The organism is Bradyrhizobium sp. USDA 4452, from assembly GCF_054063575.1.
Genome location: NZ_JBSSGK010000001.1, coordinates 2768418 through 2882937, shown reverse-complemented (window position 1 = coordinate 2882937; position 114520 = coordinate 2768418). Strand labels below are relative to the sequence as shown.

Sequence of the window (114520 nt, the reverse complement as noted above, 5' to 3'; positions counted from 1 at the left end):
GAATTCGCTCGTCCGGTTCCTGGTCGAGCGAGGCTTCACCGTGTTCATGATCTCGTGGCGAAATCCGGAGCCAGCTGACCGCGACCTTGGCTTCGAAGACTACCGCAAGCTTGGGGTCGACGCTGCGATCGACGCGATCAATCAACTCGTGCCTGAACGCGCTATCCATGCAGCGGGCTATTGCCTCGGCGGCACGCTGCTCGCAATTGCAGCTGCTCGTCTGCAGAAGGAGCGGCCCGGCTGCCTGCGCTCGGTGACGCTGCTGGCGGCCCAGGTCGATTTCACCGATGCGGGCGAGCTGACACTCTTCATCAATGAGAGCCAGGTTGCGTTCCTCGAGGATATGATGCGGCAGCGCGGCGTGCTCGAGACGGCGCAGATGGCCGGAGCGTTCCAGTTGCTGCGGTCGAACGACATGATCTGGTCGCGCCTGATCCGCGACTATCTCATGGGCGAGCGAGCCGAACCGAGTGATCTGATGTCATGGAACGCGGACGCGACCCGCATGCCGTACCGGATGCATTCGGACTATCTGCGTAAGCTCTTTCTCAACAACGACCTCGCCGAGGGCCGCTACCTGGCGGACGGGCAGCCGGTGGCGCTTTCCGACCTTCGCGCCCCCATGTTCGTGGTCGGCACTGTCCGCGATCACGTCGCGCCCTGGCGGTCGGTTCACAAGATTCATCTGTTGGCCGATGCCGATATCGCCTTCGTGCTGGCGAGCGGCGGTCACAACGCCGGCATCGTTGCTCCGCCGTCGGAGGAGGGGCGCAGCTATCAATTGTTGGAGAAAGCGGCGGACCAACCCTATGTCGGGCCCGACGAGTGGCTGCGCAAGGCGGTGAATCGCGACGGATCCTGGTGGCTGGAATGGGTTCGTTTCCTTACGGCGCATTCCGGGCCGTGGGGGCCGGCGCAGCCGGTGCTTCACGCGCCCGAGGGTCGATCGCCGCTTGGGGACGCGCCGGGGCAGTATGTCCTCCAGCATTGACGTCGCGCCGGCTTGATCTGTCGCAAATCCTCTCCGTCGCGAGCCGCTACGGTGAAAATGGTGCACCAGGTTGCAGCGAGGAAGCCATGAGTCTGATCCTTCGCGTTTTCTTCATACTTGCGGGATCTGTCACCGCGCTGTTCGTCGCACGCGATTCTCTGAACTTTGACGTCATGCAAATGTTCGTGGCGATCCTGCTCGTGATCGCGCTTCTGTTGGCCGGCAGCCTCTGGAGCCTGTGGCGGCAAACGTGACGGCTCGGGCTCGGTCGAAGGCCTGGAACTGTGGCGTCCGTCCTGGTGCGCTGGTATCAGCGCCATCCGCCCGTGATACTTGCAGTCGCACTTCACTTACGCGCCGGATCGGTGATGCAGCAGGGCTTGAAACGTCGGCGCGTGCGGCGTCCGATACTGGTCTGCCGCTTCATCAAATCGGCGCAGATCGTGTCGGTCCGGAACGGTATCGCCACGGGCCATCCACCAGCCAAGGGCCGGCTGTTCAGGCCGGCCCTTGGAAAGCAGATGGCGGATGTCGTCGACGCGTCCGGATGGAAGGGTCTACCGTCCTTCGAGCCTGGTAGGACCCCTGGTGATGTTCATGAACATCAGGGCTATAGCCGATGCGGCGGCAACAAATGTCGCGGTCCATCTGACGGTGGAGACGGCAAAGGCGGCGTCAAGCCGCCAGCTTGTTGGGACCGGCTCGGTCGAGGCAAGCGGTACCACATCCGGAAAGTACCAATTGCAGAATAGAGCGAGCACGACCGCGAGGATCGCGCTACCGACAAAGATGAAGGTCAATCGCCGTTTCATGGAACTCCTCCTGTCAATGAGGGAATGTTGCCAGACCTGACGGCGTCGACCAATTCAGGAGTTTCCCTTAGGCGACGTACCGCTCGCCCGGTCCGTTGGGGTCGCCGGCGGGCGGGACGTACTGCGTGCAAGCGTGGTGGAGGGCGTACCGGAAGCGTCGACGATATCCCAATCGATCATTCCGGTTTCGATGTTGTCTTGGATCAGGACGACATCGGACGTCGCGTCCGACGCATCGTCTTGGCGCGATGCCACGCGGTGCAGCCGTGTGCCACGTCCGGCGGTCAGGAAAATGCCGCGAAAGTCAACTTTTACGTCGCGAGCAACGGCTTTCGCGGCATCACGTTCCCCCGGTTTCAGGAAGGCTGCATCGAGTATTACCGAAACTCCCTGGCCTAATGTATGCGCGGCACGATCGAGCATGGCCTGGTAGACGCGGTCTGATGATTCGGGAGTGTAGGTCTCCGGCGGTAACGTGGCGTGCTCGGCGACGTGAAAGAGCTGCTTGCGAATGACATCCGATCGCAGGACCAGGGCGCCCGGGGGCGGCGCGATCAGATGCGCCATGTCGCGCGCCAGCACGCTCTTGCCGGTACCGGACTTCCCGCCAACTGCAAGGAGGCGGGGCGGCGCCGGTTCAATCAGCCGGCGTGCAAGCTGGAAATAGTGCCTCGCTTGGGCGGCGATCGCTTGATCGAGCTGATGTTGCCGTGCCCTGGTGAAGAGCACATTGGCGCGGATCGCTGCGCGTATCGACAGGAACAGTGGCAGCAAACACAACGCCCTCGATTGCGTGTCCCAGGCGCTTTGCATGTAGCTATTGAACAGCCTGTTGGCCGCGGTCTCCCGTCTGAAGTACAGCAGGTCCATCAGTGGAAATGCGAGGTCATAGAGGACGTCGGTTGTCGCGATATCGGGGTCGAACTCGATCGCATCGAACAGAACGGGCTCGCCGTCGAGCAGGACGATGTTGCCGAGATGTGCATCGCCGTGACAATGCCGGACTTGTCCAGCAACCGCGCGGCGGCGCAGGAGCTCAAGATTCCGAGCAAGCGATCGATGGCTTAACTCGTGCAATTCATCGATCTTCCCGCAGGAAAGAGCTGACTCGTTCCGAAACCGCTCGGTGTTGCGATCGATGATGACGGGGAGTGACTTGAGCCAGTGCGATCCATCGCTCCCAATCGCTTCTCGATGGGATTCGAGCAGAATGGCGGCCAGTCTTTCGCCCAGCTCCGGCCGGATTGCATCCCGCTCGGCGAGATGATCGAGCGTCTCGTTTTCGTCGAAGCGAGTCATTTCGACGGCCCATTCGGCGACCGGCCCGGATCCCCCGATCGCAAGACCGTCACGCCCGCGCGTGATCGGAACCACGCCGCGATAGACGGAGGGAGCGTGGCGCTTGTTGACCGCAATCTCATCCACGCAGGCGCGCCGCCGCTTCTCCAGTGTCGAGAAGTCGAGATAGGGCAGCTTGACCGCTCGCTTGACCTTCAGGACGCGTGAAGGTTCGAGAAAGACGATCGAACAATGGGTATCGATCCGCTTTACCGGCGCGTTCGGCTGGCCGGATCTGGCCAGGAAGGACAATACGGCAGCCTGGCCGGTCTCGCCCGCGACAGCCCCGGTTGATGATGCCGGCGTCATCATGGCTTCAAGACGGCTGCGCCGACGAGCTTGCCGTCTCGCAAGCGCGCAAGTGCTTCATTCGCCTGGTCCAGGGGAAAGACGGTGACGTGCGTCCGGATTCCGGCCCTTGCCGCTGTCTTGAGGAAGTCGACGCCATCTTGTCGCGTCAGATTGGCAACGGAGACGATCTGCCGTTCACCCCAAAGGATGTCGTAGGGAAAGCTCGGGATATCCGACATGTGAATGCCGGCACACACCACGCGTCCGCCTTTGCGCAGCGTGCGCAGTGCAAGCGGGACGAGGGGCCCGGTTGGGGCATAGATGATCGCGGCATCGAGCTCGGCCGGCGGCCGATCTTCCGAAGCACCCGCCCAGCATGCGCCGAGCGACAATGCCAGGCGCTGGGCCTCGGCGTCGCCGGCACGGGTGAAAGCGTACACATCGCGGCCTTGCCAGCGTGCCACCTGCGCGACGATATGTCCCGCCGCGCCAAAGCCGTAGATGCCGAGCTTGCGGCCGTCGCCGGCCATCACCAGGGAACGCCAGCCGATCAAGCCGGCGCACAGCAGGGGTGCCAGCTCCGCATCCTCGCCGTCTTCGCCGAGCGGAAAGCAGTAACGCGCGTCTGCCACCAGGTGCGTGGCAAAGCCGCCGTCCCGCGTGTAGCCGGTGAACAGGGGGGCGTCGCAGAGGTTTTCCTTGCCCTCCCGGCAGTAGGGGCAATGCCCGCAGGTCGATCCGAGCCAGGGAACGCCGACGCGTGCACCGAGATGCAGGCCGTCCACGCCTTCACCGATCGCCTCGATACGACCAACCACCTCATGGCCGGGAACGATCGGATAGGCGATGTCTGGCAGTTCTCCATCGACGACATGCAGGTCGGTGCGGCAAACGCCACAGGCGCCGACCTTGACGCGGACCTCGCCTGGTCCCGGATGTGGGTCGGGCCGCTTGGTATATTGCAGCCGCGCGTCGCGCGCGGGCAGGATCATGGCGTGCATGGCGGAACTCGCTTCGGTCTGTGCCACTCCTTTGATCACATGACATTGGTTGGGTTTTGATCCTGGTCAACGGCTCGGAGGCTGTTCCTGACTAGCTTCGACTTGCAAGCAACACGTAAGCAGGAGGTATTGATGGCTAATAACGTGATCCCTGTTGGAACCGAGCGCGCCTTGGCGCGGCGGGAAACCAATCCATTCACGTTTCTGCAGCAGGAGATCGACCGGCTGTTCGACGGCTTCGGCCGCAATTTTCCGGCGTTCACCGCGTCGCAGGCGATGATGCCGCGCATGGACGTCAGCGAAACCGACAAGACCGTCGAGATCTCAGCCGAACTGCCCGGCCTCGAGGCTAAGGACATTCAGCTCAATCTCGCCGACAACACGCTGACGATCCGCGGCGAGAAGAAGAGCGAGCGCGAGGAGAAGGACAAGGACTATCACCTGGTCGAGCGCAGCTTCGGCGCGTTCTCGCGGTCCGTTGCGTTGCCCGAAGGAGTCAAGGCGGAAGACGTCAGCGCCGAGATCGCCAAGGGTGTGCTCAAGGTCACGGTCAAGAAGCCGGCTCCCAAGCAGAGCAGGCAGATCGACATCAAGACGGCGGCGTAGCCGCCTTGCGGGGCGCGTCGCCCGTCAGGCAGCGACGCGTCCCCGAAATAACTATCCATCCAAAGGGGATCAGCCATGTACGAGTTTCTTCAGGAAACCGTTGCGAGCAACATGACGAGATCGGTACGAAGCGTCGCTCCCGAAATGACCGTCGGCGACTTGTACCGGTTGTTCGAAAAAGACGACTATGACGCCTATCCCGTGCTCCGCGACGATGTCGTAGTCGGTTTCGTCACGAAGCTGGACGCCCTGAAGGTGTTCGCCTGTCCGGTAGATCACATGCTGCCACGTTACGACGATCGTATGGGAACGACGGTCGATGAGATCATGTCATCCGATGTGATCGCGGTCGAGCCGGATACAAATCTGCAGCGCGTCTTGCAGCTGATGGTCGCGCATCGGCTCAAGAGCCTGCCGGTGATCGACAAGTATCACCACCTGGTCGGTATTATTGCTCGCGAGGACGTCATGCGGGCTCTGGCGCGCTGCACGAAGCGGCAGGCGCCTCCGCTCGTTCCCTGCGAGACTGTCCGATGTCTACGTTTGGCTTAGATCGGGTTCTTTCGCCCCGATCGGTCGCGCTTGTCGGTGGCAGTTCGCGTCCGTCTTCGCTCGGCTTGGCGGTGCTCATGAACCTCAAGGCATGCGGTTTTGCCGGCCGCATTGCCGTGGTCAATCCGAAATACACTGCGATCGATGGCGAGATTGCCTCCCCGGATCTCAGGTCACTTCCATTCGCTCCGGATCTCGTTGCGATCACGGCGCCTGCGGCCGCGATTCCCGGAATCATCTCGGACGCTGCCGCAGTCGGTGTCGCCGGCGCGGTGATCCTGTCCGCCGGCCTCGGGCATGGCGCCGGCTCGCTAGCCGAGACGGTTGCGCAGACGGCGCGCCGGCACGGCATACGTCTGATCGGACCTAACTGTCTCGGCGTCATGGTGCCGCGCGCGAAGCTCAATGCGAGCTTTGCCGCGCATCAGCCCGCCGAGGGGCGTCTTGCCCTGATCTCGCAGTCCGGAGCCGTCGCTGCCGCGATGATCGAATGGGCGGCAGAGCGGCGCCTCGGCTTCTCCGGCATCGTGTCGATCGGAGACCAGCTCGACGTCGATGTCGCCGATCTGCTCGACTATTTCGCGCAGGACGATCACACCAACGCGATCCTGCTCTACGTCGAGGCCGTCAGGGATGCGCGCAAGTTCATGTCGGCCGCGCGCGCCGCGGCGCGGCTCAAGCCCCTGATTGTCGTGAAGGCCGGTCGGGTGGCGCAGGGCGCCAGGGCCGCAGCCACCCATACCGGAGCGCTGGCAGGTTCGGATGCCGTCTATGACGCGGCGTTCCGCCGGGCCGGCATGCTGCGCGTGTACGACCTTCGCGAATTGTTCGACTGCGCCGAGTTGCTTGGCCGCGGCTTCGTTCCGCGCGGCAACCGCCTGTCGATCCTGACCAATGGCGGCGGGCTCGGCATCCTCGCGATCGACCGGCTCGTCGAGCTCGGCGGCGTTCCAGCAAGCCTGACGACGGAGACGATTGCGGCACTTGATCGGGTGCTGCCGCAAGGCTGGTCTCGCGCCAACCCCGTCGATATCTCCGGCGATGCCGACGCTGCCCGCTACGTGGCCGCGCTCGGCGCGCTGCTCGAGGACGCCAACAGCGACGCCGTGCTGGTCATGAACGTGGAAACGGCCGTTGCGCCGACCGAAGGAATTGCCGAAGCGGTGGCGCGATGTGTCGCCGACCGCCGAGCCAGGAAGAGCGAGGTAGCCGCACTGGTACTTGCGTCGTGGGATGGTGCCGACGCTCGCACCGCGGCGGCGTTCGAACGAGCGCGAGTCCCGCATTTCCCGACCGAGGATGATGCCGTACGCGCCTTCATGCATCTGGTGAGATACCGCGATGCTTCCATCGCGCTGGCCGCGACTCCGCCCAGCAGCGCCTCGACGTTTGCGCCGCGGACGGCGGCGGCGCGGCACGTGATCGCGAAAGCGCTGTCCGATGGGCGGGAATGGCTCGACCCGGTCGAGATCGTCGCGTTGTTTGAGGCTTACGATATTCCAATCGTCCCGACCGTCGTGGCCCGTGATGCCGACGATGCCGCGGACAAGGCAGCGCCCTTCCTGGCGCAAGGGCTTGCCGTGGCGGTGAAGCTGCTCTCGCGCGACATCAGGCACAAGTCGGACATCGGCGGTGTCATTCTCGGCCTGCGGACGCGCGAAAGCGTCGTACAGGCGGCCAGGACGGTGCTGGCGCGCGCCCGTGCCGCGCGTCCGGATGCCGCCCTGCAAGGTGTGACGATCCAGCCGATGATCGAGCGGCGGGCGGCACGCGAGCTGATCCTCGGCATTGCCGACGATCCGACTTTCGGCCCGGTGATCGTGTTTGGCCGCGGCGGGACCGCGGTCGAGGTGATTGACGACAAGGCGTTGGCGCTGCCGCCCCTCGACATGAACCTGGCGCGCGACCTCGTAAGGCGCACGCGGGTCTCGCGGCTACTTGCCGCCTATCGTGACGTACCCGCCGTTCCGGAAGATGTCGTCCCGCTCACCCTCGTCAAGCTGGCGCAGATGGCGGCCGATATTCCGGAAGTCGCAGAGCTCGACATCAATCCGATGCTCGCGGACGAAACCGGGCTGTTGGCGCTTGACGCGCGGGTGGCAATCCGCAAGCCGGCGCGGTTGTTTGCCGGCCAGACTCGTCTCGCGGTGCGGCCTTACCCGTCGCAGTGGGAGGGCGAGCTTGCCTTGCGGGATGGCTCGCGCGTCGTGGTACGGCCGTTGCGGCCGGAAGATGAACCCATGGTCGAGAGCTTCTTCAAGCGGGTGACCGCCGAGGATCTCAGGCTTCGCTTCTTTCAGGCGATGAAGAATTTTTCGCACGCGTTCATTGCGCGGCTGACCCAACTCGACTACGCGCGCGCGATGGCCTTTGCGGCGCTGGATCCAAACACGGGTGCCATGGTTGGAGCGGTCCAGCTTCATTCGGACTCGCTCTATGAGAATGCCGAGTATGCCATCCTGTTGCAGTCTGATCTCAAGGGCAAAGGGCTTGGATGGGCGCTGATGCAGCTCCTGATCAATTATGCCAAGTCCGAAGGGCTGAAGCGCCTGTCCGGCGAAGTGCTGGCCGAGAACACCACCATGCTGAGCATGTGCCATGAACTCGGGTTCACTGCCGCCACTGAACCTACCGACCACAGGATTGTCAACGTCGTTCTCGACCTCTCCCTTCCGGTGGCGGATGCCCTGGGTATCGACATCCTGATCCGGCCCAACGCGATCAGAGCGGCGTGACGGCGACGACACGATAGGGATGCATGCCATCCGCCTCATGGACGGAGACATATTCGCCGACCTGAAAGCGCTCGCTGCCGAAATGAAACCCGGCTTCATCGGCGGTCGCGCCGGCCACATCATAATGGAAGCGCCAACGGTTGGCCGGACCATGCACGAGATGGCCGAGTTGATCATCCTCGTCCGGCCGTTGGCGTACGACGCGGCAGGCGTCGCGATGGTCGTTCCAAGTCTCGATATCGATCCGCGATGCCGTATCGAGCGGGGCAATGATGATATATCCGATCGCGGACGCGCCCTCGGGGTGATCGTGCTCGCGGGCGCGCTCGAGCCGGACCTGCCTGAACGAGTGAGGCAACGCAGTGTTTTGCAATGGCTTGAAGGCGGCGCGATTCATCTGAAATCTCCTGAGCACGCCCGAGGCTGCCGGGCAATCTCTCAAATCATAAGACCACGGGTTGCCAAACCGTTGATCTCGGTCAAACACCATTGCGGTGGCCACTGCGAAGTCGATTGCGCTGGGTCAAACACAGCCGGCTCCAGCACCTTAGGGTGAGTTGCAAACTGGAGTCAGAATTTTGCTCAATGCCCCGGCCCTGATAGCGAATCCGAACGATCCGCGTGTGCTCACCGCATGTGGGGCCTGGAACGTTGCCAATGTCGAGGCATTGGAGCGACTGTGTGCGCACGCCGCACGTGCGGATATCGGCTCGATCGATGTGCGGCGTGTCACCGCGCTCGACACCGTCGGGGCCTGGTTGCTTGAAAGGCTGGCCCGTGGTGGCGCGACCAGAGCAGTCCTCACCGGCGCCGATGGTCCATATGGCGACTTGCTGGAAGAGGTGCGGGGGCTGAACCGTTCCGGCCCCGCCGAACGCAGATCGGTCAACCCCGTGCTGCAGAGGCTTGATCAGCTTGGCCGCGGCAGCAGGCGGCTGGCGTCGGATTCGGCGGCATTCCTGCATATGCTTGGCGCCTTCAGCGCAGCGCTGCTTGGCATTTTCAGGCATCCGCGATCGTTCCGATTGACGTCGACCGTCTATCAGCTCGGTCGGGTGGGCTGGCAGGCGGTGCCGATCATGGTGCTGATCACGTTCCTGATCGGCGCCATCATTGCTCAGCAAGGCATCTTCCATTTCCGCCGCTTCGGCGCGGAATCCTATGTCGTCGACATGGTTGGCATTCTCGTGCTGCGCGAGATCGGCGTGCTGATCGTGGCCATCATGGTGGCCGGACGATCGGGCAGCGCCTATACGGCCGAGATCGGCGCGATGAAGATGCGGGAGGAGATCGATGCGCTCAGCACCATGGGGCTCGATCCTGTCGCAGTCCTGATCCTGCCGCGAATCCTGGCGCTAGTGGTGGCGCTGCCGATCCTCGCCTTTCTCGGCTCGCTCGCGGCGCTCTATGGCGGTGGCCTCGTCGCGTGGCTCTATGGCGGGATGAGCCCGGCAATCTTCATCGCACGCCTCCACGACGCGGTTTCGGTCACTCATTTTGAGGTCGGCATCATCAAGGCGCCATTCATGGCGCTCGTGATCGGGCTGGTCGCGGCCGTGGAGGGATTGAGCGTCAAGGGCAGCGCGGAGTCGCTCGGACAGCAAACGACGGCATCGGTCGTGAAGTCGATCTTCCTGGTGATCGTGCTCGACGGGTTGTTCGCGGTCTTCTTCGCCTCGATCGGGATGTGACCATGGCCGACACGCCCGCGATCCAAATCCGCAACCTCGTGGTCGGCTTCGGCGAGAAGATCATCCTCGATCATCTCGATCTCGACGTGAACGACGGCGAAATTCTTGGCCTTGTCGGCGCGTCCGGCGGCGGAAAATCGGTGCTGATGCGGACACTGGTCGGCCTGCTGCCGAAGCGGAGCGGGCAGATCAATTTTGCGGACGACAGCGATGACGAGCGCCGCTGGGGCGTGCTGTTCCAGCAGGGAGCGCTGTTCTCGGCCTTGACGGCTCGCCAGAATATCCAGTTTCCGCTGCGCGAGTGCGCGCGGCTGTCGCCAGCGTTGCTTGACGAAATTGCGGACGCGAAGCTCGAGATGGTCGGCCTGACGCGCGAAGACGGGGACAAGTATCCCTCCGAGCTCTCGGGCGGCATGACCAAGCGGGTCGCGCTGGCGCGGGCACTGGCGCTCGACCCCTCGCTCCTGTTTCTCGATGAACCGACCTCTGGCCTCGATCCCATCGCTGCGGGAGAATTCGACGCCCTGATCCGGACGCTGCATCGGACGTTGCGCTTCACCGTGTTCATGGTGACGCACGACCTGAACAGCCTGCAAGCCATCTGCGATCGCGTCGCCGCGCTCGCCGATGGACGGATCGCCGCAATCGGCCGGCTGTCATCAGTTCTCAAATCCGATCACCCCTGGGTTCAGGCCTACTTTCATGGCGCCCGGGCACAGAAGCTGGGCCTCGGCAACTAGGCAGAGAGAGACGCATATGGAAATCCGCGCACCCTACATCATCGTTGGTGCATTCGTGTTATCGGCGATCGTCGCCGTGTTCGGCTTCGTCTACTGGCTGAACAATGTCGGGGGCATCGGAAAACGGCAGACATATCAGCTCGTTTTCGCCGATCCGGTGCCCGGGCTGCTGGTCGGGGCGGGCGTTCTCTTCAACGGCATCCGCGTTGGCGAAGTGACCGCGCTTGAACTTGTTCCGGACCGTCCACGCGAGGTTCACGCCACGATCGCGGTCGCCGAACGCACGCCGGTGCATACCGACACGCGCGTCGGCCTCGATTTCCAGGGGCTGACTGGGGTGCCGGTGATCGCGCTGGAAGGCGGCGATGATCCCCAGGCGCCGCCCCCGCGCGAACCGCTGGTGGCCGAAAAGGGGGCGGGACGGAGCATGACGCAGGCCGCGCGCGATGCGCTGCGCCGGGTCGACGCCGTCCTGTCCGACAACGCCGCGCCGCTGCACAGTACGATCGACAATCTCAGCACGTTCGCCGAAGGGCTCGCGCGCAACACGCCGAAGCTCGATGGAATCGTGGCCGGACTTGAGCGCATGACCGGCGGCGGTGCGCCCGCGCCGCGCAAGGTGGCATACGACCTTCACGCGGTGGACAGTTTCGGCGCGCAACGGCATCCGAATCTGCCCGAGCGACTGATCATGGCGGAGCCGACCGCGATCGCACGCTTGCAGACCCAGCGCTTCCTGTTTACTCCGGATGAGGAAACCCAGGGTTTCGAAGCTGCGCAGTGGAGCGACAGTCTGCCGGTGCTGCTGCAGGCGCGGTTGCTGCAGACCTTCGAGAATTACGACGTCGCGCATGCGCCACTGCGCGCCGACAGCGGCGCAGAAGGCGCGCCTCGCCTTCTGATCGACCTGCGCCGGTTCGAAATCGTGCAAGGAACCCAACCGCGCGCGACGATATCTTTCTCCGCGAAGATCGTGGATCAAAACGGTCAGGTCAAGGCTGCAAGGCTCATGGAGAGTTCCGAAGCAATCGGCTCGCTGACGCCGTCTGCGGCGGCCGCGGCGTTCGATCAGGCTTTCGGCGTCCTCGCGCGCGAGCTCGTGATCTGGGTGGCGGCGACGGACTGAGCCAGATCGTTGCTAGCGACCGGGGACCAGCAGGCTGCGGCAGTGCCGCGCAAGACTGATTTCCTCATTGGTCGGAATGACCAGGACGTCGACCGGGCTGTCCTTCGCGGCGATACGCTGTGCGCCCTGTACATTTGCGACCGCATCGATGCCGACGCCAAGCCAGGAGAGGCGATCGCAGACACGCTGCCGGATGTCCGGGGCGTGCTCGCCAATGCCGCCGGTGAACACCAGGCCATCGAGGCCGGCAAGGGTATTTGCCATCACGGCGACTTCTGCGGCGACACGAAATGTGAAGAGATCGACGGCTTCGCGGGCCTCGGGCTTTTGGCTCGCCAGCAGGGCACGCATGTCGGCCGACACCCCTGAGACCCCGAGCAGGCCCGAGCGTTCGTACAGCAAATGTTGTACGTCATCGACCGACATTTTCTCCCCCTGCATGAGATAGAGCAGCACGCCGGGATCGATCGTTCCACAGCGCGTCCCCATGACGAGACCGTCGAGCGGGGTCAATCCCATGGTGGTGTCGACGCTGCTGCCATTTTGCAAGGCGCAGAGGCTCGCGCCGTTGCCGAGATGCGCCACGACGACGCGCTTGTCCGCCCATTGCGGCGCGATGGCGGCGAGCTGGCTCGCGACATATTCGAAGGAGAGGCCGTGGAAGCCGTAGCGGCGGATGCCGCGCTCCTCGAACTGCCGCGGAATGGCAAAACGGCTGGCCGGCGGTGCCAGGTTGTGATGGAAGGCCGTATCGAAGCAGGCGATCTGGGGCAGCTCCGGCCGCAGCGCCTGCACCGCGCGGACCGGCGCCAGGCAGCGCGGCTGGTGCAGCGGCGCGAGCGGCGTCAACGCCTCCAGCGTGGCGATAGTCTGCTCTGTGATGACGACCGGCCGATAGAACGCCCGCCCGCCATGGACGATACGATGGCCGACGGCGGCGAGCCTGCCGCCGGCGAGATAGGCCTCGATCCAGGCAAATACGTCGTTGAGCAGGTCGTTGTCTTCCGGCGTGCCGCTCGTGCGATGCTTCTCGAACAGCTGCGTACCTGAGGCGTCGCTCACCACGACGCGTGGGATCTTCTCCTGCTCATCGAGCAAGCCCCTGCATTGCAGCTTCGGCTCAGCCGGCGTGATGTCGAACAGGCCGAACTTGATGCTGGACGAGCCGGCGTTGAGTACCAGGACGCTGTCGGACATGGACCGTCTCTCTCGCGTTCGCTGCCTCAGTCAACGGATTTGTGGTCGGTCGTGCCGTAGGGCCAGACCCAGTCACGGATCTGCGGCATGTCCTCGCCATGCTCGCGCACGTAGCGGGTGTGCTCGGTCAGCGCGTCGCGGAACTGCTGCTTGACGTGGGCTGCCGCGATGTCGAGCCCCGGCACGCGCTCGATCGCCTCGATGGCGAGATGGAAGCGGTCGAGGCCGTTCAACACCACCATGTCGAACGGGGTCGTGGTGGTGCCTTCCTCCGCGAAGCCCCGCACGTGCATTCCGTCGTGATTGGTGCGGCTGTAGGTCAGGCGATGGATCAGATAGGGATAGCCGTGATAGGCGAAGACGACAGGCTTGTCGCGGGTGAACAGGCTGTCGAAGTCACGGTCGGAAAGGCCGTGCGGATGCTGCTCCATCGGCTGCAGCGTCATCAGGTCGACCACGTTGACGACGCGGATCTTCAACTCCGGCAGCGCCTTGCGGAGCAGGTCGACGGCGGCGAGCGTCTCCAGCGTCGGAACGTCACCGGCGCAGGCCATTACCACGTCGGGCTCGGCGTTGGAGGGCTCAGTGCCGGCCCAATCCCATATCCCGATGCCGGCTTCGCAATGGGTGATGGCCGCACGCATCGAAAGCCATTGCGGAGCAGGCTGCTTGCCCGCCACAATCACATTGATGCGATCATAGGTACGCAGGCAGTGATCGCCGACACAGAGCAGGGTGTTGGCATCGGGCGGAAAGTAGACGCGGACGATATCGGCCTTCTTGTTGGTGACGAGATCGACGAAGCCGGGATCCTGATGACTGAATCCGTTGTGGTCCTGACGCCAGACATGCGAGGTGAGGAGATAGTTCAGCGACGCGATCGGCCGCCGCCAGGGCAGCGCGCGCGAGACCTTCAGCCATTTGGCGTGCTGGTTGAACATCGAATCCACGATGTGGATGAAGGCCTCATAGCAGGAGAAGAAGCCGTGGCGGCCGGTGAGCAGATAGCCTTCGAGCCAACCCTGGCACAGATGCTCGCTCAGGACTTCCATCACGCGGCCGTCATGGGCGAGGTGGACGTCGTAAGGCGCGATGCCTTCCATCCAGACCCGGTCGGTGGCCTCGAACACCGCGTCGAGCCGGTTGGATGCGGTTTCGTCCGGACCCATGATGCGGAAGTTGCGAGCCTCCGCATTCAGCTCCACGACTTCGCGCAAGAACTTGCCGAGCTCTCGCGTGGCTTCGGCGACGGTGTCGCCCGGAGCGGCGACCTCGACCGCATACGCACGGAAATCCGGCAGCTTCAGCTCCCGCTTCAGGAGGCCGCCATTGGCGTGCGGGTTCGCACCCATCCGACGGGCGCCTGCGGGCGCAAGGGCTTGCAATTCAGCTACCAGCCGCCCGTCTGCATCGAACAGGCTTTCGGGCTCGTAGCTCCTCATCCAGTGCTCGAGCAATTTCAGATGCTCGGGGTTGCCGCGCGGGTTGGCGATCGGCACCTGATGTGCACGCCAGAAGCCTTCGACCTTCAACCCGTCGACTTCCTTCGGTCCCGTCCAGCCTTTCGGGCTGCGCAGCACGATCATGGGCCATCGCGGCCGCTCAAAGCCGCCGGTCTGCTGGCGCGCGGCTCGCTGGATCGACCGGATGCTGCCGAGCGCGGTGTCGAGCGTATCGGCCATCAGGCGATGCATGGCGTGCGGATCGTCGCCCTCGACGAACAGCGGTTCGTAGCCGTAGCCCGTGAAGAGGTTGCGGACCTCCTCGTCATCCATTCGTCCCAGCACGGTGGGATTGGCAATCTTGTAGCCATTGAGGTGCAGGATCGGCAGCACTGCGCCATCATGCGCCGGGTTCAAGAACTTGTTGGAGTGCCAGGAGGCCGCCAGCGGGCCGGTCTCTGCCTCGCCGTCGCCGACGACGCAAACAGCGATCAGATCGGGGTTGTCGAACACCGCGCCATAGGCGTGAACCAGCGCATAGCCGAGCTCGCCGCCTTCGTGGATCGAGCCGGGCGTTTCCGGTGCGGCGTGGCTCGGAATGCCGCCGGGGAAGGAGAATTGACGGAACAGCTTGCGCAAGCCGTCCAAATCGCGCGTCACCTCCGGATAGAGCTCCGTGTAGGTGCCTTCGAGATAGGTGTTCGCGACCATGCCGGGGCCGCCATGTCCGGGACCGCAGATATAGATGATGTTGAGGTCGGAATTGCGAATTGCGCGATTGAGGTGAGCGTAGATGAAGTTGAGCCCCGGTGTGGTGCCCCAATGACCGAGCAGGCGCGGCTTGATGTGCTCCGGCTTCAGCGGCTCTCTCAGAAGCGGGTTCGCGAGCAGGTAGATCTGTCCAACGGAGAGATAATTGGCGGCTCGCCAATAGAGGTCGAGCAGCACAAGATCGTCCGCACGCGCTGGCTCGTTTGGAGTGGTCGCAGATTGCATGTCGTTCTCCCGGGATTCAAAGATGACCTCGGACGCCGCTATCGGTTCCACGTTAGAGGGCGAATATGACGGGAATGGCTTGAGCCAGCTCAAAGATGCACGCCAATTCGAGCCGAAACGGCAACGTTACCGACGACGTCGGTCAATTCCTCACGTTCAAGGAAGGAAGGCTCAATCGCTTGAAAGCGGAACCGGCTCCTTCGAGGTAAGCTCGCGCTCCCAGCAGTTCCGGCGATGGTTATCTCGGGGCCATCTGTGGAGGCCTTGCGTTGACCCGGAGTAGCGCGCCGCGCTCGTGAGCAATACGTGCTGCCTCAGGCTGTCCTGCCAATTTCTTGGCGTCATGCGGCGAGGCAAAAAGATGCCCGGCAAAAGCCGGGCATTAATATCGAGACAACCCCAGGGAGAATGGATCGCTCGTCCTACCAACCCTATTCAAGCATGCGGTGCCGGGTGGCGATTTGAGCCAGCGCAACAAATCGCAGATTTACTGGAAGCTAGGACGAGACTGGTCCTGCTCGAGGTCGCTTGGCACCATGCCATATGTCCGCAGCACGGTCGTTTTCGTCTCGGGATGGCCGGTACGGACGACTGCCGCAGCACCAGCATGGCCGAACGTCTTCCACAAGTGCTTGGCGTGCTCAATCGCCGCGGCCGGGCTGGCGCATTTGGCCTGCTGGCCTGGAACGAGTTCGCCATCGGTCCGATCGTACGGCAGGGCAATGAAGTGTGTGATCTCGTCCATCGATTGCCCTTTCTCGTTTGGTCGACTTCACCCACAAACAATGGTTCGGCAAAAACCATCTTGATCTGCCTCGGCCCATTTCGCTTGATCGGGATCAACGCGGAATGGCGCATTTCGTTGCTGCATGCGCGAGCGCTCACCGGCGATTGACGTCGGCCCACATTGTAGGGGGCAGGCTGCCGGCGCGCGACATTTCGCGTGCTGCTGTCGTACCGACGGCGACCAGCGTTTGATTACTGAAGCCCAGGGACGCGGCCGATGGCTAGAGCCCGGCAGCGATCGCGATCCGCATCAGTTCCGACATGCTGCGCACATTGGTCTTGGCCATCAGGTTCGCCCGGTAGACCTCCACCGTGCGCGGGCTGATGCCAAGGTCGTGGGCGATCACCTTGTTGATCTTGCCTGCCACGAGACCCCGCAGAACGTCACGTTCGCGCGGCGAGAGATCCACCAAGCGAGCTTCGGCCTCGCGCTTGATCGTATCGTCGGCCGGGGCCGCGGACTGTGCTTGCAAAGCTTCGCCGATTGCGCGCAACAGCGCCTCGTCCTCAAATGGCTTTTCGATGAAATCAACCGCACCTGCCTTCATCGCCTCGACCGCGAGTGCGACGTCTCCATGGCCGGTCATCAGAATGACTGGACATGCTACCGCGTCGGCCTTGAGCTTGCGGATCAGTTCGAGGCCGCTCATGCCGGGCATCCGGATATCAGATACGATGCAGTCGACCTCGCTGCTCTTGAACTGATCGAGAAAGTCGGTTGCCGTCTCATAGGTCGTCACGGCAAAGCCGTTGACGTCGAGCAGGAAGGCCAGCGAGTCGCGCATCGCCGGGTCATCGTCGATTACGAGAATTGTGTGCCGCGTCGTCATGCTTCTTCTCCGTCCTCCGCGAACGGTAGGATGAACCGAAAGACCGTGCCACCACCCGCGTTTGGCATCACATCGATGCGTCCACCATGGGATTCGATGATGGTCCGGCAGATCGAGAGGCCGACGCCCATGCCGTGCTCCTTTGTCGTGATGAAGGGCTGAAACAGGCGGTCGGCGATGTCAGGGCTGATGCCCGGGCCGGTATCGGCGATAGTGAACGTCGCAACTCCGTTAGCCTTGGTGACGCCGACGGTCAACTCGCGGCGTGGGCCGGAGGCCATCGCCTCGATCGCATTGCGAACCAGGTTGAGGACGACCTGCTGAATCTGGATCTTGTCGACGATGATCGAGGGCATGTCGCGGTCGCTGCGGATCGCCACCCGGACGCCCTGCTCCTTGGCGCCGAGCAGCGCCAGCGCGACGGCCTCTTCAAGCAGGGTGGCAGGGCTCTCCAGGGAGTGTTGGGTCTCGCCTTTGGCGACGAATTCGCGCAGGCGCTTGATGATGTCGCCGGCCCGTAGCGCTTGCTGTGCGGCGCGCTCGAGCGCGTCCTGAATGCGGTTAGCATCCGGTGTCTTCGACGCCAGCAAAGCCTTCGTGCCGCGCATGTAGTTCGTGATGGCTGACAGGGGCTGGTTGATCTCATGCGCGATCGAGGACGCCATCTCTCCCATCGCGGTCAATCGCGACACGTGGACCAACTCGGATTGCAGCTCCTGAAGCCGCCGCTCCTGCGCGCGGCGCTCGGTGAGATCGCGGATGAACCCGGTGAAGAAGCGCTCTCCGCGCACCTTGGCCTCGCCGACGGCGAGCTCCATCGGAAAGGTCGAGCCGTCGCTTCGTTCTCCAACCACGATGCGGCCGATGCCGATGATGCGCCGTTCGCCGGTCGTAAGATAACGTTCGAGGTACCGGTCGTGCTCGCCGCGATACGGCTGGGGCATCAGGCTCGAAACGTTGTTTCCGACGACCTGGCTCGCTTTCCAGCCAAACAGGCGCTCGGCTGCCGCGCTGAAGGAGCGAATGATGCCGTGGTCGTCGATCACGATCATGGCGTCAGGGACCGTGTCCAGGATCGATTGCAGATGGGCCTGGCGATTTCGCGCCTGATCGCTTTCGCGCAACAGGCGGTCGCCCATGAAGCCGAGGACCGGGCCGAGGACGGCAAAGCAAGCGATATCGATCAGATTCGCAGGGTCGGTGACCAGGCTCTTGCCGAGGAATTTGGCGCTGATGATGAGGCACAGCAGGGTGGTGAAGATCGCCGGGCCGCGGCCACCGGCGAATGCCACGAACAATACGGCGGGCACGTAGATGATCGTGAAGGTCCGGTCTTCGAAATAGTTATCAAGCCCCGCGCGCACCGCGAAGACGAGCGCGGCCGCTGCCGCGGCAGTGCCATAACGGTACCAGATACGATCGGACATATTTCCCCGGCGAAGCCCTCAGCCCGATCGATCCTACAACGTCCGGACGGCGGAAGCCACCGACCGCGCGCCGGCCAAGGCGGCGGGACAGGTCTATCTGACCCAGGAACGCCAATGCGTCGGCTGCACCAGGATGCGTTCGGCGGTCTCCGCCTTTACCCAGCCGCCCAGGATGCGGCGGCAGGGGAAGACGAGCTTGTGAATCGCATTACCTTCGATCACGGCTAGCTCAAGGTCGCGGTCGAAGGGGGCCGTAGCGACCCCCTCCCATGTCGCGCTGACGCCCGCTTCTGGGCGCTCTGGAGCGTCGCGTGTTGGCACGTCAGGCTGCCTCCTGAATAGCCTCGTCGACACCGCTGGTCTTTCGTGCAAACAGGTTCAGCTCGATCGTACCCAGCGAACGCGCGGTCTCGATCGCGTACGTCGCGTCGCTTGCGCTACGCGCGGTAGCACCCTTGGCCCAGTCCTGCAGAGCCGTGATTTTCTCGGCCACCGAGGCGGTAGAGTTGAACCTGCGGAAAAGCTCCCAAGCTTCGTTCGATTCGATCTGGATCTGCTCGAACCAGTGCTGGTTTGCCTCGATCAGCTTCTCCGAGAATTCCGACTGCACCGCCATCGCCCGCTTCGCGTAGCTCTGGATCGCGTCGGAGACGGGACGGGCTTCGCTATGGTCTGTCATGTCCAACATCCTTCGTTGTGAGGAGTATTGCTTCTCATGCGGGCTGCCCCTGCGCGTTGACGCGCGTCAACTCGATAGCTTCTGGTCCGCGTGATTCTCGCGACCAGGCTAGCTGCCCTTGGGACTGACGACGGCACCGGTTTGCAGATTGATGAAGTGGACGCCGTCGCAGGCGGCGCAGGAAATCGAGTGCAGTTCGTCAGCCGGGAGTTCGGATGCGACGGCAGGTAGCAGGCCCTGAACTCGATCGCCGGTATTTGGGCACGAGAAGATGATGGGGCGCCAAGCCCTTATGTCTGACATTTGTACGATCCTGATGGATGACCACCCTAACGGTGGCGCTTCGCCCCGTTTTGATGCAGGTCAAAATTCCAGTCGGGTGGTCGGATCGGGGCAGGCGGCGGTCTAGAACGGTCGGCGCCGACGGAGCTGGTGGAGGCTCGATTTGGCAGGCTGCCTGAGCGGCCCTCTTGGCCGCTGGAGCATCCTGGCGAACGTCACGACGACAATCACCAACGCTCCCATCGAGGCAAGCAGGTTCTGCAGCATGATTCTGATCTCCTGACAGGACATCAGCATCGTCGATCATCGGTCGCGTCGCCTTGATTTCCGTCAAGCGCAGGCGTTGAGGAAGATCAACGCAGATGAGCCGATTGCGTGTGACCTTGGTCGCAGGCGATGCAAGGAGAGCGGCAATGCGTGCACATCAGATTATGGCAAGACACGTCATCACTGTCGGAACCGAGACGTCCATTCTCGACGCCGCGAAGCTGATGATGGATCACCACATCAGCGGCCTGCCGGTAGTCGATGCGGCTGGAAGACTGGTTGGAATCCTGTCGGAGAGTGACTTTCTGCGACGAAGCGAGATCGGCACGCAGCGCCGGCGTAGCGGCTGGTTTAGGTTTCTTCTCGGCTCCGGCTATGCGGCCGCGGACTTCGTCCACGAGCGAGGGCGGAAGGTCGGAGAGATCATGTCGTGCGACCCGGTCACCGTGACGGAAGAAACGCCGCTGCCCGATCTGGTCGACCTTATGGAGAAGAAGGGTGTCAAACGGCTGCCAGTGATGCGTGACGGGCGGCTCGTCGGCCTCGTGACGCGGGCGGACCTGCTGCGGGCGGTCGCGTCCATCGCGCATCAGGTTCCGGATCCCACAGCGGATGACCAGCACATCCACGATCGCATTGTGCGAGCCCTCGATGGCGCAAACTGGTGTCCGCTCGGGCTGCAAGTCTCGGTGCTCGATGGCGTGGTGCATCTTCGTGGGATCATCATGGACGAGCGGGCGAGGCAGGCGGCGATCGTCGCCGCGGAGAATGTCGCCGGCGTCAAGGACGTGCACGATCATCTGTGCTACGTCGACACCTATTCCGGCTTCTATATCCAATCCGCGGAAGACGAGCGAGCGGCGGCCGCCAAAGCGGCGAGCGAGACGGTCGGATGATCGCTCGCCCTGCACCGCTGCTGATCCCGCTGATTGTGATCGCCGTGGTCAGCGCCGATGTCGTGGGATTCGCCGCAACGTTGCTTGCGATCTGTATGATCGTGGGCTTCGCGATCGTTGCCTCCGGATGGACCGTCGGCGGCAAAACAACATCAACATCAATACCTGCAGTCCGGCCGTCAGCCCCAGATTGGACGTCTCGCGACAAATAGCACCTCGTTCGGTCTGGCCGTCGTTCCGGAGGGCGTGGCCCGGACAGAACGTGCCTCGCTCGCGGTCCTGGCGATTGAGGTCGCTCAAGGCCCTGGTGCCTTCAATATTCGACGCAACAAGGCACCGCGCCGCAGCGCATTCCGTTGCGACAGATCAATACGGGCATCTCGCACCAGTGACAGCATGAGCATCGAATCAGCCCACGCGAGGGTGCCATGACATCATTCGACGTTCGTTTCATCAAAACAGTTTGCGACGATACCGGCCATGAACATCGCGCCTGCCAGGCAGCGTTCAAGGTCGACGCAGTCTCGCTTTCTGCGGCCGCACAGCTGGCCGAAGCCGACTTCTGCAGACAGAAGGGTGTCCGCGACTGGACGATCTTTGCGGACTCCATGGAGCTTCGAACGCCGCCGACATTGCCATCAGCCTGGGGTGGCTAATGATCTTGCGCGGCGGCCGCGATCGATTGCCGCGACGTCGCGCGTTTGACCGAGATCAAATCGACAATTGCGTCCTTCGATTAAAGGTGAAGAGCCAAAACGGGGCTTGAATAATGACCGACCGATCAGAAGGCAGCAGCTCGCCGCAATTCGAGAGTCTTCTCGCCCGCTTGCGGGCATTTCTTGCACGTCGACATGAATTCGATCTCATGACTCCTCGAGAGGTCGACGAGATCGCTCAAGAGCTCAACTTCTCGACGCCGGACCTTCGTGCCCTTGCCCGCGAGCAAGGTTCGCCGGAGTTGCTCGGCAAGCGTCTCGAGCATGCAGGCTTGTCCGAGCAGACGCTCGCTTCTTCCCATTGCGATGTGTTGCGCGATCTGCAGCGCGTGTGCGGTCTTTGCCAGGAGAAGGCACGTTGCGCCGATGATCTCGCGCGGGAGCGCCGGGCCAGCCCGGCAAGATACTGTCCGAACGAAATGACCTTGACCGCACTGAGCCGCGGCGCCGGCGGCACGCGGTACGGCACCGGAATTGATGCCGATCAAGCAGCTGGCAGCGAGACTGTGATTTCCCTGACGTCATCGCATCCAAAGAGAGCCTCCACATGACAGGTCCATCCTCCGTTTCAAAGTCGATGACGATGGGCGAGGCCGGCTTGGCGTCGGCACTCGCAGCCTTTGCCTTCATTAGCTTTCTCGGCGCGGCGATGGGGCACGATGCGGCGTTTAGCTTTCACGCGTCGCTCGCGTGTGCCGCCAGCTTGATCGCGGTGATCATGATCGGCAACCGCTACCTTGACCGCCCGGCCGAGCTGCCTCCGGCGGAGATCGGCGGGCGCCCCAACTACAATCTCGGCCCGATCAAGTTTGCTTCCGCCATGGCGATGTTCTGGGGCATCGCGGGTTTCACCGTGGGGCTCATCATCGCCTTGCAGCTGGCCTGGCCGGCGCTCAATTTCGATCTGCCCTGGACGACATTCGGCCGCCTGCGGCCGCTGCATACGTCGGCCGTGATCTTCGCATTCGGCGGAAATGTCCTGATCGCGACATCGTTCTATGTCGTGCAAAAGACCTGCCGTACGCGCCTTGCAGGCGACCTGTCGCCGTGGTTCGTCGTGGTCGGCTACAATTTCTTCATCCTGATCGCCGGCACGGGCTATCTGCTCGGCGTGACCCAGTCGAAGGAATACGCCGAGCCGGAGTGGTACGCCGACCTCTGGCTGACGATCGTCTGGGTGACTTATCTGCTCGTGTTCCTGATGACGCTCGTGAAGCGCAAGGAGCCGCACATCTTCGTCGCCAACTGGTTCTACCTGGCGTTCATCATCACGATCGCGGTCCTGCATCTCGGCAACAACCCGGCGCTGCCGGTCTCCTTCCTCGGCTCGAAGTCCTACATCGCCTGGGGCGGCGTCCAGGATGCGATGTTCCAGTGGTGGTACGGCCACAATGCGGTCGGCTTCTTCCTGACCGCCGGCTTCCTGGCGATCATGTACTACTTCATTCCGAAGCGGGCGGAGCGTCCGATCTATTCCTACCGGCTGTCGATCATTCATTTCTGGGCACTGATTTTCCTCTACATCTGGGCCGGCCCGCATCACTTGCACTACACGGCGTTGCCGGACTGGGCGCAAACCCTCGGCATGACGTTCTCGATCATGCTCTGGATGCCGTCCTGGGGCGGCATGATCAACGGCTTGATGACGCTGTCGGGAGCCTGGGACAAGCTGCGCACCGATCCCGTGCTGCGCATGATGGTGGTTTCGGTCGCCTTCTACGGCATGTCGACCTTCGAGGGACCGATGATGTCGATCAAGGTGGTCAATTCGCTGAGCCACTACACCGACTGGACCATTGGCCATGTGCATTCCGGCGCATTGGGCTGGGTCGGTTTCGTGTCATTCGGCGCGCTGTACTGTCTCGTCCCGTGGCTCTGGAATCGCCAGCTCTACAGTGTGAAGCTCGTCAACTGGCACTTCTGGATCTCGACCATCGGCATCGTGCTCTACATCTCCGCGATGTGGGTGTCGGGAATCCTGCAGGGCCTGATGTGGCGTGCCTACACCTCGCTCGGCTTCCTCGAATATTCCTTCATCGAGTCCGTCGAGGCCATGCATCCCTTCTACATCATCCGCGCCGCCGGTGGCGCGCTGTTCCTGGTCGGCGCTCTGATCATGGCGTTCAATCTCTGGATGACGGTCAATGCCGGCCGAGCCAGCGAAACCGAGGGCGCAAGTGCCCTCCAGCCTGCCGAATAGGTCACGACATGTCTCTCTGGAACAGACACAAGATCTTTGAGAAGAACTCGATCATTCTGATCGTCGGCATTCTCGCCGTCATTGCCATCGGCGGACTGGTCGAGATCACGCCGTTGTTCTACCTGAAGAGCACGATCGAGGCGGTCGATGGCGTGCGGCCCTATACGCCGCTCGAACTCGCCGGCCGCAACATCTATGTCCGCGAGGGCTGCTACCTCTGCCATTCGCAGATGATCCGGCCGCTGCGCGACGAGGTCGAGCGCTACGGCCACTATTCGCTTGCTGCCGAGAGCATGTACGACCATCCGTTTCAGTGGGGCTCCAAGCGCACCGGACCGGATCTGGCGCGCGTCGGCGGCAAGTACTCGGACGATTGGCACGTCACGCACCTGATCAATCCACGCTCGATCGTTCCGCAGTCGGTGATGCCCGGATACCCGGCGCTCGCCAGGACGGACCTCGACCCGTCCGACGCCGCGGCTCATCTGCGGACCAACCGCGCGGTCGGCGTGCCCTATACCGACGAGCAGATCGCCAACGCGGCCGCCGATCTGAGAGCACAGGTCGATCCAGACGGATCCGGCACCGACGCGTTCCAGAAGCGCTATCCGAAGGCGGTGGTCCGCAACTTCGACGGCAAGGCCGGCAATCCGACCGAACTCGACGCGCTGATCGCCTATCTGCAGATGCTCGGCACGCTCGTCGATTTCAAGCTCTACAACGAAAAAGCCAATCTGCGCTGAGGGCACGAGCATGAAAGCGATCATCCAAGTCGAGAATTTCGCATCCAGCCTGGTCGGCACGCTCTGGACTCCCGTCTTCGTTGGAATCTTCATCGCCATCGTCGTCTACGCGCTTTGGCCCCGCAACAAATCTCTTTTCGATGCTGCAGCCCGGATGCCGCTGCGGGAGGACTGACCGATCATGAGCGAGCACAACGAGATTGACCGCATTTCCGGCCGCAGCACGACCGGTCATGAGTGGGATGGCATCAAGGAGTTGAATACGCCGTTGCCGCGGTGGTGGGTCCTGACATTCTATGCGACGATCATCTGGGCGATCGGCTACTGGGTCGTCTATCCGGCCTGGCCGCTGGTCTCGGGCTACACGACCGGCCTGTTCCATTATTCCACCCGCGCCAGTGTCGCGACCGACCTTGCCGATCTCGAGAAGCTGCGTGGCGAGAAGATGGCGGTGCTCGGCAACGCCTCGCTGGCCGACATCGAGAAGGACCCGGGTCTGCTCGCGCTGGCGCGTGCCCGCGGCAAGACCGTGTTCGCCGACAATTGCGCGCCCTGCCACGGCAGCGGCGGCGCGGGTGCAAAGGGCTATCCGAACCTGAACGACGACGACTGGCTGTGGGGCGGCTCGCTCGAACAGATCATGCAGACCATCCAGTTCGGTGCCCGTTCCGGACACGCCAAGGCCCATGAAGGCCAGATGCTGGCGTTCGGCCGCGACGGCGTTCTCAAGAAGGACGAGATCGTGACGGTCGCCAACTATGTGCGCTCGCTTTCCGGCCTTTCCACCGCGCCGAAATTCGACGCCGCGGCAGGAAAGAAGATATTTGCCGAGAATTGCACCAGCTGCCACGGTGACAACGGCAAGGGTAACCAGGAGCTCGGCGCGCCGAACCTGACCGACCGGATCTGGCTCTACGGCTCCGACGAGGAGACCCTGATCGAGACCATCACCAACGGCCGCGCCGGCGTGATGCCGGCCTGGGTCGGCCGGCTGGACCCGGTCACCGTGAAGGCGCTGGCGGTCTATGTGCACTCGCTCGGTGGCGGCAAATAGCCGCCACCAACGAGGGCGTCCGGGATCATTGACCGAGGTCAAACCCGGACCTGGTGCGGGGATGTAGCTTTCAATGAGAGCCTCATTCGAGCAGCCCATGAACAAGCCCGTGCCGCCTGACGAACTCATGACCGACGAAGATGGGCCGCTCTACGCGCCCCGCAAGAAGGTGTACCCGCAGAGCGTCTCGGGCCGGTTCCGCTCGATCAAATGGCGGCTGATGGCCGTCTGTCTCGGCGTCTATTATCTGCTGCCTTTCGTGCGCTGGCATCGGGGTCTCGGCGCGCCCGACCAGGCGGTCCTGATCGATTTTCCGAACCGCCGCTTCTATTTCTTCTTCATCGAGCTCTGGCCGCAGGAGGTCTACTACTTCACCGGCCTTCTGGTGCTGGCGGCGCTCACCCTGTTCCTGATGAATGCGCTCGGTGGCCGGATCTGGTGCGGCTATCTTTGCCCGCAGACGGTCTGGACCGATCTGTTCTATGCGGTCGAGCGCCTGGTCGAAGGTGACCGCCGCGCGCAGATGAAGGCCGACGCTGGTCCAATGACCGTGAAGCGAGCCGGTCGCCGTGCATTGAAGCATGCGATCTGGCTGCTGATCGCCTGGTGGACCGGCGGCGCCTGGGTGCTCTACTTCGCCGATGCGCCGACCCTGGTGCGCGATCTGGCGACCTTTCAGGCACCGGCGATCGCCTATCTCTGGATCGCGATCCTGACCGCGTCGACCTATCTGCTGGCCGGCTACATGCGCGAGCAGGTCTGCGTCTATATGTGCCCGTGGCCGCGGATCCAGGCCGCGCTGACCGACGAATGGGCGCTCAACGTCACCTATAAATACGATCGCGGCGAACCACGTTGCTCGGTGAAGAAGGCGTTCGACATTCGCTCGCTCGGCGAGAAGGCCGGCGATTGCATCGATTGCAACCAGTGCGTGGCCGTGTGTCCGACCGGGATCGACATTCGCGAGGGCGCGCAGCTTGGCTGCATCCAATGCGGCCTGTGCATCGATGCCTGTGATGCCGTCATGACCAAGGTCAGCCGCAAGACCGGTCTGATCGGCTACGACAACGATATCAATGTTCAGCGGCGCATCGCCGGCAAGGAAGAGATCTTCAAGCCGGTTCGTGCTCGTACCGTCGTCTACGCCAGCCTGATCACCGTGGTCTGTGCGGTGATGCTTTATGCCCTGATGTCGCGGACCCTGCTCGACGTCAACGTGTTGCACGACCGCAACCCGATCGCGGTGCGTCTCAGCGACGGCGCGATCCGCAATGGGTACACGCTGCGCTTTCTCAACAAGCGCGGCTTTGATCGTGTGATCGCGATCGACGTCGATGGACCAACCGACGCCAAGCTGCACGTCATCGGTGCGGACTCGGTGACGCCAGACCGCCCGATGATCGTGCTTGGCCGCGACACCACCACCGAACTTCGCGTGCTGGTGACGGTGCCGTTCGATGAAAAAGCGGAAAAGTCCGTGCCGGTCACGTTCCGCGTCACCGACATCGGCCTCGGAGAGGTCGCCTTCGCGACCGACCACTTCGTTCTTCCCTAACCACGGAAATCTCGCCATGGCAGCCTCCAGTTCAGCCGCGCGACCCATCACCGGGCGTTTCGTCCTGGTCACGACGATCGCGTTCTTCGCCGTCGTCATCAGCGTGAACATGGTCATGATGCGGCTTGCCATTTCGACTCTGCCGGGCACCGAGGTCGACAGCGCCTACAGCGCGAGCCTCGCCTATCAACGCGAGATCGACGCGGCCAGGCAGCAGAACGAGCGCGACTGGCAGGTCCAGGCGCATATCGATCGGGGGCCTGACGGCAGCGCCGCACTTGCACTCGAGGCGCGCGACCACGCCGGCGCACCGCTGACGGGAATGAGTTTCCTCGCCCGGCTCGAACGGCCGATCGATCGTCGCGCCGACCGGGCAATCGAGATTGGTGAGGCCAGGGGTGGGAACTATAGCGGCCGCGCCGAAGGCGTCGCGGCAGGGCAGTGGGACCTCGTCATCGAGGGCGACGCCGACGGCCGGCGCATGTTCCTGTCGAAGAACAGAATCCTGCTGAACTGACGGTGCATCCCATGCAGGCGGATATCGATTTCTCCCACTATCTGAAGAGCGCGGGCACCGGGCTCGTTCATCTCGATCTCGCAGTCGAGGGCATCAATTGCGCGGGCTGCATGGCCAAGATCGAGCGCAATCTGTCAGCCATACCTGACGTCACCTCAGCCCGCGTGAACCTGACGGACAGTCGCCTTGCGCTGGAATGGAAGGCGGGTGCTCTTGAACCGGCGCTGTTCGTGAGCCGGCTCGCGGAGCTCGGCTATAAGGCCTATCCGTTCGAGCGGGACGATGCCGAGGCGCTGGAAGCGCAGCGGGCGCAAGGCCTGCTGCGCCGGCTGGGCGTCGCGGCCTTTGCCGCGATGAACGTGATGATGCTGTCGGTCCCGGTATGGTCTGGCAACGTCTCCGACATGCTGCCGGAACAACGCGACTTCTTCCACTGGCTGTCGGCGCTGATCGTGCTGCCGGCCGCCGCCTATTCGGCGCAGCCCTTCTTCTCGTCGGCGCTGTCGGCGCTGCGGGCACGCGGCGTCAACATGGACGTGCCGATCAGCATCGGCATCGTGCTCGCGCTGGCGACTTCGGTGATCGAGACCATCAACCACGCCGAACATGCCTATTTCGATGCCGCGATCATGCTGATCGCGTTCCTGCTCGCCGGCCGCTACCTCGACCAGAACATGCGGCGGCGGACCCGCGCCTTTGCCGGAAACCTCGCTGCGTTGAAGGCCGAGACGGCGACGAAGTTCATCAGCCCGACCGAGATCAAGACGGTCCCGGCAGCCGCAATCCGGCCCGGCGACATCGTGCTGCTGCGGCCGGGCGAGCGCTGCGCGGTCGACGGCAATGTGATCGAGGGCCGCTCGGAGGTCGATCAGAGCCTGATCACGGGCGAAACCTTGCCGGCGATGGCGACGCCCGGCAGCGCTGTGTTCGCCGGCACGCTGATCCGTTCCGGCACGCTGCGCATTCGCGCAACGGCGGCCTCGGGCGGCACTCTGCTCGACGAAATATCCCGGCTTCTCGATCGAGCGCTGCAGGCGCGCTCGCGCTATCTTCGTCTGGCGGAGCGCGCATCGAGGCTCTATGCCCCGGTCGTGCACGCCACCGCGCTCCTGACGATGCTGGGGTGGCTGGCCTATGGCGCGAGTTTTCATGATTCGATCGTGACGGCGATTGCGGTCCTGATCATCACCTGTCCCTGCGCGCTGGGGCTAGCCATTCCGGCCGTGCAGACCGTTGCATCCGGGACGCTGTTTAGTTCGGGCGTGCTGCTCAACGCCGGCGATGCGATCGAACGGATCGCCGAAATCGATCGGGTGATCTTCGACAAGACGGGCACCTTGACGCTGCCCGAGCTCGATGTCGCCAACCTCGCTGTTATCCCGGACGATGTCGTGAAGCTCGCGGGCCGACTGGCACTCTCGAGCCGTCATCCGGTCGCTGCCGCGGTCGCACGCAAGGCGGGCGTCGCCGCACCACTGTCGAATATCCAGGAGGAGCCGGGCCAGGGCGTCCATGGTTTTCACGAAGGGCGTCCGATCCGGCTGGGCCGAGCGTCATTCTGTGGCGCGGACGACCTCGCCAACGAGATTCTGTGCCGCGATCCGGAGGCGTCCGTCGTCGCATTCAGCCATGGCGAGAGCCGATATGCCTTCGCGGTCCGGCAACGGCTGCGGCCGGACGCAGCCGAGGTGGTAGCAGGGCTGGCGCGCATGGGCATCGCCGTCGAGATCGTGTCCGGAGATCGCGAACCTGCGGTCCGGCTGGCGGCCGAGGTGCTCGGCGTGCATGAATGGCGCGCCGAGGTGTCCCCGGTCGACAAGATCGAACGGATCGAGGAGCTGGCGCGCCGGGGCTGCAAGGTACTGATGGTCGGCGATGGCTTGAACGACGCGCCGGCTCTCGCCGCGGCGCATGCATCGATGTCACCCGTTACGGCCACGCACATGAGCCAGGCAGTCGCCGATGCGGTCTTTCTCGGCGAGCGTCTTGCGCCGGTGCTGTCAGCGGTCAAGGTGTCGCGCAAGGCGCTGCGGCTAATGCGGCAGAACCTCTGGCTTGCCGTCGTCTACAATGTGCTGGCGGTGCCGATCGCGATCGCCGGCCTGGTGACGCCGCTGATCGCCGCGGCAGCCATGTCGGGTTCGTCGGTGATCGTGATGCTGAACGCGCTACGGGCACGAACGAGGGAGGCAGCCTGATGGAAGTCCTGGTCATTCTGGTGCCGTTGGCTCTCGCGCTTGGCTTTGCCGGCCTGCTCGGCTTCCTTTGGTCCCTCAAAAGCGGCCAGTACGACGATCTCGACGGCGCAGCGTGGCGCGCCATCGTCGATGATGAGCCCACCGGCGGTCAGGGCGGGACCAAATAATGAAAATATACCAATGAAGCCGCCGCGGCGATGGTCATTGCCGTTGAGGCGAGCGCCAGCACCAATGTCCAGTCCGTTCGACGCGATTGCGGCATCCGCGAGCGGAGAAGCAGGACAGAGACCAGCCGGTTGACGGCGCCAAACCGGGCCATCGTCAGCAGCAGCACATCGGCAGCACGTCAGGCCGCCAATGGCGCCAGTGCGTCGCCGACACGGCAACTGGTTGCATCGTGGTGGCGTCCAGCCATCCCTCGGTGTGGCGGATGCAGGGGCGGCTGAGCTGCTGGCGTTCACCATCAATTCTTGCAAGTTCGATCACGCAACCAAATGGCGCCGACGCGATGTCTCGCCATTCGAACAGGGTGAGCCGGCGAAGCCATGATGTGAGTGTGTGGCGCATGCAACGTCGCCTCCGGTCGATGTTAGTCCTTGTCGCACGTGTCGCAGTTCGCGTGATTGACATGGCTCAATCCAGGTGTGCGACGGCTGGGGCGCCGTTGACCCACCTCAATCCAGTAGCCGGGAGGGCGCGATATTCTCGAAACGCTCGCCAGCCAGGAGTCTTGTCCGTGCAGGGCGGCAATCGGCAAACGTCAGGCACGGCGGAAAGCGTGAGACCGTCGTCCGGAGGCAGCAGCGGCAGGAGCTTGCATGGTCGAACTGGCGGATGAGCAGGCCACCGCGCGTGGAAAGACGTTTCGAACTCGCTGGGCAAGATTGAAGAGCCATCCGCTGGCGCGACTGGGGCCTGGGCTGATCACGGGCGTGGCCGACGACGATCCCAGCGGCATCGCCACCTACTCTCAGGCGGGCGCTCAGTTTGGCTTGAACATGCTGTGGACGATGCCGCTGGCGTTCCCGCTCATGGCCGCCATTCAATCGATGTGCGGCCGGATCGGACGGGTGACCGGTCGTGGCTTGGCAGCGAATATCAGGGCTGCGTTCCCGCCTGTCGTCCTGAAGGGTGTGGTGTTGCTCCTGCTGATCGCGAACACGCTCAATATCGGAGCCGATGTCGCGGCCATGGGGGAGGTCGGCGAGCTCGTTACGGGAATGGATCGTCACGCGATGGCAATCATGTTTGCCGTCACGACACTCCTGCTTCAGATATTCGTGCCGTATCATCGCTACGTCTTCTTCCTGAAGTGGTTGACCCTTTCGCTGCTGGCGTATGCTGCCGTGCTGTTTACCGTCCACGTTCCCTGGGGCGAGGTGGCCGTGCGCACGCTGTGGCCACAATTGCGCTTGGATTCAGGTACCGCCGCCGTCGTTGTCGGCGTATTCGGGACGACCATCAGCCCGTATCTCTTCTTCTGGCAGGCCTCAGAAGAGGTCGAGGACATGCTCGCACAAGGCGGCATGTCTCTCCTGCAGGATCCGAACAATGCATCGACGGAGTTGCGACGGATTGAGTGGGATACCTGGAGCGGGATGTTTTACTCTGACATTACGGCCTACTTCATCATCCTGGCGACCGCGGTCACGCTACATGTCGCAGGAATCACCGACATCGAGACGGCCGCCCAGGCGGCTGGTGCGTTGCGGCCGCTCGCAGGGGATTTCGCCTTTGAGCTGTTCGCGATCGGTATCGTCGGCGTCGGTCTGATCGGCGTGCCGGTTCTCTCAGGCTCAGCAGCCTATGCGTTCGCTGAAGCGATGGGCTGGAACGAAGGCCTCGAGAGGACGCCGCTGGACGCGCGCGGGTTCTATGGCGTCATCACGCTCAGCGTCGTGACGGGATTGCTGATCCAGTACTCGCCGATCAGCCCCATGAAGGCGCTGTTCTGGAGTGCCGTAATCAACGGCGTCGTCGCCGTCCCGCTGATGGTCGTGATCCTTCTCCTCGCCTCGAGGTCGTCCGTCATGGGCCCATATACCTCTGGCCGGCCGATCCTGGCCCTCGGGTGGGTCGCGACCCTCGTGATGGGGTTCGCTGCCGGCATGATGTTCGTGCCAGGGTAACTAGCCGCGTGGTGGTCTTGCTCAGAGCGTTGTGTCCCAGATGGCACCTCGCTCAGGTTCGAATGGGCATGGGCTCGACTCGATTGCGGACGCGTCGTCGGAGCGGCCAAACACGATCCTGGGTGCGCTCCAGTACGCCGAACGCGCTATCGGATTCGAGCCATCGGATCGCTATGCGGCGCAGCCCGGCAGGAAAGCTTCCTGCCGGGCTGCCTCATCGGCGTTCCCGAGGGGGTCGGGCCCGCGCAATGACCGGCAATCGCGGTCGCATCCAGATTGCGCGTTGGGTAAGGGGCAGCGCCTAGATGTCGCCAAGCCTGGACCAGGCAAGGTCGATCAGCGACCCGATCCGGGCCGACTGAGCCTGCAGTTGGCCACGGCTTTCCGGATTTTCGATTCGTTCGATCGCAGTGCACGTTTGTGCGTGAGTGATCTGAAGGGCGAACACGGCCTCCTGCAGTGCTTCCCGGACTTTCCGCCGCCGGGCATCCCAGAGCCCGGACAAGTCGATCGACCGGGACCCTGCGTATGCGTCAAGTACCGTAGATTTACGGCGCCTGCGTGCATGAGAGCTCGCGATGTTCGGCACTTTGGACTTCTCCCTTGGCTTGGCGGTCCGTGTCGATTCTCTTGCCAAGGATATTGAGGGCGGTGTCTTAATTGTCCGATCAACGTGCTTATCGGAATTCGGCAAAGCATGGGATTTTCGTGCTTAATTGGTTGAAAACGGTATATGCATATAAATTACAGGTATATGCGGATAACGAGGATTCGCCATGAAGCACGATGCGCTGACGCCCGAAGAATTGGCCATCGTGGGAAGCTGCTGCGCCGCATTCAATGTTCGAAAGGCAAGTCGGGTGATTACTCGGCTGTACGCCGAGGCCTTTGCACCCGTCGGCGTGGAGCCGACACAATTTATGCTGCTCGCCGCCTGCGCGCGGCAGAGGACCCTGACCATGGGAGCTCTTGCAGTGAGGATGGCAATGGACCCGAGTGCGCTTGCTCGCAATATTGCGGTGCTTGAGCGTCGTGGGCTGGTTAAGGTCGCATTTGGCGTGGACCGTCGGGTGCGAGATATCTCGATATCCGCCCAAGGCAGGAAGATCCTGTCCCGCGTGCTGCCTCGCTGGCGGGCAATACAGGCGAAGCTGGCTGCGCAGTTTGGCGAAGACGGATTTCAGGCGACCGTCGATCTGATGAAAAAGATGACGCAGGCAGGCGAGGCGCTGCTCGCCGATTCAAACTCGTAAGAGGTCGCGATGCCCGTCCGCTGGCTCGATCCGTCGCCGGTGTTGCGCATCGAGCGCTTCAACAGCTTCGACGAATTCCGCCCCAACGATGTTATCGGTGGAATGAGAAGCACACCGCTGGACTCGTCGCCCATCTCGGTTTCGCGAAGCATTCTGGCACTTCCGGACTGTCTTCTCGTGCTGCAGCGGTCCTTCGCGCGGCGAATGGAGGGAGATCTCGGCGCCAATCGCGGGGTTGGGATCGTCATTCCCTTGGCTTTCCACGCGACGATGAACGGGAATCCGGTCGAGGATTCCACGATCGGCGTCATCCGCGGCCGGGCGCCCGTCGACGTCGTTGAACGGCATGCAAACACCTATCTCATGCTGCGCTTCGGTTCCGACATGAGCAATCGCGGCTGGGCCGACTTCGACGATGGAATCGAATTGTACCGGCTGGCGCCGTTGAAGATGCTGGCGATACGATCGGCAATTCTTGACATGTTCTGCCTGGCCTCCAGCTGCAGGGATCTCAGGGAATTCGAGCTGCTGAGCGGAAAGCTCCGGGAAACGCTGGTCGCCGGGCTGGACAGCGCCCTGGTCGAGGACAGTGTCAAGCGGGCACTTCCCGGCTCGTTCGACCGGCATCGGAAACTTGTCGAACGCCTGGATGAACTGATGGCGACGATCGGAGATGCTGACCTCTACAGCAGCGCTCTCGCACAGACGCTCGGCACTTCCGTTCGAACGCTCCAGACCGCGGTGCAGCACGTCCACGGCGTTAGCCTGCACCAACACATTCGGTCGAAGCGGATGTGGTCGGTGCGCAAGCTCCTCGTCAAAGGAAGCCCGCTTCTTACCGTGACCGCCGCGGCACATGCCAACGGCTTTTGGCATCTGAGCGACTTCGCCAGATGTTATGGCCGAGCCTATGGCGAGACGCCGTCGGAGACTCTCGCGCGGGCGCGAGGGGCCTAATCCACTGTGTGCCTGTCCAGGCTGTGTACCGGCTAAAGCCGCCGAAAATCATGGAGTTCGGCGTGGTGGCCCAAAATGCCGAGACAGATTCCCAAACTTTTCCAGTTACGCCCGTCGTTCTTGGCTTTCTCACTTCCCTAAAGCGCGATGAGATTGGGTTGAATCGTCATCGCGCTTTAGCTTCTTGTTTGAGCATGATCTTTTCGGAAAACCGCTTCACACTTTTCCATGCTCTAGGGAGCGCCACTCAGAACAAAACCGCCAGAAAATGCAGGTTGGCGAAATCGGCGCGCCTCGGCTCGCGATGCCTCAGCTGCACGGATACTGCACGACGGAGGAAACGCGCGGAAACAGGTAGTAGCTCTCGGCGATCGGGATCGTCCCGCTGAACGTATAGCCGAGGTTGGGCGTGTATTGAAACGTCACCTCGCCGAGTATCAACGATATGTTGGCGGGCGAGGGAGTGCCGAGGGCCGACGGCAAAGTTATCTGCTGACCTACTGGCCGCGGGCTTCCGTTGAGCGCCTTACTCCAAGTCACGGTTGGTTTGCCATTAGCGTCCGTGGATACTTCCGACACCGTAACCGTCGCGCTTCCGGCGGAATAGGGAGCGATCGTCACCGTGGACGCGCCAAGCATGGTGCTCAGCGCTGAGTCGGTGACGCATGCGTTTCGTGATACCAGGTCCGCCACCGTGTGGGCGGTCTGGCTGACCTTGACACTGATCGCGAGCGCGTTCCCAAGTTCGATCCCGCCCACAAAGAGCAGCAGCATGAACGGCAGCACGATGGCGAATTCCACCGCGGCCACGGCGCGAACGTCGACCCATAACTTCCGGACGCGATGAACGCTCGGGCTCATGAGTTGATAAAGGCCTCGTTCTTGAAAGCCATGGACGCCATTATGAGGCGGTTGCCGTTCGAGAGGTTTGCCAGATTGAAGCCGAGTGGACCAAGGACAACCGGCCACTGATACATCACCCGCACGACTACGATGTCACCGGGATTGCCCGGGTTGAACTGCCAGGTGTTCGTCACGTTTCCGTTGCTGTCGAAGGTCAGCGATGGCGCGCCCGCGTTCGCCGAAGTCCATGCGCCGGCCACCTGGACGTCGATCATCAATTTACTGCAGTTGAACAAGATCACGACGTTTGAGCAGACCCTCTGGGCAAACTGGCTCTGGGTCAGGTTCTGGGCCTGCGCCTGCCCCGTCAAAATCGTCCGGCTCGATTGGATCACCACCGTTTCCAGGGCCTGCTGGGCAAAGAACACCACGAAGGTCTGGATGAGCGCGACCAGCAAGGCGATGAACGGCGCCCCGACCAGCGCGAACTCAACCGCGGTTGCGCCCCTCCGGTCGGCGGCGAACGTTCGCCAGCGGCGATGTTTGGTGGTGGGCGCGGCGTGCGTGTCGGTCATGACTGCCTTCGCTACTGAGTCAGACGGGGATCGGACGCGACCTTGAGGAACAGCGCCTGGAGTGCGCCCGTGATGTCGCCTCCGGTCTGGACTTCGGTGTACAAGCCCGGCGAGGCGCAGGATTGCAGGTTTGCTTCGACCTGGCTGGACGTCCCGTTGTAGGGATGGACCCATGTATCGTACCAGGCGTTGCTGTTGTGGAGCGCTGCGTCGTCATATTGGGTGTAGAGCACCGCGATCCGGATATTCCGGTTCTTGATGGTGGTGCAGATCGTGGGGTCCAGCGGCTGCTGGCAGCGCTTGCCGGTGAGAGTCTTGTTGCAGGAACTCGTGTAAGCGTCGGTCGAAATGTTCACGTCCTCGACGCCATCGGTCACGAGAAACACCACTTCCTGTGGCGTATCGTTAGCGAGGTTGGTGCCATTCCCCGGATTCGGCATGATCTGGTTGAGGCCGCTCAACGCACCCGCGATGCTGGTGTCGGCGTCGCTGTTGTTGTTCGACGATGTCAGCCAGTTGTTCTTGTACACGGGCAGCACTTGAATACTGGCGGCTGCGTTCTGGATAGTCGCCACCGTGTAGCTCGTCGTCGAGGCGGGCGTCACGGGAGTTCGCACCACTCCAGGCTTTCCGGAAGGCGCGAAGATCGGCGAACTGCTGTTCAACTGATAGTCGAACGAGTAGATCGCGACCCCGTAAGTATTCCTATTGATGTTCGATATCTGATAGGCGGTATTCATCAGTGATTGGACTGCCTGCGTGACCAGATCGATGCGTAGCGTGAGGTTGAGGCTGCGGGCGAGGGCGTAATTGTCTTGATTGGCGCCGCCCGGATTTCCCAGATTGTCCGCGGAAGGATTGGTTTGGTGGCATGCGAAACCGCACCCCTTGGTGCCGGTTGAATCGACCTGCTTTTGCGTGTTGGCGATCAACGTGTTGATGTCGCTCGTGGTCGCGCCGATGGCCATCGAGGGCGAGTCGTCCAGCAAGAGATAGAAATTGATGTTGGGTGCGCTCTGGTTGCGCGTGCCCGACTGGCCCGCGAACGGCCAGCTCGCCTTCTGAAGGATGGCCGGGAAGGCATTGCTTGACGCTGCGCTGTAACAGACCTGGACGTTGCGAACGACCTGATTGTTTGAGTTGACAGCGTCAGTATAGACCACGTCCGCGCCGGGGCAGGGGGCGTAGGTGCAGTAGCCCGTTGTGGGGTCCGGCTTGCTGCAATTGACCGCGACCGTGAGAGTTGGGTTTCCGGCCAGGTTGCCGTTGTTCACCAGAGTATTTGCGGTGATGTTGAAAACGTTCTTTGCGGTCGCTTGGGCGACCTGCGGGCTCTGCTGCATCATCGCCGAGGTGACCGCGGCAACCGCGGCCGCATCAGTTGCGGCGTCGAGGTTGACCTTCATGTGCTGCTCATGCGTGTAATCCAGCGCCATGCCGAGCAGAAAGATGGTCGGAAACATCGCGAGCGCAAAGATCACGGCGACGTTGGCAGCGCAGTCTCTGGCGAAACGTAGTATAAAGCGGCGGAGCATGATCCTTGTCCCAATTGCGACCAGCCGCTGCGGCAGAGGCGCTTCTCGCACTTGCAACACAGTGGACCGGAGCAAGCACAGCCTTCTCGTCCGCCGATCGGTTCGGCAGGCTTGCAATATTGGGATACCCTCTTAAGCAATGCTTACTTGCGTTGAGTGAACATTGGACCGCCAAAATCAGCGGCTGCAAATCAAGGCGGCTTCATTAACGAAGGATAAATGTCGAGAACTGAAAATGGGAGTGTCGGGCAAGAGATTCGAAGGGAAGGCACGGTTCTAACCGTCGAAGCTCACGGTGCCAGAAATGACGTGCAGCTGTAACTGCTGAAAACAGAGCCAATCATCGCTTCGTACCAACGGCCTCCTGGTGGCGGCGGACTTGACGTGATCACGTATATCTGGATTGCGTGATATTGGCTGCCGGAGCAGCTGCGTGCTTTCCGATGCTGCCAACCGGCGCTCGTTCTCGACAGCATCGTTGGCGCAGCGAGCATTGATCTACGCAGCAGGACCGTTCGTCAATTTGGTGCTGGCCGCGGCGCGATCAACCTTGAGGGTGGCGGGTCTGCTTTTGCCTGGCTCGATATGAGACTGGAGGTGCTGATTGGGGCGTTCTCTGCTTCCATCGGCTTGTCCAATCTCCTCCCCATCTTGCCATTGGACGGAGGTCGCCTCCTCCTCATCGCATTCGAAGCTGTCCGCGGCAGGCGGGTCGGCGAGAGAGACGAGAAGCGCCTGCTTCGGATCGGCTTGTCAGTCCTCGCGAGCACCACTGTCGTCTCGGTTCTTTTCTTGTTCAAGGTCATCGGCTGATCTGTCGGCGCGGTTCTTCGACGGGACTTTCCCTCGTCTGATCAAGCCGTCGGCGATCGAGCGCCAATCTTCGCGGCAATTTGTGGATCGAGGATAGCCCGTGGCCATAGCGGCCGCGGACATCGCTGGCGCATCCGACGTAGATTCGGAGACGCCACCCGACGGCGTGGTCAGTCGGATTGTGTCCAAATCTGTCAACGCACTGTAATGAACGCTCGCTAAGGTGACCCGCGCGTGACGTTTGTATGAAGTCGGATTTCCGCCCATGTTTGCGGCTCTTCATCTGCCGCGAACCGGCGTGCTGTTGTGGCAAACTGTGTTTTTCGGACTGAGCCTGTTCTGTCTTGCCGATGGTGCCGACGCCGGGCAAGACGAACAGGTTCGTTTCGAGATCGCAGCCCAGCCGTTGGCGAGCGCGCTCGATGCCTACAGCGCCGCTACGGGGCTGGAGGTGTTTTACGATGGCGCACTCGTGGCCGGGCAGCGCTCTCGCTCCATTCATGGCGTGCTGGAGCCGAAAGCCGCCTTGCGCGAACTTCTGGCGGGCAGCGGGCTGGCTGCGCGCAGCACCGGGACCCGCAGCTTCACGCTTGTCTCGTCGGCATCGATCCGCGTCGCCGGCGGGATCGATCAATCCTATTTCGCGACGCTTCAGAAGGAGGTGTCACGTGCCCTGTGTGGCCACGCCGAGACCCGGCCCCGCGACGTCGATCAGTTGCTCAAGCTCTGGATTGCGGCGTCCGGCCTGGTCGAGCGTGCCCAGTTGTTCGATATCTCGACGAGCGCGCCCGTGAGTGTCGAGGTCGCCGGCGCGCTGCACGGATTGTCGCTCACCGCGCCGCCGGCGGATATGCCGCAGCCGGTCACGATCGCGATCCTCGCGCAGGCACCCGGCGAGCCGCTCCGGTGTGGCCGTGCTGCCGCCGGGCCGAGGTGACGGCCGCGCATGAGCCATTCCAATCGCGATCTGCTGCGGCGGTTCTTCGTCCTCGGTTACGATGACCTGCGTGCCAGACTGACCCGGCGGCTGGGATCGGCCGAGCTTGCCAACGACGTGCTGCACGACACCTGGCTGCGGCTCGATCGTGCGGCCCCGTCGGGCGAACTGCGCAGCCCGAAAAGCTACCTGATCCAGATGGCCTTCCATGCCGCGCTGTCGCGCTGGCGAGGCGAGAAGCGCGTGGTGAGCTTGTCGGACGCCAAGGCCGCGATCGGCGTCGTGCCGCCGTCCTCGGCGGGCCCGATCACCCCGGGGCAAGGGTGATATCGAGGCCTATTCGAAAGGCAGCCTGTTGCTCGGCTTGTCGCGCATCATGACCACCTTCGGCGGCGACATCGTCGCCTGGTCGGCGGAGGGCGACATCAACGACGGCCGCGGCTCCAAGACGACGCAGGTCTACACGCCGCCGAAGCGCGTCTATGACAATTATGGACGGGTGATATTGTCGCCCAGCGTTCCCACGACCGGGGCCGGCAACGCAACGCTCAACCCGATCCCGGAAGTGCGGCCCGGCAATGTCGATTTGATCGCGCCGCTCGGCACCATCGACGCGGGAGAAGCCGGCATTCGCGTCTCCGGCAACGTCAACCTCGCGGCGCTGCAAATCGTCAATGCCGCGAACATTCAGGTTCAGGGCACGTCGAGCGGGATCCCGACGGTGCAGGGCCCGCCGGTCGGCGCGCTGACCACGGCATCAAACACGGCGGCCGCGACCCAACAGGCGGCGCCGCAGCAGCAGCAGGGCAGTGGCCAGCCGTCGATCGTGATCGTCGAGGTTCTCGGCTACGGCGGGGGAGAGGGGTCTTCGACGCCGAATCCGGATCGCGATCAGAAGCAGGACGATCGCGAGCGGCGCAGCCAAAATCCCGACAGCGGTTATCAGGTGCTGGGAGCCGGGGAGATCACGATCGACGAAGCAAAGCAGCTGATTGCGGATCGCCGCCGTCAGATGCAGCCGTAGTCGAGATGTCGGTCGATCAAATGCTTGTTTCGGGCGCGAGGAACTTGACCGATATCAGCTGCACACGGTCGGCGGCACGGTCGCGATCCAGTCGAGACCATAGAATATCGCGAACGCCGACGGGCCGACCGGCGAGATAATCCGAGCGGGGCAGGACGCAGCAACGATCACGCCGGGACGACGATATGGTCAGGCGCCATGCCCGCACGGTGACGCTCATGCATCGCGGTGTAAGCGGCCTCGATATGTCGGGTGAAACGTTTGGTATCGAACAACGGCGCCGTCAGCCGATTGGCCGCCAACCTGGTCTTGAGCGCCGCGAGCCTCGAGGGATCGGTCGCAAGATCGACCGCCATGCGCTCGTAAGCCTCCGGCGATTCCGCAATAAGCTCGGGCAAGCCGATCGCATGGAGCAAGCTTGCTGCGACCCGACTGGCAAAGGTGTCGCCGAGAATGGTCAGCACCGGCAGGCCGGCCCATAGCGCATCGCTGGTGGTCGTGTGGGCGTTGTAGGGAGTGCTGTCGAGGAACAGGCCGGCGAGGCGATGGCGTGCGAGATGGTCGGGCAACGACATGCGCGGTGCGAACACAAGGCGCTCCGCTCCGACGCCGCGCGCGACCGCCTCCTTGCGCAGATTTGCGGCAGCGTAGGCGTTGCCTTCGAGCAGCCACAACATGCTGCCCTCGACGCGGCCGAGGATCCTCATCCACCGATCGAACATGTCAGGCGTGATCTTGTGGTTGTTGTTGAAGCAACAGAACACGAAGCCCGCCGGTGCCAGCCCGACCTCGCTGCGCGTAAACACGCGATCGGCAATGACGCGCTTGTCGTCGTTGGCCTGATAGCTGCCCGGCAGGGCCACCACCTTTTCGCTGTAGAATTCGCGATGGTGATCCGGGATCACGGTACGATCGGCGATGATGTAGTCGATGAACGGGGCACCGAGTGTTCCCGGGTAACCCAGATAATTGACCTGGATCGGCGCAGGCCGGCGGCCAAGGACTCGGGTGCGGGATCCCCCGGTGAAGCCTTTCAAATCGACCAGGATGTCGATCTCCAATCGCCTGATCAGGTCGGCGAGCTCATCGTCCTTGATGTCCCGGACCTCGACAAATCGATCGAACGAAGCCTCCAGCCGTCGGCGCATCTCCGTAGGGTCGTTGGGCGACCATGAGATTGCCACCGTCTCGAATTTCGACCGGTCGTGGCATTCGAACATCCCCGCCATCAAAGCCGATGTCGCGTGGTTGCAGAAATCCGACGAGAAATAGCCGATCCGAATTCGATCGTGATCGTAGCGCTCGCCCCGCCAGCGCTGGCTTTCAGACGGCGGATGATTCTTCGCAGTCCATCGCGTGGCGCAGAGCAGTTGGTCGGCGGCCGATGAAGGAATGTTACAAAACATGAATGGCGGTGTCGTCGCGTTTCGATTCCTGATCGACCCGATCAATTGGTCGCATTCGGCGTCAAAGTCGGCCCAGTCGCAAAGGTGAGATTTGACGTGCAGACGATAGCCTTCGATGTCGGCCTCGTCCGGTTTGAGCGCGACGGCCTTGTCAAAGGCCGCGAAGGCCTCATCATAGCGCGCCAGCATGGATAGAACCTTGCCGCGGTTGGCGTAGGCCGCCGCATCGTCGCCCTTGTGCTGGATCGCCTTGTCGATGCTGGCGAGCGCCGCCTCATGATCCCTGAGCCTCAACAGCGCCGTGCCGCGGTTGTTGTAGGCCTCGGCATAGCCGGGCCGCAAAGCGATCGCTTGGTCGTAGCTCGCAATCGCCTCTTCCAGACGATCCAGCCTGGTCAGCACGTTGCCGCGGTTGTAACACGCGCCGGCAATTCCCGGAGCCCGGTCGTAGCTCGCGAGCGCATCATCGAACCTTTCGAGGTCATTGAGCACGTTGCCACGATCGTTGTGCACACCGGCATCGTTGGGCGCGAGCGCGAGCGCCCTGTCCAGGCTCGCCAGGGCCTCCGCGAGCCGCTGCAGCTTTCGCAGCGCGGCGCCCCTGTTCCGATGGGCGTCTGCATGGTCAGGCACCAGCGCGATCACCCGATCGTAGCTTGCGAGCGCCTCTTCGTGGCGTCCAAGCTCCGCGAGCGTGAGTCCGCGATTGTAGAGCGCCGGCGCAAGGTCTGGCTGAAGCGCGGCCGCCCTGTCGAAGCTCGCGAGCGCTTCGTCGAAGCGACGCAACGCGCGCAGCGTGTTGCCGAGGTTGTTGTGCACGTCCGCGACGTTGCCGTTGAGCCTGATGGCGCGCCGGATCAGGTCGACGCCGCGCTCGCTGCGGCCGGTCTGCGCGGAAATCAGGCCCAACAGATGCAGCGCATCGAAGTTGCTTGGCTGCTGTCGGAGAATCTCTTCATAGATCTTCTCCGCTGCCGCCAGCTGCCCCCGCTGATGCAGCGCGACGGCCTGCCCGAAGGCGAGCTGCAAGGCGCTCGAACTGGATTTTTGAGCTTCACCTGTTTCGGACATCCGGTTTCTTCAAACGCTCCAGGTCCGATCCGTGTTTTCAAAAGCAGTTGCAACAAGCGAGTCAGTAGCGTCAGGTCTTGAGCTTCAGGCCTTGAGCGTCAGGTCTTGGCCCTCACGCTGCCAGACATGTCGGATCCTGCTCCCGCGATGTGGATCGCCCGTCCATGAAAGGTTGAAAACTGGCAGATCGCCCTCGATTGCGCAACGGCTTCCAGGAACAATTCGAGGAATAGGCGGGCCGAAACGCGTGGTCCTTGGCCTGCCTGCCGCTGGATATCTTCCTTGCCTCGAAAGCAACCGGCGGACGTCGGACACCCGCTCGTGATGGGCGACCTGCGCGCCCGCCGGAAGGCCGGGCTGCTTCTCAATCAGCGCATGCTCACGCCGCGGCGAGCACCGGTTGCGCCGGCCGCCGCGTGATCGTCAGCGACAGCACGGCCGCGACGATGCCGGTGAGGCCCGCGATCATGAAGGCCTGCAGATAATCGCCCTGGGCCGAGCGCATGAAGCCGGCGAAGAACGCGGCGCAGGCGGCGCCGAGCTGATGGCCCGCCACCACCCAGCCGAACACCAGCGGCGCGTTCTTGTCGCCGAACGCCTCGTTGGCGATGCGCACGGTCGGCGGCACGGTCGCGATCCAGTCGAGACCGTAGAACACCGCGAACACCGACAGGCTCACCAGCGAGAAATCCGAGTAGGGCAAATAGATCAGCGACAGGCCGCGCAGCCCGTAATACAGGAACAGCAGCTTGCGCGGATCGAACCGGTCGGTGAGCCAGCCCGACAGCGTGGTGCCGAACAGGTCGAAGAACCCCATCAGGGCGAGCAGGCTCGCCGCCTGCACCTCGACGATGCCATGATCGCCGCAGAACGCGATCAGATGGGTGCCGACCAGGCCGTTGGTGGTGAAGCCGCAGACGAAGAAGGTGGCGAACAGGAACCAGAACGCCCGCGTCTTCGCCGCGCGCACGAGGTTCGAGACCGCGGCGACGAACGGATTGCCCTGCGCGGGCGGCGCGACATGATCGTCGTGCCGGCTGCCATAGGAGCGCAGGCCGACCGAAGCGGGCCGCTCCGGCACCAGAAAATACACCAGCGGAACGAGCGCCGCGCAGCAGGCGGCCACCGTCAGCACCACCGGCTTCCAGCCGCCCCATGCCACCAGCGCCGCGAGGCCCGGCATGAAGATCAGCGTGCCGGTCGCGGTCGACGCCGTCAAAAGCCCCATCACGAGGCCGCGATTGGTGGTGAACCAGCGGTTGACGATGGTGGCGCCGAGCACGTTGGCGACCGCGCCCGAGCCGATGCCGGACAGCAGTCCCCAGCTCAGGAACAATTGCCACGGCGCCGTCATGAAATAGCTGGCGCCGGTCGAGACGGACATCAGCACCAGCGCGCCCAGCACGGTGCGGCGGATGCCGAAGCGCTGCATCACCGCCGCGGCGAACGGGCCGGCGAGGCCGTAGAGGAAGATGCCGACCGCGGCCGATGAGGAGATCACGCCGACGTCCCAGCCGAACGCCTGCTGCAGCGGCAGCATCAAGACGCCCGGCGTCGCGCGCAGGCCGGCCGAGGCGAGCAGCGAAAGGAAGATCACGGCGACGACGACGAAGGCGTAGTTCTGGCCGAACGGCCGTCTCGAGGCGGGGACGGCTTGAATGGACGGATCTGGCATGTTACTGACCGGTACGTGTTGCGATGGGCGTGTATACGTACCGGTCAGTAACATTGTCAAGCCCCGCCGCGCGGCGGGATCCGGAGAACCGTCATGACCAAGACCGTCGACCCATCCGCAGACCGCCCGGCCCGGGCCGCCGACCGGATTCGCGCCTCCGCGAGCGAGCTGTTCTATCGCGAGGGCATCCGCGCCGTCGGCGTCGACGAGGTGGTCGAGCGCGCCGGCGTCACCAAGCCGAGCCTCTATCGCAGCTTCGCCTCCAAGGACGATCTCGCCGGCGCCTACATGCGCGACTACGAGGCGAACTTCTGGGAGAAATTCGAGAAGCCCGGCGGAAAGTCCTATTCCGATGCGCGCGAGCACGTGCTGGCCTATATCCGCATATTATCCAGTAACGCCGTGGCCGAAGGCTATCGCGGCTGCGGGCTTTCCAACGCCACCGTGGAATATCCGTCGCGCGACAATCCGGCGCGGCAGGTCGCCGAGGCGCACAAGAAGCTGTTTCGCAAGCGCCTGCGCGAGCTCGCAGCCCTGATGGGTGCGCGCCAGCCCGCCGTGCTCGGCGATGCGCTGTTGCTGCTGATCGAAGGCATCTACAGCACCGGCCAGCAGTCTGAAGACGGGCCGGCGCAGTCGGCGCTCGCGGTGGCCAAGCTCCTGATCGATGCGAGCGTGGCGAAGCGGAGAGGCGGGTGAGCAGCCCAAGCGCGCGAGTCCGCTTGAGCTGACGCGGTTAGGGAGCGGCCCGCCGCCTCACGACCAGCGTCGAAACACCAGGCTGGCGTTGACGCCGCCGAATCCGAAGCCGTTCGAGATCGCGTGCTCGATCGCGATTCGCCGCGCCACGGTGCCGACGAGGTCGATGCCTTCGGCGGCCGGATCGGCATGCTCCAGGTTGAGCGTCGGCGGCGCGATCTGGTCGCGCAGCGCAAGGATCGTGAAAATCGCTTCGACGCCGCCGGCAGCGCCAAGCAGATGCCCGGTCGCCGACTTGGTCGCGCTCACGGCAATCCGTCCCTCGCGCCCGAACACGCGCTTGATGGCCTCCAATTCGCTGAGATCGCCGATCGGCGTCGAGGTCGAATGGGCGTTGAGATGCTGGATCTCGTTAGGAGGCAGCCCGGCCTGCCGCAGCGCCGCCTCCATCGCGCGCCGCGCGCCGTCGCCGTCTTCGGGACCCGCAGTGATGTGATAGGCGTCCGCCGTGGTGCCGTAGCCGATGAGCTCGGCGATCGGCTGCGCGCCGCGCCGCAGCGCGTGCTCCAGCTCCTCGATCACGAGCACGCCGGCGCCTTCGCCCATCACGAAGCCGTCGCGGTCGCGGTCGAACGGCCGCGACGCCCGCGCCGGCGCCTCGTTGAACGACGTCGACAGCGCCCGCGCCGCGGCGAAGCCGCCAAGCGCCACCGGCTCGATGCAGGCCTCCGCGCCGCCGCAGATCGCGATATCAGCCTCGCCCGACCGGATCAGCCGCGCGCCGTCGCCGATCGCCTGCACGCTCGCCGCGCACGCGGTCACCGGCGCGCCGATCGGCCCCTTGTAACTGTGCCGGATGGAGACGTGCCCGGCAGCGAGATTGGCGAGGAACGAGGGAACGGTGAACGGCGACAGCCGGCGCAGCCCGCTCGTCTCCGCGGTGCGCACGGCGTCCGCGATCGCCGGAAACCCGCCGATCCCGGATGCGATCACGGTCGCGGTGCGCGCCTGCGCCTGCGCCTCCGCCGGCATCCAGCCGGCCTGCGCCACGGCCTCGGTTGCGGCCAGCAGCGCGAACAGGATGAACCGGTCCATCTTCTTCTGGTCCTTGCGCGGCGCCGCGGAATCCGGATCGAACCCGCCCTCGGCGTCGGTGGCCTTGCCAGGCACCTGTCCCGCGACCCGCCCCGGCAGCGCCGCCGCCCAATCAGGCAATGCGCCAAGCCCCGACCGCCCCGCCAGCAGCCTCGACCACACCAGTTCGGTGCCACAGCCCAGCGGGGATACCGTTCCGAGGCCTGTTACGACAATGCGACGCATGGTGCTCCTGTCGCGCCCTTCGGGTGACCCGGCGTGGCCGGGATTCGAGACTGCCGGGGGCGTCGGGTCTGATTTATATGATATCCATCATCTATGGTCTCGGCCGGCCGGACGTCAAGGTATTGACTGCCCGCTCGACGCCGTTGGTCCAGCGGCCAGGACGCGGCCCTCTCGAGGCTGAAACAGGGGGTCGCTTCCCGCAAGGGCGCGCCAAATGTTCGCTATTTCCAGACGTTGCAAGCTCGACCGCGAATCCAGCGGCGGACGTTGCTGATTTCCGCTATGATGGGGCCATGACGATCGGGATTACCGGACCCGGCCGGAAGGCACCACGGCAGAGTGGCGTGGTCAGGCTGATCGTTGCGGCCGTCGTCATCGCGATTGGCCTGGTCCTGCTCTCGCTCGCGAGCGACTTCCTGGTCGATTGGCTGTGGTTTTCCTCGATCGGCTACCTCAAGGTTTTTCTGACCGCGATCGGCGCCAAGGCGATCGTCGTTTTCGCCGTCCTGGCAGCGACCAGCGTCGTCCTCGGGTTGAACGGCGTGCTGGCGACGCGGTTCGCCATGCCGCAGCCGCGACCGAAGCCGGTCCTCCCGTGGCAGGTCGCCGGTGTCGCGGCGGCGCCCGATCCGTCCGCGATACTGCGCGAGCGATTGACCCGGCCGTGGTTCATCGCGCTCGCTGCGGGTCTGCTCGCCGTGCCGGTTGCCGCGAGCGAAGCCAATAACTGGAACATCTTCCTGCAGTTTATCTACCAGGTGCCCTATGGCGCGGAGGATCCGCTCTACGACAAGGATATCGGCTTCTATCTGTTTGCGCTGCCCGCCTATCTCGCGATCAAGAACTGGATGCTGCTCGCGATCGTCCTCAGCGCGCTGTTTGCCGGCGCGATCTACTGGGCCCGCGGCGACATCGAGTACGATCTTCACAGCCGGTCGATCTCGCCGACGGCGATCGCGCATGGCTCTGCGCTGGCAGGTCTGCTGTTCGCGGTGAAGGCCTGGTCCTATGGGCTCGACCGCTATCTCCTGCTCTACGGCGACAATGGCGTCGTGGTCGGGGCGAGCTACACCGACGTCCATCTGGGGCTGCCGGCGCTGTGGCTGATGATCGGGCTTTCGATCGTCGCGGCGTTCGTCGCATGGGCCAATCTGCGGGTCCGCACCTGGCGGCTGCTTGCCGCCGCCTTCATCCTGGTCGGCACCGGCTCTGTCGTGCTGTCGAGCGTCGTCCCTTCGCTGTTCCGGCATTTCGTCGTCAAGCCGACGGAGCTGCAGCTGGAGAAGCCCTACATCGAACGCAACATCGCGCTCACCAGGCAGGCCTACAATCTCGACCGGATCGCAGCCAGGCCGTTTGCCGCCGAACAGCGGCTGACCTCCAGGACGCTGGAAGCCAACAGGGCGACCATCGACAACATCCGGCTCTGGGACTGGCCGCCGCTGTCGGATACCTACGCGCAGCTGCAGGAGATCCGCACCTACTACAAGTTCCACGATCTCGACGTCGATCGATATTGGCTCGACGGCGCCTATCAGAGCGTGATGCTCTCGGCCCGCGAACTGCGGGCCTCGCTGCTGCCGGCGAATGCCCAGACCTGGGTCAACCGCCACGTGCTGTTTACGCACGGCAACGGCGCGGTGATGAGCCCGGTCACCCGCAAGAGCACGGAAGGACTGCCGTTCTTCTATCTGCGCGATATTCCGCCCGTTGCCGACGGCGGTCCCGAGATCGCCGAACCGCGCATCTATTTCGGCGAGGAGAGCGACGACTACGTCATCGTCAAGGCGAGCGTCCCGGAGTTCGATTATCCGAAGGGCAAAGACAACGTCTATGCGGCCTATGGCGGCAGCGGCGGCGTGCCGATCGGCGCATTGGGATGGCGAACGCTGTTCGCCTACTACTTCAACGACGCCAACCTGGTTCTCTCGAGCTACATCACGGCCGACAGCCGGATCATGATCCGGCGCAACATCACCGAACGGGTGCGCACGATCGCGCCATTCCTCAGGCTCGACCATGATCCTTATCTCGTCATCAGCAACGGGCGGATGTTCTGGATGCAGGATGCCTACACCACGAGCGCCTATTTCCCTTCGGCGCAGCCGGTGCCGGGGCTCGATCTCAACTACATCAGAAATTCGGTGAAGGTCGTCGTCGATGCCTATAACGGGACGGTCGATTTCTATCTGATCGATTCGCGCGATCCCATTGCGGCGACCTATCAGCGCATCTTTCCGGGCCTGTTCAAGCCGTTCCCGGCGATGCCGGCGGATCTGCAGAAGCACATCCGCTATCCGGAGGATCTGTTCCTGATCCAGGCGCGGCTGTATCAGACCTACCATATGGAGCAGGCCGAAACGTTCTACAACCGCGAGGACTTCTGGCAGTTTCCGCGCCAGCCGGGCGGCGACGGCACCTCGGTGATGACCCCGTATTACATCATCATGCGGCTGCCCGGCGAGCCGCAGGCCGAGTTCTTCCTGATGGTTCCGATGGTGCCGAGCCGTCGCGACAACATGATCGCCTGGCTCGCGGCGCGCTGCGACGCGCCCGACTACGGCAAGCTGATCGTCTACGAATTCCCCAAGGACAGACTGGTCTACGGGCCGTTCCAGATCGAGGCGCGGATCAATCAGAACACCGAGATCTCGCAGCAGCTCACGCTGTGGAATCAGATGGGCTCGCGGGTGATACGCGGCGCGAATCTGCTGGTGATCCCGATCGAGAACTCGATCCTTTATGTCTCGCCGCTCTATATGCGCGCCGAGCTTGGACACCTGCCGGAGCTGAAGCGCGTCATCGCGGCCTATGGCGAGCACGTCGTGATGAAGGAGACGCTCGCTGATGCCCTGGCTGCGTTGTTCGCAGAGCCCGCTACGGAGCCAAAGGGTTCAAGCGCAACGGAAGCGGTGCCCCCTGAGGGCGGGGCGGCGAGTCCGGCGCAGCAGGCGCTCGATCGCTACAACCAGGCGGTGGACCGCTTGAAGGCCGGAGACTGGAAAGGGTTCGGCACCCAGTTCGACGGCCTGCGCGAGCCGCTGGAGGAGATGAACCGACGCTCCGTCGGCCACTGATGGCGCGGGGGTGGGGGCTAAAGCATGATCCGGAAAAGTGCGAAGCGGTTTTCCGGAAAGATCATGCTCAAACAAAGAGCTAAAGCGCGACGACGATTCAACCTGATCTCATCGCGCTTTAATGAGGCCCGGAACGCCTCGCAAGCAGCCGCGACCAGACCAGTTCGGTGCCACAGCCCAGCGGGGATGACGTTGGAGTATTTTGTAGCTACAAAATAACTGTGAAGATCATTTGGGACGAACCGAAGCGGCTCGCCAATCTCGACAAGCACGGGATGGATTTCGCCGATCTCAACGAGCGGTTCTTCGACACGGCGCTGGTTCGCAAGGGCAAGATCAATCGATATCAAGCGATATCAAGCGATCGGCGTCAACATTCGCGGCGTGATTGCGGTGGTCTTCGCGGTCTATGGCGTGGAAGCCGTCTGCATCATCAGCATGCGGGCCGCCAGCAAGCCAGAAAGGGACCTCTATGAAGAAAACCGTCGCTAAGAAAGCCTACACAAAGGCGGATATCTTAGGACGAGGGCGCCACCAGATCGCATCACCTTCGGGATCGTACTCGACGTCGTTCTTCAATGACTTCATGACGACGGCAAGCATTTCGTAGTTCCTTGTCCGGAGGTCGTAGATGCTCACGCCATTACGCTTGGCGATCTCCGCGACGATCTTCTTGCCATCGGTCTTAAAGACAGTGTGAGTAGCAAATGGATGAGGATGCTCGAGCGTTTCTCTAACCTCATCCATGATCTTGCGGATTTCGCGTAACCCGACACCCGCAGTCGCGAACGTGGCTACGAACCGCAACTCCATCAGGTTGGTGAAGCTGACGGCTACCTTGCCCGCAACCCGGCCGAGCTGATTGTCGATGACCGCGACCTGCTTTCCTGTGTGCCCTTCGACCCAGACCCGGACGACATCTTGAGGGGCTTGCACGAGCTCAGCGACCTCGGGAATCGTGTAGATTCCCGTTTCCAATAGGTCAGGTCCAGAGGCTCTTTTCACTATGAGGGCACCTGTTTCGCGAGCATCATCTTATGCACTAAATCAGTCGTTGTTGGCAATCCTGTAACAATTCCTGCGATTCAAAGGTTGGTAAACGGAGCAGGTCCTGCGCCAGCCACTCACTTCATCCCCTCCAGCACCCTCCGCACTTCCCCCAGCAACGCTCGCATCTCCCTCCGCTCCGCGATCGCATCCCTGCTGAACAGGCCATGCTTGCGCGCATTCCGGTTTGCCCTTGGCGCGCCGGATCCCGGTGCGCCGCCGTGCATGCGGCAGCGCGTCTTGCCGTGCGCCGCCGGCGCGCGGCACGTGCCGCCGATGCGGGTCCTGGCGCCGCAGCGCGAGCTCGCTTGCATCGGGCCGACCTGTCTGGTGTGATCGCTCATGCCTGTGCGGCCTGCCTGCCATCTGCGTCTTCGCGCCGTCGCCCGCCGCGCACGGCCTTCGGCGCCTTCCGCGCGGCGGACGCCGGCGTCTGGTCCGACACGATCACGCTTGCATGCTGAGTGATGGTGCCGACGATAGCGTTGCCGCCGTCCTCCACCTTCACATTCTGCACGGTGATGGCGGGCTCGCGCTGGCTGCGATAACGATTCAGCGCGTCGATCTGGGCGGGAAAGGTGCGGGTGAGCCGGCCGAGCGCCCGCGCCGCGCTGTCATGCTGGGCGAGGTCGTCGGCATGCGCGAGGTGATGGGCGCAGCGCATCGCCATCACATGGACCGACACCATCTGCGCCACCAGCATGGCCTCGACGGAATCCCGTGGGCCAATGCTCTTCACCATCGAGATCATGAAGGCGAGGTTGACCTCGCAGGGCTTGCCGCCGCTCACGCTGGCCTTGACCAGTTGCCGCAGGATGCCGTCCATTGCGTCGCGATCGGCGGCGCCCAGCGCGTTCGCCATCAGCGCTTCGCCGAGCTTGCGGTCGGGATGGTCGATGGCGTAGCCGCGCCGCGAGAGTTTTATGCGCGGCGTCGCCGTCTGGGCCGGGACGGGGGCGGCGGCGGTCGTCGGGACGGCGATGTCAGGTGCAGTCGTCATGGCGATGGTCCTTGGGGTGTGCGCGGCATGCGCGCAGGCGATTGCTCGCTGCGGCAGCCGGTGCGATGTCGATGGTGGGGAGGGGTTGGCGGCAAGCGCGATCGTCGCGACCGCTGTGGCGGGCGAGGGGGGCGCTTGCACGATTTCGGAATATTGGAAATATGTCCCTGAGTTGCCCGACGTGTCAAGTTGCTTTCTCGAACGCCGGCGGGAGGCCGCTTACTGTGCATGGGGTTGTTTTCGATATTTTGGTGGGCGCCCCTGCCGCCGGCAGTTCCGCCGCCGCCAGGCGCAGTCATGCCGGCAGGGCACGGGGCGATAACCCGCCGGCGGGTATCGCGTGCCGGCTGGATCATTATACTGGCCGAAGCGTTGCAACCCGGACGCGGCCTGACCGCCGGCCCTGGGATCAGGGGCTTGGGATCAAGGAGACGAGATGAGCGAGACCCGATGAACGAAATTGTGGGCTTCCCCGATCCCGACTTCGATCTGTCCGATGGTTTCAAGCCGCACACCTCGCATTGGGGCGTGTTCTCGGCGCGGCTCGGCCAACAAGGCCTCGAAGTCCGGCCCTATGGCGGCGATCCCGATCCGAGCGGCATCATCAACAACTTCCCCGGCGCGCTGCGCCACCAGGCGCGCATTGGCAAGCCCGCGATCCGCCGCGGCTGGCTTGAGCGCGGGCCCGGACCCGACGATCGCCGCGGCCGCGACGAGTTCGTCCCGGTCAGCTGGGAGCGGGCGATCGACCTGCTCGGTGGCGAGCTTTCGCGGATTCGCGACACGGCCGGCCCGGGCGCGGTGTTCGGCGGCTCCTATGGCTGGTCCAGCGCGGGCCGCTTCCACCACGCGCAGAGCCAGGTGCATCGCTTCCTCAACATCGCGCTCGGCGGTTACGTCCGCTCGGTGAACTCCTATTCTTCTGGCGCGTCCTCGGTGCTGCTGCCGCAGATCCTGACCGGCTACGAGGACATCACCAAGCGCAACGTCACCTGGGAGCAGATCGCTGCCGAGACCGACATCGTGCTGGCGTTCGGCGGCATGGCGCTGAAGAACTCGATGGTCGCCGGCGGCTCGATCAGCAAGCATGTCGAGCGCGGCGCGATGCAAGCGGCGCATCGGCGCGGCTGCCAGTTCATCCTGGTCAGCCCGCTGCGCGAGGATCTCCCCGTCGAGGCCGGCGCCGAATGGCTGACGGCGACCCCCGGCACCGACACCGCGCTGATGCTCGGCCTCGTCCACACCCTCGTCAGCGAAGGCCTGCACGACCAAGCCTTCCTCGATCGCTACACCGAGGGCTGGCCGGTGTTCTTGCGCTATCTCATGGGCGAGAGCGACGGCGTGCCGAAGGGCGCCGACTGGGCCGCGCCGATCTGCGGCATCGATGCCACGACGATCAGGACGCTGGCGCGGCGGCTTCCCGGCCGGCGGGCGCTGATCACCGTGTCGCATTCGTTGCAGCGCGCCGAGCATGGCGAGCAGCCGGTGTGGATGGGCATGGTGCTGGCGGCAGCGCTCGGCCAGATTGGCCTCTCCGGCGGCGGCTACGCCTATTCGCTCGGCGCGATCGGCTACTACGGGCGCAGAGTCAATGCGGTGCCGGGGCCGACGCTCGGGCAGGGCCGCAACGGCGTCGCCGACTTCATTCCGGTGGCGCGCATCGCCGACATGCTGCTCAAGCCCGGCACGACCTATCGCTACAATGGCGAGACGCGCACCTATCCGGATATCCGCCTGGTCTATTGGGCCGGCGGCAATCCGTTCCACCACCACCAGGACCTCAACCGCCTGCGCAAGGCGTTTGCGCGGCTAGATACGCTGGTCGTGCACGAGCTCGCCTGGACCGCGACCGCGCGCCACGCCGACATCGTGCTGCCCGCGACGATGACGCTCGAGCGCGAGGACATCGGCTATTCCAGCAACGATCCCCTGATGGTCGCGATGCACCGCATCGCAGAGCCGTTCGGTCTCGCCCGCGACGACTACGACATCTTCGCCGATCTCGCCGAGCGGCTGGGGGCCCGCGAGCCCTTTACCGAAGGCCGCACGTCGCGAGAGTGGCTGGAGCATCTCTACGAGCCGACCCGCAAGGCGCTCGCCGCGCGCGGGCTCGAGTCGCCCAGTTTCGATGAGTTCTGGGCGCGCGGCAGCCTGGTGGTGCCGCAGCAGCTCGACGACGGCGGCTCGCTGCGCCGTTTTCGCGAAGACCCGGTGGCGCGGCCGTTGCCGACGCCGAGTGGGCGCATCGAGATCTTCTCGCAGAAGATCGCCGATCACGGCGATGCGGATTGTCCGGGCCATCCGGTCTGGCTCGAGAAATCAGATACGCCGACGCCGGATGCGCCGTGTTTCCTGGTCGCCAACCAGCCGGTGACGCGCCTGCACAGCCAGCTCGATTTCGGCGGTCACTCGCTCGAGGCCAAGCATCGCGGCCGCGAGGTCGCCCGCATGAATCCGTGCGATGCGGCGGCGCGCGGCATCACTGAGGGCGACATCATCCGCATTTTCAACGCGCGCGGCGCCTGCCTTGCCGCGGTGCATGTCACCGACGGCATCGCGCCCGGCGTGGTGCAGCTGCCGACCGGCGCCTGGTATGACCCGATGGACCCCGAGGAGGACGCGCCGCTCTGCGTGCACGGCAATCCGAACGTGCTGACCCGCGACATCGGCACCTCATCCTTCGCGCAGGGCTGCACCGGCCAGCTCACGACCGTCGAGGTGGAACGTTTCAACGGCAATCTGCCGCCGATCCGGGCGTTCGATCCGGCGTAACGCAGGAGCCGGAAGAATGTGACGCGGTTTCGCGACAAACGCGTTGCGTTTGCGCGGGGATCACGAACAAATCATCGGCGGGGCGCTGGATGGCGCCCAGCCGTTCGGCTACGGCATCACCAAGTCGTCCCCGAGTTCTGGATTTGCCAAGATGCACCTGAAAACCCTGTTTCTTGCCGTCGCTGCGACCGTCGCGCTCGCTTCGTCCAGCGCATCGGCGCAATCCGCCGCCGAGCCGGCGTACGGGCCGGAATTGCAGGGTTTCGACTATCCCTATCCGGTCGAGCACTACCGCTTCCGCTCGCAGGGGCAGCAGCTCGACATGGCTTATCTCGACGTCAAGCCGGCGACGCCGAACGGTGAGACCGCGGTGCTGCTGCACGGCAAGAATTTCTGCGCCGCGACCTGGGACGGCACCATCAAGGCGCTCAGCGGCGCCGGCTATCGCGTGATCGCGCTGGACCAGATCGGCTTCTGCAAGTCCTCCAAGCCGGAACGCTATCAATTCACCTTCCAGCAGCTCGCCGGCAATAGCCGCGCGCTGCTGGCGTCGCTCGGCATCGAACATTCCATCATGGTCGGCCACTCGACCGGCGGCATGCTCGCGATGCGTTACGCGCTGATGTATCCCGAGGCCACCGACCGCCTGGTGCTGGTCGATCCGATCGGCCTGGAGGACTGGAAGGCCAAGGGCGTGCCGTGGCTCAGCCTCGACGGCTGGATGCAGCGCGAGACCCGCGTCACCGCCGACAGCATCCGCGCCTATGAGCGCGCGACTTATTATGCCGACACCTGGGATCCGTCCTACGAGACCTGGGTGCAGATGCTGGCCGGCATGTATCGCGGCGAAGGCCGTGCCGCCGTGGCGTCGAGCTCGGCGCGGCTCTACGACATGATCGCGACCCAGCCGGTGTTCTACGAGTTCGAGCAGATCAAGCCGCCGACCCTGCTGCTCGTCGGCGACAAGGACACCACCGCGATCGCCAAGGACACCGCGCCGCCCGAGATCCGCAAGACGCTCGGCAATTATCCGTTGCTGGGCAAGGCGGCCGCGAAGCGGATTCCGCATGCGCAGCTGATCGAATTTCCCGACCTCGGCCACTCGCCGCAGATCCAGGCGCCGGCGCGCTTCCACGACGCGCTGCTCGGCTGGCTGCAGCATCCCGAAACCGGCGCGACGCTGGTCAAATAGCCCGATCTAGCCCTGCTCGGCGGTGCGCTTGGTGCGCTCCCGCGCGCTGGCGTGCACCGGCGACGATTTCCGCGCGCCGGGGCCCGGATGCACATGGACGTGCTTCGCGCTCAGCGGCGCGCCGCATTCCGAGCAGACCATGACCGGGTCGAACATCTTCCCGCAGGTCTTGTGTTCGTGCAGCAACGGCCGGCCGCGCGCATCGACCATGTGGACGTTGCCCCAGTGCACGATCGACATGATAATCGGATAGAGGTCGAGCCCCTTCTGCGTCAGGATGTATTCGTAGCGCTTCGGCGCCTCCTGATAGGGGATCTTTCGCAGCACGCCGAACCGCACCAGCTTCTTCAGCCGGTCGGCGAGCAGATGCCGCGTGATGCCGAGCGATGCCTGGAAGTCGTCGAACCTGCGGATGCGCAGGAAACATTCGCGCAAGATCAAGAGGCTCCAGCGGTCGCCGATCACGGCCACCGTGCGGGCCAGCGAGCACGGCTCCTCCTCGAGGGCATCCCATTTCATCGGTGTCTCCTGCGGTCTGCGACGGCATCGCAACTAAAATTCTAAAACAGAACTGACGTCATTTCAATATGATGCCTGCGCGATAGCCACCGTCCGGCTATTGGATGACAAATATCATATTGACAGTTCTAAAATAGAACTTATGGTCCGCCCACGATCAACCGGCGGCGACAGGCGGCCGCCAATCGAAGGGAAGGGCGTTCCATGGCTGCTCCGCTCAAGGTCGAATTCCATTTCGATTTCGGAAGCCCCAACGCCTATCTCGCCGAGCTTGCGCTGCCCGGGATCGAGAAGCGCACCGGCGTCAAGTTCGACTACATCCCGGTGCTGCTCGGCGGCGTCTACAAGGCGACCGGCAACATGTCGCCCGGCGAGTCGCTGCGCGGGATCAAGAACAAGCCCGAATACAACGCGCTCGAGACCGAGCGCTTCCTGCGCCGCCACAACATCACGAAATTCACCATGAACCCGTTCTTTCCGGTCAACACGCTGGCGCTGATGCGCGGCGCGGTGGCCGCCCAGTTCGAGGGCGTGTTCGAGCCCTATTTCCGCGCGGCCTACAACCACATGTGGGTCGAGCCGAAGAAGATGGACGACCCGCAGGTGTTCCGCGAAGCGTTCCTGTCCTCGGGTCTCGACATCGACCGTCTGATCGCCCGCGCCCAGCAAGATGACGTCAAGAAGAAGCTGATCGACAACACCAGCGACGCGGTCGCGCGCGGTTCGTTCGGATCGCCGACCTTCTATGTCGGCAGCGAGATCTTTTTCGGCAAGGACAAGGTGCGCGAAGTCGAGGAAGAGATCGTCGCGCAGTTGGCTGAGAGGCAGCGCAAGACTGCTTGAGCGGAAAAGTCCTCAACACAACAAGCCCAAAGGGCAGCGACAGGGAGGTTTCAGTGCAGGCGCCGATCCGGATTATCGAAGGAAGTGTCGAAGGCTTGCCCAACCGCATCCACGAGGTGATCGATCATCACGTGACGGCGACGCCGGATCACCCGGCGCTGATCGACGACAAGGGGCAGCTGACCTATCGCGAGCTCGATCGAACGGTCAGTCGTGTCGCCGAGGCGCTGCAGGCGCTCGGCATCCGAGCCGGCGACCGCATGATGATCGTGAGCGAGAATTCGATTCCGCTCGCGTGCCTGCTGCTGGCGGCGAGCCGACTCGATGTCTGGTCGATCGTGGTCAATCCGCGGCTGTCAGCGCGGGAGCTGGATCAGATCAGGGATCACAGCGGCGCCCGGCGCGTGTTGCTGACCGCCGATGTGTCGCAGGAAGCGGCCGCCCATGCCGCGCGCTACGAGGCTGCCGTGCAGGATGTCGGCCCGCTTCGTGGCGTCGCCGTCACCGGCCTGAATCTTGCGACCACGGCCGAGCCGGTCGAGGCCGATGGCGCCAACCAGGTCGCAGTCCTGATCTACACGTCCGGCACCACGGGCACGCCGAAGGGCGTGATGCTGACCCATCGCAATCTGCTGTTCAGCGCCCGGGGCACCGCGGGCTTCCGCAAGATGGCGGCCGACGACGTGCAGTATTGCGTGCTGCCGATCTCGCATATCGTCGGCATCTCGCTGCTGACCATGACCCTGATGGTGGGCGCCACGGTGCGGCTGGTCGCCAAGTACGATCCGGCCGCGCTGGTCAAGGCGATGGCTGAAGAGGGCATCACGATCCTGAACGGCGTGCCCGCTACCTATCAGCGCCTGCTCGAATACCGACGCAACGCCGGCCTGCCCAAGCTCGATCGCGGCCGGTTGCGGGTGATCTCGGTGGCCGGTGCGCCGCTCGACCTTGAGCTCAAATCCCGGGTCGAGCAGGAGCTCGGGCTGCCGCTGCTCAACGGCTACGGCATCACCGAATGCTCGCCCGGTATCTCCGGCGTGCGGCCCGACAACCCGCGGGCCGACCACGCGGTCGGCACTGTGATGCCGGGCCTCGAGGCAAAGCTGGTCGGCCGCGACCTCAGGCCGGTTGCACCGGGCGAGGTCGGCGAGCTGCATGTTCGCGGCCCGAACGTGATGCGCGGCTATTACCGCGCGCCCGATCTGACCGCCAAGGCGATCGATTCCGACGGCTGGTTCAATACCGGCGACCTGGCCCGCTTCGACAATGACGTCCTCTATATCGTCGGACGCACCAAGGAGATGATCATCCGCTCCGGGTTCAACGTCTATCCGGCAGAGATCGAGGCGGTGCTGAGCACGCATGATGCCGTTGTGCAGTGCGCCGTGGTCGGCCGGCCGGTCGAGGGCAATGAGGAAGTCGTCGCTTTCGTGCAGCTGATCAAGGGTTCGACCGCCACCGTGCAGGACCTGATGGCCCATATTGCTCCGCAACTCACCTCGTACAAGCGCCCGTCCGAGATTATCCTGATGGACGCGCTGCCCGCGACGTCGACGGGCAAGCTGCTGAAGCACAAGCTCGCGGAGTCGCTGCGCAGCTGAAGCTGGGCCGTCACCGCAAGCCAGTTCACTCAAATTCGACCGGAGTACACCATGCAGAAGAGAAACAAGACGGTGGCCGTCATTGGTGCCGGTGATTTCATCGGCGGCGAGATCGCCAAGAAGTTCGCCTCCGAAGGTTTTACGATCTTCGCCGGCCGCCGCAATGGCGACAAGCTGGCGCCGCTGGTCAAGGAGATCGAGGCCGCCGGCGGCGAGATCCATGCGCGCTCGCTCGATGCGCGCAAGGAGGAGGAGATCACGGCCTTCCTCAACGACGCCGACAAGCATGCGCCGCTGGAGGTCTGCATCTTCAACATCGGCGCCAACGTCAATTTCCCGATCCTGGAGACCACCGAACGCGTGTTCCGCAAGGTCTGGGAGATGGCCTGCTACTCCGGCTTCCTGGCGGGGCGCGAGGCGGCGCGGCTGATGCTGCCGCGCGGCGAGGGCAACATCTTCTTCACAGGCGCCACCGCCTCGCTGCGCGGCGGCAGCGGCTATGCCGCCTTTGCCAGCGCCAAGTTCGGCCTGCGCGCCGTGGCGCAGGCGATGGCGCGCGAGCTTGGTCCGAAGAACATCCATGTCGCGCATCTGATCATCGACTCCGGCGTCGACACCGAATGGGTGCGGCAGCGCCGCATCGAGGCGCTCGGTCCGAACGCGCTCGACAATCCCGATTTGCTGATGCCGCCCGCTTCGGTCGCGACGTCCTACTGGCAGCTCTACCAGCAGCCGAAGAGCGCCTGGACCTTCGAGCTGGAAATCCGGCCCTTCGGCGAGAAGTGGTAGGGAGCATCACAGATGGAGCTCGCGCTATCCCCTGAAGACGCGGCGTTTCGCGACGAAGTCCGCGCCTTCATCAAGGACAACTATCCGGCGGAGATGCGCGTCCCCAATCCGGAGACCGACCTCTCCAAGGAGCAGATGCTGCTCTGGCATCGCATCCTGCACAGGAAAGGCTGGATCGCACCGCTCTGGCCCAAGGAATATGGCGGGCCCGGCTGGTCGATCACCCGCCGCTTCATCTTCGAGCAGGAGACGACGCGCGCCGGCACGATGCCGCCGCTGGCGTTCAGCGTCACCATGGTCGGCCCCGTCATCTACACGTTCGGCAACGCGGCGCAGAAGGCAAAATTCTTGCCGCGTATCCTGTCCGGCGAGGACTGGTGGTGCCAGGGTTATTCGGAGCCGGGCTCCGGTTCTGATCTCGCCACCGTCCGCACCAAGGCGGTGCGCGACGGCGACTACTACATCGTCAACGGCCACAAGACCTGGACCACGCTGGCGCAGCACGCCGACTGGATCTTCTGCCTGGTCCGCACCGATCCTACCGCGAAGCCGCAGTCCGGCATTTCGTTCCTCCTGATCGACATGAAGTCGCCAGGTGTGACGGTCCGCCCGATCATCACCATCGACGGCTCGCACGAGGTCAACGACGTCTTCCTGGAGAACGTCCGTGTCCCCGCAGAGAACCTGATCGGCGAGGAAAACAAGGGCTGGACCTACGCCAAATTCCTGCTCGGCAATGAGCGAACCAGCATGGCCGGCATCGGCCGCTCGACGCGCTACATCGAGCGGCTGAAGAAGATCGTTAAGGCCGAGATCCCGGAAGACGATCCCGCGCATCTGGAATTCATCAGGGATATCGCCCGCGTCGAGCTCGACGTGCTGGCGCTGGAGGCGACCGAGCTGCGGGTCGTCGCGCAGATGGCGCGCGGCATCGACCCGGGACCGGCGGCATCGCTGTTCAAGATCCGCGGCACCGAGATTTTCCAGGATATCACCGAGCTGACGCATCGAGCGATCGGCAATTACGGCCTTGCGATCCGCGAGCAGCCGGCCAGCGCCAATCACTTCATGCCGGGGCCGGACTACGGCCATACGGCATCGGAGAAATATCTCAACTCGCGCAAGCTCTCGATCTACGGCGGATCGAACGAGATCCAGCGCAACATCATCGCGAAGGCGGTGCTTGGACTCTAGAGCATGATGCTCAAACAAGGACTCGCAGCGCATCACATTGCGCTTTGGCGACAGCGGCACGACAGAGGATCGGATGGATATCCAGTTCACGGAAGAGCAGGAATTGTTGCGGTCCAGCGTGCAGCGGCTGCTGCGCGACCGGTATGATTTCGATGCGCGCCGCAGGATCGTCGCGAGCGAAGACGGCTTCAGCCGCAAGCATTGGGCCGAATTCGCCGAGCTCGGCCTGCTCGCCGCGCCATTCTCGGAAGCCGTGGGCGGCCTCGGCGGCGGTCCGCTGTCGACCATGATCATCATGCAGGAGTTCGGCCGGCATCTCGTGGTCGAGCCCTTCGTCGAGGCCGTCGTGGTTGCGGGTGGCCTGCTCGAGCAGGCAGGGTCCGACGCGCAGAGGCAGGCCTTCATTGCGGACATCATCGCGGGATCGAAGCTGTGGGCCCTCGCTTGGTCCGAGAAGGGCTCGCGGTTCGATCTTGCTACCGCTACCACCACGGCGCGCCGCGACGGTGACGGCTACGTCCTCACCGGCGAGAAGACGGCGGTGATGGCCGCGCCCTGGGCGGATTATCTGATCGTCTCCGCGCGCACCTCGGGTCATCGCCACGATCGCGGCGGCGTCAGCCTGTTCGTGATCGATCGCCACGCCGCCAATCTCGATTTGCAGAGCTTCAGGACGATCGATGGCCGCCGGGCGGCCGAGATCAACCTGCGCGGTGTGCGCGGCGAGCTGCTCGGCAAGGAGGGCGACGGCGTTGCCGCGCTGGAAGCCTGCCGCAACCGCGCCATCGGCGCGCTCTGTGCCGAGGCAGTCGGCGCGATCGGCGAGTTGAACGACGCAACCCTCGACTACTCCAAGACGCGCAAGCAGTTCGGCGTCACGATCGGCAGCTTCCAGGTGCTGCAGCACCGGATGGTCGACATGTTCATCGCGCATCAGGAGGCGCTGTCCCTGATGCAGCATCTCTCGCTCAGCCTTGCCGATGATGACGCCGGGATTTCCCGGCTGGCTTCCGGCGCAAAGTCCAAGATCGGTTATGCCGGCAAGTTCGTGGCCGACCAGGCGGTGCAGCTGCATGGCGGCATGGGCATGACCGATGAGCTCAATGTCGGCCACTACTTCAAGCGGATTTCCTCCATCAACATCCAGTTCGGCGATCCCGCCTACCACGTGCTGCGCTACGCGCAGCTCGACGCGGCCGCTTAAAATCAGAGAGGCTAAGCATGTCACAGGATGCAGTCATCGTTTCCACCGCGCGCACCGGCGTCGGCAAGGCCTATCGCGGCGCGCTCAACAACACCGACGGCCCGACCCTCGCCGGCCATGTGATGGCCGAGGCCGTCAAGCGCGCCGGCATCGCGCCCGGCGAGGTCGAGGACGTGGTGATGGGCTGCGCCATGCAGCAGGGCACCATGGTGATGAACGTCGCGCGCAAGGGCGCGATCCGCGCAGGGCTTCCGGTCACGGTTGCCGGCACCACCATCGACCGGCAATGCGCTTCCGGTCTGCAGGCGATCGCGGTCGCGGCACGGTCAGTGATGCTCGATGGCGTCGAGATCGCGATCGGCGGCGGCATCGAGTCGATCAGCCTGGTGCAGAACGAGCACATGAATCGGTTCCATGCCGTCGACGACGAGCTGATGGCGATGAAGCCCGAGATGTACATGTCGATGCTGGAGACGGCGGAGGTCGTCGCCGAGCGTTACGGGATCGGCCGCGACAAGCAGGACGAGTACAGCCTCGAGTGCCAGCGCCGCGTCGGCGCCGCGCTGCAGGGCGGCCGCTTCAACGACGAGATCGTGCCGTTCACGACCAAGATGGCCGTGGTCAACAAGGACACCAAGGAAGTGAGCTTCCAGCAGGTGACGCTGGCCAAGGATGAGGGTCCACGTCCCGACACCACCGCGGACGGTCTGGCAAAAATCAAGCCGGTGTTCGAGGGCAAGACCATCAGCGCCGGCAATGCCAGCCAACTCTCGGACGGCGCCTCGGCCTGCGTGATCATGAGCGACAAGATCGCCGCGCAGAAGGGGCTGAAGCCGCTCGGCATCTTCCGCGGCTTCGTCGCCGCCGGCGTCGAGCCGGACGAGATGGGCGTCGGCCCGGTCGCGGCGATCCCGCGGCTGTTGAAGCGGCACAATCTGAAGATCGACGATATCGATCTCTGGGAGCTCAACGAGGCCTATGCGGTGCAGGTGATCTATTGCCGCGACAAGCTCGGCATCGATCCGGACAAGCTCAACGTCAACGGCGGGTCGATCGCGATCGGCCATCCCTATGGCATGACCGGCGCGCGGCTCACCGGCCACCTCCTGATCGAGGGCCGGCGGCGCAAGGCCAAATACGGCGTGGTGACCATGTGCATCGGCGGCGGCATGGGCGCGGCCGGCCTGTTTGAAATCGTCCACTGATCGGAAGCGTGGGAGAGACTTGTGAAGACAGCAATCACTGAATTGTTCGGCATCCAGCATCCGATCATCCAGGGCGGCATGCACTATGTCGGCTTCGCTGAAATGGCGGCCGCGGTGTCCAACGCCGGCGGCCTCGGCATCATCACCGGCCTGACTCAGCGGACGCCGGAACTGCTGGCCAAGGAGATCGCGCGTTGCCGCGACATGACCGACAAGCCGATCGGCGTGAACCTCACCTTCCTGCCGAGCTTCACCGCGCCGCCCTATCCGGAATACATCGCGGCGATCCGCGAGGGCGGTGTCAAGGCGGTGGAAACCGCGGGCCGCAGCCCGGAGCAGTACATGCCGGCGCTGAAGGCGGCCGGCATCAAGGTGATCCACAAATGCACCTCGGTGCGGCATTCGCTGAAGGCCGAGAAGATCGGCTGCGACGCGGTCAGCGTCGACGGCTTCGAGTGCGGCGGCCATCCCGGCGAGGACGACATCCCGAACATGATCTTGCTGCCGCGCGCGGCGGACGAGCTTAAGATCCCGTTCGTCGCCTCGGGCGGCATGGCCGATGCGCGCAGCCTCGTTGCCGCGCTGTCGATGGGCGCGTCCGGCATGAACATGGGCACGCGCTTCATCGCGACCAAGGAAGCGCCGGTCCATGCCAATGTGAAGCAGGCGCTGCTCGATGCCGACGAGCTCGACACCCGCCTTGTGATGCGTGCGCTGCGCAACACCGAACGGGTGCTGAAGAACAAGGGCGTCGACGAACTGCTCGAGATCGAGCGGGAGAAGGGCGCCAAGCTGAAGATCGAGGACATCCACGAGCAGGTCGCCGGCGTCTACCCGAAAGTGATGATCGACGGCGAGATGGATGCCGGGGCCTGGAGCTGCGGCATGGTGGTCGGCTTGATCCACGACATTCCGACCGTCAAGGAGCTGATCGATCGCATCATGAGCGAGGCCGAAGCGATCATCCGGCAACGGCTGACCGGCTTCCTCGACGGCAGGTTCGAAACCACGGCGGCCCGCGCGGTCGCCTGACGGGAGAGTGCCATGACCGAGCATGTCAAAGTGGATGTCGCCGCCGGCGTCATGACGCTGACCTTGCAGCGGCCCGAGAAGAAGAATGCGCTCACCGGCGCGATGTATGACGCGATGTCGAACGCGTTGAAGCAGGCCGAGGCGGATCCAGCCGTCCGCGTGATCCTGTTCCAGGGCGACGGCGACAGCTTCACAGCAGGCAACGACCTGGCCGATTTCGCGAGCCAGGCGCGCGGCGAGAGCGCGGTCGATAGCCCCGCGCATCGCTTCATCGAGACCATCAGCAAGGTCGGCAAGCCGCTGGTCGCGGCCGTGCAGGGCAATGCGGTCGGCATCGGCACCACCATGCTGCTGCACTGCGACCTCGTCTATCTCGCCGAGAGTGCGCGGCTGATCACGCCCTTCGTCAACCTGGCGCTGGTGCCGGAAGCGGCATCGAGCTGGCTGCTTCCCTTGAGGATCGGGCACGCGCGCGCCTATGCGATGTTCGCGCTCGGCGAGCCGATGGACGCGCAGGGAGCGCTGGCATCCGGCCTTGCCAACGCCGTGGTGCCGCTGGCTGATCTGCGCAAGAAAGCCCATGACGCGGCGATCGCATTGACCAAGCGGCCGGCGGGTTCGCTCGGCATGACCAAGCAGCTGATGCGCGAGCAGCAGCGGATCGCAGCGCAGATTGCCGAAGAAGGCGTGCTGTTCAAGCAGCGGCTGACGACGCCCGAGGCGCGCGAGGCCTTTGCCGCATTCGCCGAGCGGCGACAGCCGGATTTCACCAAGCTGTCGGCCTGACCGACAGTGGGATCCACGGACACATTGAGGGAGTGACAAGCATGGGCGTCGTCGGCAGCCATCAATATCCCGGCATGGAATCCGTGATCTACGGCAAGCCGGCGGCCGAGGCGCTGCGCGAGGAGGCAGAGCGGCTCGGCGCGAAGCGCGTCTATCTGATCGCCAGCCGGACGCTGAACACCACGACCGACGAGATCGCGAAGATCCGCAAAGCGCTCGGCGATCGCCACGCCGCGACCTTCGACGGCGTGCCGCAGCACACGACGCGGGATGTCGTGACGCAGATCGCGCGGCAGGCGAGCGAAGCCAAGGCCGACCTCGTTGTCGCGATCGGCGGCGGCTCGGTGGTCGACGCGGCGAAGATCGTGCTGATGTGCATGGAGCACGAGATATTCGAACCCGCAGGGCTCGACGGCTTCGAGACCACGCCGGACCGCCGGTTCGGGCCGTTCCGCAACCCGAAGGTCCGGATGATCGCGATCCCGAGCACACTGTCGGGCGGCGAGTACAATTCGGGCGCGCTGGTCACCGACAGCAGCCGCAAGCTGAAGCAGATCTTCAACCACCCGATGATGATGCCGCGCAGTATCATCCTCGATCCCGCGATCACCAGATATACGCCGGAGAAGCTCTGGCTCGGCTCCGGCACACGCGCGATGGACCACGGCATCGAGGCGATCTGCTCCAGCCGCCCCAACGTGCTGGTCGATACGGTGTGCCAGCAGGGACTGCGCTATCTGCATCACGGCCTGCTGCGCACCAAGGCCAATCCGGACGACGACGCGGCGCGGCTGAGCTGCCAATTGGGCTCGTGGCTATCGGCGTTCGGGTTGCAGTCGCGGGTGCCGATGGGCGCAAGCCACGCCATCGGCCACGTGCTCGGCGGCACCTGCGACGTGCCGCATTACTTCTGTACGGCGGTGATGATGCCGAGCGTGCTGCGCTACAACCGCCCCGCGACGGAAACCGCCCAGCAGGCGATTGCCGCCGCGCTCGGCGCGCCCGGCCGCGACGCCAGCGAAGCGTTCGCCGGCTTCATCGCGGAACTCGGCCTGCCGCGGCGGCTGGCCGATGTCGGCGTCGGCGAAGACCGCTTCGAGTTGATCGGCCGCAACGCCATGCTGTCGATCTTCACGCGGACCAATCCGCAGCCGATCCGCGAGCCCGGCGACGTCGTCAAGATCCTGAGATTGGCTGCCTGAAGCAACAGCACCTGGAGCCGCCATCATGGCCGCCTTGCGCATCTTCTCCTATCTGCCGAACCCGCGGGTCTGGAAGGCGACCATCGCGGCGCGGTTCGTCGGCATCGACGTCGAGGTCAGGGGCGCCTCCGGCAAGGAGCTGCGCGACTGGCTGTGGGACTACGACGCCCATCCTCTTACCGAGCAGGAGCGCGCTGAGCTCGCTTCGCTGGCGCGGACCGGCCGGGTCGGGCTGACCGGTGCGCAGCTGTTCAAGACCGATGCGTTCATGGCGGCGCAGCCGTTCGGCAATGTGCCGGCCGCGTTCGGCGCCGACGGCAAGGTCGGGATCTTCGAATCGAACAGCATCATGCGGGCGGTGGCGCGGCTCGGTGAGGCGAAGTTCAAGCTCTATGGGCGTGACGCTTATGAGGCGTCGAGGATCGACAGCTTCCTCGACGTAAGCCTGGTGTTTGCGCGGGACACGCAGATCTATCTGCTGGCGCTGTCGGGCGGCACGGTCGATGCCGCGATTCATGCCCGCGCCAAGGATGCGTTCGCGATCTATGCCGCGGGGATCGAGCAGGCCCTATCGCCACGGCGAGAGGCGCTGGTCGGGGACGGCATCTCGATTGCCGACATTTGTCTGGCCGCCGAACTTGCGCTGTTCATGAACGAGCACGGGCGGATCGAGCAGCTGCATAGGCAGGGGTTGGACAGGATCCTGCATCCCGGGGTGCTGGATGCGTATCCGCGGATGTTCGCTCACTTTGCTCGGCTGGTCGAGCACGAGCACATCAGGCCGGACCTCAAGCCGTACGTCGAGAAGCTGCGGTCGAAGGCGGCCGCCTGATCTCGAGGACTGTAAGCTGCAACGCGGAGGATCGACTGCATGACCGCACCCGTCTGTCTGATATCCGGCGTTGGACCCGGCACAGGTTCGGCGCTCGCGCGGAGGTTCGCCGAAGGCGGCTATCGGGTCGCGCTTCTCGCCCGGAACGAGGAGCGTCTCGCCGCGCTCGAGCAGCAGCTGCCGGGAGCCAAGGCCTATCGGTGCGACGTTTCCGACCCGGTGCAGGTCGAAGCGGTGGCATCCGCTGTGGAGCGCGATCTCGGCCATCCCAGTGTCGTGATCCACAACGCCGTTGGCGGCGCGTTCGGGACGTTCCGCGAGATCGATCCGCAGATTCTCAATCGCAACTTCCAGGTCAACACGATGGGCCTGTTGTATCTGGCGCGGCGGTTTGCTCCGGCGATGGTCAGCGCCGGCAAGGGCGCCATCATTGCGACCGGCAACACCTCGGCGTTGCGCGGCAAGGCCGGCTTCGCCGGGTTCGCGCCGACCAAGGCGGCGCAGCGTATCCTGGCCGAGGCCATGGCGCGCGACCTCGGGCCGCAGGGCGTTCACGTCGCCTATCTCGTGATCGATGCGGTGATCGATCTGGAATGGACGCGCAAGCGCTGGCCGCAGCGGCCGGATGAGTTCTTCATCAAGCCGCGCGCGATCGCGGACGAGGCCTGGCACGTCGCCCATCAGGACCGCAGCGCGTGGTCGTTCAACGTCGAGATCAGGCCGTTCGGCGAAGCCTGGTAGGCGCCGCGCGGTCGCTAGAGCCGTCAATTCATAAAAGCCAAAGGGGAGTCGCATGTCGTTGAAGACGTTTGCCGTGTCCGTTGCTGTTCTCGCGGGCCTTGCCGCCGCGCCTGTCCGCGCCGAAACGCCCGGCGTCTCGGAATCGGAAATCAGGATCGGGGCGACATTCCCGTTCAGCGGCCCGGCATCCCCGCTCAGCAATACCGGCAAGGGCCTGATCGCCTACGTGCATTCCATCAATGATCGCGGCGGCATCAACGGCCGCAAGGTCGACCTCATCACCTATGACGATGCCTATTCGCCGCCCAAGGCGGTTGAGCAGACCCGCAAGCTGATCGAGAGCGACGAGGTGGCGTTCCTGTTCAGCCCGCTGGGAACGCCCGGCATCGGCGCGACCATCAAATACGTGACCGCGAAGAAGGTGCCGCACCTCTTCGTCGTCAGCGGCGTGACCAAGTTCGCGAACTTCGCCGAGTTTCCGCTGACCACCACCGGGCTGCCGAGCTACAACACCGAAGGAAAGATCTACGCCAAATACATTGCCCAGACGGCGCCCGACGCGAAGATCGCGATCCTCTACCAGAACGACGATCTCGGCCGCGACTTCGTGGCCGCGTTCAAGGAGACCCTGAAGGGCGAGTTCGACAAGAAGGTGGTGACGTCTCCCTATGAGGTCACCGAGCCCACGATCGAATCCCGCGTGGTGACGCTGAAGGCGTCGGGCGCCCAGGCATTCCTGATCGCCGGTACGCCGAAATTCGCGGCGCAAGCCATCAAGAAGGCGAGCGAGATCGGCTGGACGCCGCTCACCATCGTGAATTACGTCTCGAGCTCGGTGTCCGCAACGATCGTCCCAGCGGGGGTGGACAAGGCGGTCGGCGTCGTTGTCGCGACCATCACCAAGGATCCGAACGACAAGAAATGGGCCGACGATCCCGGCATGAAATGGTATCGCGCCCACTTCGAGAAATATCTTCCCGGCGCTGACATCGGCGACAACAACTATCTGTTCGGGACCCAGCAGGGCCAGATCCTGGAACAGGTGCTGAAGCAGTGCGGCGACGACCTGTCGCGCGAGAACATCGTGAAGCAGGCGCGCAACATCAAGGGGCTGGTGCTGCCGACACTCATGCCGGGGATCACGATCAACACCGGGCCCGCCAACAGCATGGCCTATACGCAGCTTCAGCTGCAGCGCTGGACCGGGAGCTCATGGGAGCAGTTCGGCGGCGTGCTGAGCGCCGAGCCGAATTGAGCCGTCGTGTCGATTGCTCGCGTGCTAAAGCGCGATGTGATTTGGTTGAATCGTCATCGCGCTTTAGCTCTTTGACTGAGCATGATCTTTTCGGAAAACCGCTTCGCACTTTTCCGGATCATGCTTTAGTGGAGCCGGCGTGCAATCGGCTTCGCCAGTGCGCTGTGCCAGTCCCATTGCGATGATCGGTCACCTGACCGCAAGCTCGCCACAAGCGCCGTGGTCTTCGGCTGCACCCGCGAGCCGTCGATCACCTCGAGCTGGCCGCACCGGTTGAGGGTGTGGAGCTTGCGCCCGGCCCATAGCGGGCCGGGCTTGAGCAGATGTCGAATGGCCTGCTTGTACGTCGTGGGCGACAGCTCGAGCACTTCGGCAAGGCCGAGCGCCGCGCCGTATCCGTTGCTGCAGTCCTGCACCGGCCGCCACAGTCGGCCGTTGACGGTCACGAAGTTGCCGGCCGGCCGTGTGGTCGCGCGATCCATCAGGATCGGATTGGCGGCATGCGGTTGCCAGGGGCCGAATAGATGCTCGGCGTAGTAGATCGCCAGCGTGTCGGAATAGCCGCCGCTGCCGTCGCGCCAGGCGCCGAACATGTAGTGGAGGCCGTTGTGCTGCGTGATCGTCACGTCGGCAAGTTCAAGGCCGGTCAGCAGCGTTGAGTGCCGCTCCCACTTGTCCGGAAAGCGGACGCATTTGTAGATCGGAACGTCCCGCTGCGCAGTGCTTTCCGGGATCATCCAGAGCTCGCCGTTATCCTCGATCAGGAACGGGTAGGACAGATGCCAGGGTTCTTCGAGCACCGGCATCACCGTGCCGATCGGCCCGCTGCCGTCGAACTCGATCGCGGAAATGATGCCCTTGCCGGTCCGGTGGTCGAGGTCTTCGAAGAAGACGAACGTTCGGCCCTGCCATTTCACCGGAAACGGATCGGCATAGAAATGGTTGCCGGGATCGCCGAGCACGTTCCAGGCCGGTCCCGACAGGTCGCCGGTGCTCCAGATATCCGTATTCCAGGCGAAGCGCCAACCGACATGCCAGTGCGGCGCGTAGCAGCACAGGCGATAGATTTCCTTCGCGATCGAAGTCGCCACGCCGCGCACGACAAAGGGTGCCGGATTTGGCGCTGCGCTGCTGCTCGCCGGGACAGCCAATTGCGGCACCAGCCGCGGAGCTCCCGAAAGTATCGGCGGCAGCATCGCCAGCGTGCGTGCCATCACGGTATCGAGCCCGCCGCTGAGGCCGGCCGCAATTTCCGCGGAGGGATGGCCGCGGTCCATCACCGCGCCGTCGAGCTCATTGACGATTTCGATCACCGGCAGGTCGCCGGCGAGAATGGCCGAAAGTGCCGCGCTTTCTCCCACGTGCCCGTTGAACCGCGGACGGAGATAGAGCCTGGCGGCGCAATTCGGATCCCGCGCGGCGCTGGTGAAGTCGACCACCACGTCGGGGTTGCCTGCACGCGGACGCTCCGGGATCGTCTTCAAGCGGTCGGCGCCGCCGGTCTTGCCCTTGCGCAGGACGATGCGTTCGAGCTCGAACAGCATGTCGAGGCCGGCAGGTCGCGGCTCCGGCGTCGTGGTCCAGGCGATCTGAACGGGAATATCCTGATCGTTGACGCGGAGGTGCTCGCGGCACATCCAGAGCCGCGGCTGCGCGCGATCGCAGCGAAACTCGATAATCATGGCCAGCCCAACTTCCTAGTGCGCGTCCGCCCCCACAGCGTCGCCGAGAATGCGGACGTATTCCTCTATCATGGCATCCAACGAATAACGCGACTTCAGGCCCACGGCGCTTTGCCGCAGCCGGTCGCTCAACACACGATCGGTCAGGACCTGCGACACGGCGGCCGAGAACTCGGCCTCGTTCGCAGCGTCGACGAATACCGCGGCAGGCTGTCCCTGGCAGGACAGCACCTCGCGCAACACGGGCAGATTGTTGACGACGCAGGGAATGCCGGCGCTCGCGGCTTCGACCGCGGCAAGGCCAAAGGTTTCGGCCTGCGTGGGGAATACGAAAACGTCGAGGCAGGCCAAGAAATCGGCCATCTGGCGCGGCGGAATCTCGCCGATGAAGTGCAGCCGGTCCGATACCTTCAGCTCGTCCGCCACGGCTCTCAGCCGCCCCTCATCCGCGCCCTGGCCCGCGAGCGCTAGGTGCCAGGATGGATCGGCGGCGAGCAGGCGAATGGCCGCATCGAGCCGCTTGTGCGGGTGCAGCCGCGCTGCGCAGCCGAGCAAGGTACGGTCCGGCGGCAGCTTGAACTGCTGCCGCGCCGCGTCCTTCGGCAGGCTGTGCGACTTGTCGTCGAAGCCGTGCGGGACGTGCTTCATGCGCGATCGATAGGGCGCCGGATAGCGCGCATATTCGCGCTCCATGTCCCGCGAGTTCAGCGTGATGCACTGGAAGAAGCCGGTCGAGCCCATGATAATGTCGGCCGCGCGCACCGGCATGCTCATCGACAGCGCCGAGGATACCTGGTTGGCGATCACGGGCGCGCGGCTGACGAGGCGCGACACGCCGCCGCCGATCACATTGCCGAAGTGCTGGAAGGTCAGGACGACATCGGGCCTGATGGTCCTGAGATGGCCGGCTAGCGTCCACAGCATGCGCAGCAGCGCCACCGGATTTCCCGGGCGGGTCTGCGCGCAATAGAACGTATTGGGCGGTTCGTCGAAGGAATCCGATTTGCGGAAGAAGAACAGGTTGGTGATGTCATAGCCGCGCGCGGTGAGGCCGGCGCCGAGCAGCCGCGAGATCTCCTGCGCGCCGGCGTTCTCCGCCTGGGTCTGCACCAGGAGAACGCGCAGCTTTGGCTTGCTCTCGTTCGATCGATCGCGTGATGCGGTCGATGCCTCGCGCAATTCGGTGCTTGGCGCGTATTGGAGCACGGATTCCTCACCCGTCGAAGGAGTGGATGCGTCTCCTTCATTGTTGCGCGCGTGGCTATCACGCAAAGCGTGTTCATGCACCGTGTAGCGCGTGTTGAGGTTACCGCTCATTTAGCAATCAGACATGTGTCAGAAATTGAGAGCTATTATCTCACAGCAGGGTACACCCGGCTCGTTAACTAATTGGTTACGGCCGCGCAGAGAGGGGGTAACCGGCGATTAACCATAGATATTTACGTTGGAGCAGCACTGTCAGTTGAATTCGAGTCAGAACCCATGAAGTTCGGTCGCCGCATAGGCCCGAGACGTTCCGAAGTCACGGAACCCGCAGCGTCGTGGGAAACTGCCGGCGTACCGGCCGGGCAATCTAGGGCGGAAACCACCAAGGGCGTGCTTAGCATTCCGGGTGTGTTGGCGTTTTTTCGCGAGAAGGGTCAACGCATCCTGATGCTCGCCGCGGTCATCTTCGCGGTCGGTATCATTTTGTTGATGCTGATTCCGGCGCGCTACGCCGCGACGGCGCTCGTCGTCGTCGACCCGCGCGAGCAGCGCGTCACCACCGACCAAGATGTCCTGCCCGGGATCGGCCAGGATGCCGCAGCGCTGCAGAGCTACGTCGAAATCGCCAAATCCGACGGATTTCTCGGGCCGCTGATCGATCAGCTCAAGGTCGCCGAGGACAGCGATGTGTCCGGTGGCACGACCGATCCCACGCGGCTGCTCGACCGGTTTCGCAAACGGCTCGACATTTCCCGGCGCGGATTAACCTATGTTATCGCCATCACGTTCACGTCGAACAACCCGCAGCGAGCGGCCTATTACGCCAATGCGGTGGCCGAGGCGTTCGTCGCCAGCCAGCGCGGAACGCGCACCGTGGCGACCGATGAAGCGGCCGATTGGCTGAAGAGCCGGCTCAAGACATTGAACGACCGGCTGCGGTCGTCGGAAGATGCCGTCGCCAAGTTCAAGCTCGAGCACCGGATCGTCAACGCCGGCAAGGAATCCACCACGCAGCAGCTGCGCGTCACCGACCTGTCGCAGCAGGTCGCTGCGGCGCGCGCCCGCACCGAGGAAGCCAAGGCGCGCTATGAGCAGTTGCAGCGCGACCTGAAGGCCAATGTCGATGGGCCGGTCAAGCAGGATCTGCTGAGCGCGCTGCGGGCCCAGCGTTCCGCGCTCAACGACCAGATTGCGCAGAAGCGCGGTGTGCTCGGCGATCGTCATCCCGACCTCGTGATGGCGCTCAGCCAATTGAGCGATCTCAACCGGCAGATCGAGATCGAGCGCAAGAAGAACATCGACACCGCGAAGTCGGAATACGAGGCGCAGCGCGATCAGCAGACGGCGCTCGAAGACCAGTTGAAGGCGGCCGAGCAGCAAATCCTGGTCGACGGCCAGGCGTTCGTCAAGTTGCAGGAGCTGCAGCGCGACGCCGACGCCAACAAGAACATCTATGAGCAGTTCCTGTCGCGCTACAGGACGACCGACGAGCAGCGTGGTCTTCAGAACTCGCAGACCAAGGTCGCATCTCCGGCGACGCCGCCGATTCGTTCGACGCTTCCGCCGCTGCCGCTGCTGCTCGTCGCGCTCGCGATCGTCTCGCTGCTGACGTCGACGGCGATCGTCGCCGTTCCCGGTCTCGATCTGCTTCCGACCAAGAGCATTCCGCCGCTTCGCAGAGCCGAGGCGCCCGCGCCCGCACTGGCTCCGGCGGCGCCGCATCCTGCGCTGCCGCCGGGATTGCCGGTGCTGGCCCGCATTCCCGACATGATATCATCAGATGCCGTCAGGAGCGTCTGGCAGACCCCGATTTCGACAACGGCCGAGCCCGATCTCAGTGCGCATCTTCAGTTGCTGATCGAGAACATCGAGCAGCTTCCGGGTGAGCACGGCAAGGTGGCGCTGCTGCTGTCGGTCGAGACCGGTGCGGGCGGCAGCACCGTCGCACGGTCGCTCAACCGGTCCGCCGTCAAGAACGGGATGCTCAGCGTCCTGATCGAGATGGAAACCAGGCGCACAGAAATTGCGCCGCCGCAGGGCTCAGGGATCATCAAGGCCGATTTGCCGTCGGTCGTCGAGCTGCTCGGCGCGAGCAGCAAGGCGCCGCCCTATCCGAAGGACGACATTCGCGCCGATTTCGGCCTGATCATCGTCGACGCATCGTCGCTTGCCTTGCAGCCGGCCGTGGTCGCGCTGGCCGCACAAGCTGACCTCGTGATCCTCGTGGTCCGCGAGGGCGCCGCCGACGCGGCAGCGATCGGCAAGGCGCGGGCCGATCTGTCGAAGTTCGGTTCGGTCCCGATTGCGCTCGTCGTCAATCGCGTGGCGGCCAATGCCGCGGCTGGCAACCCGCAGCGCGAAGCCCTGGGATTGGCGAGCTGAAGCTCTAGATTCTAGTTTTCGCGTTTTCTTTATGCGAACCGGCGTCCATTCCGCGTCATGTGCGGGACAGGCTCTCGCTTGAAACGCTCTAGTCCTTGCTATCCGCAACACGGACTGCGTAAGCGCCAGCCTTCGACGACGCGAGGTGCGACAGCACCAGAATTGACGGGTCGACGCCGGTCCGCCGGCGGCACAGCACATTGAGCGCGATGGTGGCGAACACGAGCGAAACCGTCGCCGAGATCGCCGCTCCGAGCACGCCGAGCCAGGGGATCAGCACGACAAATCCGGCCAGTCGAAGCGCCACGTTGGCGGCGACCACAGGAACATAGTCGCGCTCGTGTCCCGTCAGCTGCAGGACCGCGGCGGACGGCCCACCGGCCGCCTGGAAGGCCGTTCCGATCGCGAGCACGATCAACACCCATTGCTGGGCGGCGAAATGCGGTCCGAACAGGCCGAGCAGGTGGGGAGCGCCGACCCAGACGATGACGAGCCCGCTGAGCACGCAGAGCGCGGTCACCTCGGCCATCAGCTTCAGCGTATGTTCGAGCTCGCGGTGATTCTTGCTGAAATACAGCGACGGCAGCCGCCGCGCACCGAACGTGTAGAGCGCCGCGGAAAGCATCGCGAAGATGTTCGCCAGACGCGAGGCGGCGAAATAGATGCCCGCAGTGGCCGGATCCAGCATCCAGTAGACCAGGATGACGTCGAAATACTGGTTCGCCGCTTCGAGAATCGAGGCGAGCCAGAAGCGGAACGCACTGCGGTTCCAGCGCGACGTCTCGAAGCGCGCCGTGACTGCGCGCAGGTTCGGCAACACGCGGACGATCGACACGATCTGTACCACGAGCCCCAACGCCATCGCGACCGTCATCGCGGTGAACAGTTCGGCGGGGGTGAGCTGGCGGTGGCCGAACAGCGCCGCGATCAGGAGCAGGACAACGGCAACCCGCCAGAAGAATTCGCGATTGCCTTCGCCCATCAGGATGCTGACCAGCGATCGCGCGATCTGGCTGCCGAGCATCAGCCCGGCATTGACGGCGGTGAATGCCGAGACGGAGAGGATCAAGAGCCACCATTCGCCGCGAATGGCTGCCACCGCGGCGATCGCGGCGATCGAGATCAACATCCCGATCGCCGAGTACTTCAGGCTCGACAGCAGCACGCCCTTGGTGAACTCGGTCTGACCGCGCACCTCGTACTCATTGAGGAAGCGAACCAGCAGCAGCTCCTGACCGACAAGGCCGACGACCGCGGCGATCTGGGCGACGGAGAGCAAGGTTGCGAAGTCTCCGAACGCGTCAGGCGTCATCGTCCGCGCCGCCAGCGAGAACAGGGCGAACGCGAGCCCGCCGCTGCCAACCTTGAGGAGGATGGTCCCGGCAACGCCGCGCGTGACATCGCGCCGTAGCATTTGAAGAACAGAGGCAATCACAAGCGCCGTCTCAATATCCTGTCGGACCACCGGCCCTAGCAATCGGTGAAGTCAGAAGTGTTAATGTTATCTTGCTAAAATTCCGTTCCTTCCAACCGGCCCCCAGGCGCCACGCAGTGGTGCACCTGGCCAAAATGTCGTGCTGCTCCATTCTGGAACGCTGCCGTCCTCGCTGTGTCCAAACGGTGCAGATCGGATTTTTTGCCGCCGCCCGGTTTGACAGCGTGGACTCCGCTGGTTGAAGCCGCGTTAGCGCGTCAACGGCACCCGTCGACGCTCCAAGGCCAGGCCATTGCCCTGCCATCCTGCTGCGGAGCCTCCAAGACATCAGTTTCATGATCGCTGGAGCTGCAAGTCATGTGCCGAGAACGGGGCTGATCGCGGACGAGGAGTTGTCGTTAACCTCAATAATGGAACCCTCGTGGCCGTTCTGCGCGGCGGCAGGGCAGGCAAGGAAATTGCAGTTCCGACCCAATTAGCCGTCGGAGCGGACCAACATGATTGCCATGGAAAGCATGATCCAGCCGATCGCAGCCTGCGAGGCTGAGACGATCGAAGCAGATGTCGCCATTGTTGGCGCCGGCTTGGCGGGCTCGCTCGCGCGGGCCGTCCTCACGCGTGCCGGGTATCGGGTCGTCCTGATCGACAAGCGCTCGATCCCGCCGGATGAATTCCGCGTCGAAAAGATCGCCGGGCGACAGATCGATATCTTCCGCCGCCTGGGCTTCATCGACGGCGTCGAGGCCGTCGCCTCGTCCTATGATCGGGTGCTCAACATCAGGGATGGCAAACTGGTCGATATCGGCGTCGGGCGATCCTATGGAATTTCCTATGCCGACCTCGTCGACATGGCCCGCGGCCTGACGCCTGATACGTCGGGCTTCCTGCTCGACCAGGTGACCCATGTCAGCTGCAGCGAGGATCGTCAGCAACTGGCGCTGGCCTCCGGAAAACGCGTCGTCTCGCGCCTGGTGGTTCTGGCGACCGGCATGGCCGGCGCGCTCGGCTACAATCTCGGAATGCGCCGGAAGGTGATCGCGGCGCGCCACTCGGTGACGTTCGGCTTCACGATCGCGCGGCACGATCACGCGCCATTCGGCTTCGATGCGCTGACCTGCTACGGCAAGCAGGCGGCTGACGGCGTCGACTATCTCAGCCTGTTTCCGATGTCGGGCGGCATGCGCGCCAACCTGTTCATGTTCCGCGATCCGACCGATCCGATCATGCGCGAGCTGCGCCGCGACACAAGACGGACGCTGCTCCGTCTGATGCCGGGACTGCAGCCCTATCTCGGTGATTTCGAGATCGTGGGCCAGGTGCACAATTGGGTCATGGATCTGTCGGTGACCGAGGGCCATCTGCAGCCGGGCGTCGTGCTGATCGGCGATGCCTACCAGACCAACTGCCCAGCGGCCGGAACCGGCGTGAGCCGCCTGCTGGTGGATGTCGAGCGTCTCTGCACCGAATATGTGCCGCGCTGGCTCCTGACCGACGGCATGGGCACGGAGAAGATCGCGCAGTTCTATTCCGATCGCGACAAGCTCGCCGCCGACCGGCATTCGCTGCAACTGGCGCGCTTCCGCCAGGCTCTGACCTCCAGCACCGATGTCCGCTGGACCATGCAGCGGAAGCTGCACTTCCTGCGCCGCATGATCACGCATCAGGTGGACCGGATTCATCCGGGATGGGTCATGCGCGTCCGTAGCGCGCTCCGATAGGCGGCGGCAAGGCGCTCCGGGCGAGCCTTACCGCGTGCCGGTCGAGGTGCGGACCGGCCTGAGCTCGGTCACCCGCTTGGCGGCCTGCTTGATCCAGGGCGCCTGTTTCAGCGCAAACAGCGCAAGCGATCCGGCCGCACTGCCGGCCTGCGTCACGCTCGACATTGGCGTGGGCTGGCCTCCGAACTGCATCTTGTAGGGTTCGTCACCGATGGTGAAATCCAGCACCCGGTCGCCGCGCTCGATGCAGTCCTTGGCGACACTTTCGAACGTCAACGCGCCGATCGACTGGCTCTTGTATCCCTCGATGTCGAAAGCCGTCATGACGACGAGCAGGCTGCCGCGGTGAGCCAGCCCAAGGGCGGCGGCGATGACCTCGCCATCCATCTTCATGGCATACAGCCGGGTAAAGCAGCCGATGCCGCGAAGCGCCACGCTCGAGTAGAAATCGAAATACTCCGGGCGTTGCAGCAGGTCACCGTCGCCGTGCGCGTGGAATCGCGGACCGCGAAACTTCCTCATCACGTCCATGGCCTCCGCGACGGAAGCGCTGTCGTTGCAGCATGAGAAGGTGAGCGTGCCCTTCTTGTGGATCTGGCGCCATTTCTTTGCCAGTTCCTTTTGATAGGATTTTCCCAGCGCGTTGATCTGCCATTGCTCGAACGGCGCGGACAGCACCGTCGCATAGGCATTGGTGTCCATCAGGCTGCGGTGAGGCGCCCCGAGCAAATTCTCGATCGGCATCCTGGCATCGAGCAGCTTGGGAATGCGCAGCAGGTCGAACGGCCGGACCAGTTTGCGAAGCTTCTCGCAGGCCTGTCGATCCTGCAGCAGGTCGGCGAATGTTCTCGCGGTGCAGACCGGCGACAAATAGTCGGACACGCGAAGGTCCGCGAATTCGATCGCGCGCATCGGGCCGCGCCGCACCCGCAGCAGCGGCAGCACGGCCGCGAGCGCGCCGTTCGCGCGATGCCGGACGACGACGACCAAGCGCTTCGCCGCCGCGGCGGGAGCGAGCTTGCGATACAGGCTGTCCAGCCACAACGGATGCTGGAAGGCGGTCGCGTCCGAGCCTTCAAACAATGTCGCGTATTCTTCAGACAGGAAGTCGAATGTGTCGTCGATGCAAACATCGAACGCGTCATCATTCTTATTCATGTGAAACCAAACAAACGGCGTTTTAAAGCGCCGGTCAGGCCAGCGCCTCGCCGTTATAGCAAGGCTGATGACCTCGGGCACCGGCAGAATACGATTTGTATTAATGTCGTGCGTCGACCGTTGCGAAGTATTGCTGCGCGAACGTCGCCGGCCTGGCGGGACCCACTGTGATGCTGCCGCCGTGCCGGACGGCCGGCACCGTTAACAATCTCCTTACGACGAGCCTCGAATCGCACTGCCGCGCGATATCGCATGCGGTCTGGACCGGATATTGCAATTGAGGGCACGCAAGTCCTGGAGCCCTGCTGAAATGTTGACGAACAGCCAAAAAGCCCGCGTTTTCGACGCAATTTCGCCTGCGCAAGTCGATCGCGAGCGGCCTCGGCGTCTCAATTCGGACATGGCTGCTCCATCTGTCCGGATTTGCAACAGTTTGAGTGCTGGGCTACCGGTTGCCTCCGCGGATCTGCCAGTCGGATCATCGATGCCGAACGGCGCTCCGGAGCGGCGCATCAATCCTGTCGGCAGGGCCGCGACCGCCGGCATCGCCAGGGCAACCGTCGGCGGGCTGCGGCTCGCCGTGCTCGACCGCGAGCAGACCGCGGACTTCATGGTCGAAGCGGTGTATCCGAAGCGGCGCATCAATCGGCCGCTGTATCTGACATCAGCCAATGGCGAGGTGTTGTCGCGCTGCTCCACCGAGCCGATGACCGACCGGCTGTTCCGTGCCGCCGACCTGATCAATGCCGATGGGCAGCCGCTGGTCATGGTGTCGAAGCTGCGGTCGCCGAACCCGCTTCCCGAACGCGTTGCGACCACGGATTTGTTCCACGACGTCGCGCGCAAGGCGGAAGAACTCGGGCTGACCTTCTACCTGTTCGGCGCCAACGAGGCCGAGAACAAGGCAGCAATCGCCAACGTCCGCCGGGCCTATCCGGCTCTCAAGATCGTCGGCTATTCGCACGGCTATCTGCGCGGCGAGGCGCTTCGGGCCAAGGTGGATGAGATCAACGCGCTGGCGCCGGACTTTCTCTGGGTGGCGCTTGGCGTGCCCTATGAGCAGGCCTTCGTCGACGAATTCATGTCGCGACTTGGCAATGTCGGTGTCATCAAGACGTCCGGCGGATTGTTCAACTTCCTGTCCGGATCGCGGCCGCGCGCGCCGCGGTGGATGCAGATCGTCGGGCTCGAATGGGCTTGGCGGCTTTGGCTCGAGCCGCGCCGGCTGTTTTGGCGTTATCTGACGACCAACCCACACGCCCTCTACCTGCTGTTCAACCGGACCCGGTCCTCGGCGACCCGAGACTGAATCCGTACCAAGTGCAATGTGCCGCTCCGATCCAACGGACCGGCGAGCTCTTCAGTGAGCGGAGTACAACCGATATGGACGGTCGAGCAGTCGATGGCTCGGTCTGGCGGGCGCCGGGCATTGATGCGGAAGATTTCGCTCGGACCGTCGTCAATTGGTCGATCGCCGTCAACGTGATCATGTCGATGGGGACGTTCCACCCCGCGCTGCTTCCGACTGAGCTGACGCTGGTTCAGCAGGCCGTGGCCCTCTTGATGTGGGGCGTGCTGATCTATGCGAGCCTGTTCATCCGTCCTTGCCTGCGGCTGGCCTTCAATCTCGACACGCTCGTGATCGTCGGATTTTATGCGTTCGCCACCATTTCGGTGCTCTGGACCAATCTGGACGTCGCGGCCCTGATGAAGGCCGCTGCGCTCGCGGTCACGACGCTGGGCGCGTTCTGCATGGTCAGTCGCGTCGACATTGACGACATCGTGAAGTCGACCACGCGCGGCCTGTTCGTCCTGATCGCGGGCTCGGCGTTTTGTGCGGTCGCGCTGCCGGACATCGGTGTGGATCAGACCTGGATGCACAATGGGCAATGGCAGGGCGTCTTCCAGTCGAAGCAGACCCTGGGCTTCGCCGGGGCCTATCTCATGTTCTTTGCCTGTTATCGGAAGATAACCGGACAGGGTTGGCTGCCGTTCCTCGTGACGTTCGCGCTGGCCTCGACCTGCGTCGTCTTTTCGGAATCGCGCGGCGCCGGCGCCTTGTCGCTGGTCGCCTGTGCGCTGCTGCTGACCTCCCTGCGGTCAGTCAGGTGCATGCAGGTCTACGCGGTGCTGCCATGTGCCATGTGCGTCGCGGCCGCGTTGCTGATACTGTATTTCTACACCACCGGGTACGACGCGATCCACGTGTTCGACACGACGATCAATTTCACCGAGAGGACCTTCATCTGGCAGTACGCCATCAGCCATTTCGACGATGCGCCGCTGTTCGGATTTGGCATCAACGGGTTCTGGACCAGACCGGAGATCTACGACTATTTCAACCAGAACCATGGCTGGGTGCTCGACAACTACCACAACGGCTACATCGCCATCCTCGTCGAAACCGGATTCCTGGGCTATGTCCTGTTCATGGCGAGCGTCTTCCTGTTTTCCTACAAGATGCTCTGCCTGATCGCGGAGCGGGCGATCGACCGTCTGCATTGCGCGCTGATCATCGGGTTCGTCTTTCTCAACTGCCAGACCAATTTTACCGAAACGGTCTTCCTGCGTTCGACGATGTTCACATCGGTGCTGCTGGTCGCCGTTTTCCTGGCCGCCTGCCGGCCATTGCCGTCGTCGCGCCCGCAGCCGCGCGAGCAGGAGCAAACATGAGCGGGTTCCGCTGTCTTCCGCAAAGAGTGTTGAGCGCGCTGCTGGCGGCAGTGCTTTCCGCCGTGTTGCTCTCGCCTGCGCGTGCGGCCGGGCAGGGGGCGTCCCCGGACGTCGCGGCGTTAGGGCGCGGCATCAATATTCTCGGCTATGACGGCATCTGGGAAGGTTACCAGAACGCGCCCTTTCGCCTGGAAAACCTCACCGCCATCCGCAAGGCGGGTTTTTCACACGTCCGGATCAACTTCTTCGGCTTCAAGCACATGGATTCCGGCAACATCCTGGATGAAGCCGTCTTGCGGCGTCTCGATGCCGTGATCGAGCAGGTGCTGGCGAGCAGGCTGATCCCGATCCTCGATGAGCACGACACCGACCTCTGTCAACGCGACGTGGGAGAATGCACGGCGAAGCTCAAGGCGTTCTGGCGCCAGATCGCGTCGCGCTACGCGGGCAAATACCCCGCGCTGGTGTTCGAGATTTTGAACGAGCCCGGCGGGAACATGTCATCGACTGAGTGGAACGGGCTGCTCGGAGAGTGCCTCGCCATCGTCAGGGACACCAATCCGGCGCGCAATGTGGTTGTCGCCGTCCTGAACACCGAGCAGTTGCCGGTCGACGAACTGGCGCTGCCGGCCGGTGACCGGAATCTCATCGTCACGTTCCACTATTATTTGCCGCTGCAATTCACCCATCAGGGCGCGCCGTGGTCGGCGACTTTCTCGAACATCGGCCCATTGAGTTGGGGCTCGGCGGAGGACGAAGCCAAGGCCGCCGCCGATTTCGACAAGGTCAGGTCCTGGTCGGAGAGGGAGCTGCGGCCGATCTATCTCGGCGAGTTCGGCGTCTTTGAGCGCGCGCCGGCGGAGAGCCGGGCGAAGTATCTGTCGTTCGTGGCGAGGCGTGCCGAAAGCTTCGGCTGGGCGTGGGCCTATTGGCAATTCGATCACGATTTCGCGGCATTCGACGGCGCCCGGCAACGCTGGAACAGGGACATCCTGCGCGCGATCATTCCTCCGGCTCGATGAGCCCTTGCGGTTTATGCACGGCACCGCTTCGGGATCGCGCGTACGGCTCGCCTTGCCTTGCTTGGCCTGACGAACAATACTCGCTTCAGGACAGCCAGACACCTTGAGGGAACCGAGAGCGTTGCCGGACATTGCGGGCAGGGAAGAGTTCGATGTCAAGCGCGCAGCCTTTGCCGCGACCATCGGCAACATGCTGGAGTTCTACGACTTCATCACCTACAGCTTCTTTGCGACCGAGATCGGGCGCACCTTCTTCCCCGCGCACAGCGAATACGGCAGCCTCATGCTGTCGCTGGCGACCTTCGGCGCCGGCTTCCTGACCCGGCCGATCGGCGGCATCGTGCTCGGCATCTTCTCCGACCGGGTCGGCCGGCGGCCGGCAATGTTGCTGAGCTTTGCGCTGATGGGGGGCGCAATCCTGACCATCGCGCTGACGCCATCATATGCCGCGGTCGGCGTCGTGGCGCCTGTTATCGTGATCCTGGCGCGGATGGTGCAGGGGTTCGCGCTTGGCGGCGAAGTCGGGCCAACCACGGCCTATCTCATCGAGATCGCGGCACCGAGGAATCGCGGCCTGGTGGTGGCATGGCAGCCGGCCAGCCAGGAGGTCGCGGCGACCGTCGGTGCCCTGGTCGGTGTCATCCTGAGCAGCACGATGGCGCCCGACATGCTTGAGGCTTACGGATGGCGCGTCGCATTCCTGCTCGGGGCCGTCTGTCTGCCGTTCGGCATCTGGATGCGCCGGACGCTGCCGGAGACGGTGCCTCACGGCGAGCGCGCCGCGGAGAGCGTTGAGCGTTCGAGCCATGTCAGGCTGGCGCGCCGGCATTTTTGCGTGATCCTGCTGGCCGTGATGATCCTCGCTAGCGGCACGATCTCGACCTATGTGACGCAATACATGACGACCTACGCCAAGAACACGTTGCATGTGTCGCCGTCGCTGGCGTTCACCGTGTCGCTGGTGAGCAACGGACTCCAGATCATCGGGGCGGTGCTCGGCGGCTGGCTTGCCGACCGGCTCGGACGCAAGCCGATCATGATCTGGCCGCAACTCGTCGTGCTGGTGCTGACCTATCCGGCGTTCCTGTGGATCGTCCGGGATCCCGGCGCGTGGTCGCTGTTGTTCGGCTTCGGCATCCTGTCGTTCATCGGATCGCTGCCGTTCACCGCATTCTACGCCGCCTTCACCGAGGCGTTGCCGCAGAGCATCCGTGGCGGCGTGTTCGCGACGATCTACGCGGTGGCGATCGCGACCTTCGGCGGCACCGCGCAGCTCGTGGTCACGTGGCTGCTGCACGTGACCGGCGATCCGCTGGCGCCGTCCTGGTATCTGCTGCTCGCGGCGGCGGTCGGCATCGTGGCGATGAGCCTGATGCCTGAGACCGCCCCGGTGAAGGTCGGCGAGAAGTAACCGCTGAGCTCAGTCCATGTCGCGAAATGCGTGGCCGTTGGCCTCGATCTCTTTCACGAGGTTCGGTGGCAGATTGGCCTGCGCCGAGGTGCCGTCGAACACCCAGTCCTTGGCATCGCCGAGATCGGGGAGGCCGGCGCCCTTGCGGACATAAAGGCCGACCGACGCTTTCTTCGGGTTGATGTAGAGATCGTAGTCCATTGCGCGCCTCCTCTTCGTTGCAGTTCAACGGAAGCTCCGGCACAGATTGGCCGGAGGCTTCCCGGAAGAGTCAACGCCGGTAAGACTAGGCGGGTTTCTTCGCCTCCGGCGCAAGCACCACCGACGCTTCGCTGGTCAGCATCAGGAAGGTGATGGTCTCCTGGAAGTAGAGCTGGACCGAGGTCGCCGAGTGGCTGAGATAGCCGATCGAGAGGTCCTGGCCGATCGAGAGCTGGAAGTCGCCGCCGCGGGTGGTGAGCAGGACGCCGCCCGCGATCGCGGGGGCCCAGATGATCTTGCCGTCGACCAGCCGCTGGATGTGCTGCAGCACAGGATAGCCGTCGTCTGTTGCGCCGCCGATCGCGGTGTAGGGCTCGGTGCCGAGCAGCAGCGTATAGGGACCATTGACGCCGGCGAGCCGCAACTGGCTGACCGCCTGCGCGACCACGGTGGGGTAGTTCTTGACGCTCGGCGGCAGCGTCAGCACCGGGTTGCTGGTCCCTTGACGGATGCCCTGAATGCCGGCGGCGGCGTAGCCGTCGAACACCGCGCGATCCTCGGCGAAGGCGATCTTTCGCGCGGCTTCCTTGAGCGGATCCCAGTCGGAATCATTGGAGCCGCGCTCGACATCGTCGATCGCCTGGCGCGACAGCTCGAATGGCACGCGCAGCTCGACCAGCGCGCGGACGTCGCGCTGCGTCGCCTCGACCCCGTCGCCGGGTGTCGCGATTTTCTTCAGGTGTCCGGTGCCGACCGCAGAGAAGTCCGTGCCCTTCGGCCCATCGACATCGACGACACGGCGCGCTGCCAGATGGCGCTTCAACGTCCGCGAGGCTTCTTCTTCGATCTGGGCCCATGCCGCGTCCGAGATCGGGGCCAGTCCCCGATGAAGGTTATTCATGTCCAGCCTCTCCTTTGAGTGATCCGATCCCGAGCGAGCCGTCGGTCGGCGGTATTTTGTGTGCAGGCGTGTCGTCGGCTCCGGCGTCATCCAGCGACAGCTCAGCGGGGGCGGCCGCAGGTGGTTCGCTGGTGACATCTTCCAGGAACGTCTCCGACGGGATGAAGAACAGCGTGCCGGTCACTGCGCGGCTGAAGTCGAGCAGGCGGTCGTAATTGCCCGGCGGCTTGCCGACGAACATGTTCTCCAGCATCTGCTCGATCCGGTGTGGGGACTTGGCATAACCGATGAAATACGTGCCGAACTCGCCCTTGCTGATATTGCCGAACGGCATGTTGTCGCGGACGATGTCGAGCTCCTCGCCGTTCTCGACGATCGTCGTCAGGGCATTGTGCGCGTAGCTCGGCTTCACCGCGTCGTCGAGCTCGATGTCGGACAGCTTGGTGCGGCCGATGATCTTCTCCTGCGTCTCGACCGGCAGCTCGTTCCACTTCTTCAGATCGTGCAGGTATTTTTGTACGATCACATAGCTGCCGCCGGCGAACACCGCGTCCTCGTCGCCGATGATGGTGGCCTCGGTCGCCGCCTGATCCTCCGGATTCTCCGTGCCGTCGACGAAGCCGAGCAGGTCGCGCTCGTCGAAATATTTGAAGCCATGCACCTCGTCCGCGGTGGCGACCGCATCGCCGAGCCGCGACATGATTTGGCTCGCGAGCTCGAAGCACAGGTCCATCGGCACGGCGCGGATGTGGAACAGCAGGTCGCCCGGCGTCGCGACGGCGTGGTGGACGCCGTTGATCTCGCGGAACGGATGCAAGCCTTTCGGCTTCGGCGCGCCGAACAGCCGGTCCCATGCATCCGAGCCGATGCCCATGACGCAGGATAGCCGGCCCTCGAGATCGCGGAAGCCTACCGCACGCACCAGCGCGGCCACGTCCGCACATAGCGACCGCACCACGGTATCAAATTCCGGATTGGGCTTGATCGTGACCGCAAGGAAGATCGCCGCGCGCGTCAGCTTCGCAGCGACCGGTTGCGGAACGGCTGATGGCACGCATCTCTCCTTAACTAACGTCACTTTAACGCGAAAAAATCCCGAATGAACGCCGGATCGACGCCCAGACGGGGCAGAGGAGCATGCCACCGGAACCTTTACAAGAGCCCGGATCGCTAGGCTTCCGCGGACGGACCAACCGGCTTGCCGGACTTCTCCTCCTCGAGGGTCACCGCAATGGCGGCGTTGGCGGAGAGCCGCACCTTGGAGCCTTCGACACCGGCGACGAAGCCGAGCTCGATATAGTGGTGATGGCCCTTGTGGAGGCCCTCGCTTTCGCTCTTCTTGAGCTTGATGCGGTTGCCTTCGACGTGATCGACGGTGCCGACATGCACGCCGTCGGCGCCGATGACCTCCATGTTGTCCTTGATGTTCTGCTGCGTCATGGCGCTCTCCCTAGTTGCAGGTCAGCCTGTATATTCAGCTTGCATATGATGCGCCGTGGACGACGCGCCGATGACGGCGCGTCGTCGGCAATCTCGGCCTCTTCACACCGGTTCGAATTCGTCCGCGGCGGCGTTCTCCGGCTTCTTGCCGTTGAAGGTGAGGCCGGCCTTGGTGGCCGAGAGCTTCACGTGCGAGCCGTCGCGGACCTCGCCGGCGAGGATCATCTCCGCGAGCGGATCCTGCACGCTGCGCTGGATCACCCGTTTCAGCGGGCGGGCGCCGTAGGCCGGATCCCAGCCCTTCTCCGCCAGCCAGTCGCGCGCCTTCGGATCGAGCTCGAGATCGATCTTGCGATCCTCGAGCAGCTTGCGCAGGCGCGAGAACTGGATTTCGACGATGCGGCCCATGTCGCTCTTCTGCAGCCGGTGGAACAGAATGATCTCGTCGACGCGGTTGAGGAATTCGGGGCGGAAGTGCGCCCGCACCATGTTCATCACCTGCTCGCGCACCGCGCTGGTCGGCTGGCCCTCGGGCTGGTTGACGAGATACTCCGCACCGATATTTGAGGTCATGATGATCAGCGTGTTGCGGAAATCGACGGTGCGGCCCTGGCCGTCGGTCAGGCGGCCGTCGTCGAGCACCTGCAGCAGCACGTTGAAGACATCAGGGTGCGCCTTCTCGATTTCGTCGAACAGCACCACCTGATACGGCCGCCGCCGCACCGCCTCCGTCAGCGCGCCGCCCTCGTCATAGCCGACATAGCCGGGCGGTGCGCCGATCAGCCGCGAGACCGAGTGCTTTTCCATGTATTCGGACATGTCGAGCCGGATCATCGCGGTCTCGTCGTCGAACAGATATTCGGCGAGCGCCTTGGCGAGCTCGGTCTTGCCGACACCAGTTGGCCCCAAGAACATGAACGAGCCGATCGGCCGGTTCGGGTCCTGCAGGCCGGCGCGGGCGCGACGCACTGCGGTCGACACCGCACGCACGGCCTCGGCCTGGCCGACGACGCGCTTGCCGAGCATTTCCTCCATGCGCAGCAGCTTGTCCTTCTCGCCCTCCAGCATCTTGTCCACCGGCACGCCGGTCCAGCGCGATACCACGGCTGCGATATTATCGGCGGTCACGGTCTCGCTGGCGGACGAGGTCTCGCTGGCCTCGACCGCAGCGAGCTTCTTCTCGAGCTCGGGAATACGGCCATAGGCCAGCTCGCCGGCTTTCTGGAATTCGCCCTTGCGCTGCGCATTGGCAAGCTCCGTGCGCAACTGCTCGAGCTCACCCTTCATCTTCTGCGCGTCGGAGAGCTTGCTCTTCTCCGACCGCCATTTCGACGTCATGTCCGCCGATTTCTTCTCGAGATCCACGAGATCCTTCTCGAGGGTTTGCAGGCGACTCCTGGAGCCCATATCGGTTTCTTTCTTGAGCGCTTCCTGCTCGATCTTGAGGCGGATGATCTCGCGGTCGAGCGAGTCGAGCTCTTCAGGCTTGGAGTCGACCTGCATCTTCAGCCGGGCCGCCGCCTCGTCCATCAGATCGATGGCCTTGTCGGGCAGGAAACGGTCGGTGATGTAGCGGTTCGACAGCGTGGCGGCGGCGACCAGCGCCGAATCCGCGATGCGCACGCCGTGATGCTGCTCGTATTTGTCCTTCAGGCCGCGCAGGATCGAGATGGTGTCCTCGACCGTCGGCTCCGAGACGAACACCGGCTGAAATCGGCGCGCCAGCGCCGGATCCTTCTCGACATGCTTGCGGTATTCGTCGAGCGTGGTGGCGCCGATACAGTGCAGCTCGCCACGGGCCAGCGCGGGTTTCAGAAGGTTCGACGCGTCCATCGTACCGTCGCCCTTGCCGGCGCCGATCAGTGTGTGCATCTCGTCGATGAACAGGATGATGCCGCCCTCGGCGGACGTCACCTCCTGCAGCACCGCCTTGAGGCGTTCCTCGAACTCGCCGCGATACTTGGCGCCAGCAATCAGCGCGCCGAGATCGAGCGCGAGCAGCGCCTTGTCCTGCAGGCTTTCCGGCACGTCGCCATTGACGATGCGCAGCGCAAGGCCCTCGACGATCGCGGTCTTGCCGACACCGGGCTCGCCGATCAGAACGGGATTGTTCTTGGTGCGGCGTGACAGGACTTGAATCGTGCGGCGGATCTCCTCGTCGCGGCCGATCACCGGATCGAGCTTGCCGTCGCGCGCGGCCTGGGTGAGGTCGCGGGCATATTTCTTCAGCGCGTCATAGGCATTCTCGGCCGACGCGCTGTCGGCGGTACGGCCCTTGCGCAGGGCATTGATGGCCGCGTTCAGGTTCTGCGGATTGACGCCGCCCCTGGCGAGCAGTCTGCCGGCCTCGCTGTCCTTGTCGCCGGCGAGCGCCTGCAGCATGCGTTCGACCGAGACAAAACTGTCGCCGGCCTTGTCGGCCGCCTGTTCCGCGGCGGCGAACGCGCGCGCGGTCTCGGGCGCCATATAGATCTGTCCGGAGCCGGCGCCGCTGACCTTCGGCACCTTCGCCAGCGCGTCTTCGGTCGCCTTGAGGATCGCGCGCGAGTTGCCGCCGGCCCGGTCGATCAGGCTGGCCGCGAGGCCTTCATTGTCGTCGAGCAGCACCTTCAGGATATGGAGCGTCGAAAACTGCTGGTGCCCCTCGCGCATCGCGAGCGATTGTGCCGACTGGATGAAGCCGCGGAGGCGATCGGTATATTTTTCAATGTTCATGGTGGCACCTCAAGGCAGCACAGGCTCGTCGAGATCAAAGTCATGCCACGCATTGCCGCCGGCGACAGATGGCGGAACGATGACATCCATCAAGCGACAGCCCGGTGCAATCGCGCCGGCGGAAAACCGTGGGCCTGACACTGCCGCAGGCCGTATCGTGTGGTCGTTTCAGGAGTGTGTCAATCGTGGAGCATGGCCGCCGGCATACCGCTTTCGAGGTGTTGCGGTGTTCGTTTCCGGCATTGATCCGCGGGCACTGCTATGGGCACGCCGACAAACGGGTCCGCATCCCACCGATGGTGGCTCGGTTGATCGCGGTGCGCAGCGAACGGCGCAACGCTGTCAGCATCGTTGCAATCGTGCGAGAGCCGAAGTCACCCTTGCGATTCAACGGGGATGATCTCGCGCTTCGTCGAGTGCACGCGATGATGCAGAACTGCGTCGCGTAATGTTCCACTGAATCGCTCGATGATGAGTCACTGCACACTCTGAACCGTCGATGAATAGCTGCGCGATGCATTTGGGGCTGTTTCAGGTTGATGTAAGGTCAAGGCGTTAGCGATGAACTGTGTCGGCGCATTGCCGACGCACGGAACTTTTGTTCCGGTTCTCACGTTGAACGTGTTCATCGAAGAGGCTCCCCAATGACCACTCGTTTCCTTTCGACCGTGTCGTGCGCCGCGCTGGCCACGGCGCTGTTCACTGCGACGGCCGTGCCGGCAATCGCGCAGGATGCGGCATGCGCGCCGGTCTCTGCTGTCGAGACCGCGCCGCCGCCGCTGCCGACCTACGATCAGCCGCCGGTGCCCGGGCCCGGTTACATCTGGTCACCGGGCAATTGGTCGTGGGACGAGGATCGCGGCGATTACTACTGGGTGCCGGGCACCTGGGTGCAGCCGCCGCGGGTCGGACTGCTGTGGACCCCCGGCTACTGGGGCGCGTTCGGCGGCGGCTTCATTTTCCATCAGGGCTATTGGGGCGAGCGCGTCGGCTTCTACGGCGGCATCAATTACGGCTTCGGGTACGGCGGTTCAGGCTATGAAGGCGGCCGCTGGGATCACGGCAATTTCTTCTACAATCGCGCCGTGAACAATCTGCAGGGTGCGCGCATCACCAACGTCTACGAGAAGAACGTCACGATCAATCAGACCACCGTCAACAACGTCAGCTACAATGGCGGCCGCGGCGGCATCGACGTACGGCCGACTCCCGCCGAACGTACGATCGCCAAGGAGCAGCATTTCGCGGCGACGCCGCTGCAACGCAAGCAGGTCGAGATCGCAAGCCAGGATCCGAGCCTGTTCAAGCGGGCCAACAATGGCGTGCCGGCCGTTGCCGCAACCGCGCGGCCCGGCGAGCTGAAGGGACCGGGCGTGGTCCGCGCGCGGCCGGCCGGCGAGGCGGTGCCTGCCAACGCCGCCAAGCCCGCAGCCGCGGAGCCGGCGCGGCCGGGAACTGCAGCAGCGCCTGCAACTACACCGGCTGACTCGCACGCGCTCCCTGTCCCGGGGAAGGAGCTTCCTGCGGCGCGTCCTGGCGCCCAGGAGAGCAAGCCCGCGGCCGAGGAGAAGCGCGCAGCACCTGCTCCCGAGACGAAGGTTGAGCCGCGTCCTGCTGCGCCGGCAGCGGCCGGGTCGCACGAGCTTCCGGTCCCCGAGAAGGGCGCTGCGACGCATCCGCCCGCTGAGGTGGGTAAGCCTGCGGTCGAGGAGAAGCGTGCCGCGCCTGCCGCCGAACCGAAGGCTGAGCCGCGGCCCGCAACCGAAGCGGCTCGGCCTGCCGCACCGGAAAGGCGTCCTGAAGAGGTGCGCAAGGAGGAGCCGCGGCCTGAGCCCGCAGCGAAGCCCGTCGCGCGGCCGGAGCAGGCAGCAAGGCCCGAACCACGACCGGAGCCTGCGGCAAGGCCTGAAGCACGACCGGAGACGATCGCCCGCCCTGAGGCGCATCCGCAGCCGGCGGCACGGCCGGAGCCGCACGTTCAGGCGCCGCCACATGCTGCGCCTCCCGCAGGTCATCCTGCAGAGGAGAAGCGGCAGGAGCACTAACGGAACGATCGCGCTCCGCTGGCTCGTCCCGGCGGAGCGCGATATCCTCGTCCGCGCAAGCGATCAGCACTGGAGGTCGGTCATGGCACAGAGTCACAGCGGCAGCGGACAGCTTGACGACGGCAAGCCGCGCCTCAGCGAGGACGATATGCAGCGAGCCCTGCTTGGCCCGCGAGGCGTGCCGGGCAAGCCGGATCCCGCCAGGATGACACCGCAGCAAGAAAAGAACATGCCGAACTATCTGGACCCTGGACATACGTCTTAGCTCGGCTGTGACGTGAGCGCAGCCTGCGTCGCCCCTTGCCGGGCGATCTGCCAGCGCACTTGCAAATCGCCTGCTTTTGCGCCCTCATGATCGCAGGTGCACTCACGGTGTTGCGGAGCAGGTTGTGAGAAATCCGTATGAGGTTCTTGGCGTTGCCCCGACGGCGTCTGCGGTCGATATCCAGAAGGCCTATCGAAAGCTGGCGAAGAAGCTGCATCCGGATCTCAATCCGGGTGACAAGGCTGCCGAAGAAAAGTTCAAGGAAATCGCCGCGGCGAACGATCTGCTCTCGGATGCCGACAAGCGCAAGCGCTTCGACGCCGGCGAGATCGACGCTGACGGCACCGAGCGGCCGCAGCATCGCTACTACCGGGATTTCGCCACCGCGGATGGCGGGCATCCCTATGCCGACAGTTCCGGTTATGCCGACTATATGGACCAGGACGACGCGTTCGCCGAGTTGCTTCGGCGCACCGAGCAGGCGCGCGCCAACCGGCGCGGCCGCGACCTGCACTACAGTCTTGTGATCGATTTCGCGGAATCGATCGCCGGTGCGAGCAAGCGCCTGATGCTTCCCGATGGCGGCACGCTCGACGTGACGATCCCGGCCGGCCTGATCGACGGCCAGGTCATTCGCCTGCGCGGCAAGGGCATGCCCGGCAGCGGCAAGGGCGGCCCCGGCGATGCGCTGATCGAAGTCGATGTTCGCCCCGATCCGCGCTTCACCCGCGAGGGCGACGACATCTCGCTGGAATTGCCGATCTCGCTGTCGGAAGCCGTGCTTGGCGGCAAGGTCAACGTTCCGACCCCGACCGGCGCCGTGACCATGACGGTTCCGAAGGGCGCGAACACCGGCACGACGTTGCGCTTGCGCGGCAAGGGCGCGCCCAAGGCCGGCGGCGGTCACGGCGATGAGTTCGTCAAGCTCAAGGTGGTCCTGCCCAAGGGACCCGATCCCGCGCTCGAGGCGTTCGTGTCGAGCTGGGATCGCAAGGGATTCAATCCACGCGATGATGGTGCATCATGAACAAGCAGCAGTTCCTCATCGATGCGGGTCTCGAGGTGCAGACCCTGGAGTTCTGGATCGAGCAGCAATGGCTCGTTCCGGACGAGACCGCGCACGAGGTCAGTTTCTCCGATACCGACGTGGCGCGCGCGCACCTGATCCGCGATCTGAAGGGCGACTTCGGCGTCAACGACGAGGGGATCGACGTCATCCTGCATCTGGTCGATCAGCTGCACGGGCTGCGCCGTGCATTCGAAGAATTGCACAAGGACATCGCGTCATCGCCGCGCTAGCCGCGAACCTCAGTCCCTGGAGACGATCATGACGGACAAGCCGACGCCGCTGGCCCATGGCGAGATCGACGTTCTCATCCTGCAGGCGCTGGTGCGCAAGCTGATCGCCAAGGGCGTGCTGACGCCGGACGACGTCCGCGCGATGCTGTTCGAGGCTGCAAAGAATCTCGACCTCGTCGGCAGCGAGCTGACGACGGAGGCCGCCAACATCATCGTGCAGGAAGATCTGGCGCCCGCATTCCTCGGCGGCTGATTTCGTCAGGTCTGGCCGCTGCGGTTGGAGACCAGCCGGATTTGCGTGACCTGGTCGGCGTTGCCGGCAAGATAGGCCTGCGCGTCGCGTACCAGACGCTCGATCGCCGCGGCGTCATAGCTCGGATGACGCGCGTTCAGATGCAGGGCGGTCTCGATCTGCATCACATTGGTCGTGGCACCCGCGCCGATCTCGATCGAGAACGACACCAGTGAAACTTGCGGGCTCTTGAACGCCATATCTTGATCTCCTTTCGTCGCGCAGTGGGCGCAGTTGCTCAGGCCGCGGAATCTTCCCTCGCGCTCGCAGCACCCTGCGAGGCAACATCAAGATGTCCCCGGTCGAGCTCCTCGATCATGCCGCGGGCGATCTCGCGCTCGCCCATGATCACGATATCGGCCCCGAGCCCCTTCAGATGATCGACCTCGGCGTCGGAATGCGCGCGGGCGATGATCCGGATCTCGGCGTTGGCTGCGCGGGCCTGCTCGACGATCTGTCCGGCTTCGAAGGCTTCGGGGATCGCAATGACCAGCGATCGCGCGGCGGCCGGATTGGTCGCGCGCAGCACGCTGGCGCGCGCGGCGTTGCCCATCAGGGCCTCGATACCGCGCTGCCTGAGCTTTGCGACCGTGTCGTCGGACGCCTCGATCGCGAGAAACGGCGCGTTGCGCCGATGCAGGGCATCGCCCACGAGGCTGCCGACCCGGCCGTAGCCGACCAGGATGGTATGATCCCGCAGGTCGGTGACCGGGATCGGTTCAGTGGTCGCAACGGTCGGCGAGGCGGCCTGCGGCTTCTCGAGCCGCGAGGTCAGCCAGTCGACCACCGCGAACACCAGCGGGTTGAGCATGATCGAGAAGATCGCGCCGGCCAGGATCAGGTCGCGGCCGGCCTTCGGCAGCAGATTGAGCGCAACGCCGAGCTCGGCCAGGATGAAGGAGAATTCGCCGATCTGGGCGAGGCTCGCCGAGATCATCAGGGCGGTCGCCATCGGGTGACGGAACAGCAAGACGATCAGAAGCGCGGCGAGTGACTTGCCGACCACGATCACGAACAGCGTCGCGAGAAACGGCCACGGCTCGCGCACCACGCTCAGCGGATCGAACAGCATGCCGACCGAGACGAAGAACAGCACCGCGAAGGCGTCGCGCAGCGGCAGGGTCTCCTGGGCGGCGCGCTGGCTGAGCGGCGATTCCCGCAGCATCATCCCGGCGAAGAAGGCGCCGAGCGCCAGCGAAACCCCGAACAGCTTGGTGGCGCCGAACGCGATGCAGAGCGCGATCGCGAGCACGGTCAGCCGGAACAGCTCTCGCGAGCCGGTGTGCGCGATGTAGTGCAGCACCCATGGAATCAGGCGCCGCCCGACCACCAGCATCAGCGCGATGAACACGGCGATCTTGATCAGCGTCAGCACAAGCACGCCGGTCAGCCCGAGGCCGAAGCGGGTGGCGAGCGGGTCGGAGGTGAGTGCCGTGCCATCGCCCTGGAAACTCGCCACCGCCGGGAACAGCACCAGCGCGAGCACCATGGCGAGGTCCTCGACGATCAGCCAGCCGACCGCGATCTTGCCGCGCTCGGTGTCCATCAGGCGACGCTCCTGCAGCGCGCGCAACAGCACGACGGTACTCGCGACCGACAGCGCGAGCCCGAACACCAGGCCGGCACCGACGGTCCAGCCCATCAACAGCGCGAGGCCGAGGCCGAGCAGCGTGGCGACCGCAATCTGCGCGATGGCGCCGGGCACCGCGATTGCGCGCACCGACAGCAAGTCGTTCAGCGAGAAATGCAGGCCGACCCCGAACATCAGCAGAATGATACCGAGCTCGGCGAGTTCGGTCGCCAGCGCCTGGTCGGCGACGAAGCCCGGCGTGAACGGACCCGCGGCGACGCCCGCGAGCAGATAACCGACCAGTGGCGGAACCCGAAAGCGCTGGGCGATGGTTCCGAAGACGAAGGCTAATCCAAGGCCCGCGACGACGGTCGCGATCAGAGGTGTGTCATGCGGCATTTCGCCTTGTCGCACAGCATGGTTGGCGGTGCACCGCGACCATTTGAGGCGCGGCATTCCGCGCGCGAAACGGTGATCTATTGCTCGTGGCGTGGGCATATGATCTCATGCCGAGATGGATCCGCGGCTGCCCAAGACCGATCTCGTCATCTTCGACTGTGACGGCGTGCTCGTCGACAGCGAGGAGCTGAGCTGCCGCTGCCTCGCCGAGGCGATGGTCGAGGCCGGCATCGAGATGAGCACCGATCGGGCGCTCGAACTCTTCCTCGGGCGCAGCACCACGGCCCTGGTCGCGTATTGCCGGAGTGTGGGCAAGCCGTTGACGTCGACCTTCCTGCCTGAATTGGCGCTGCAGGTGCGCGAGACTTTCCGATCGCAGCTCAAACCGATTGCCGGCATCACCGCCGTGCTCGCGGAATTGCAGTTGCCGTATTGTGTTGCCTCATCGAGCGATCTTGACCGCGTGCGGTTCTCGCTGGAGTTGACCGGTCTTGCGTCGAGCTTCGGGCCGCGGCTCTACACCGCGCAGATGGTCGAGCATGGCAAGCCGGCGCCGGATCTGTTCTTGTATGCGGCCAGCGCGATGGGAGCCGATCCGCGCCGTACGCTCGTGATCGAGGACAGCGTCAGCGGGGTGACGGCGGCGAAGGCCGCCGGGATGAAAGTGTGGGGATTCGTCGGCGGCGCCCACTATCGGTTGACGGACGGCAGTGCTCTGCTGAAGCAGGCGGGGGCGGATCGAATCTTCGCCGCGATGACGGATTTCTGGAACGAAGGCTGACGCAAGATCATGGCTGCGCCCGACAACGAAAAGTCTCGCCTCGACGATGCGGCGCGCGCCGGCTGGCTGTATTTCATCGCGGGCCACACCCAGGACGAGATTGCAAAGATGCTTCAGGTGTCGCGCGCCTCGGCGCAGCGCCTGGTGTCGCTGTGCCTTGCCGAGCGGCTGATCACGTTTCGTCTCGAACACCCCATTGCCGCCTGCATGGAGCTCGCTTCCCGGCTGAAGGAGCGGTTCGATCTGGTGCATTGCGACGTCGTACCATCGGATCCGGCGGCGCCGCTGTCGAATGCCGGGATTGCGGAGCGCAGCGCCAATCTGCTGGAGCTGACGCTGCGCTCGGAGACGCCGGTCATCGTGGCGCTCGGCACCGGCCGTGCGGTGCGCGCCGCGGTCGAGCGGGTCTCGCCGATCGAGCGGCCCGACCATCAGATCGTCTCGCTGGTCGGAAATATCTCCGCCGACGGCTCGGCGAGCTTCTACGACACGGTCGGACGGCTCGCCGACCGCACCGGTGCGCGGCACTACCCGATGCCGTTGCCGTTCCTGATGTCGAGCGAGGACGAGCGCAACCGGATGATCCGGATCGACCCGATCGCGCGGGTGAGGGCTGTCGCCGCCAAGGCCGATCTGCGCCTGATCGGCATCGGCCAGATGGACCAGAAGGCGCAGGTCCATGTCGACGGTTTCGTCACTCGCGAAGAGCTGCTGGAGATGATGCGGCTCGGGGCGGTCGGTGAAGTGACGGGCTGGGCCTATGACGCCAAGGGCCGCCTCATCAAGGGCGGCACCAACAAGCGCCTGACCAGCATTCCGCCGCAAATCCCCGCGGTCTCGACCACGATCGCGGCGGCGGTCGGCGCCGCCAAGGTGCCGTCGATCAAGGCCGCGCTGGCGGGCCGGGTGATCAATGGCCTGATCACCGATGAGGCCACCGCACGCGCGGTGCTGGATCGCTAAACGCCCTTTCGCTCCCGCAAAAACCTCCCTTCCAGGCTGTGGCGGAACCCGCGATCGCGCGGGACGGCGCACCCGCGTGCTTGACAAATTTTGGCGACAGGATGAACATACGCTCAACACGTGGGCATATGCTCAACGTGACATAAGGGAGGTCACCGTGAAAAACGTCCTTTGCGCCGTTGCGGGCGCGGCCAGTCTTTTGATCTCTGCCCCCTCGATCGCCCAGACCACGCTGACGGTGGCGACCGTCAACAACAGCGACATGATCCGCATGCAGGGGCTCACCAGCGAATTCACCGCGAAGAACCCCGACATCACCGTGAAATGGGTGACGCTCGAGGAGAACGTGCTGCGCCAGCGCGTGACCACCGACATCGCCACCAAGGGCGGCCAGTTCGACGTGCTCACCATCGGCACCTACGAGGTGCCGATCTGGGCCAAGAAGAGCTGGCTGGTGCCGCTCGACAAGCTCGGCGCGGATTACGACGTCAATGACCTGCTGCCGAAGATCAAGGATGCGGTCTCCGTCGACGGCAAGCTCTACGCCGCACCGTTCTACGGCGAGAGCTCGATGGTGATGTACCGCACCGACCTGTTCGACAAGGCCGGCCTGAAGATGCCGGAAAGCCCGACCTGGGACTTCGTGGTCGATGCCGCCAAGAAACTGACCGACAAGTCGGGCGGCGTCTACGGCATCTGCTTGCGCGGCAAGGCCGGCTGGGGCGAGAACATGGCGTTCCTGACCGCGATGTCCAATTCGTTCGGCGCGCGCTGGTTCGACGAGAAGTGGGAGCCGCAGTTCAATTCGCCGGAATGGAAGAAGACGCTGACGACCTATGTCGACCTGATGAAGCAGGCCGGACCTCCCGGCGCCTCGTCCAACGGCTTCAACGAGAATCTCGCGCTGTTCAGCGCCGGCAAATGCGCGATGTGGATCGATGCCACGGTGGCGGCGTCCATGGTGACCAACCCGAAGGATTCCAAGGTTGCCGACAAGGTCGGCTTTGCGCTGGCCCCGAACACCGGGCTCGGCAAGAACGCCAACTGGCTGTGGGCGTGGAGCCTTGCGATCCCCGCCGGCTCGAAGAAGGTCGATGCGGCCGAGAAGTTCATCGCCTGGGCCACCAGCAAGGATTACACCAAGCTCGTCGCGTCGAAGGAAGGCTGGTCCAACGTGCCGCCCGGCACGCGCACCTCGCTCTACAAGAACCCCGACTATCTGAAGGTCGCGCCCTTCGCCAAGCTGACGCTGGCCTCGATCGATGCGGCCGACCCGAACAAGCCGACGGTGAAACCGGTGCCTTACGTGGGCGTGCAGTACGCGGCGATCCCTGAATTCCAGGGCATCGGCACCCAGGTCGGCCAGCAGTTCTCGGCCGCGTTATCCGGCTCGACCACCGTCGATGCGGCGCTCTCGGCTGCGCAGTCCGCGACCGAGCGCGAGATGAAGCGCGCTGGCTATATCAAGTAAACCACGCCTGGACCAAAGCCGGGGCGCGGCATGCACCCTGGCCTCCCGACCAGTTTCGACCTCCCGAGCTGGCTACTTGCGACCATCCTGTCCCGCAGCGGGATGGTCGCTCCTTTCCGAAAGAAGGAGGCGGGGATGGCGACCCAGCAGACCCAACTGCTCGCACGCACGCTGCTCACGCCCGCCGTGGCGCTGCTGTTCATCTGGATGATCGTGCCGCTGGCGCTCACGATCTACTTCGCGACCCTGCACTACAACCTGCTCGATCCCGGCTCCGAATCGTTCGTCGGGCTGGAGAACTTCCGCTACTTCCTCACCGATCCGGCCTTCCTCGCCTCGTTGCAGAACACCTTGGTGCTGGTCGGCTCGGTGCTCGCGATCACGATCATCCTCGGCGTGCCGCTGGCGCTGTTGCTCGACCAGCAGGTGGTCGGGCTCTCGATCGTCCGCCTGATGGTGATCGCGCCGTTCTTCGTGATGCCGACGGTGAGCGCGCTGGTCTGGAAAAACCTGCTGATGCATCCGGTGTCGGGCCTGTTCGCCTGGATCGCACATCTGTTCGGGTTGCCCGCGATCGACTGGTTCAACGAGGCGCCGCTGTTCTCGGTGATCCTGATCATCTCCTGGCAGTGGCTGCCGTTCGCGACCCTGATCCTGCTCACAGCGCTGCAGTCGCTCGACGAGGAGCAGAAGGAGGCGGCCGAGATGGACGGCGCGAGCGCGATCTCGACCTTCATCTACATCACGCTGCCGCACCTCGCGCGCCCGATCACGGTGGTGATCCTGATCGAGACCATCTTCCTGCTCACGGTGTTCGCGGAGATATTCGTCACGACCGGCGGCGGTCCCGGCCTGCAGACCACCAACATCGCCTTCCTGATCTATTCCCAGGCGCTGATCCAGTACGACGTCGGCAGCGCATCGGCGGGCGGCCTGGTCGCGGTGGTGCTTGCCAACATCGTCGCGTTCTTCCTCGTTCGCATCGTCGGCCGGAATCTGGAGGCGTAACGTCATGGCGCGGATGGTCACGACACGGCGCAAGGCGATCTCGACGGCCGCGGCCTGGCTGGTCGGCTTCCTGATCTTCTTCCCGATCCTCTGGATGGTGCTGGCGAGCTTCAAGACCGAGCTCGAAGCGTTCGCGATCCCGCCATCGTTCCTGTTCTTCCACTGGACGACGGAAAACTACGTCACGGTGCAGGAGCGCAGCGATTATTTCCACCACGCGCTCAACTCGATCATCATCGCAGGCGGCTCGACATTGATCGCGATGCTGATCGCAATTCCGGCCGCGTGGTCGATGGCATTCTCGCCGACCAAGCGGACCAAGGACATCCTGCTCTGGATGCTCTCGACCAAAATGATGCCGCCGGTCGGCGTGCTGGTGCCGATCTACCTGATCTACCGGAATTTCGGCCTGCTCGACACCCGGACCGGCCTGATCTTCATCCTGTGCCTCGGCAACCTGCCGATCGTGATCTGGATGCTGTTCACCTATTTCAAGGAGATCCCCAAGGACATCCTCGAGGCGGCGCGGATGGACGGCGCCACGATCGGCCGCGAGCTGATCTATGTGCTGACGCCGATGGCCGTGCCGGGGCTCGCCTCGACTTTGCTGCTCAACCTGATCCTGGCGTGGAACGAGGCATTCTGGACCCTCAATCTGTCGACGCTCGAGGCCGCGCCGCTCACCGTGTTCATCGCATCCTATTCCAGCCCGGAAGGATTGTTCTGGGCGAAACTGTCGGCGGCGTCGACGCTCGCGATCGCGCCCATTCTCGTGCTCGGCTGGTTCAGTCAGCGGCAGCTCGTCCGTGGCCTGACCTTCGGCGCGGTCAAGTAGCAGAAAGGCTTGTCCCATGGGTCAGATTACGCTGCAGGGTGTGCAAAAATCGTTCGGGCCGGTCCACATCATCAAGGGTGCCGACCTCGAGATCACCGACGGCTCCTTCGTCGTCTTCGTCGGTCCGTCAGGCTGCGGCAAGACCACGCTGCTGCGGCTGATCGCGGGGCTCGAGGACGTCACCGGCGGCGCCATCCTGATCGACGGCCGCAACGTGGTCGACGTGCCGCCGGCGAAGCGCGGGCTGTCGATGGTGTTCCAGTCCTATGCGCTCTATCCGCATATGAGTGTGCGCGGCAATATTGCGTTCGGCCTGAAGATGGCGGGGTTGCCGAAGGACGAGATCAACCGCAAGGTCGAGGCCGCTGCGGCAACCCTCAACCTGACGCCCTATCTCGATCGCAAGCCGCGCGAGCTCTCCGGCGGCCAGCGCCAGCGCGTTGCGATCGGGCGCGCCATCGTGCGCGAGCCGAAGGCCTTCCTGTTCGACGAGCCGCTGTCGAACCTCGACGCCGCGCTGCGGGTGCAGATGCGGCTCGAGGTGACGCGCCTGCAGAAGCAGCTCGGCACCACGGCGATCTACGTCACCCACGACCAGGTCGAGGCCATGACCATGGCCGACAAGATCGTGGTGCTGAACGGCGGCAAGATCGAGCAGTATGGCTCGCCGCTCGAGCTCTACGAGAAGCCGGCCAATTTGTTCGTCGCCGGCTTCATCGGCTCGCCGAAGATGAATTTCGTCACCGGTGACCTTGCAAAGCAGCAGGGGGCCACGACGATCGGCGTGCGGCCCGAGCATCTGAAGGTCGAGCGCGACGGGCAGGGCGGCTGGCACGGCACGGTCGCGGTCGCCGAACATCTCGGCAGCGACACCTTTCTCTATGTCGATGCCGGACCACTGGGAATGCTGACCGCGCGCTATGTCGGCGAGCTCGACCTGCATCCCGGCGACAAGGTGTCGCTGATCCCGGATCCGGCGCGCATCCATCGTTTCGACGACGGCGGAAAATCGATCCGCGCGTAATCCTCAGCAGTTGATCTCGCTCTGGCCGGGGCGGCACGCCCGCGAAAATGCGGGCTTTAGGCAAAGGAAGAAGAAAATGTACCTCAAGAAATTCAGGCTTGGCGGCAAGACCGCCATCATCACCGGCGCCGGGCAGGGCATCGGGCTCGCCTGCGCCGAGGCGCTCGCGGAAGCCGGCGCCAAGGTCGTCATCGGTGACCGCGACGCCAAGGTCGCGGGTGACGCGCAGGCGGCGCTGAAGGCCAAGGGCTTCGACGCCGATATCGCGCTGATGGACGTGACGGATTCCAGCCAGGTCTCGGCGGTCGCCGACGAACTGGTGCGCAAATACGGCAAGGTCGACATCCTCGTCAACAACGCCGGCATCGCGCGCAGCGAGACGCCGGCCGAGACCGTGACCGACGAGCACTGGCTCAACGTCATCGACGTCAATCTGAACGGGACCTTCTGGTGCTGCCGCGCGTTCGGCAATCACATGCTGAAGGCGAAATCCGGCACCATCGTCAATGTCGGCTCGATGTCCGGCTTCATCGTCAACAAGCCGCAGGAGCAGTGCTTCTACAATGCCTCCAAGGCCGCCGTGCATCACCTCACCAAATCGCTCGCCGCGGAATGGGGCGCGCGCGGGGTCCGCGTCAACGCCGTGGCGCCGACCTATATCGAGACGCCGCTGAACGCCTTCGTGAAGAACAGCCCCAAGATGTACGACGCCTGGATCGGCGGAACCCCGATGGCGCGGATGGGGCAGGTCGACGAGGTCGCCTCCGTGGTGCTGTTCCTGGCGTCCGAGGCTGCGAGCCTGATGACCGGAAGCATCGTTCTGGTCGATGGCGGCTACACTTGCTGGTAGGCTTGCGCCGGACAGCATGATCCGGAAAAGTGGCGACCGGTTTTCCGAAGAGGTCATGCGCAAGCAAAGATGAGCGGCCATGCGGCAAGCCTATATCGGGGTGGACGTCGGGAGCACCAGCGCCCGGACGGGGGTATTCGACGAGGCCGGCAAGCTGCTGGGTTCGGCGCGGCATCCGATCCGGGTCTGGCACGAGCCCGGCGACATCGTCGAGCAATCGTCTGACGACATCTGGGCGGCCTGCGTCGCCTCCGTGCGCAATGCGATGCGGGAGGCGGCGGTCGCCGCCGAGCACGTCAAGGGTATCGGATTCGACGCGACCTGCTCGCTGGTCATGCTCGACCGAGCCGGCCGGCCGCTGACCGTCAGCCCGTCCGGCGATTCCGCGCGCAACGTCGTGGTCTGGATGGACCATCGCGCGATGGACGAGACCGAGTTCGTCAACGCGACCGGCGACCGCGTGCTGCGCTATGTCGGCGGCGCCATCTCGCCTGAGATGGAGATCCCGAAGATCCTCTGGCTGAAGCGCCATCTGCCCGCGACCTATGAGGCGGCCGGTCACTTCTTCGATCTCGCCGACTATCTTTCGTTCCGCGCCTCCGGGTCGCTGGCGCGCTCGACCTGCACGGTCACCTGCAAATGGACCTATGTGGCGGGTGAGGGCGGCTGGAGCGAACCGTTCCTGAAGCGGGTCGGGCTCGAGGCGCTCGTCGCCGATCGCTTCGCTCGCATCGGCACCGAGATCGTGCCGCCCGGCTCGCCGCTCGGCCGCGGGCTGTCGGAAGATGCTGCGCGCGATCTCGCCCTCATGCCGGGAACCGCGGTCGGCGCCTCGCTGATCGATGCCCATGCCGGCGGCGTCGGTGCGATCGGCGGCCGCGATGGCTCCGGCGCCGAGGTCGACGTCTGCCAGCGGCTCGCTTACATCATGGGAACGTCGGCCTGCATCATGGCGACCACCGTCGATCCTTGCTTCGTGCCCGGCGTCTGGGGCCCGTATTTCGAAGGCATGGTGCCGGGCTTCTGGCTCAACGAAGGCGGTCAATCGGCGGCGGGGGCCGCGATCGATCATCTGCTCAAGTCGCATCCGGCGCATGCCGAGGTTTCGGCCGCGGCGAAGCGCGACGGCGTCGATGTCATCGAGTACCTTGAGAAGCGCATCCTGGCGCGCAGCGGCAATGCTGGCGCGGCTGCGCTGCTGGCGCGCAACGTTCATGTGTTGCCGGAATTCCTCGGCAACCGTTCGCCCTATGCCGATCCCGGCTCGCGCGCGGTGATCGCGGGGCTCGATCTCGATACCGATTTGTCGGCGCTGGAGCGGCTGTTCATCGCCGGCCTGTGCGGGCTGGCCTACGGCCTTGCCGACGTCATCGAGGCGCTACAGGCCCATGGCGTCAGCGGCAAGACCATCGTGATCGGCGGTGGCGCGAGCCGCAGCCCGCTGGTGCGCCAGATCATGGCCGATACCACCGGCTACACGGTTGCGCTGCCGCAGACGCAAGAGCCTGTTTTGCTCGGCGCCGCGATGCTGGGCGCGGTCGCCAGCGGTGCGCACGATTCGATCAATGCGGCGATGGCCGGCATGTCGGCGCTCGGTCGGCTGAGCGAGCCGACCAGGCCCGAGCTGGCCGATTTCCACCGCCGGAAGCGCGGCGTGCACAGGATGCTGCGCCAGCTCGATCGCGACAGCCGCGAGGCGATGAAGCGCGCGCCCGGCGCGGCGCCAATGTAGGGATTGTTTGTCCATGCTGCTGAGTTGCGGAGATGCGCTGATCGATTTCCTGGCGTCGCGGACGGCAGATGGGCGCGAGGCGCTGACGCCCGCGGTCGGCGGCTCCTGTCTCAACATCGCGATCGGCAGCGCCCGGCTCGATATTCCCACCGGCTTTGTCGGCGGCATCTCGACCGACACCTTCGGCCGGATGATCGCCGATCACGCCGCGGGCTCCGGCGTCGATCTCAGCCGCGCGACGCGCAGCGACCATCAGGCGACGCTAGCCTTTGCACGCGTCACCGGCACCGAGACGCAATACGCCTTCTACGATGCCGAGACCGCGTCGCGAAACTGGACCTATCGGCGCGAGGCGGTCGCGCTTGACGGCGTCACTTGCCTGCACACCGGCTCGACCACTCTGGTCCATGATAGGGGCGCGGCCGAGACGCTTGCCTTCATCGAAGATGCGCGGTCGACCGTGACGATCTCGCTCGATCCGAACTGCCGGCCGAACCTCGTCAGGGACAAGGACGCCTATCGCGCGCGCATGCTGGCGTTCTGCGGCAAGGCGGATGTCGTAAAAATGTCCGACGTCGACTTCGCCTATCTGTTCGGCGACGAGGCCTATGCGGCGCGGGCCGAGGCGCTGCTGTCTAACGGCGTATCGCTCGTCGTCGTCACGCGCGGCAATGATGGCGCTTCGGCCTGGCATCGCCAAGCCGGCCCGATCGAGGTCGCCTCGCCGGTGGTGAATGTGGTGGATACGATCGGCGCCGGCGACAGTTTTCAAGCCGCGCTGCTCGCCGCATTGCATCGGTTGAACCGGATCGCGCGGCAGCGGCTGCGCGGGATCAGCGCGGCCGAGCTCACGCGCGCGCTGTCGTTTGCCTGCAAATGCGCTGCCTTCACCTGCACACGCGCGGGCGCCGATCCGCCGCGCAGCCGGGAGTTGCCCGCGGGCACCTGGTAGGCGGCCACGGCGCGGCCGTCTCCGCCCCACGTACCATCATGCGCGCGAGGCGATGGACTTGACGCATCCGGCGCGGCACGATGCGGGTCGTCGACCACGTCTGAAGCGAGCATGTGTTCCCAATGAGCGATGATCTGTGCCTGCTGCCTGCCGTTGAGCTTCGTGCGCGCATCGCTCGCAAGGAAGTCTCTCCCGTCGAACTCACCGCCGCCGTGCTGGCCCGCGCTGAGCGGCTGCAACCGGAGCTCAACTGCTTCATCACCCTGTGCGGCGAGGCCGCCACGGCGCAGGCGAAGGCCGCGGAGCGGCAGGTCATGGCCGGTGAGCCGCTCGGTCTGCTGCACGGCATTCCCTTCACCGTGAAGGACATCGTCAGCACAAGGGGCGTGCGGACGACCTTTGGCGCGGTGCCGTACAAGGACAATGTGCCCGACAGCGACGCCGTCGCAGTGGCCCGGCTCCGTGCGCAGGGCGGAATATTGCTCGGCAAGACCACGACGCCTGAGTTCGGCAGCAAGTGCCTGACCGACTCGCCGCTGTTCGGCCGCACCCGCAATGCGTGGAGCGCCGCGAGGTCCAGCGGCGGCTCCAGCGGCGGGGCCGCGGTGGCAGGTCGCGAGCGGCATCGCGCCGCTGGCCGTTGCGACCGACGGCGGCGGCTCGACCCGGATTCCCGCCGCCTGCAACGGCGTGGTCGGGATCAAGCAGAGCAACGGCGTGATCCCGCACAGCCAGGTGCAGGACGCCTTCGGCAACCAGACCTATGTCACGCCGACCACCCGCACGGTCGCCGACACGGCGCTGATGATGCAGGCGATGGCCGGCGAGGATCCGTCCGATCCGTGGTCGATCGGCGTGCCGGTGCCTGATTATCTCGACCTCGCGGCGCCGCGCGGCGATCTCAGGGGCAGGCGGGTGCTGTACTGCCTGTCGCCGCCGGGCCGGCCGGTAACATCAGACGTCGCCGCGAACTTCAAGGCGAGCCTCGACCGGATGGCCAGCCTCGGTGCCGAACTCGAGGAATTCTCCGGCGAGGGATTCGACATCGAGCCGATCTGGCGCGCCATCAATCACACGGTCTGGCGCACCCGGTTCGAGAAGCTCGCGGCCGAGCATCCTGATGATCTCAGCCCGACCTTCCTGAAGCAGCTTGCGCTCGCCGCGAAGGTGAGCGGCGTCGACTACCAGCAGGCGATGTTCGACCGCACTGCGTTGTTCCGTCGGATACAGTCGCTGTTCGTGCGCGGCGACCTGCTGGCGATGCCGACCCTGACCCGCACCGCGTTGCCGATCGATCAGGATCTGTTCGGCACCATCGACATCGACGGCCAAAACTTCGACAGCGTGCGGCCGCACTGGTTTCCCTGGACCATGCTGTTCAACATGACCGGGCATCCCGCGGTCAGCATCCCCTCCGGCTTCGGCCGCGACGGCCTGCCGATCGGCCTGCATCTGGTCGGCCGCTTCCGGGCCGATGCGGAACTCTTGCGCGCCGCGGCGCTGTTCGAAGAGGCGAGCGATCTGCTCGGCCGTTGGCCCGCGCCGACATCATGAATGATGCTGCGAAGGGCTTGCATTCGTTCGCGAACATGTTGAAACCTGCGGCCTGTTCCCAATCCTTCGGGCGGGCATGAGCGTATTCTTCCTGCGGCGGATCCTGACCCTGGTGGCGACCCTGTTCGCGGCCTCGCTGATCATTTTCCTGGTGCTCGACGCGTTGCCCGGCAATGCCGCGCAGATGCTGATGGGTGCCGATGCCTCGCCCGATGCGGTGCGCGCGCTCACCGTCAAGCTCGGCCTCGACCAGCCGCTCACGGTTCGCTATCTGCTTTGGCTCAAGGGCATGGCGGTCGGCGATCTCGGCAACAGCTATGTCTATGGCACGCCGGTGGCCGGACTGATCGCGGAGCGGCTGGTGCTGACGATCCCGCTCGCGATCATGTCGATGCTGATCACGGTGGTGCTGGCGCTCGCTGCCGGCATCTACACCGCGGCCAACCACAACAAGATCGGGGATGTCGGCGTGATGTCGCTGACCCAAATCGGCATCGCGCTGCCGAACTTCTGGTTTGCGATCCTCCTGATCCTGCTGTTCTCGGTGAAGCTGCAATGGCTGTCGGCCGGCGGATTTGCCGGCTGGGATGACGGCATCTGGGCCGGGATCCGCTCGCTGCTGCTGCCCGCGATCTCGCTCGCGGTGGTGCAGGCCGCGATCCTCGCCCGCGTCACCCGATCGGCGGTGCTGGAGGTGCTGCGCGAGGATTTCGTCCGCACCGCGCGCGCCAAAGGGCTCGGCAAGCGCGAGGTGCTGTGGCGTCACGTGCTGCGCAACGCCATGATCCCGGTCATGACCGTGATGGGGCTGCAATTCGCCAATCTGCTGGCCGGCACCATCGTGATCGAGAACGTGTTCTATCTGCCGGGCTTGGGACGGCTGATCTTCCAGTCGATCGCCAACCGCGACCTGATCGTGGTGCGCAACTGCGTGATGCTGCTGGCGGCAATGGTCGTGATCGTCAATTTCGTGGTCGATGTGCTCTATGCCTTCATCGATCCGCGCATCAAGGTGGCCAACCTGTGAGTGCGCCACTGACCGCATCCGCCGGCGCGCCGGCACTCGCAGCCGGCGCAAGGCCTGTAACCGGCTTCTGGCGCCGCGCGCTGCGTCATCGCAGCTTCGTGCTCGGCGCAGTGCTCAGCCTGTTCGTGCTCGGTGCGGCGCTGCTGTCGCTGGTCTGGACACCATGGTCCGCCTATGACATCGACGTCGCCTCGAAACTGCAACCGCCGTCGGCGGCGCATTGGCTCGGCACGGACGTGCTCGGCCGCGACATCGTCTCGCTGCTTTTGGTCGGCGCGCGCTCAACCATCATGGTCGGCGTCATTGCGCTCGGCATCGGCCTGACCTTCGGCGTTGGCCTCGGCCTGGTCGCCGCTGCCCGTAAGGGCTGGACCGAGGAGCTCATCATGCGGATGAGCGACTTCACCTTCGCTTTCCCCGCCGTGCTGTCGGCCATCATGCTGGCGGCGGTCGCAGGGCCGGGCATGGTGACGTCGATCACCGCGATCGGCATCTTCCAGATCCCGACCTTCGTCCGCGTCACCCGCGGCTCGGCCAATGCAATCTGGGCCCGCGAATTCGTGCTCGCCGCGCGCGCGGCGGGCAAGGGCGTATTCCGCATCACGATCGAGCATGTGCTGCCGAACATTCTGTCGATCCTGATCGTGCAGGCGACGATCCAGTTCGCGCTGGCGATCCTCGCCGAGGCCGCACTGTCCTATCTCGGGCTGGGCACCCAGCCGCCGCAGCCGTCCTGGGGCCGCATGCTCAATGATGCGCAGACCCTGCTGTTCCAGTCGCCGATGCTCGCAGTCTATCCGGGAGCCGCGATCGCGATCGCGGTGCTCGGGCTCAATCTGCTCGGCGACGGCTTGCGCGATCTGCTCGATCCCCGTCTGGCGCGGGAGCGTTGAGCATGGGCAAGGCGCCGCTGATCGAGGTGAGGGACCTGGGCGTCCGGCTCAACACCAGCCGCGGCCCGGCGCAGGCCGTTCGCGGCGTCAGCTTCGCGCTTCGTCGCGGCGAGACGCTCGGGCTGGTCGGCGAATCCGGTTGCGGCAAGTCGGTCACCGCGCTGGCCTTGATGGGGCTGTTGCCGGAAAGCGCCGTGATCAGCGGCAGCATCCGGCTCGACGGCGCGGAGCTGGTCGGCCTGCCGGATGCGGCCTATTGCAAGCTGCGCGGCAACCGCATCAGCATGATCTTCCAGGAGCCGATGACCGCGCTCAATCCGATGCACACGATCGGGCACCAGGTGGCCGAGCCCTTGCTGCGCCACACCGGCATCTCGGGTGCTGAAGCGCGGCAGGAAGCCATCGCCTTGCTCGATCGCGTCGGGCTGCCGGATGCGGCGAAGCGGGTCGATGCCTATCCGCACCAGTTCTCGGGCGGCCAGCGCCAGCGCATCACGATCGCGATGGCGCTGGCCTGCCAGCCCGATGTGCTGATCGCCGACGAGCCGACCACGGCGCTCGACGTCACGATCCAGGGCCAGATCCTCGATCTGATCGCCGACCTCGTCGCGGAGCGCGGCATGGCGATGATCCTGATCTCGCATGATCTCGGCGTGATCGCCGAGAATGTCGCGCGAATGATGGTGATGTACGGCGGCACCGTCGTCGAAAGCGGCGAGACCCAGGCCGTGTTCACGCGGATGGGCCATCCCTATACGCAGGGCCTGTTCCGCGCCCGGCCACGGCTCGGCGCGCGCAAGGGCACGCGGCTCACGACCATCGCCGGTACCGTGCCGGAGCTCGCCGACCTGCCCGCGGGCTGCACCTTCGCCGATCGCTGCGCGATCGTCGAGGCGCGTTGCCGCGCGGCGCTCCCGGCAGTCGTCGATGTCGGCGGAAGCCATGGCGTGCGTTGCGTCAGGACGGACGTCTCGATGGCCGACGGAGGCGTCGTCGCATGACGGTGCTGGACCAGCCATCATCTGCGACGCCGTTGCTCGAGGTGACGGAGCTCGCGCAGCGTTACACCCTGCCGCGTGAAAGCCTGTTCAGGCCGGCGGCGCAGGTGCACGCGCTCAACGGCGTCACGGCGCGGGTGATGCCGGGCAAGAGCCTCGGCGTGGTCGGCGAGTCCGGGTCGGGCAAATCGACCCTTGCGCGGCTGGTGATGGCGCTGGAGCGGCCGTCGTCGGGGCAGGTCGTCATGATGGGCCGCGACCTCAACCGGATGCCGCCGGATGAGCTGCGCCACGCCCGCCGCGATTTCCAGATGGTGTTCCAGGATCCCTACGGCTCGCTCGATCCGCGCCAGACCATCGCGCGGATCGTTGCCGAGCCGCTGACCGCGATCGGGCGGATCGATCGCGCCGGCCTGCGCGAGCGTGTCGCCACGGTGCTGCGGCAGGTCGGGTTGCGCGATGCCGATATGGACAAGTTTCCGCACGAATTCTCCGGCGGCCAGCGCCAGCGCATCGCGATCGCGCGCGCGCTGATCACCCGGCCGAAGCTCATCGTCGCCGACGAGCCGGTCTCGGCGCTCGACGTCTCCGTGCAGGCCCAAGTGCTCAACCTGATGCAGGATCTGCAGGACGAATTTGGGCTCAGCTACATCCTGATCAGCCATGACCTCGCCGTGGTCGATCTGATCTGCGACGAGATCGCGGTGATGTATCTCGGGCGGATCGTCGAGCAGGGGCATCCCGCAGATCTGTTCGCCCACAGCGCCCATCCCTACACGCGCGCGCTGCTCGATGCGGTTCCGCGCGCCCGGGCCGGTGGTGTCCGGCGCCGCCGCGGCGCGCAGGCGATCGTCTCGCAGTCCTCGGTCACGGCCGGCTGTCCTTACGCGCCGCGCTGCCCCCTGGCCGACCAGCATTGTCGCGAGACCGCGCCTGCGCTACGCAGCGTGGGTGACGCCCATCTGGCGGCCTGCCATCACGCCGAAGCGGTGATGGCGTTGCCGCCGGTGGTCGCCGAGGCCGGTTAGTCTTTCGTGTGAGGTTGACCTAGCTTGAAGAATGAGCACGCCCGGGGAGCAGACCAATGTTGAGGAAATTGTGCGTCATCGCGGCCGCCGCCGCGCTCGCCGCAGCGCCGCTGCCGAGCTTCGCGCAGGGCAAGAAGGACAGCGTCGTGATGGGCATGACGCTGGAGCCGCCGGGGCTCGATCCGACCAACGCAGCGGCCGCGGCGATCGCCGAGGTCACGCTCTACAACATCTACGAGACGCTGACCAAGATCAACGAGGACGGCTCGGTGTCGCCGCTGCTCGCCGAGAGCTGGCAAGCCTCGCCTGATCTCAAGACCTACACCTTCAGGCTCCGCAAGGGCGTCAAATTCCACAATGGCGAGCCGTTCGATTCCGCCGCGGTCAAGTTCACATTCGACCGTGCCGCAGCGCCGACCTCGACCAACAAGGACAGGAGCCTGTACCAGGCGTTCGCGTCGGTGACGGCGCCCGACCCGGAGACGATCGTCGTTGCGTTGAAGTATTCCGAGCCGAACCTGCCGTTCCTGCTCGGCCAGGCGTCGGGTTCGATCGTCGAGCCGAAGAGCGCGCCGACCGACGTGACGCAGCCGGTCGGCACCGGACCCTACACGCTCGGCAACTGGGCCAAGGGCTCGTCGATCACGCTGGTGAAATGGCCGGAGTATCGCAACGCCGCCGCGATCAAGCTGTCCAAGGTGACAATCCGGTTCATCGGCGATCCCGCCGCGCAGGTCGCGGCGCTGCTGTCGGGCGACGTCGACGCGTTTCCGCGGGTTGCGGCGGCGCGCAGCCTGGCGCAGTTCAAGGCCGATCCGCGCTTCAATGTCCTGATCGGCGGCTCGCGAACAAAAACCATCGTCGGCATCAACGAACGCAAGAAGCCGCTCGACGACGTCCGGGTTCGTCGCGCCATCCTCGCCGCGATCGATCGCAAGGCGATGATCGACGGCGCGGTCGACGGCTTCGGCACGCCGATCGGCAGCTTCTACACGCCTGGATCGCTCGGCTATGTCGATACCACCGGCATCAACCCCTACGATCCGGAGCTCGCCAAGAAGCTGCTGGCCGAGGCCGGCGTCAAGACGCCGCTCGAACTCAGCCTGAAACTGCCGCCGCCGTCCTACGCGCGTCAGGGCGGCGAGGTGCTCGCGGCCCAACTCGCCAAGGTCGGTATCGTTGCCAAGATCGAGAACGTGGAATGGGCGCAGTGGCTGTCGCAGGTGTTCACCGGCCCGCACAATTACGACCTCACCATCGTCGCGCATGTCGAGCCGTTCGACCTCGTGAAGCTGACCGAGCCGGATTACTATCTCGGCTACAAGTCAGAGGCGTTCAACGCGCTCTATCAGCAGATCATGGCGACGCCTGACGAGGCCGGCCGGGCCAAGCTGCTCGGCGACGCGCAGCGGATGCTGGCAACCGATGCGGTCGCCGGCTTCCTGTTCCAGCCGCAATTGATCACGATCGCCAGCAAGAAGCTGAAGGGCGTGTGGAAAGACGTGCCGCAGTTCGAGAATGATTTCTCGACCTGGGCTTGGGAGTAACTTGCGAGTAACTGGGAGCAAGCGATCGCGCCGGCGGAGAGCAATGGCCTCAGCGCCGCAGCTCGCGCGACGCCGTCGCTTGACGCTTAGTCTCATTTTACGTGCTGCGCCTGCGAAGGCGATTCTGTCCGGCGATGCGTGACGGCGCGGGAAGCCACCGATATTGCTCAGTTTGGTGCAAGCCCGCGGTCGCAGCATTTCGGGCGCGCGAACGCATGCTGTTCCGGCTTCGCATCGAGCGCATCGGTTGTCTTTGTGAAGGACAGCGCTAACATGGAACCCGTCCGTCGATACCTGTCGTTGTCATTTTTCAATCATCTATTGCAGCGCAACCAAGGCCACCACGGTGCGCGCTCGCTACGCCAGGCCTCGAGGGGAAGTAGCAAACACCATCCCTGATACTGCAACCAAGAAATAACGGGGGAGACTATGTACGTGAAAGGGCTTGCGGCCTTCGCCGCAGCGGTCGGCGTTGGCCTGTTGTCCGGCGCCGCCATCGCACAGGAAGTCAAGCAGGAGAAGCAGTCGGTTCTGGGCAACGCCAATGTGCCGCCGGTGACCCAGGAGCAGCTCAACACCGCCGACAAGAACGCCAAGGACTTCCTGCTCACCAACGGAAATTACGCCCAGACGCGGTTTTATCCGGGCAAGCAGATCAGCCGGGACAATGTGAAGAACCTGCACGTCGCCTGGATCTTCCAGACCGACGTCAAGGAGTCGCTCGAGACATCGCCGATCGTCGTCGACGGCGTGATGTATGTGACGACGTCGTTCAGCCATGTCTATGCGCTCGACGCCAAGACCGGTCAGCAGCTCTGGCACTATGCCCACAAGATGGGCCCGATCACCGTCTATTGCTGCGGTCCCAACAATCGCGGCGTCCAGGTGCTGGGCGACAGGGTCTATCTGGCGACGCTGGATTCCAAGCTGATGGCCCTGAACGCCAAGACCGGCGAGGTGGTATGGACCACCAACATCGCCGATCCCGAGCTCGGCTACAGCGAGACCATGGCGCCGACCGTGGTCAAGGACAAGGTGCTGATCGGCACCAATGGCGGCGAATACGGCATCCGCGGCTTCGTGCGTGCCTATGACGCCAAGACCGGCAAGCAGCTGTGGAATTTCAACACCATTCCGGAGAACTCCGTCGGAGTCTGGGCCACCAAGGACGCCACCGGCCGCGACATGCATCGCAATATCCAGGCCGAGAAGGACATGCTCGCCAAGATCGGCGATCCCTATGCCAAGCTCGGCGGCGGCGTGTGGCAGAACCCGTCGGTCGATCTCGCGACCAACCGGATCTACTTCGTCGTCGGCAATCCATCGCCCGACCTCGACGGCTCGAACCGGCCCGGCGACAACCTCTACACCAACTCGCTGGTCTCGCTCGATCTCGACACCGGCAAGTATGTCTGCCACTTCCAGTACATCGCCCATGACGTCTGGGATCTCGACGCGGTCAGCCCGACGGTGCTGGTCGACGTCAAGGACAAGGGCGGCAAGACGATCCCCGGCGTCATTCATGCCGGCAAGACCGGACACATCTATGTGCACGATCGCAAGGACTGCAGCCTGATCCGCTTCTCCGAGGCGATGGTGCCGCAGGAGAACATGTGGGTGCTGCCGACCAAGGAAGGCGCGCGCATGCTGCCTGGCGCCAATGGCGGCGTCGAATGGTCGCCGATCGCGACCGACCCGGGGCAGGAGCTGGCCTACGCCATCAATCTGCACCAGCCGATGACCTACCACGTCGAAAGCACCGCCTATCCGAACGGCAAGCTGTGGCTGGGCGGCGCCTTCAAGGTGATCCCGAGCGAGAAGCAGTCGGGCAACATCACCGCGGTGAACTACAACACCGGCAAGATCAAGTGGCAGGTCAAGACGCCTGAGCCGATGATCGGCGGCATCCTCGCCACGGCCGGCGGCCTCGTGTTCACCGGCGAGGGCAACGGCAAGTTCGCGGCCTACAATTCGTCGAGCGGCAAGGAGCTGTGGAGTTTCCGCGCCGGCGCCGGCGTCAACGCGCCGCCGTCGAGCTACATGGTCGGCGGCAAGCAATATGTCGTGGTCGGTGCGGGCGGCAACGTCCAGCTCGATTTCAAGCGCGGCAACAACATCATCGCCTTCACGCTCGACTGAGCCGGGGCGGAATGCATAATCGCGCGTACAAGCGTTGACGGCGAGGCGGGACCGCTCCGGTCCCGCCTCGGTTTTGTTCGGACCAAAGGTCCAGCCGCGTCATTGCGAGCGAAGCGAAGCAATCCATTGTGCCGCATGTGCGGAGGCATGGATTGCTTCGTCGCTTTCGCTCCTCGCAATGACGGGAATCATAACCCGTTCGGATCAGGTGATGCTCGGTAAACAGATGATGTGCGGCGCGGCGTTGCTGCTGATGGCGGGGCAGGCGCGGGCAGAGACAATCGAGGACAAGGTTGCGGTCTGCGCCGGTTGCCACGGCGAGGCCGGCAAGCCCATCGACAAGACCATTCCGACGATCTGGGGCCAGCAGGCCGGCTATCTCTACATCCAGCTCCGGGATTTCAAGCGCGGCGATCGCAAGAGCGAGATCATGCAGCCGATCGCGACCCAGTTCGAGCGCGACGACATGCTGGCGATCGCGGAATATTTCTCGCAGAAGCCATGGCCGGACCTCGGCCAGCCGCGGGCGCCCAAGGACGTCGCGGCGAAGGCGCTCAGCGCCAGCGCTTCGGTCGGCTGCCCGGCCTGCCACCTCGATCGCTTCCAGGGTGACGGCACGGTGCCACGGCTTGCCGGGATGGGGCGGGACTACCTCGCCAAGACAATCGCCGATTTCCGCACCCGCGCGCGCGGCAACAATCCCGGCATGTCCGACCTCATGATCGCGACGTCGCCCGACGACCTCGCCGCGCTGGTCGAGTATCTGGCGGGGCTGTGAGCGGCGCCGCCGTCTCAGTGCGGTGTCAGCTCTTCGCGCAGCGCCGAGAGGATGGTGAGATCGGCGGCGTGCTTGCCGGCCTTGTCGGCCAGCGCCGCATCGGCGCCGTGGGCGAGCAGCGCTTTGGCGATCGCCGGATGGTTGCCCTCGGCGGCGATCATCAGCGCTGTGCGTCCCCGCGCATCGCGTTCGTCGACCTTGGCGCCCGCGTCCAGCAGATACGCGACGACCTCGAGCGCCTGCGCCTCCGGCACGGTCTCATCCGGTCCGGCCGCCCACATCAGCAGCGTTAGGTCGTTGGCGTAGCGCGCGTTGATGTCGATATCGAGCGCGAGCAGCTGCTTGACGATACCGAGCTGGCCGCCGGCCGCCGCATAGACGACCGGCGGCTTGCCGGTGTCGTCGGGCTTGCGGCCGTCGGCGCCGTGCGCCAGCAGCATGCGCACCACCATGTCCCGGCCGGCATAGGCGGCGGCCGCGACCGCCGAGGCGCCGCTGCGTCCGGTGAGATTGACGTCGGCGCCGCGGTCGATCAGCCGCTGCACGATCGCGACATGGCCGCGCTCGGCGGCAAGATACAGCGCGGTCGATCCTGCGAGGTTGCGGGCATCGACCGGCGCGCCACGGGCAAGCAGCAGGTCGACCATGTCGAGATGGCCGGAGCGGGCAGCGTGGCTCAGCGGTCTTGCACCGAGCCGGTCCCGTGCATCGACCGAGGCGCCGCCATCGAGCAGGGCGGTGGCGAGATTGATGCAATCGGCGTTGGCGGCAGCGAACAAGGTCAGCGAGATCTCGATCGCGCTGAGCTGGGCCTTGTCGGTTTCGTATTTGCGGATCAGCTCGCGGCAGCGTGCCGGGTCGGCCGCAGCAAAGCCGCTGTGAACGTGGCCTGCGACAAGCAGCGCGGCGAGGGCGATGCGGCGATACAAG

General features: G+C 64.3%; 105 protein-coding genes and 1 pseudogene (1 of these 106 running past the window's edge). 73 read left to right on the top strand and 33 right to left on the bottom strand.

Annotated elements, in window-relative coordinates:
• Positions 1–991, top strand: partial view of a PHA/PHB synthase family protein gene (locus ACVISU_RS13800; protein ID WP_456707302.1) — the 3' portion only. 824 nt of this gene lie to the left of the window's left edge; only the last 991 of its 1815 coding nucleotides appear in the window; its start codon lies beyond the left edge, outside the window; it ends in the stop codon at positions 989–991.
• Between the two features lie 86 nt (positions 992–1077).
• A complete protein-coding gene (locus ACVISU_RS13795) occupies positions 1078–1245 on the top strand; it encodes a hypothetical protein (protein ID WP_172803530.1) in 168 nt (55 codons plus the stop codon).
• 303 nt (positions 1246–1548) lie between these two features.
• Here the strand turns inward: ACVISU_RS13795 and ACVISU_RS13790 are convergent, their stop codons facing one another.
• From ACVISU_RS13790 to ACVISU_RS13780, 3 genes are read right to left on the bottom strand one after another with little or no spacing between them, the layout of a single operon-like run.
• On the bottom strand, positions 1549–1803 hold the full coding sequence (locus ACVISU_RS13790) for a hypothetical protein (protein ID WP_050402647.1): 255 nt from the start codon (positions 1801–1803) through the stop codon (positions 1549–1551).
• Between the two features lie 54 nt (positions 1804–1857).
• On the bottom strand, positions 1858–3450 hold the full coding sequence (locus tag ACVISU_RS13785; RefSeq protein ID WP_456707301.1) for a bifunctional aminoglycoside phosphotransferase/ATP-binding protein: 1593 nt from the start codon (positions 3448–3450) through the stop codon (positions 1858–1860).
• Complete coding sequence (locus ACVISU_RS13780) at positions 3450–4433, bottom strand: zinc-dependent alcohol dehydrogenase family protein (protein ID WP_050402646.1); 984 nt, start codon at positions 4431–4433, stop codon at positions 3450–3452. The genes ACVISU_RS13785 and ACVISU_RS13780 overlap by 1 nt, the downstream gene beginning before the upstream one ends.
• A gap of 132 nt (positions 4434–4565) precedes the next feature.
• Here ACVISU_RS13780 and ACVISU_RS13775 point away from each other — a divergent pair, with 132 nt between their 5' ends.
• The 3 genes from ACVISU_RS13775 (at position 4566) to ACVISU_RS13765 (ending at position 8326) form a co-directional block, all read left to right on the top strand.
• Complete coding sequence (locus ACVISU_RS13775; RefSeq protein WP_050402645.1) at positions 4566–5039, top strand: Hsp20/alpha crystallin family protein; 474 nt, start codon at positions 4566–4568, stop codon at positions 5037–5039.
• Positions 5040–5114: 75 nt separating this feature from the next.
• Positions 5115–5591, top strand: coding sequence for a CBS domain-containing protein (locus ACVISU_RS13770; protein WP_050402644.1), 477 nt, complete (start codon positions 5115–5117; stop codon positions 5589–5591).
• Positions 5573–8326, top strand: coding sequence for a bifunctional acetate--CoA ligase family protein/GNAT family N-acetyltransferase (locus ACVISU_RS13765; protein WP_456707300.1), 2754 nt, complete (start codon positions 5573–5575; stop codon positions 8324–8326). Before ACVISU_RS13770 ends, ACVISU_RS13765 begins: the two co-directional genes overlap by 19 nt.
• Here ACVISU_RS13765 and ACVISU_RS13760 read toward each other — a convergent pair.
• Positions 8313–8723: a hypothetical protein gene (locus tag ACVISU_RS13760; protein ID WP_050402643.1), complete on the bottom strand. Its 411-nt coding sequence runs from the start codon at positions 8721–8723 to the stop codon at positions 8313–8315. The two genes, ACVISU_RS13765 and ACVISU_RS13760, sit on opposite strands and share 14 nt — an antisense overlap.
• 226 nt (positions 8724–8949) lie before the next feature.
• Here ACVISU_RS13760 and ACVISU_RS13755 point away from each other — a divergent pair, with 226 nt between their 5' ends.
• The 3 genes from ACVISU_RS13755 to ACVISU_RS13745 are packed head-to-tail and all read left to right on the top strand — an operon-like array spanning position 8950 to position 11883.
• Entirely contained in the window at positions 8950–10017 is a 1068-nt protein-coding gene (locus ACVISU_RS13755) for an MlaE family ABC transporter permease (protein WP_083992049.1), read from the top strand.
• Between the two features lie 2 nt (positions 10018–10019).
• A complete protein-coding gene (locus ACVISU_RS13750; protein WP_456707299.1) occupies positions 10020–10757 on the top strand; it encodes an ABC transporter ATP-binding protein in 738 nt (245 codons plus the stop codon).
• Between the two features lie 16 nt (positions 10758–10773).
• Positions 10774–11883, top strand: coding sequence for an ABC-type transport auxiliary lipoprotein family protein (locus ACVISU_RS13745; RefSeq protein ID WP_456707298.1), 1110 nt, complete (start codon positions 10774–10776; stop codon positions 11881–11883).
• A gap of 12 nt (positions 11884–11895) precedes the next feature.
• Here the strand turns inward: ACVISU_RS13745 and ACVISU_RS13740 are convergent, their stop codons facing one another.
• Both ACVISU_RS13740 and ACVISU_RS13735 read right to left on the bottom strand, forming a co-directional pair.
• A complete protein-coding gene (locus ACVISU_RS13740) occupies positions 11896–13080 on the bottom strand; it encodes an acetate/propionate family kinase (protein WP_456707297.1) in 1185 nt (394 codons plus the stop codon).
• A gap of 26 nt (positions 13081–13106) precedes the next feature.
• Entirely contained in the window at positions 13107–15518 is a 2412-nt protein-coding gene (locus ACVISU_RS13735; RefSeq protein ID WP_456707296.1) for a phosphoketolase family protein, read from the bottom strand.
• A 607-nt stretch (positions 15519–16125) separates the two neighbouring features.
• On the opposite strand from ACVISU_RS13735, the gene ACVISU_RS13730 reads away from it, so the two are divergent.
• On the top strand, positions 16126–16413 hold the full coding sequence (locus ACVISU_RS13730; protein WP_456707295.1) for a hypothetical protein: 288 nt from the start codon (positions 16126–16128) through the stop codon (positions 16411–16413).
• 112 nt (positions 16414–16525) lie between these two features.
• Here ACVISU_RS13730 and fixJ read toward each other — a convergent pair whose 3' ends face one another.
• The 4 genes from fixJ to ACVISU_RS13710 all read right to left on the bottom strand — a co-directional run bounded on the left by fixJ (position 16526) and on the right by ACVISU_RS13710 (position 19240).
• A complete protein-coding gene (gene fixJ / locus ACVISU_RS13725) occupies positions 16526–17134 on the bottom strand; it encodes a response regulator FixJ (protein ID WP_050402636.1) in 609 nt (202 codons plus the stop codon).
• Positions 17131–18561: a PAS domain S-box protein gene (locus tag ACVISU_RS13720; RefSeq protein ID WP_456707294.1), complete on the bottom strand. Its 1431-nt coding sequence runs from the start codon at positions 18559–18561 to the stop codon at positions 17131–17133. The genes fixJ and ACVISU_RS13720 overlap by 4 nt, the downstream gene beginning before the upstream one ends.
• Before the next feature lie 93 nt (positions 18562–18654).
• Complete coding sequence (locus ACVISU_RS13715) at positions 18655–18783, bottom strand: hypothetical protein (RefSeq protein ID WP_283807365.1); 129 nt, start codon at positions 18781–18783, stop codon at positions 18655–18657.
• Positions 18784–18883: 100 nt separating this feature from the next.
• The gene (locus ACVISU_RS13710) at positions 18884–19240 is read right to left on the bottom strand and encodes a hypothetical protein (protein ID WP_083992050.1); all 357 of its coding nucleotides are present in this window, start codon (positions 19238–19240) and stop codon (positions 18884–18886) included.
• Positions 19241–19935: 695 nt separating this feature from the next.
• Here ACVISU_RS13710 and ACVISU_RS13705 point away from each other — a divergent pair.
• From ACVISU_RS13705 to ccoS, 12 genes are all read left to right on the top strand, one after another.
• Positions 19936–20685 carry a CBS domain-containing protein gene (locus ACVISU_RS13705; RefSeq protein ID WP_456707293.1) on the top strand — a complete coding sequence of 250 codons (750 nt, stop codon included), beginning with the start codon at positions 19936–19938 and terminating at the stop codon, positions 20683–20685.
• Complete coding sequence (locus ACVISU_RS13700; protein ID WP_157113333.1) at positions 20682–20897, top strand: hypothetical protein; 216 nt, start codon at positions 20682–20684, stop codon at positions 20895–20897. Before ACVISU_RS13705 ends, ACVISU_RS13700 begins: the two co-directional genes overlap by 4 nt.
• 216 nt (positions 20898–21113) lie before the next feature.
• Positions 21114–21341, top strand: a complete 228-nt coding sequence (locus ACVISU_RS13695) for a hypothetical protein (RefSeq protein WP_063695308.1) — start codon at positions 21114–21116, stop codon at positions 21339–21341.
• Between the two features lie 113 nt (positions 21342–21454).
• A complete protein-coding gene (locus tag ACVISU_RS13690) occupies positions 21455–21952 on the top strand; it encodes a hypothetical protein (protein WP_456707292.1) in 498 nt (165 codons plus the stop codon).
• Between the two features lie 26 nt (positions 21953–21978).
• Positions 21979–23601, top strand: a complete 1623-nt coding sequence (ccoN, locus tag ACVISU_RS13685; RefSeq protein WP_456710820.1) for a cytochrome-c oxidase, cbb3-type subunit I — start codon at positions 21979–21981, stop codon at positions 23599–23601.
• Between the two features lie 8 nt (positions 23602–23609).
• The gene (ccoO, locus tag ACVISU_RS13680) at positions 23610–24344 is read left to right on the top strand and encodes a cytochrome-c oxidase, cbb3-type subunit II (RefSeq protein ID WP_456707291.1); all 735 of its coding nucleotides are present in this window, start codon (positions 23610–23612) and stop codon (positions 24342–24344) included.
• 10 nt (positions 24345–24354) lie between these two features.
• A complete protein-coding gene (locus tag ACVISU_RS13675; protein WP_050402627.1) occupies positions 24355–24519 on the top strand; it encodes a cbb3-type cytochrome c oxidase subunit 3 in 165 nt (54 codons plus the stop codon).
• Between the two features lie 6 nt (positions 24520–24525).
• Positions 24526–25398: a cytochrome-c oxidase, cbb3-type subunit III gene (gene ccoP / locus ACVISU_RS13670; RefSeq protein ID WP_456707290.1), complete on the top strand. Its 873-nt coding sequence runs from the start codon at positions 24526–24528 to the stop codon at positions 25396–25398.
• Positions 25399–25495: 97 nt separating this feature from the next.
• Positions 25496–26953, top strand: coding sequence for a cytochrome c oxidase accessory protein CcoG (gene ccoG / locus ACVISU_RS13665; protein ID WP_456707289.1), 1458 nt, complete (start codon positions 25496–25498; stop codon positions 26951–26953).
• 16 nt (positions 26954–26969) lie between these two features.
• Positions 26970–27470 carry a FixH family protein gene (locus tag ACVISU_RS13660; protein ID WP_456707288.1) on the top strand — a complete coding sequence of 167 codons (501 nt, stop codon included), beginning with the start codon at positions 26970–26972 and terminating at the stop codon, positions 27468–27470.
• A gap of 11 nt (positions 27471–27481) precedes the next feature.
• Positions 27482–29668 (top strand): heavy metal translocating P-type ATPase, encoded by a 2187-nt coding sequence (locus tag ACVISU_RS13655; protein WP_456707287.1) that lies wholly within the window; start codon positions 27482–27484, stop codon positions 29666–29668.
• A complete protein-coding gene (gene ccoS, locus ACVISU_RS13650) occupies positions 29668–29835 on the top strand; it encodes a cbb3-type cytochrome oxidase assembly protein CcoS (RefSeq protein ID WP_050402623.1) in 168 nt (55 codons plus the stop codon). Before ACVISU_RS13655 ends, ccoS begins: the two co-directional genes overlap by 1 nt.
• A 154-nt stretch (positions 29836–29989) precedes the next feature.
• Here the strand turns inward: ccoS and ACVISU_RS13645 are convergent, their stop codons facing one another.
• Positions 29990–30235: a hypothetical protein gene (locus tag ACVISU_RS13645; protein ID WP_083992017.1), complete on the bottom strand. Its 246-nt coding sequence runs from the start codon at positions 30233–30235 to the stop codon at positions 29990–29992.
• Between the two features lie 251 nt (positions 30236–30486).
• Here ACVISU_RS13645 and ACVISU_RS13640 point away from each other — a divergent pair, with 251 nt between their 5' ends.
• The 3 genes from ACVISU_RS13640 (at position 30487) to ACVISU_RS13630 (ending at position 34007) form a co-directional block, all read left to right on the top strand.
• Positions 30487–31797 carry an NRAMP family divalent metal transporter gene (locus ACVISU_RS13640; protein WP_456707286.1) on the top strand — a complete coding sequence of 437 codons (1311 nt, stop codon included), beginning with the start codon at positions 30487–30489 and terminating at the stop codon, positions 31795–31797.
• A 776-nt stretch (positions 31798–32573) separates the two neighbouring features.
• Positions 32574–33050: a MarR family winged helix-turn-helix transcriptional regulator gene (locus ACVISU_RS13635; protein WP_050402620.1), complete on the top strand. Its 477-nt coding sequence runs from the start codon at positions 32574–32576 to the stop codon at positions 33048–33050.
• A gap of 9 nt (positions 33051–33059) precedes the next feature.
• Positions 33060–34007 carry a helix-turn-helix domain-containing protein gene (locus ACVISU_RS13630; protein WP_456707285.1) on the top strand — a complete coding sequence of 316 codons (948 nt, stop codon included), beginning with the start codon at positions 33060–33062 and terminating at the stop codon, positions 34005–34007.
• A 309-nt stretch (positions 34008–34316) separates the two neighbouring features.
• Here ACVISU_RS13630 and ACVISU_RS13625 read toward each other — a convergent pair whose 3' ends face one another.
• From ACVISU_RS13625 to ACVISU_RS13615, 3 genes are read right to left on the bottom strand one after another with little or no spacing between them, the layout of a single operon-like run.
• Positions 34317–34817, bottom strand: coding sequence for a TadE/TadG family type IV pilus assembly protein (locus ACVISU_RS13625; protein WP_456707284.1), 501 nt, complete (start codon positions 34815–34817; stop codon positions 34317–34319).
• A 47-nt stretch (positions 34818–34864) separates the two neighbouring features.
• Positions 34865–35425 carry a TadE/TadG family type IV pilus assembly protein gene (locus tag ACVISU_RS13620; protein WP_456707283.1) on the bottom strand — a complete coding sequence of 187 codons (561 nt, stop codon included), beginning with the start codon at positions 35423–35425 and terminating at the stop codon, positions 34865–34867.
• A gap of 11 nt (positions 35426–35436) precedes the next feature.
• Positions 35437–36960 (bottom strand): TadE/TadG family type IV pilus assembly protein, encoded by a 1524-nt coding sequence (locus ACVISU_RS13615; RefSeq protein ID WP_050402616.1) that lies wholly within the window; start codon positions 36958–36960, stop codon positions 35437–35439.
• Between the two features lie 585 nt (positions 36961–37545).
• On the opposite strand from ACVISU_RS13615, the gene ACVISU_RS13610 reads away from it, so the two are divergent.
• The 4 genes from ACVISU_RS13610 to ACVISU_RS13595 all read left to right on the top strand — a co-directional run bounded on the left by ACVISU_RS13610 (position 37546) and on the right by ACVISU_RS13595 (position 39734).
• Positions 37546–37773 (top strand): site-2 protease family protein, encoded by a 228-nt coding sequence (locus ACVISU_RS13610; RefSeq protein ID WP_050402615.1) that lies wholly within the window; start codon positions 37546–37548, stop codon positions 37771–37773.
• Between the two features lie 241 nt (positions 37774–38014).
• Positions 38015–38710 (top strand): STN domain-containing protein, encoded by a 696-nt coding sequence (locus ACVISU_RS13605; RefSeq protein WP_456707282.1) that lies wholly within the window; start codon positions 38015–38017, stop codon positions 38708–38710.
• 9 nt (positions 38711–38719) lie between these two features.
• On the top strand, positions 38720–39037 hold the full coding sequence (locus tag ACVISU_RS13600; protein WP_456707281.1) for an RNA polymerase sigma factor: 318 nt from the start codon (positions 38720–38722) through the stop codon (positions 39035–39037).
• Between the two features lie 49 nt (positions 39038–39086).
• Positions 39087–39734 carry a filamentous hemagglutinin family protein gene (locus ACVISU_RS13595; protein ID WP_456707280.1) on the top strand — a complete coding sequence of 216 codons (648 nt, stop codon included), beginning with the start codon at positions 39087–39089 and terminating at the stop codon, positions 39732–39734.
• 167 nt (positions 39735–39901) lie between these two features.
• Here ACVISU_RS13595 and ACVISU_RS13590 read toward each other — a convergent pair whose 3' ends face one another.
• Together ACVISU_RS13590 and ACVISU_RS13585 are read right to left on the bottom strand one after the other, a co-directional pair.
• Complete coding sequence (locus tag ACVISU_RS13590) at positions 39902–42211, bottom strand: tetratricopeptide repeat protein (protein WP_456707279.1); 2310 nt, start codon at positions 42209–42211, stop codon at positions 39902–39904.
• A 379-nt stretch (positions 42212–42590) separates the two neighbouring features.
• Positions 42591–43886 (bottom strand): MFS transporter, encoded by a 1296-nt coding sequence (locus tag ACVISU_RS13585; RefSeq protein ID WP_456707278.1) that lies wholly within the window; start codon positions 43884–43886, stop codon positions 42591–42593.
• A 93-nt stretch (positions 43887–43979) separates the two neighbouring features.
• Between ACVISU_RS13585 and ACVISU_RS13580 the strand changes: the two genes are divergently transcribed.
• Positions 43980–44585, top strand: coding sequence for a TetR/AcrR family transcriptional regulator (locus ACVISU_RS13580; protein WP_456707277.1), 606 nt, complete (start codon positions 43980–43982; stop codon positions 44583–44585).
• A 57-nt stretch (positions 44586–44642) separates the two neighbouring features.
• Here the strand turns inward: ACVISU_RS13580 and fabF are convergent, their stop codons facing one another.
• Positions 44643–45905, bottom strand: coding sequence for a beta-ketoacyl-ACP synthase II (gene fabF / locus ACVISU_RS13575; protein WP_456707276.1), 1263 nt, complete (start codon positions 45903–45905; stop codon positions 44643–44645).
• A gap of 293 nt (positions 45906–46198) precedes the next feature.
• Between fabF and ACVISU_RS13570 the strand changes: the two genes are divergently transcribed.
• Both ACVISU_RS13570 and ACVISU_RS13565 read left to right on the top strand, forming a co-directional pair.
• Positions 46199–48982, top strand: coding sequence for a UPF0182 family membrane protein (locus ACVISU_RS13570; protein WP_456707275.1), 2784 nt, complete (start codon positions 46199–46201; stop codon positions 48980–48982).
• Positions 48983–49203: 221 nt separating this feature from the next.
• On the top strand, positions 49204–49458 hold the full coding sequence (locus ACVISU_RS13565) for a hypothetical protein (protein WP_456707274.1): 255 nt from the start codon (positions 49204–49206) through the stop codon (positions 49456–49458).
• A 22-nt stretch (positions 49459–49480) separates the two neighbouring features.
• On the opposite strand, the gene ACVISU_RS13560 is transcribed toward ACVISU_RS13565, so the two are convergent.
• The 3 genes from ACVISU_RS13560 to ACVISU_RS13550 all read right to left on the bottom strand — a co-directional run bounded on the left by ACVISU_RS13560 (position 49481) and on the right by ACVISU_RS13550 (position 51029).
• Positions 49481–49960, bottom strand: coding sequence for a hypothetical protein (locus ACVISU_RS13560; RefSeq protein ID WP_456707273.1), 480 nt, complete (start codon positions 49958–49960; stop codon positions 49481–49483).
• A gap of 146 nt (positions 49961–50106) precedes the next feature.
• A complete protein-coding gene (locus tag ACVISU_RS13555; protein ID WP_456707272.1) occupies positions 50107–50373 on the bottom strand; it encodes an HGGxSTG domain-containing protein in 267 nt (88 codons plus the stop codon).
• Positions 50370–51029 carry a hypothetical protein gene (locus tag ACVISU_RS13550; protein WP_456707271.1) on the bottom strand — a complete coding sequence of 220 codons (660 nt, stop codon included), beginning with the start codon at positions 51027–51029 and terminating at the stop codon, positions 50370–50372. The genes ACVISU_RS13555 and ACVISU_RS13550 overlap by 4 nt, the downstream gene beginning before the upstream one ends.
• Before the next feature lie 450 nt (positions 51030–51479).
• Here ACVISU_RS13550 and ACVISU_RS13545 point away from each other — a divergent pair, with 450 nt between their 5' ends.
• On the top strand, positions 51480–53801 hold the full coding sequence (locus ACVISU_RS13545; protein ID WP_456707270.1) for a molybdopterin guanine dinucleotide-containing S/N-oxide reductase: 2322 nt from the start codon (positions 51480–51482) through the stop codon (positions 53799–53801).
• Between the two features lie 151 nt (positions 53802–53952).
• Positions 53953–54993 carry an alpha/beta fold hydrolase gene (locus ACVISU_RS13540; protein WP_456707269.1) on the top strand — a complete coding sequence of 347 codons (1041 nt, stop codon included), beginning with the start codon at positions 53953–53955 and terminating at the stop codon, positions 54991–54993.
• Between the two features lie 6 nt (positions 54994–54999).
• Here ACVISU_RS13540 and ACVISU_RS13535 read toward each other — a convergent pair whose 3' ends face one another.
• On the bottom strand, positions 55000–55512 hold the full coding sequence (locus ACVISU_RS13535) for a winged helix-turn-helix transcriptional regulator (RefSeq protein ID WP_050402602.1): 513 nt from the start codon (positions 55510–55512) through the stop codon (positions 55000–55002).
• A 204-nt stretch (positions 55513–55716) separates the two neighbouring features.
• Here ACVISU_RS13535 and ACVISU_RS13530 point away from each other — a divergent pair, with 204 nt between their 5' ends.
• The 12 genes from ACVISU_RS13530 (at position 55717) to ACVISU_RS13475 (ending at position 68196) form a co-directional block, all read left to right on the top strand.
• Positions 55717–56355, top strand: coding sequence for a DsbA family protein (locus tag ACVISU_RS13530; RefSeq protein ID WP_456707268.1), 639 nt, complete (start codon positions 55717–55719; stop codon positions 56353–56355).
• A 53-nt stretch (positions 56356–56408) separates the two neighbouring features.
• Positions 56409–57956 carry a class I adenylate-forming enzyme family protein gene (locus ACVISU_RS13525; protein ID WP_456707267.1) on the top strand — a complete coding sequence of 516 codons (1548 nt, stop codon included), beginning with the start codon at positions 56409–56411 and terminating at the stop codon, positions 57954–57956.
• Between the two features lie 51 nt (positions 57957–58007).
• The gene (locus ACVISU_RS13520) at positions 58008–58745 is read left to right on the top strand and encodes an SDR family oxidoreductase (protein WP_050402599.1); all 738 of its coding nucleotides are present in this window, start codon (positions 58008–58010) and stop codon (positions 58743–58745) included.
• Between the two features lie 12 nt (positions 58746–58757).
• On the top strand, positions 58758–59939 hold the full coding sequence (locus tag ACVISU_RS13515) for an acyl-CoA dehydrogenase family protein (RefSeq protein WP_456707266.1): 1182 nt from the start codon (positions 58758–58760) through the stop codon (positions 59937–59939).
• 73 nt (positions 59940–60012) lie between these two features.
• Positions 60013–61143: an acyl-CoA dehydrogenase family protein gene (locus ACVISU_RS13510; protein WP_456707265.1), complete on the top strand. Its 1131-nt coding sequence runs from the start codon at positions 60013–60015 to the stop codon at positions 61141–61143.
• Between the two features lie 17 nt (positions 61144–61160).
• Positions 61161–62348: an acetyl-CoA C-acyltransferase gene (locus ACVISU_RS13505; RefSeq protein WP_244069180.1), complete on the top strand. Its 1188-nt coding sequence runs from the start codon at positions 61161–61163 to the stop codon at positions 62346–62348.
• A 21-nt stretch (positions 62349–62369) separates the two neighbouring features.
• On the top strand, positions 62370–63380 hold the full coding sequence (locus tag ACVISU_RS13500) for an NAD(P)H-dependent flavin oxidoreductase (protein WP_050402595.1): 1011 nt from the start codon (positions 62370–62372) through the stop codon (positions 63378–63380).
• A gap of 12 nt (positions 63381–63392) precedes the next feature.
• Positions 63393–64166 (top strand): enoyl-CoA hydratase-related protein, encoded by a 774-nt coding sequence (locus ACVISU_RS13495; RefSeq protein ID WP_456707264.1) that lies wholly within the window; start codon positions 63393–63395, stop codon positions 64164–64166.
• 41 nt (positions 64167–64207) lie between these two features.
• The gene (locus ACVISU_RS13490; protein WP_456707263.1) at positions 64208–65368 is read left to right on the top strand and encodes an iron-containing alcohol dehydrogenase; all 1161 of its coding nucleotides are present in this window, start codon (positions 64208–64210) and stop codon (positions 65366–65368) included.
• A 25-nt stretch (positions 65369–65393) separates the two neighbouring features.
• A complete protein-coding gene (locus tag ACVISU_RS13485; protein ID WP_050402592.1) occupies positions 65394–66200 on the top strand; it encodes a glutathione S-transferase family protein in 807 nt (268 codons plus the stop codon).
• 39 nt (positions 66201–66239) lie between these two features.
• Positions 66240–66941 (top strand): SDR family NAD(P)-dependent oxidoreductase, encoded by a 702-nt coding sequence (locus ACVISU_RS13480; RefSeq protein WP_456707262.1) that lies wholly within the window; start codon positions 66240–66242, stop codon positions 66939–66941.
• A 52-nt stretch (positions 66942–66993) separates the two neighbouring features.
• A complete protein-coding gene (locus tag ACVISU_RS13475) occupies positions 66994–68196 on the top strand; it encodes an ABC transporter substrate-binding protein (protein ID WP_456707261.1) in 1203 nt (400 codons plus the stop codon).
• 125 nt (positions 68197–68321) lie between these two features.
• Here ACVISU_RS13475 and ACVISU_RS13470 read toward each other — a convergent pair whose 3' ends face one another.
• Positions 68322–69878, bottom strand: coding sequence for a glucosamine inositolphosphorylceramide transferase family protein (locus ACVISU_RS13470; protein ID WP_050402589.1), 1557 nt, complete (start codon positions 69876–69878; stop codon positions 68322–68324).
• A 15-nt stretch (positions 69879–69893) separates the two neighbouring features.
• Positions 69894–71084 carry a glycosyltransferase family 4 protein gene (locus tag ACVISU_RS13465; protein ID WP_456707260.1) on the bottom strand — a complete coding sequence of 397 codons (1191 nt, stop codon included), beginning with the start codon at positions 71082–71084 and terminating at the stop codon, positions 69894–69896.
• 276 nt (positions 71085–71360) lie between these two features.
• On the opposite strand from ACVISU_RS13465, the gene ACVISU_RS13460 reads away from it, so the two are divergent.
• Positions 71361–73466 (top strand): GumC family protein, encoded by a 2106-nt coding sequence (locus ACVISU_RS13460; protein WP_456707259.1) that lies wholly within the window; start codon positions 71361–71363, stop codon positions 73464–73466.
• Between the two features lie 88 nt (positions 73467–73554).
• Here the strand turns inward: ACVISU_RS13460 and ACVISU_RS13455 are convergent, their stop codons facing one another.
• Positions 73555–74880, bottom strand: a complete 1326-nt coding sequence (locus ACVISU_RS13455; RefSeq protein WP_456707258.1) for a lipopolysaccharide biosynthesis protein — start codon at positions 74878–74880, stop codon at positions 73555–73557.
• Positions 74881–75398: 518 nt separating this feature from the next.
• Between ACVISU_RS13455 and ACVISU_RS13450 the strand changes: the two genes are divergently transcribed.
• Entirely contained in the window at positions 75399–76619 is a 1221-nt protein-coding gene (locus tag ACVISU_RS13450; RefSeq protein WP_456707257.1) for an FAD-dependent oxidoreductase, read from the top strand.
• A 27-nt stretch (positions 76620–76646) separates the two neighbouring features.
• Here the strand turns inward: ACVISU_RS13450 and ACVISU_RS13445 are convergent, their stop codons facing one another.
• Positions 76647–77777 (bottom strand): GNAT family N-acetyltransferase, encoded by a 1131-nt coding sequence (locus ACVISU_RS13445; RefSeq protein ID WP_456707256.1) that lies wholly within the window; start codon positions 77775–77777, stop codon positions 76647–76649.
• A 484-nt stretch (positions 77778–78261) separates the two neighbouring features.
• Here ACVISU_RS13445 and ACVISU_RS13440 point away from each other — a divergent pair, with 484 nt between their 5' ends.
• From ACVISU_RS13440 to ACVISU_RS13425, 4 genes are all read left to right on the top strand, one after another.
• Positions 78262–79086, top strand: a complete 825-nt coding sequence (locus ACVISU_RS13440) for a WecB/TagA/CpsF family glycosyltransferase (RefSeq protein ID WP_456707255.1) — start codon at positions 78262–78264, stop codon at positions 79084–79086.
• Between the two features lie 74 nt (positions 79087–79160).
• Entirely contained in the window at positions 79161–80450 is a 1290-nt protein-coding gene (locus ACVISU_RS13435; protein ID WP_456710819.1) for an O-antigen ligase family protein, read from the top strand.
• Positions 80447–81472: a glycoside hydrolase family 5 protein gene (locus ACVISU_RS13430; protein ID WP_456707254.1), complete on the top strand. Its 1026-nt coding sequence runs from the start codon at positions 80447–80449 to the stop codon at positions 81470–81472. The genes ACVISU_RS13435 and ACVISU_RS13430 overlap by 4 nt, the downstream gene beginning before the upstream one ends.
• Positions 81473–81593: 121 nt before the next feature.
• On the top strand, positions 81594–82883 hold the full coding sequence (locus ACVISU_RS13425) for an MFS transporter (RefSeq protein WP_456707253.1): 1290 nt from the start codon (positions 81594–81596) through the stop codon (positions 82881–82883).
• 9 nt (positions 82884–82892) lie between these two features.
• Here ACVISU_RS13425 and ACVISU_RS13420 read toward each other — a convergent pair whose 3' ends face one another.
• From ACVISU_RS13420 to clpB, 5 genes are all read right to left on the bottom strand, one after another.
• On the bottom strand, positions 82893–83084 hold the full coding sequence (locus ACVISU_RS13420; protein ID WP_456707252.1) for a hypothetical protein: 192 nt from the start codon (positions 83082–83084) through the stop codon (positions 82893–82895).
• An 85-nt stretch (positions 83085–83169) separates the two neighbouring features.
• The gene (locus ACVISU_RS13415) at positions 83170–83985 is read right to left on the bottom strand and encodes a family 1 encapsulin nanocompartment shell protein (protein ID WP_063695311.1); all 816 of its coding nucleotides are present in this window, start codon (positions 83983–83985) and stop codon (positions 83170–83172) included.
• Entirely contained in the window at positions 83978–85039 is a 1062-nt protein-coding gene (locus ACVISU_RS13410; RefSeq protein WP_456707251.1) for a Dyp-type peroxidase, read from the bottom strand. Before ACVISU_RS13410 ends, ACVISU_RS13415 begins: the two co-directional genes overlap by 8 nt.
• 116 nt (positions 85040–85155) lie before the next feature.
• Positions 85156–85425, bottom strand: coding sequence for a DUF2171 domain-containing protein (locus tag ACVISU_RS13405; protein ID WP_456707250.1), 270 nt, complete (start codon positions 85423–85425; stop codon positions 85156–85158).
• 102 nt (positions 85426–85527) lie between these two features.
• Positions 85528–88140 carry an ATP-dependent chaperone ClpB gene (gene clpB / locus ACVISU_RS13400; RefSeq protein WP_456707249.1) on the bottom strand — a complete coding sequence of 871 codons (2613 nt, stop codon included), beginning with the start codon at positions 88138–88140 and terminating at the stop codon, positions 85528–85530.
• A 644-nt stretch (positions 88141–88784) separates the two neighbouring features.
• Between clpB and ACVISU_RS13395 the strand changes: the two genes are divergently transcribed.
• From ACVISU_RS13395 to ACVISU_RS13375, 5 genes are all read left to right on the top strand, one after another.
• On the top strand, positions 88785–90185 hold the full coding sequence (locus tag ACVISU_RS13395) for a hypothetical protein (RefSeq protein WP_456707248.1): 1401 nt from the start codon (positions 88785–88787) through the stop codon (positions 90183–90185).
• 82 nt (positions 90186–90267) lie between these two features.
• Positions 90268–90450 carry a hypothetical protein gene (locus ACVISU_RS13390; RefSeq protein WP_050402782.1) on the top strand — a complete coding sequence of 61 codons (183 nt, stop codon included), beginning with the start codon at positions 90268–90270 and terminating at the stop codon, positions 90448–90450.
• A gap of 124 nt (positions 90451–90574) precedes the next feature.
• Positions 90575–91477 (top strand): DnaJ C-terminal domain-containing protein, encoded by a 903-nt coding sequence (locus tag ACVISU_RS13385; RefSeq protein ID WP_050402576.1) that lies wholly within the window; start codon positions 90575–90577, stop codon positions 91475–91477.
• Positions 91474–91749, top strand: a complete 276-nt coding sequence (locus ACVISU_RS13380) for a chaperone modulator CbpM (RefSeq protein WP_050402575.1) — start codon at positions 91474–91476, stop codon at positions 91747–91749. The genes ACVISU_RS13385 and ACVISU_RS13380 overlap by 4 nt, the downstream gene beginning before the upstream one ends.
• 28 nt (positions 91750–91777) lie before the next feature.
• On the top strand, positions 91778–92002 hold the full coding sequence (locus tag ACVISU_RS13375) for a hypothetical protein (protein WP_021081495.1): 225 nt from the start codon (positions 91778–91780) through the stop codon (positions 92000–92002).
• Positions 92003–92007: 5 nt separating this feature from the next.
• Here the strand turns inward: ACVISU_RS13375 and ACVISU_RS13370 are convergent, their stop codons facing one another.
• Both ACVISU_RS13370 and ybaL read right to left on the bottom strand, forming a co-directional pair.
• Positions 92008–92241 carry a hypothetical protein gene (locus tag ACVISU_RS13370; RefSeq protein ID WP_050402574.1) on the bottom strand — a complete coding sequence of 78 codons (234 nt, stop codon included), beginning with the start codon at positions 92239–92241 and terminating at the stop codon, positions 92008–92010.
• A 38-nt stretch (positions 92242–92279) separates the two neighbouring features.
• Positions 92280–94010: a YbaL family putative K(+) efflux transporter gene (gene ybaL / locus ACVISU_RS13365; protein WP_456707247.1), complete on the bottom strand. Its 1731-nt coding sequence runs from the start codon at positions 94008–94010 to the stop codon at positions 92280–92282.
• Between the two features lie 115 nt (positions 94011–94125).
• Between ybaL and ACVISU_RS13360 the strand changes: the two genes are divergently transcribed.
• The 17 genes and pseudogenes from ACVISU_RS13360 to ACVISU_RS13280 all read left to right on the top strand — a co-directional run bounded on the left by ACVISU_RS13360 (position 94126) and on the right by ACVISU_RS13280 (position 113590).
• The gene (locus tag ACVISU_RS13360) at positions 94126–94791 is read left to right on the top strand and encodes an HAD family hydrolase (protein ID WP_456707246.1); all 666 of its coding nucleotides are present in this window, start codon (positions 94126–94128) and stop codon (positions 94789–94791) included.
• Between the two features lie 9 nt (positions 94792–94800).
• Complete coding sequence (locus ACVISU_RS13355) at positions 94801–95754, top strand: sugar-binding transcriptional regulator (protein ID WP_050402572.1); 954 nt, start codon at positions 94801–94803, stop codon at positions 95752–95754.
• 157 nt (positions 95755–95911) lie between these two features.
• On the top strand, positions 95912–97225 hold the full coding sequence (locus tag ACVISU_RS13350) for an ABC transporter substrate-binding protein (protein WP_050402571.1): 1314 nt from the start codon (positions 95912–95914) through the stop codon (positions 97223–97225).
• A gap of 135 nt (positions 97226–97360) precedes the next feature.
• Entirely contained in the window at positions 97361–98233 is an 873-nt protein-coding gene (locus tag ACVISU_RS13345) for a carbohydrate ABC transporter permease (protein WP_194459220.1), read from the top strand.
• A gap of 4 nt (positions 98234–98237) precedes the next feature.
• Positions 98238–99068, top strand: coding sequence for a carbohydrate ABC transporter permease (locus tag ACVISU_RS13340; protein WP_050402569.1), 831 nt, complete (start codon positions 98238–98240; stop codon positions 99066–99068).
• Between the two features lie 16 nt (positions 99069–99084).
• Positions 99085–100092, top strand: a complete 1008-nt coding sequence (locus ACVISU_RS13335) for an ABC transporter ATP-binding protein (protein WP_456707245.1) — start codon at positions 99085–99087, stop codon at positions 100090–100092.
• A 76-nt stretch (positions 100093–100168) separates the two neighbouring features.
• Positions 100169–100942 carry an SDR family NAD(P)-dependent oxidoreductase gene (locus tag ACVISU_RS13330; RefSeq protein ID WP_456707244.1) on the top strand — a complete coding sequence of 258 codons (774 nt, stop codon included), beginning with the start codon at positions 100169–100171 and terminating at the stop codon, positions 100940–100942.
• A gap of 79 nt (positions 100943–101021) precedes the next feature.
• Positions 101022–102674: an FGGY-family carbohydrate kinase gene (locus ACVISU_RS13325; protein ID WP_456707243.1), complete on the top strand. Its 1653-nt coding sequence runs from the start codon at positions 101022–101024 to the stop codon at positions 102672–102674.
• Positions 102675–102687: 13 nt separating this feature from the next.
• Positions 102688–103626, top strand: a complete 939-nt coding sequence (locus ACVISU_RS13320) for a carbohydrate kinase family protein (protein WP_456707242.1) — start codon at positions 102688–102690, stop codon at positions 103624–103626.
• A gap of 122 nt (positions 103627–103748) precedes the next feature.
• A pseudogene (locus tag ACVISU_RS13315) lies at positions 103749–105180 on the top strand (amidase).
• A 76-nt stretch (positions 105181–105256) separates the two neighbouring features.
• Positions 105257–106207 (top strand): ABC transporter permease, encoded by a 951-nt coding sequence (locus ACVISU_RS13310; RefSeq protein ID WP_456707241.1) that lies wholly within the window; start codon positions 105257–105259, stop codon positions 106205–106207.
• On the top strand, positions 106204–107100 hold the full coding sequence (locus tag ACVISU_RS13305) for an ABC transporter permease (protein ID WP_456707240.1): 897 nt from the start codon (positions 106204–106206) through the stop codon (positions 107098–107100). The genes ACVISU_RS13310 and ACVISU_RS13305 overlap by 4 nt, the downstream gene beginning before the upstream one ends.
• A 2-nt stretch (positions 107101–107102) precedes the next feature.
• Positions 107103–108101 (top strand): ABC transporter ATP-binding protein, encoded by a 999-nt coding sequence (locus ACVISU_RS13300; RefSeq protein WP_456707239.1) that lies wholly within the window; start codon positions 107103–107105, stop codon positions 108099–108101.
• Positions 108098–109126, top strand: coding sequence for an ABC transporter ATP-binding protein (locus ACVISU_RS13295; RefSeq protein WP_456707238.1), 1029 nt, complete (start codon positions 108098–108100; stop codon positions 109124–109126). The genes ACVISU_RS13300 and ACVISU_RS13295 overlap by 4 nt, the downstream gene beginning before the upstream one ends.
• A 56-nt stretch (positions 109127–109182) precedes the next feature.
• Positions 109183–110673, top strand: coding sequence for an ABC transporter substrate-binding protein (locus tag ACVISU_RS13290; protein WP_456707237.1), 1491 nt, complete (start codon positions 109183–109185; stop codon positions 110671–110673).
• A gap of 429 nt (positions 110674–111102) precedes the next feature.
• Positions 111103–112812 carry an outer membrane protein assembly factor BamB family protein gene (locus tag ACVISU_RS13285; RefSeq protein ID WP_456707236.1) on the top strand — a complete coding sequence of 570 codons (1710 nt, stop codon included), beginning with the start codon at positions 111103–111105 and terminating at the stop codon, positions 112810–112812.
• A gap of 211 nt (positions 112813–113023) precedes the next feature.
• Positions 113024–113590: a c-type cytochrome gene (locus tag ACVISU_RS13280; protein ID WP_244521966.1), complete on the top strand. Its 567-nt coding sequence runs from the start codon at positions 113024–113026 to the stop codon at positions 113588–113590.
• 14 nt (positions 113591–113604) lie between these two features.
• Here ACVISU_RS13280 and ACVISU_RS13275 read toward each other — a convergent pair whose 3' ends face one another.
• Positions 113605–114519: an ankyrin repeat domain-containing protein gene (locus ACVISU_RS13275; RefSeq protein WP_050402557.1), complete on the bottom strand. Its 915-nt coding sequence runs from the start codon at positions 114517–114519 to the stop codon at positions 113605–113607.
• Position 114520: the final 1 nt, after the last annotated feature.

Bases quoted from the DNA above. Each gene is read 5' to 3' on its own strand.
- ACVISU_RS13795 (WP_172803530.1), top strand. From the start codon at position 1,078: ATGAGTCTGATCCTTCGCGTTTTCTTCATACTTGCGGGATCTGTCACC.
- ACVISU_RS13790 (WP_050402647.1), bottom strand. From the start codon at position 1,803: ATGAAACGGCGATTGACCTTCATCTTTGTCGGTAGCGCGATCCTCGCG.
- ACVISU_RS13785 (WP_456707301.1), bottom strand. From the start codon at position 3,450: ATGACGCCGGCATCATCAACCGGGGCTGTCGCGGGCGAGACCGGCCAG.
- ACVISU_RS13780 (WP_050402646.1), bottom strand. From the start codon at position 4,433: ATGCACGCCATGATCCTGCCCGCGCGCGACGCGCGGCTGCAATATACC.
- ACVISU_RS13775 (WP_050402645.1), top strand. From the start codon at position 4,566: ATGGCTAATAACGTGATCCCTGTTGGAACCGAGCGCGCCTTGGCGCGG.
- ACVISU_RS13770 (WP_050402644.1), top strand. From the start codon at position 5,115: ATGTACGAGTTTCTTCAGGAAACCGTTGCGAGCAACATGACGAGATCG.
- ACVISU_RS13765 (WP_456707300.1), top strand. From the start codon at position 5,573: ATGTCTACGTTTGGCTTAGATCGGGTTCTTTCGCCCCGATCGGTCGCG.
- ACVISU_RS13760 (WP_050402643.1), bottom strand. From the start codon at position 8,723: ATGAATCGCGCCGCCTTCAAGCCATTGCAAAACACTGCGTTGCCTCAC.
- ACVISU_RS13750 (WP_456707299.1), top strand. From the start codon at position 10,020: ATGGCCGACACGCCCGCGATCCAAATCCGCAACCTCGTGGTCGGCTTC.
- ACVISU_RS13745 (WP_456707298.1), top strand. From the start codon at position 10,774: ATGGAAATCCGCGCACCCTACATCATCGTTGGTGCATTCGTGTTATCG.
- ACVISU_RS13740 (WP_456707297.1), bottom strand. From the start codon at position 13,080: ATGTCCGACAGCGTCCTGGTACTCAACGCCGGCTCGTCCAGCATCAAG.
- ACVISU_RS13735 (WP_456707296.1), bottom strand. From the start codon at position 15,518: ATGCAATCTGCGACCACTCCAAACGAGCCAGCGCGTGCGGACGATCTT.
- ACVISU_RS13730 (WP_456707295.1), top strand. From the start codon at position 16,126: ATGGCCGAACGTCTTCCACAAGTGCTTGGCGTGCTCAATCGCCGCGGC.
- fixJ (WP_050402636.1), bottom strand. From the start codon at position 17,134: ATGACGACGCGGCACACAATTCTCGTAATCGACGATGACCCGGCGATG.
- ACVISU_RS13720 (WP_456707294.1), bottom strand. From the start codon at position 18,561: ATGTCCGATCGTATCTGGTACCGTTATGGCACTGCCGCGGCAGCGGCC.
- ACVISU_RS13710 (WP_083992050.1), bottom strand. From the start codon at position 19,240: ATGACAGACCATAGCGAAGCCCGTCCCGTCTCCGACGCGATCCAGAGC.
- ACVISU_RS13705 (WP_456707293.1), top strand. From the start codon at position 19,936: ATGCGTGCACATCAGATTATGGCAAGACACGTCATCACTGTCGGAACC.
- ACVISU_RS13700 (WP_157113333.1), top strand. From the start codon at position 20,682: ATGATCGCTCGCCCTGCACCGCTGCTGATCCCGCTGATTGTGATCGCC.
- ACVISU_RS13695 (WP_063695308.1), top strand. From the start codon at position 21,114: ATGACATCATTCGACGTTCGTTTCATCAAAACAGTTTGCGACGATACC.
- ACVISU_RS13690 (WP_456707292.1), top strand. From the start codon at position 21,455: ATGACCGACCGATCAGAAGGCAGCAGCTCGCCGCAATTCGAGAGTCTT.
- ccoN (WP_456710820.1), top strand. From the start codon at position 21,979: ATGACGATGGGCGAGGCCGGCTTGGCGTCGGCACTCGCAGCCTTTGCC.
- ccoO (WP_456707291.1), top strand. From the start codon at position 23,610: ATGTCTCTCTGGAACAGACACAAGATCTTTGAGAAGAACTCGATCATT.
- ACVISU_RS13675 (WP_050402627.1), top strand. From the start codon at position 24,355: ATGAAAGCGATCATCCAAGTCGAGAATTTCGCATCCAGCCTGGTCGGC.
- ccoP (WP_456707290.1), top strand. From the start codon at position 24,526: ATGAGCGAGCACAACGAGATTGACCGCATTTCCGGCCGCAGCACGACC.
- ccoG (WP_456707289.1), top strand. From the start codon at position 25,496: ATGAACAAGCCCGTGCCGCCTGACGAACTCATGACCGACGAAGATGGG.
- ACVISU_RS13660 (WP_456707288.1), top strand. From the start codon at position 26,970: ATGGCAGCCTCCAGTTCAGCCGCGCGACCCATCACCGGGCGTTTCGTC.
- ACVISU_RS13655 (WP_456707287.1), top strand. From the start codon at position 27,482: ATGCAGGCGGATATCGATTTCTCCCACTATCTGAAGAGCGCGGGCACC.
- ccoS (WP_050402623.1), top strand. From the start codon at position 29,668: ATGGAAGTCCTGGTCATTCTGGTGCCGTTGGCTCTCGCGCTTGGCTTT.
- ACVISU_RS13645 (WP_083992017.1), bottom strand. From the start codon at position 30,235: ATGCGCCACACACTCACATCATGGCTTCGCCGGCTCACCCTGTTCGAA.
- ACVISU_RS13640 (WP_456707286.1), top strand. From the start codon at position 30,487: ATGGTCGAACTGGCGGATGAGCAGGCCACCGCGCGTGGAAAGACGTTT.
- ACVISU_RS13635 (WP_050402620.1), top strand. From the start codon at position 32,574: ATGAAGCACGATGCGCTGACGCCCGAAGAATTGGCCATCGTGGGAAGC.
- ACVISU_RS13630 (WP_456707285.1), top strand. From the start codon at position 33,060: ATGCCCGTCCGCTGGCTCGATCCGTCGCCGGTGTTGCGCATCGAGCGC.
- ACVISU_RS13620 (WP_456707283.1), bottom strand. From the start codon at position 35,425: ATGACCGACACGCACGCCGCGCCCACCACCAAACATCGCCGCTGGCGA.
- ACVISU_RS13615 (WP_050402616.1), bottom strand. From the start codon at position 36,960: ATGCTCCGCCGCTTTATACTACGTTTCGCCAGAGACTGCGCTGCCAAC.
- ACVISU_RS13610 (WP_050402615.1), top strand. From the start codon at position 37,546: ATGAGACTGGAGGTGCTGATTGGGGCGTTCTCTGCTTCCATCGGCTTG.
- ACVISU_RS13600 (WP_456707281.1), top strand. From the start codon at position 38,720: ATGAGCCATTCCAATCGCGATCTGCTGCGGCGGTTCTTCGTCCTCGGT.
- ACVISU_RS13595 (WP_456707280.1), top strand. From the start codon at position 39,087: ATGACCACCTTCGGCGGCGACATCGTCGCCTGGTCGGCGGAGGGCGAC.
- ACVISU_RS13590 (WP_456707279.1), bottom strand. From the start codon at position 42,211: ATGTCCGAAACAGGTGAAGCTCAAAAATCCAGTTCGAGCGCCTTGCAG.
- ACVISU_RS13585 (WP_456707278.1), bottom strand. From the start codon at position 43,886: ATGCCAGATCCGTCCATTCAAGCCGTCCCCGCCTCGAGACGGCCGTTC.
- ACVISU_RS13580 (WP_456707277.1), top strand. From the start codon at position 43,980: ATGACCAAGACCGTCGACCCATCCGCAGACCGCCCGGCCCGGGCCGCC.
- fabF (WP_456707276.1), bottom strand. From the start codon at position 45,905: ATGCGTCGCATTGTCGTAACAGGCCTCGGAACGGTATCCCCGCTGGGC.
- ACVISU_RS13570 (WP_456707275.1), top strand. From the start codon at position 46,199: ATGACGATCGGGATTACCGGACCCGGCCGGAAGGCACCACGGCAGAGT.
- ACVISU_RS13555 (WP_456707272.1), bottom strand. From the start codon at position 50,373: ATGAGCGATCACACCAGACAGGTCGGCCCGATGCAAGCGAGCTCGCGC.
- ACVISU_RS13550 (WP_456707271.1), bottom strand. From the start codon at position 51,029: ATGACGACTGCACCTGACATCGCCGTCCCGACGACCGCCGCCGCCCCC.
- ACVISU_RS13545 (WP_456707270.1), top strand. From the start codon at position 51,480: ATGAACGAAATTGTGGGCTTCCCCGATCCCGACTTCGATCTGTCCGAT.
- ACVISU_RS13540 (WP_456707269.1), top strand. From the start codon at position 53,953: ATGCACCTGAAAACCCTGTTTCTTGCCGTCGCTGCGACCGTCGCGCTC.
- ACVISU_RS13535 (WP_050402602.1), bottom strand. From the start codon at position 55,512: ATGAAATGGGATGCCCTCGAGGAGGAGCCGTGCTCGCTGGCCCGCACG.
- ACVISU_RS13530 (WP_456707268.1), top strand. From the start codon at position 55,717: ATGGCTGCTCCGCTCAAGGTCGAATTCCATTTCGATTTCGGAAGCCCC.
- ACVISU_RS13520 (WP_050402599.1), top strand. From the start codon at position 58,008: ATGCAGAAGAGAAACAAGACGGTGGCCGTCATTGGTGCCGGTGATTTC.
- ACVISU_RS13515 (WP_456707266.1), top strand. From the start codon at position 58,758: ATGGAGCTCGCGCTATCCCCTGAAGACGCGGCGTTTCGCGACGAAGTC.
- ACVISU_RS13510 (WP_456707265.1), top strand. From the start codon at position 60,013: ATGGATATCCAGTTCACGGAAGAGCAGGAATTGTTGCGGTCCAGCGTG.
- ACVISU_RS13505 (WP_244069180.1), top strand. From the start codon at position 61,161: ATGTCACAGGATGCAGTCATCGTTTCCACCGCGCGCACCGGCGTCGGC.
- ACVISU_RS13495 (WP_456707264.1), top strand. From the start codon at position 63,393: ATGACCGAGCATGTCAAAGTGGATGTCGCCGCCGGCGTCATGACGCTG.
- ACVISU_RS13490 (WP_456707263.1), top strand. From the start codon at position 64,208: ATGGGCGTCGTCGGCAGCCATCAATATCCCGGCATGGAATCCGTGATC.
- ACVISU_RS13485 (WP_050402592.1), top strand. From the start codon at position 65,394: ATGGCCGCCTTGCGCATCTTCTCCTATCTGCCGAACCCGCGGGTCTGG.
- ACVISU_RS13480 (WP_456707262.1), top strand. From the start codon at position 66,240: ATGACCGCACCCGTCTGTCTGATATCCGGCGTTGGACCCGGCACAGGT.
- ACVISU_RS13475 (WP_456707261.1), top strand. From the start codon at position 66,994: ATGTCGTTGAAGACGTTTGCCGTGTCCGTTGCTGTTCTCGCGGGCCTT.
- ACVISU_RS13470 (WP_050402589.1), bottom strand. From the start codon at position 69,878: ATGATTATCGAGTTTCGCTGCGATCGCGCGCAGCCGCGGCTCTGGATG.
- ACVISU_RS13460 (WP_456707259.1), top strand. From the start codon at position 71,361: ATGAAGTTCGGTCGCCGCATAGGCCCGAGACGTTCCGAAGTCACGGAA.
- ACVISU_RS13455 (WP_456707258.1), bottom strand. From the start codon at position 74,880: ATGCTACGGCGCGATGTCACGCGCGGCGTTGCCGGGACCATCCTCCTC.
- ACVISU_RS13450 (WP_456707257.1), top strand. From the start codon at position 75,399: ATGATTGCCATGGAAAGCATGATCCAGCCGATCGCAGCCTGCGAGGCT.
- ACVISU_RS13445 (WP_456707256.1), bottom strand. From the start codon at position 77,777: ATGAATAAGAATGATGACGCGTTCGATGTTTGCATCGACGACACATTC.
- ACVISU_RS13440 (WP_456707255.1), top strand. From the start codon at position 78,262: ATGCCGAACGGCGCTCCGGAGCGGCGCATCAATCCTGTCGGCAGGGCC.
- ACVISU_RS13435 (WP_456710819.1), top strand. From the start codon at position 79,161: ATGGACGGTCGAGCAGTCGATGGCTCGGTCTGGCGGGCGCCGGGCATT.
- ACVISU_RS13430 (WP_456707254.1), top strand. From the start codon at position 80,447: ATGAGCGGGTTCCGCTGTCTTCCGCAAAGAGTGTTGAGCGCGCTGCTG.
- ACVISU_RS13420 (WP_456707252.1), bottom strand. From the start codon at position 83,084: ATGGACTACGATCTCTACATCAACCCGAAGAAAGCGTCGGTCGGCCTT.
- ACVISU_RS13415 (WP_063695311.1), bottom strand. From the start codon at position 83,985: ATGAATAACCTTCATCGGGGACTGGCCCCGATCTCGGACGCGGCATGG.
- ACVISU_RS13405 (WP_456707250.1), bottom strand. From the start codon at position 85,425: ATGACGCAGCAGAACATCAAGGACAACATGGAGGTCATCGGCGCCGAC.
- clpB (WP_456707249.1), bottom strand. From the start codon at position 88,140: ATGAACATTGAAAAATATACCGATCGCCTCCGCGGCTTCATCCAGTCG.
- ACVISU_RS13395 (WP_456707248.1), top strand. From the start codon at position 88,785: ATGACCACTCGTTTCCTTTCGACCGTGTCGTGCGCCGCGCTGGCCACG.
- ACVISU_RS13390 (WP_050402782.1), top strand. From the start codon at position 90,268: ATGGCACAGAGTCACAGCGGCAGCGGACAGCTTGACGACGGCAAGCCG.
- ACVISU_RS13380 (WP_050402575.1), top strand. From the start codon at position 91,474: ATGAACAAGCAGCAGTTCCTCATCGATGCGGGTCTCGAGGTGCAGACC.
- ACVISU_RS13375 (WP_021081495.1), top strand. From the start codon at position 91,778: ATGACGGACAAGCCGACGCCGCTGGCCCATGGCGAGATCGACGTTCTC.
- ACVISU_RS13370 (WP_050402574.1), bottom strand. From the start codon at position 92,241: ATGGCGTTCAAGAGCCCGCAAGTTTCACTGGTGTCGTTCTCGATCGAG.
- ybaL (WP_456707247.1), bottom strand. From the start codon at position 94,010: ATGCCGCATGACACACCTCTGATCGCGACCGTCGTCGCGGGCCTTGGA.
- ACVISU_RS13360 (WP_456707246.1), top strand. From the start codon at position 94,126: ATGGATCCGCGGCTGCCCAAGACCGATCTCGTCATCTTCGACTGTGAC.
- ACVISU_RS13355 (WP_050402572.1), top strand. From the start codon at position 94,801: ATGGCTGCGCCCGACAACGAAAAGTCTCGCCTCGACGATGCGGCGCGC.
- ACVISU_RS13345 (WP_194459220.1), top strand. From the start codon at position 97,361: ATGGCGACCCAGCAGACCCAACTGCTCGCACGCACGCTGCTCACGCCC.
- ACVISU_RS13340 (WP_050402569.1), top strand. From the start codon at position 98,238: ATGGCGCGGATGGTCACGACACGGCGCAAGGCGATCTCGACGGCCGCG.
- ACVISU_RS13335 (WP_456707245.1), top strand. From the start codon at position 99,085: ATGGGTCAGATTACGCTGCAGGGTGTGCAAAAATCGTTCGGGCCGGTC.
- ACVISU_RS13330 (WP_456707244.1), top strand. From the start codon at position 100,169: ATGTACCTCAAGAAATTCAGGCTTGGCGGCAAGACCGCCATCATCACC.
- ACVISU_RS13325 (WP_456707243.1), top strand. From the start codon at position 101,022: ATGCGGCAAGCCTATATCGGGGTGGACGTCGGGAGCACCAGCGCCCGG.
- ACVISU_RS13320 (WP_456707242.1), top strand. From the start codon at position 102,688: ATGCTGCTGAGTTGCGGAGATGCGCTGATCGATTTCCTGGCGTCGCGG.
- ACVISU_RS13310 (WP_456707241.1), top strand. From the start codon at position 105,257: ATGAGCGTATTCTTCCTGCGGCGGATCCTGACCCTGGTGGCGACCCTG.
- ACVISU_RS13300 (WP_456707239.1), top strand. From the start codon at position 107,103: ATGGGCAAGGCGCCGCTGATCGAGGTGAGGGACCTGGGCGTCCGGCTC.
- ACVISU_RS13295 (WP_456707238.1), top strand. From the start codon at position 108,098: ATGACGGTGCTGGACCAGCCATCATCTGCGACGCCGTTGCTCGAGGTG.
- ACVISU_RS13290 (WP_456707237.1), top strand. From the start codon at position 109,183: ATGTTGAGGAAATTGTGCGTCATCGCGGCCGCCGCCGCGCTCGCCGCA.
- ACVISU_RS13285 (WP_456707236.1), top strand. From the start codon at position 111,103: ATGTACGTGAAAGGGCTTGCGGCCTTCGCCGCAGCGGTCGGCGTTGGC.
- ACVISU_RS13280 (WP_244521966.1), top strand. From the start codon at position 113,024: ATGCTCGGTAAACAGATGATGTGCGGCGCGGCGTTGCTGCTGATGGCG.